General features: G+C 42.2%; 95 protein-coding genes and 7 tRNA genes. 33 read left to right on the top strand and 69 right to left on the bottom strand.

What is annotated here, in order from left to right; all coding sequences use genetic code 11:
• Nucleotides 1-128 precede the first annotated feature (128 nt).
• The 9 genes from ACSLUR_RS17625 to ACSLUR_RS17585 form a co-directional block, all read right to left on the bottom strand.
• Nucleotides 129-356: an ExbD/TolR family protein gene (locus ACSLUR_RS17625; RefSeq protein ID WP_448556617.1), complete on the bottom strand. Its 228-nt coding sequence runs from the start codon at nt 354-356 to the stop codon at nt 129-131.
• Between the two features lie 168 nt (nt 357-524).
• Nucleotides 525-893 carry a hypothetical protein gene (locus tag ACSLUR_RS17620; protein ID WP_448556616.1) on the bottom strand — a complete coding sequence of 123 codons (369 nt, stop codon included), beginning with the start codon at nt 891-893 and terminating at the stop codon, nt 525-527.
• Between the two features lie 160 nt (nt 894-1,053).
• The gene (locus ACSLUR_RS17615; RefSeq protein ID WP_448556615.1) at nt 1,054-1,506 is read right to left on the bottom strand and encodes a hypothetical protein; all 453 of its coding nucleotides are present in this window, start codon (nt 1,504-1,506) and stop codon (nt 1,054-1,056) included.
• Between the two features lie 121 nt (nt 1,507-1,627).
• The gene (locus ACSLUR_RS17610; RefSeq protein ID WP_448556614.1) at nt 1,628-2,140 is read right to left on the bottom strand and encodes a hypothetical protein; all 513 of its coding nucleotides are present in this window, start codon (nt 2,138-2,140) and stop codon (nt 1,628-1,630) included.
• A gap of 122 nt (nt 2,141-2,262) precedes the next feature.
• Nucleotides 2,263-2,640: a DUF6896 domain-containing protein gene (locus ACSLUR_RS17605; protein ID WP_448556613.1), complete on the bottom strand. Its 378-nt coding sequence runs from the start codon at nt 2,638-2,640 to the stop codon at nt 2,263-2,265.
• A 445-nt stretch (nt 2,641-3,085) separates the two neighbouring features.
• Entirely contained in the window at nt 3,086-3,649 is a 564-nt protein-coding gene (locus ACSLUR_RS17600; RefSeq protein WP_448556612.1) for a hypothetical protein, read from the bottom strand.
• 374 nt (nt 3,650-4,023) lie between these two features.
• The gene (locus ACSLUR_RS17595) at nt 4,024-4,839 is read right to left on the bottom strand and encodes a methyltransferase family protein (protein ID WP_448556611.1); all 816 of its coding nucleotides are present in this window, start codon (nt 4,837-4,839) and stop codon (nt 4,024-4,026) included.
• Between the two features lie 61 nt (nt 4,840-4,900).
• On the bottom strand, nt 4,901-5,218 hold the full coding sequence (locus ACSLUR_RS17590; protein WP_448556610.1) for a hypothetical protein: 318 nt from the start codon (nt 5,216-5,218) through the stop codon (nt 4,901-4,903).
• A gap of 168 nt (nt 5,219-5,386) precedes the next feature.
• Nucleotides 5,387-6,244 carry a LysR family transcriptional regulator gene (locus ACSLUR_RS17585; RefSeq protein ID WP_448556609.1) on the bottom strand — a complete coding sequence of 286 codons (858 nt, stop codon included), beginning with the start codon at nt 6,242-6,244 and terminating at the stop codon, nt 5,387-5,389.
• Nucleotides 6,245-6,464: 220 nt separating this feature from the next.
• Here ACSLUR_RS17585 and ACSLUR_RS17580 point away from each other — a divergent pair, with 220 nt between their 5' ends.
• Nucleotides 6,465-6,875, top strand: a complete 411-nt coding sequence (locus ACSLUR_RS17580; protein ID WP_448556608.1) for a hypothetical protein — start codon at nt 6,465-6,467, stop codon at nt 6,873-6,875.
• Nucleotides 6,876-6,985: 110 nt separating this feature from the next.
• Here ACSLUR_RS17580 and ACSLUR_RS17575 read toward each other — a convergent pair whose 3' ends face one another.
• The 3 genes from ACSLUR_RS17575 to ACSLUR_RS17565 form a co-directional block, all read right to left on the bottom strand.
• Entirely contained in the window at nt 6,986-7,888 is a 903-nt protein-coding gene (locus ACSLUR_RS17575; protein ID WP_448556607.1) for a haloalkane dehalogenase, read from the bottom strand.
• Nucleotides 7,889-7,973: 85 nt separating this feature from the next.
• Entirely contained in the window at nt 7,974-8,732 is a 759-nt protein-coding gene (locus tag ACSLUR_RS17570) for a DUF1223 domain-containing protein (protein ID WP_448556606.1), read from the bottom strand.
• 91 nt (nt 8,733-8,823) lie between these two features.
• Complete coding sequence (locus tag ACSLUR_RS17565; protein WP_448556605.1) at nt 8,824-9,723, bottom strand: methyltransferase domain-containing protein; 900 nt, start codon at nt 9,721-9,723, stop codon at nt 8,824-8,826.
• A gap of 284 nt (nt 9,724-10,007) precedes the next feature.
• On the opposite strand from ACSLUR_RS17565, the gene gloB reads away from it, so the two are divergent.
• The 3 genes from gloB to ACSLUR_RS17550 all read left to right on the top strand — a co-directional run bounded on the left by gloB (nt 10,008) and on the right by ACSLUR_RS17550 (nt 13,257).
• Nucleotides 10,008-10,787: a hydroxyacylglutathione hydrolase gene (gene gloB / locus ACSLUR_RS17560; protein WP_448556622.1), complete on the top strand. Its 780-nt coding sequence runs from the start codon at nt 10,008-10,010 to the stop codon at nt 10,785-10,787.
• An 84-nt stretch (nt 10,788-10,871) separates the two neighbouring features.
• Complete coding sequence (locus ACSLUR_RS17555; protein WP_448556604.1) at nt 10,872-12,491, top strand: lytic transglycosylase; 1,620 nt, start codon at nt 10,872-10,874, stop codon at nt 12,489-12,491.
• A gap of 148 nt (nt 12,492-12,639) precedes the next feature.
• The gene (locus ACSLUR_RS17550) at nt 12,640-13,257 is read left to right on the top strand and encodes a LysE family translocator (RefSeq protein WP_448556603.1); all 618 of its coding nucleotides are present in this window, start codon (nt 12,640-12,642) and stop codon (nt 13,255-13,257) included.
• Nucleotides 13,258-13,364: 107 nt separating this feature from the next.
• Here the strand turns inward: ACSLUR_RS17550 and ACSLUR_RS17545 are convergent, their stop codons facing one another.
• The gene (locus tag ACSLUR_RS17545) at nt 13,365-13,829 is read right to left on the bottom strand and encodes a hypothetical protein (protein WP_448556602.1); all 465 of its coding nucleotides are present in this window, start codon (nt 13,827-13,829) and stop codon (nt 13,365-13,367) included.
• Nucleotides 13,830-14,109: 280 nt separating this feature from the next.
• Between ACSLUR_RS17545 and ccoN the strand changes: the two genes are divergently transcribed.
• The 13 genes from ccoN to ACSLUR_RS17480 all read left to right on the top strand — a co-directional run bounded on the left by ccoN (nt 14,110) and on the right by ACSLUR_RS17480 (nt 26,770).
• A complete protein-coding gene (gene ccoN / locus ACSLUR_RS17540; RefSeq protein ID WP_116013669.1) occupies nt 14,110-15,534 on the top strand; it encodes a cytochrome-c oxidase, cbb3-type subunit I in 1,425 nt (474 codons plus the stop codon).
• Between the two features lie 23 nt (nt 15,535-15,557).
• Nucleotides 15,558-16,202, top strand: coding sequence for a cytochrome-c oxidase, cbb3-type subunit II (gene ccoO / locus ACSLUR_RS17535; protein ID WP_220347692.1), 645 nt, complete (start codon nt 15,558-15,560; stop codon nt 16,200-16,202).
• A 5-nt stretch (nt 16,203-16,207) separates the two neighbouring features.
• On the top strand, nt 16,208-16,381 hold the full coding sequence (locus ACSLUR_RS17530; protein ID WP_116000412.1) for a cbb3-type cytochrome oxidase subunit 3: 174 nt from the start codon (nt 16,208-16,210) through the stop codon (nt 16,379-16,381).
• Nucleotides 16,381-17,355: a cytochrome-c oxidase, cbb3-type subunit III gene (gene ccoP / locus ACSLUR_RS17525; RefSeq protein WP_116000413.1), complete on the top strand. Its 975-nt coding sequence runs from the start codon at nt 16,381-16,383 to the stop codon at nt 17,353-17,355. Before ACSLUR_RS17530 ends, ccoP begins: the two co-directional genes overlap by 1 nt.
• Before the next feature lie 324 nt (nt 17,356-17,679).
• Nucleotides 17,680-18,174 (top strand): FixH family protein, encoded by a 495-nt coding sequence (locus ACSLUR_RS17520; protein ID WP_448556601.1) that lies wholly within the window; start codon nt 17,680-17,682, stop codon nt 18,172-18,174.
• Nucleotides 18,175-18,184: 10 nt separating this feature from the next.
• Nucleotides 18,185-20,578 carry a heavy metal translocating P-type ATPase gene (locus ACSLUR_RS17515; RefSeq protein ID WP_448556600.1) on the top strand — a complete coding sequence of 798 codons (2,394 nt, stop codon included), beginning with the start codon at nt 18,185-18,187 and terminating at the stop codon, nt 20,576-20,578.
• The gene (gene ccoS, locus ACSLUR_RS17510) at nt 20,575-20,808 is read left to right on the top strand and encodes a cbb3-type cytochrome oxidase assembly protein CcoS (RefSeq protein WP_448556599.1); all 234 of its coding nucleotides are present in this window, start codon (nt 20,575-20,577) and stop codon (nt 20,806-20,808) included. The genes ACSLUR_RS17515 and ccoS overlap by 4 nt, the downstream gene beginning before the upstream one ends.
• Entirely contained in the window at nt 20,808-21,479 is a 672-nt protein-coding gene (locus ACSLUR_RS17505; RefSeq protein ID WP_448556598.1) for a sulfite exporter TauE/SafE family protein, read from the top strand. The genes ccoS and ACSLUR_RS17505 overlap by 1 nt, the downstream gene beginning before the upstream one ends.
• 46 nt (nt 21,480-21,525) lie before the next feature.
• Nucleotides 21,526-22,242: a fumarate/nitrate reduction transcriptional regulator Fnr gene (locus tag ACSLUR_RS17500; protein ID WP_116000419.1), complete on the top strand. Its 717-nt coding sequence runs from the start codon at nt 21,526-21,528 to the stop codon at nt 22,240-22,242.
• 213 nt (nt 22,243-22,455) lie between these two features.
• Entirely contained in the window at nt 22,456-23,385 is a 930-nt protein-coding gene (gene uspE / locus ACSLUR_RS17495) for a universal stress protein UspE (protein WP_448556597.1), read from the top strand.
• 211 nt (nt 23,386-23,596) lie between these two features.
• Nucleotides 23,597-24,526, top strand: coding sequence for a tRNA 2-thiocytidine(32) synthetase TtcA (gene ttcA / locus ACSLUR_RS17490; RefSeq protein ID WP_448556596.1), 930 nt, complete (start codon nt 23,597-23,599; stop codon nt 24,524-24,526).
• A 180-nt stretch (nt 24,527-24,706) separates the two neighbouring features.
• Complete coding sequence (locus tag ACSLUR_RS17485) at nt 24,707-25,999, top strand: NCS2 family permease (RefSeq protein ID WP_448556621.1); 1,293 nt, start codon at nt 24,707-24,709, stop codon at nt 25,997-25,999.
• A 9-nt stretch (nt 26,000-26,008) separates the two neighbouring features.
• Nucleotides 26,009-26,770: an outer membrane protein OmpK gene (locus ACSLUR_RS17480; protein WP_116013682.1), complete on the top strand. Its 762-nt coding sequence runs from the start codon at nt 26,009-26,011 to the stop codon at nt 26,768-26,770.
• A gap of 391 nt (nt 26,771-27,161) precedes the next feature.
• On the opposite strand, the gene ACSLUR_RS17475 is transcribed toward ACSLUR_RS17480, so the two are convergent.
• From ACSLUR_RS17475 to ACSLUR_RS17445, 7 genes are all read right to left on the bottom strand, one after another.
• Complete coding sequence (locus ACSLUR_RS17475) at nt 27,162-28,001, bottom strand: glucosaminidase domain-containing protein (protein WP_448556595.1); 840 nt, start codon at nt 27,999-28,001, stop codon at nt 27,162-27,164.
• Between the two features lie 27 nt (nt 28,002-28,028).
• Nucleotides 28,029-28,817: a YciC family protein gene (locus ACSLUR_RS17470; RefSeq protein WP_116013684.1), complete on the bottom strand. Its 789-nt coding sequence runs from the start codon at nt 28,815-28,817 to the stop codon at nt 28,029-28,031.
• 172 nt (nt 28,818-28,989) lie between these two features.
• Nucleotides 28,990-29,298, bottom strand: coding sequence for a hypothetical protein (locus ACSLUR_RS17465; RefSeq protein WP_448556594.1), 309 nt, complete (start codon nt 29,296-29,298; stop codon nt 28,990-28,992).
• 92 nt (nt 29,299-29,390) lie between these two features.
• Entirely contained in the window at nt 29,391-29,540 is a 150-nt protein-coding gene (locus tag ACSLUR_RS17460) for a hypothetical protein (RefSeq protein ID WP_448556593.1), read from the bottom strand.
• Entirely contained in the window at nt 29,541-29,726 is a 186-nt protein-coding gene (locus ACSLUR_RS17455; protein WP_448556592.1) for a hypothetical protein, read from the bottom strand.
• Nucleotides 29,727-30,395: 669 nt separating this feature from the next.
• Entirely contained in the window at nt 30,396-30,953 is a 558-nt protein-coding gene (locus tag ACSLUR_RS17450; protein ID WP_448556591.1) for a DUF1415 domain-containing protein, read from the bottom strand.
• Nucleotides 30,954-31,019: 66 nt separating this feature from the next.
• Complete coding sequence (locus ACSLUR_RS17445; RefSeq protein ID WP_448556590.1) at nt 31,020-32,801, bottom strand: ABCB family ABC transporter ATP-binding protein/permease; 1,782 nt, start codon at nt 32,799-32,801, stop codon at nt 31,020-31,022.
• A 311-nt stretch (nt 32,802-33,112) separates the two neighbouring features.
• Here ACSLUR_RS17445 and ACSLUR_RS17440 point away from each other — a divergent pair, with 311 nt between their 5' ends.
• The gene (locus ACSLUR_RS17440) at nt 33,113-33,598 is read left to right on the top strand and encodes an acyl-CoA thioesterase (protein ID WP_448556589.1); all 486 of its coding nucleotides are present in this window, start codon (nt 33,113-33,115) and stop codon (nt 33,596-33,598) included.
• A 113-nt stretch (nt 33,599-33,711) separates the two neighbouring features.
• Here ACSLUR_RS17440 and ACSLUR_RS17435 read toward each other — a convergent pair whose 3' ends face one another.
• The gene (locus ACSLUR_RS17435) at nt 33,712-34,107 is read right to left on the bottom strand and encodes an MAPEG family protein (protein WP_448556588.1); all 396 of its coding nucleotides are present in this window, start codon (nt 34,105-34,107) and stop codon (nt 33,712-33,714) included.
• 102 nt (nt 34,108-34,209) lie between these two features.
• Between ACSLUR_RS17435 and ACSLUR_RS17430 the strand changes: the two genes are divergently transcribed.
• Nucleotides 34,210-34,821: a TetR/AcrR family transcriptional regulator gene (locus ACSLUR_RS17430; protein ID WP_448556587.1), complete on the top strand. Its 612-nt coding sequence runs from the start codon at nt 34,210-34,212 to the stop codon at nt 34,819-34,821.
• A gap of 98 nt (nt 34,822-34,919) precedes the next feature.
• On the opposite strand, the gene ACSLUR_RS17425 is transcribed toward ACSLUR_RS17430, so the two are convergent.
• From ACSLUR_RS17425 to ACSLUR_RS17410, 4 genes are all read right to left on the bottom strand, one after another.
• Complete coding sequence (locus ACSLUR_RS17425; protein ID WP_448556586.1) at nt 34,920-35,519, bottom strand: GTP cyclohydrolase II; 600 nt, start codon at nt 35,517-35,519, stop codon at nt 34,920-34,922.
• Between the two features lie 558 nt (nt 35,520-36,077).
• Complete coding sequence (gene uvrB / locus ACSLUR_RS17420; RefSeq protein WP_448556585.1) at nt 36,078-38,078, bottom strand: excinuclease ABC subunit UvrB; 2,001 nt, start codon at nt 38,076-38,078, stop codon at nt 36,078-36,080.
• Nucleotides 38,075-39,451 carry an MATE family efflux transporter gene (locus ACSLUR_RS17415; protein WP_448556584.1) on the bottom strand — a complete coding sequence of 459 codons (1,377 nt, stop codon included), beginning with the start codon at nt 39,449-39,451 and terminating at the stop codon, nt 38,075-38,077. Before ACSLUR_RS17415 ends, uvrB begins: the two co-directional genes overlap by 4 nt.
• Before the next feature lie 707 nt (nt 39,452-40,158).
• Complete coding sequence (locus tag ACSLUR_RS17410) at nt 40,159-42,126, bottom strand: alpha/beta hydrolase family protein (protein WP_448556583.1); 1,968 nt, start codon at nt 42,124-42,126, stop codon at nt 40,159-40,161.
• A 637-nt stretch (nt 42,127-42,763) separates the two neighbouring features.
• Here ACSLUR_RS17410 and ACSLUR_RS17405 point away from each other — a divergent pair.
• From ACSLUR_RS17405 to ACSLUR_RS17390, 4 genes are all read left to right on the top strand, one after another.
• A tRNA-Asn gene (locus ACSLUR_RS17405) sits at nt 42,764-42,840 on the top strand.
• An 81-nt stretch (nt 42,841-42,921) separates the two neighbouring features.
• Nucleotides 42,922-42,998: transfer RNA gene (locus tag ACSLUR_RS17400), tRNA-Asn, on the top strand.
• 89 nt (nt 42,999-43,087) lie between these two features.
• A tRNA-Asn gene (locus ACSLUR_RS17395) sits at nt 43,088-43,164 on the top strand.
• An 88-nt stretch (nt 43,165-43,252) separates the two neighbouring features.
• Nucleotides 43,253-43,329, top strand: a tRNA-Asn gene (locus ACSLUR_RS17390).
• Nucleotides 43,330-43,430: 101 nt separating this feature from the next.
• On the opposite strand, the gene ACSLUR_RS17385 is transcribed toward ACSLUR_RS17390, so the two are convergent.
• On the bottom strand, nt 43,431-43,892 hold the full coding sequence (locus ACSLUR_RS17385; RefSeq protein ID WP_448556582.1) for an Lrp/AsnC family transcriptional regulator: 462 nt from the start codon (nt 43,890-43,892) through the stop codon (nt 43,431-43,433).
• A gap of 114 nt (nt 43,893-44,006) precedes the next feature.
• Between ACSLUR_RS17385 and ctlX the strand changes: the two genes are divergently transcribed.
• The 4 genes from ctlX to ACSLUR_RS17365 all read left to right on the top strand — a co-directional run bounded on the left by ctlX (nt 44,007) and on the right by ACSLUR_RS17365 (nt 49,530).
• Nucleotides 44,007-45,074, top strand: a complete 1,068-nt coding sequence (ctlX, locus tag ACSLUR_RS17380) for a citrulline utilization hydrolase CtlX (protein ID WP_448556581.1) — start codon at nt 44,007-44,009, stop codon at nt 45,072-45,074.
• 102 nt (nt 45,075-45,176) lie between these two features.
• Nucleotides 45,177-46,616 (top strand): alanine/glycine:cation symporter family protein, encoded by a 1,440-nt coding sequence (locus tag ACSLUR_RS17375; RefSeq protein ID WP_448556620.1) that lies wholly within the window; start codon nt 45,177-45,179, stop codon nt 46,614-46,616.
• Nucleotides 46,617-46,875: 259 nt separating this feature from the next.
• Entirely contained in the window at nt 46,876-48,540 is a 1,665-nt protein-coding gene (gene asnB, locus ACSLUR_RS17370; protein ID WP_448556580.1) for an asparagine synthase B, read from the top strand.
• A gap of 186 nt (nt 48,541-48,726) precedes the next feature.
• Nucleotides 48,727-49,530, top strand: coding sequence for a hypothetical protein (locus ACSLUR_RS17365; RefSeq protein ID WP_448556579.1), 804 nt, complete (start codon nt 48,727-48,729; stop codon nt 49,528-49,530).
• A gap of 96 nt (nt 49,531-49,626) precedes the next feature.
• Here the strand turns inward: ACSLUR_RS17365 and ACSLUR_RS17360 are convergent, their stop codons facing one another.
• The 36 genes from ACSLUR_RS17360 to yceD form a co-directional block, all read right to left on the bottom strand.
• Nucleotides 49,627-51,108: an OmpP1/FadL family transporter gene (locus ACSLUR_RS17360; protein ID WP_448556578.1), complete on the bottom strand. Its 1,482-nt coding sequence runs from the start codon at nt 51,106-51,108 to the stop codon at nt 49,627-49,629.
• 641 nt (nt 51,109-51,749) lie between these two features.
• Nucleotides 51,750-52,760, bottom strand: coding sequence for a quinone-dependent dihydroorotate dehydrogenase (gene pyrD / locus ACSLUR_RS17355; protein ID WP_448556577.1), 1,011 nt, complete (start codon nt 52,758-52,760; stop codon nt 51,750-51,752).
• A gap of 101 nt (nt 52,761-52,861) precedes the next feature.
• Complete coding sequence (locus ACSLUR_RS17350; RefSeq protein WP_448556576.1) at nt 52,862-57,700, bottom strand: NAD-glutamate dehydrogenase; 4,839 nt, start codon at nt 57,698-57,700, stop codon at nt 52,862-52,864.
• A 392-nt stretch (nt 57,701-58,092) separates the two neighbouring features.
• The gene (locus ACSLUR_RS17345; RefSeq protein ID WP_448556575.1) at nt 58,093-60,429 is read right to left on the bottom strand and encodes an efflux RND transporter permease subunit; all 2,337 of its coding nucleotides are present in this window, start codon (nt 60,427-60,429) and stop codon (nt 58,093-58,095) included.
• Nucleotides 60,430-60,434: 5 nt separating this feature from the next.
• Nucleotides 60,435-61,445: a WD40/YVTN/BNR-like repeat-containing protein gene (locus tag ACSLUR_RS17340; RefSeq protein WP_448556574.1), complete on the bottom strand. Its 1,011-nt coding sequence runs from the start codon at nt 61,443-61,445 to the stop codon at nt 60,435-60,437.
• A gap of 80 nt (nt 61,446-61,525) precedes the next feature.
• Nucleotides 61,526-62,893, bottom strand: a complete 1,368-nt coding sequence (locus ACSLUR_RS17335; protein WP_116018253.1) for a DUF1329 domain-containing protein — start codon at nt 62,891-62,893, stop codon at nt 61,526-61,528.
• A 10-nt stretch (nt 62,894-62,903) separates the two neighbouring features.
• Nucleotides 62,904-64,955 (bottom strand): DUF1302 domain-containing protein, encoded by a 2,052-nt coding sequence (locus tag ACSLUR_RS17330; RefSeq protein ID WP_448556573.1) that lies wholly within the window; start codon nt 64,953-64,955, stop codon nt 62,904-62,906.
• An 864-nt stretch (nt 64,956-65,819) separates the two neighbouring features.
• Nucleotides 65,820-66,035 carry a DUF2835 domain-containing protein gene (locus ACSLUR_RS17325; RefSeq protein WP_116013704.1) on the bottom strand — a complete coding sequence of 72 codons (216 nt, stop codon included), beginning with the start codon at nt 66,033-66,035 and terminating at the stop codon, nt 65,820-65,822.
• Between the two features lie 20 nt (nt 66,036-66,055).
• Nucleotides 66,056-68,668, bottom strand: coding sequence for an aminopeptidase N (gene pepN, locus ACSLUR_RS17320; RefSeq protein ID WP_448556572.1), 2,613 nt, complete (start codon nt 68,666-68,668; stop codon nt 66,056-66,058).
• A 114-nt stretch (nt 68,669-68,782) separates the two neighbouring features.
• Nucleotides 68,783-70,249, bottom strand: a complete 1,467-nt coding sequence (gene nhaC / locus ACSLUR_RS17315; protein ID WP_448556571.1) for a Na+/H+ antiporter NhaC — start codon at nt 70,247-70,249, stop codon at nt 68,783-68,785.
• A gap of 275 nt (nt 70,250-70,524) precedes the next feature.
• Nucleotides 70,525-72,564, bottom strand: coding sequence for a carboxy terminal-processing peptidase (prc, locus tag ACSLUR_RS17310; protein WP_448556570.1), 2,040 nt, complete (start codon nt 72,562-72,564; stop codon nt 70,525-70,527).
• A gap of 15 nt (nt 72,565-72,579) precedes the next feature.
• The gene (proQ, locus tag ACSLUR_RS17305) at nt 72,580-73,224 is read right to left on the bottom strand and encodes an RNA chaperone ProQ (RefSeq protein WP_116013710.1); all 645 of its coding nucleotides are present in this window, start codon (nt 73,222-73,224) and stop codon (nt 72,580-72,582) included.
• A 20-nt stretch (nt 73,225-73,244) separates the two neighbouring features.
• Nucleotides 73,245-73,526 (bottom strand): hypothetical protein, encoded by a 282-nt coding sequence (locus ACSLUR_RS17300; protein ID WP_116000453.1) that lies wholly within the window; start codon nt 73,524-73,526, stop codon nt 73,245-73,247.
• On the bottom strand, nt 73,526-73,987 hold the full coding sequence (gene msrC, locus ACSLUR_RS17295) for a free L-methionine (R)-S-oxide reductase MsrC (RefSeq protein ID WP_116000454.1): 462 nt from the start codon (nt 73,985-73,987) through the stop codon (nt 73,526-73,528). Before msrC ends, ACSLUR_RS17300 begins: the two co-directional genes overlap by 1 nt.
• Nucleotides 73,988-74,070: 83 nt before the next feature.
• The gene (locus ACSLUR_RS17290; protein ID WP_448556569.1) at nt 74,071-74,853 is read right to left on the bottom strand and encodes an SIMPL domain-containing protein; all 783 of its coding nucleotides are present in this window, start codon (nt 74,851-74,853) and stop codon (nt 74,071-74,073) included.
• 66 nt (nt 74,854-74,919) lie between these two features.
• A complete protein-coding gene (locus ACSLUR_RS17285) occupies nt 74,920-75,558 on the bottom strand; it encodes a DUF2057 family protein (protein ID WP_448556568.1) in 639 nt (212 codons plus the stop codon).
• Between the two features lie 124 nt (nt 75,559-75,682).
• Nucleotides 75,683-76,861, bottom strand: coding sequence for a 2-methylaconitate cis-trans isomerase PrpF (prpF, locus tag ACSLUR_RS17280; protein WP_448556567.1), 1,179 nt, complete (start codon nt 76,859-76,861; stop codon nt 75,683-75,685).
• On the bottom strand, nt 76,854-79,532 hold the full coding sequence (gene acnD, locus ACSLUR_RS17275) for a Fe/S-dependent 2-methylisocitrate dehydratase AcnD (protein WP_448556566.1): 2,679 nt from the start codon (nt 79,530-79,532) through the stop codon (nt 76,854-76,856). Before acnD ends, prpF begins: the two co-directional genes overlap by 8 nt.
• Nucleotides 79,533-79,730: 198 nt before the next feature.
• Nucleotides 79,731-80,858, bottom strand: a complete 1,128-nt coding sequence (gene prpC / locus ACSLUR_RS17270; RefSeq protein WP_448556565.1) for a bifunctional 2-methylcitrate synthase/citrate synthase — start codon at nt 80,856-80,858, stop codon at nt 79,731-79,733.
• Between the two features lie 97 nt (nt 80,859-80,955).
• Nucleotides 80,956-81,834: a methylisocitrate lyase gene (prpB, locus tag ACSLUR_RS17265; protein WP_448556619.1), complete on the bottom strand. Its 879-nt coding sequence runs from the start codon at nt 81,832-81,834 to the stop codon at nt 80,956-80,958.
• A gap of 26 nt (nt 81,835-81,860) precedes the next feature.
• Nucleotides 81,861-82,577 carry a GntR family transcriptional regulator gene (locus tag ACSLUR_RS17260; protein WP_448556564.1) on the bottom strand — a complete coding sequence of 239 codons (717 nt, stop codon included), beginning with the start codon at nt 82,575-82,577 and terminating at the stop codon, nt 81,861-81,863.
• Between the two features lie 147 nt (nt 82,578-82,724).
• Entirely contained in the window at nt 82,725-83,954 is a 1,230-nt protein-coding gene (locus ACSLUR_RS17255; RefSeq protein WP_448556563.1) for a spore maturation protein, read from the bottom strand.
• Nucleotides 83,955-84,574: 620 nt separating this feature from the next.
• On the bottom strand, nt 84,575-85,342 hold the full coding sequence (locus ACSLUR_RS17250) for a TatD family hydrolase (protein ID WP_116000463.1): 768 nt from the start codon (nt 85,340-85,342) through the stop codon (nt 84,575-84,577).
• Between the two features lie 19 nt (nt 85,343-85,361).
• A complete protein-coding gene (locus ACSLUR_RS17245) occupies nt 85,362-85,688 on the bottom strand; it encodes a PilZ domain-containing protein (protein WP_448556562.1) in 327 nt (108 codons plus the stop codon).
• A gap of 10 nt (nt 85,689-85,698) precedes the next feature.
• Nucleotides 85,699-86,664 (bottom strand): DNA polymerase III delta subunit-related protein, encoded by a 966-nt coding sequence (locus ACSLUR_RS17240; protein WP_448556561.1) that lies wholly within the window; start codon nt 86,662-86,664, stop codon nt 85,699-85,701.
• A gap of 1 nt (nt 86,665) precedes the next feature.
• A complete protein-coding gene (tmk, locus tag ACSLUR_RS17235; protein ID WP_448556560.1) occupies nt 86,666-87,289 on the bottom strand; it encodes a dTMP kinase in 624 nt (207 codons plus the stop codon).
• Complete coding sequence (gene mltG / locus ACSLUR_RS17230) at nt 87,289-88,296, bottom strand: endolytic transglycosylase MltG (protein WP_448556559.1); 1,008 nt, start codon at nt 88,294-88,296, stop codon at nt 87,289-87,291. The genes tmk and mltG overlap by 1 nt, the downstream gene beginning before the upstream one ends.
• A complete protein-coding gene (gene pabC, locus ACSLUR_RS17225; protein WP_448556558.1) occupies nt 88,293-89,150 on the bottom strand; it encodes an aminodeoxychorismate lyase in 858 nt (285 codons plus the stop codon). The genes mltG and pabC overlap by 4 nt, the downstream gene beginning before the upstream one ends.
• A 163-nt stretch (nt 89,151-89,313) precedes the next feature.
• Nucleotides 89,314-90,549 (bottom strand): beta-ketoacyl-ACP synthase II, encoded by a 1,236-nt coding sequence (fabF, locus tag ACSLUR_RS17220; protein ID WP_448556557.1) that lies wholly within the window; start codon nt 90,547-90,549, stop codon nt 89,314-89,316.
• Nucleotides 90,550-90,696: 147 nt separating this feature from the next.
• Nucleotides 90,697-90,930 carry an acyl carrier protein gene (gene acpP / locus ACSLUR_RS17215; RefSeq protein ID WP_116000470.1) on the bottom strand — a complete coding sequence of 78 codons (234 nt, stop codon included), beginning with the start codon at nt 90,928-90,930 and terminating at the stop codon, nt 90,697-90,699.
• A 166-nt stretch (nt 90,931-91,096) separates the two neighbouring features.
• Nucleotides 91,097-91,831: a 3-oxoacyl-ACP reductase FabG gene (fabG, locus tag ACSLUR_RS17210; RefSeq protein WP_116013735.1), complete on the bottom strand. Its 735-nt coding sequence runs from the start codon at nt 91,829-91,831 to the stop codon at nt 91,097-91,099.
• 48 nt (nt 91,832-91,879) lie between these two features.
• Complete coding sequence (gene fabD / locus ACSLUR_RS17205) at nt 91,880-92,812, bottom strand: ACP S-malonyltransferase (RefSeq protein WP_448556556.1); 933 nt, start codon at nt 92,810-92,812, stop codon at nt 91,880-91,882.
• 26 nt (nt 92,813-92,838) lie between these two features.
• Entirely contained in the window at nt 92,839-93,798 is a 960-nt protein-coding gene (locus ACSLUR_RS17200; protein ID WP_448556555.1) for a beta-ketoacyl-ACP synthase III, read from the bottom strand.
• A 3-nt stretch (nt 93,799-93,801) separates the two neighbouring features.
• Nucleotides 93,802-94,803, bottom strand: coding sequence for a phosphate acyltransferase PlsX (gene plsX, locus ACSLUR_RS17195; RefSeq protein ID WP_448556618.1), 1,002 nt, complete (start codon nt 94,801-94,803; stop codon nt 93,802-93,804).
• Between the two features lie 54 nt (nt 94,804-94,857).
• Nucleotides 94,858-95,028, bottom strand: a complete 171-nt coding sequence (gene rpmF, locus ACSLUR_RS17190) for a 50S ribosomal protein L32 (RefSeq protein WP_116000475.1) — start codon at nt 95,026-95,028, stop codon at nt 94,858-94,860.
• A 38-nt stretch (nt 95,029-95,066) separates the two neighbouring features.
• The gene (gene yceD / locus ACSLUR_RS17185) at nt 95,067-95,579 is read right to left on the bottom strand and encodes a 23S rRNA accumulation protein YceD (protein ID WP_116000476.1); all 513 of its coding nucleotides are present in this window, start codon (nt 95,577-95,579) and stop codon (nt 95,067-95,069) included.
• 128 nt (nt 95,580-95,707) lie between these two features.
• Here yceD and ACSLUR_RS17180 point away from each other — a divergent pair, with 128 nt between their 5' ends.
• Complete coding sequence (locus ACSLUR_RS17180; protein WP_448556554.1) at nt 95,708-96,313, top strand: Maf family protein; 606 nt, start codon at nt 95,708-95,710, stop codon at nt 96,311-96,313.
• Nucleotides 96,314-96,354: 41 nt separating this feature from the next.
• On the opposite strand, the gene ACSLUR_RS17175 is transcribed toward ACSLUR_RS17180, so the two are convergent.
• Nucleotides 96,355-97,005 carry an HAD-IA family hydrolase gene (locus ACSLUR_RS17175; RefSeq protein WP_448556553.1) on the bottom strand — a complete coding sequence of 217 codons (651 nt, stop codon included), beginning with the start codon at nt 97,003-97,005 and terminating at the stop codon, nt 96,355-96,357.
• A 129-nt stretch (nt 97,006-97,134) separates the two neighbouring features.
• Nucleotides 97,135-98,097 (bottom strand): 23S rRNA pseudouridine(955/2504/2580) synthase RluC, encoded by a 963-nt coding sequence (gene rluC, locus ACSLUR_RS17170; RefSeq protein ID WP_448556552.1) that lies wholly within the window; start codon nt 98,095-98,097, stop codon nt 97,135-97,137.
• Between the two features lie 601 nt (nt 98,098-98,698).
• On the opposite strand from rluC, the gene rne reads away from it, so the two are divergent.
• Nucleotides 98,699-101,833, top strand: coding sequence for a ribonuclease E (gene rne / locus ACSLUR_RS17165; RefSeq protein ID WP_448556551.1), 3,135 nt, complete (start codon nt 98,699-98,701; stop codon nt 101,831-101,833).
• Nucleotides 101,834-101,912: 79 nt separating this feature from the next.
• On the opposite strand, the gene ACSLUR_RS17160 is transcribed toward rne, so the two are convergent.
• Both ACSLUR_RS17160 and pyrF read right to left on the bottom strand, forming a co-directional pair.
• A complete protein-coding gene (locus ACSLUR_RS17160) occupies nt 101,913-102,218 on the bottom strand; it encodes a ComEA family DNA-binding protein (RefSeq protein ID WP_448556550.1) in 306 nt (101 codons plus the stop codon).
• Between the two features lie 122 nt (nt 102,219-102,340).
• Complete coding sequence (gene pyrF, locus ACSLUR_RS17155; RefSeq protein ID WP_448556549.1) at nt 102,341-103,039, bottom strand: orotidine-5'-phosphate decarboxylase; 699 nt, start codon at nt 103,037-103,039, stop codon at nt 102,341-102,343.
• Between the two features lie 218 nt (nt 103,040-103,257).
• On the opposite strand from pyrF, the gene ACSLUR_RS17150 reads away from it, so the two are divergent.
• Nucleotides 103,258-105,474, top strand: coding sequence for an EAL domain-containing protein (locus tag ACSLUR_RS17150; protein ID WP_448556548.1), 2,217 nt, complete (start codon nt 103,258-103,260; stop codon nt 105,472-105,474).
• Between the two features lie 233 nt (nt 105,475-105,707).
• Here ACSLUR_RS17150 and ACSLUR_RS17145 read toward each other — a convergent pair whose 3' ends face one another.
• From ACSLUR_RS17145 to gltX, 3 genes are all read right to left on the bottom strand, one after another.
• Entirely contained in the window at nt 105,708-106,394 is a 687-nt protein-coding gene (locus ACSLUR_RS17145; protein ID WP_448556547.1) for a dienelactone hydrolase family protein, read from the bottom strand.
• A gap of 36 nt (nt 106,395-106,430) precedes the next feature.
• Entirely contained in the window at nt 106,431-107,786 is a 1,356-nt protein-coding gene (locus tag ACSLUR_RS17140; protein WP_448556546.1) for a DEAD/DEAH box helicase, read from the bottom strand.
• A gap of 200 nt (nt 107,787-107,986) precedes the next feature.
• Complete coding sequence (gltX, locus tag ACSLUR_RS17135; RefSeq protein ID WP_448556545.1) at nt 107,987-109,399, bottom strand: glutamate--tRNA ligase; 1,413 nt, start codon at nt 109,397-109,399, stop codon at nt 107,987-107,989.
• A gap of 284 nt (nt 109,400-109,683) precedes the next feature.
• On the opposite strand from gltX, the gene ACSLUR_RS17130 reads away from it, so the two are divergent.
• The 3 genes from ACSLUR_RS17130 to ACSLUR_RS17120 all read left to right on the top strand — a co-directional run bounded on the left by ACSLUR_RS17130 (nt 109,684) and on the right by ACSLUR_RS17120 (nt 110,110).
• A tRNA-Val gene (locus ACSLUR_RS17130) sits at nt 109,684-109,759 on the top strand.
• A gap of 47 nt (nt 109,760-109,806) precedes the next feature.
• A tRNA-Val gene (locus tag ACSLUR_RS17125) sits at nt 109,807-109,882 on the top strand.
• 152 nt (nt 109,883-110,034) lie between these two features.
• Nucleotides 110,035-110,110, top strand: a tRNA-Val gene (locus ACSLUR_RS17120).
• Nucleotides 110,111-110,125 lie beyond the last annotated feature (15 nt).

Raw genomic sequence — 110,125 nt, 5'->3', positions numbered from 1 at the left:
GGGTAAAACCATGTTTTTCTGGGGTTGGTATATCTGGGCATAATAGCCTCCTCATTGAGATAAGGAGGTGTCCACTAAAACGGGGGAACTGCATTGTCCCTGTTAATGCGCTTGTTATGTGATTTTACTCATATAGATGCGATTGATATTTTTTCGCAACCTGATTCTTTTAATACATCCATGATTTTTCGGTTCTTTTTATGCTCGATATTTCTATCAATCATTAAAATAACTTTCCCCTTACAATCAAATGAATATTGTATGTATTGTTTGAGATCATCCACTACTTTTTTATCAATAAACAATCCTTCATTTTTTACTTCGATAATCAAATTATCATATTCGGTAGCATTCATAGAGTAGGCGTTTAAAAGTAGAAAAATTAACAAAACATATTTGAACACGCTTAACCTCAGAATCACATAACGCCTTACTAAAAGGCGGAAAATGCTTGGCTATACTTTGCGACGAAGGAGCACAAGCCAAGCGTTTTGCGTCCTTTTGAGTAACTTGTTAGGTGCGACTTAATCGCATTTGTTAATATCATCTCTAGTTAGGCCTACCACGCTAAGAACATCATCTAATGGGAGAGTATTTCGTTGATTTTGTACTGGCTTGCATCCTAGGTTTTTAGCTACTAATACTTGGCTGAGGGTTCCATTTATATAAACTCCAATTCCCAGTTCACATTGATTAGGCCACAAGTTTCTTGATTCATATCTATTTACTTTGCCTTCGAGACTCCGCTGTGATCCAGCATACCCCCTTAATATATGTGAATCTTCAATAGACCAATCTCCATCATTAGATCTAATAACTACGTGCAAATTGGGTTTGTCTACAATTTTAGGATTCGTGAGTTTGTATAACTCTGTAGAGTCTTTGCTATCCAATAGTCTTCTTTTGGTCTTCGGCACGTATTTCCCTTTGCATTTATTTTCTATGCTTAATAGCTCGATACCACGATAAAGCTATTTAAGCACCTAACGCTTAAATAAACGGCTAAAAATGCTTGGCTATACTTGTGAGCGCAGCGAACCAAGCCAAGCGTTTTTAGTCCGATTTAATTTTCTTGTTAGGCATACTTTGCAATTGAGCCTTGATGCCATTTGCAATGTGTTCTGATGGACCTAAAGGGATAATACAAAACTGAACATCACAAAAAGCATCTATAAAATTAATGCTTTCACCATTAGGTGTATCAATAGCCGCTTCGATGTGAAAATGAGTTAAATTTCCAATTTTGCTCTCGGTATGTTTTGTGGTCTCGTATGCATTTTGTAGATCCATGATGCTTTTATAATTGAATTTAGAAATTAGTAAATTGGTTTCTTCATCACACTTATAAAAAGATAATCTAGTGGGTTCATCATCTTCCCTTATTTGCAAAACACAGCTAGTTGGAACATCAATATTTTGCTCAAAGATGTTTACTTGGAAGTAATTATTTTTAGCAAAAGTAAAAAAAGGCAACAAAGATATTAGTAGCGAAGTTAATGTTTTCAATGAACTCTCCTTGTATGCCTAACGCCCCAATAAGCGGCGAATAATAGTTGGCTAAAATTGTGAACGAAGTGAACGCTGCCAACTGTTATGCGTCCGACTTGATTGGCTTGTTATACACTGCTTACTCTTTTATAACTACTTTTTTATTCGTAACGTCAGCAATGTTACCAGCGACTTCTTTTACAAAAGATAAATCTTTAAAATCAGATATTTTTTTGGGGTTTGCATTTAACATTTGTAATGTTAGGTCGTAAGTGTCAGTATCCCCCGAAAACACTCTAATTTGTATAGCTTCGATATCTGCAAAATTAACAAAACTTTTTTTATTTCTAGTTACTTTTTCACTTGGCACATCAAATATATATTTTTCGCCTATTAGGATGAATTTTAAACACGAGCATACTTGAGCAAAAACAATGCCTCCTAATAAACCAACAAATAAAAAACTTGGGTTCTCTATTACTAGTGAAGTAAAACTGCTTATTGAATCAACTGATGAAAAATCAGTATTGATAACACTTATCAAAAATGCAGAAAAGAAGATTCCCGACAGAATGAGACCAATAATTTCACTTTTTTTAGATCTGGTTAATTCTAGTCGTTTCGAATTTCTGGATACTTCGAATGGCTTCACCAATTCTCCTTAGGTGTATAACGCTTTAGTTAAACGGCTTGTAATGATTGGCTTGTGTTTTTGCGTCTTTTGCAAAAACCGAGACAAGCTTTACAAGTCCGATTGAACTACTTGTTATATTCTCAATTGTTCAAAACCGTTTTGATCGCTTTCTCCAAACGTTCTTCATCATCAGCTAGATGCTGGTAATCAGCGTAAGGCAATTGACCATCATTGAATTGTTTTTCGAAGAAGACTTTTAAGCGCCATTCGTCTGGCTCATCTTTTCCGAAATCAAAATCAATTCCACCAACTTCAGGGGTTTTAAATATATCTACACCTATACCATGTGTGCGATAAAACCAATTCGTTCCGGGAATTTGATTTCGCCCTCTATATTCTCGCCCCAAAATGTCTTTCGCATCATCCAGTTTATAGGAATGAAGCAAAACCTCTTTTGCCCATGCCATGACACCATGCCACAAAGGAATTAGATTTTTGATTAAATCTTCGTCTTTCACAAAACTTCCCTGAGAATATAACGCCCAAATAACGGGCTTAAAATTGTGGGCTAAACTTGAGCGAAGCGAAAAGAGCCCGCAGTTTTAAGTCCCAGTTAATTTGCTTGTTATGTAAATTCTTCTTACTTTAGCGAGGGTTGGGTTAAAAGCCAACCTTAGAAAGCATTTGAACCCAGCCTACCAGCAACTCGCCACCACAACACGCTAAACCTGAATTTTGAGCCGCTAACCATTCTGAAAAATAGAGCAAAATACTAACGGCGAAAAGCACATGAACGTGCAGATAAATTCAGAAAAGAGTGCTTTCTTTGATTAACTTTCATCCTTGAATTTGTGGTGGTACATAACGCCCCATTCAGGGGCTGATAATAGCTTGCTAAAATTGTGAAGCGAAGCGGAACCGAGCAAGCTATTAGCAGTCCCGTTACTGTAATGGCTTGTTAGCTTACCATTCAATCTGCTCTATAATTCTCCCAAATGACTCTACGCCACTTAATTTAATTCGCTGATTTGCTAAATTGTGAATTAACTGTTTGTCATCATACCACCTGAAATTGTCTTCAGTTTTATCTTCTATGTTTTTTACAAATACTTTAATGCAGCTACTCTCATAATCAGAGCCACAATTCTTAGTTTTTGTTACAACGTACTCACTCGACCAATTAGTACTCGAAAAGTAGTAACTGGCAAGAATAAAGTTAGGAGCTAGATAAACATAAAATACGCCGTATAAAAATATTGGCGAAATTAAGTAATAAAACCAATTTTTCTTAAGCTCAGTTTTCAGTAAATTCTGGATATGTTTTCTGTACTTTTCATCTTTTTTATATTTGGTTATAACAAAAATGTATACAGAAATAACCAATATCGGAATAAACCACCAATTGAAAAAAATAGATATAGAGTTATTTATAAATGGAGGGTCTACGCTATCTAACCAAGTAAATGCGATAACAGGCCAAATCAGAACTATAAATAAAACATTGCTTAATTTATCAAATTTACTCATAGGTAAGCTAACAGTTTATTAGAAGGCAAATTGCGCGCTTTCCACAATTCCCTTCAACACTTTATTAATTGATGTTTACTTTAATTGAAAGGACTTTTCAATACTAGTCAACAACTTAACAAATGCGATAAAACATATGTTTGTTAAAAGCGTGCAATTTGCGCGCTTTCAACGCGGAAAGGAGGATTTACTGTAATCTGTATTTATATACATGTAGAAATTAAAAAATGTTTGTCTTTATGGCTTTTGAGAGAAAAGGTGAATATGTGTCGTTTTAGTTGCCCCACTTTATTACTTAATGGCTGCTTATCACCAAGATAAACAGCCAGTTACATAAAGAGTCATAAATTTTCTTATTGGGGTTGAATATTATATCAGCCGATAGATCGAGTACGAGCTTTTGTAGGTTGTTGCTGTTGTGTGCTTTGAACTCGCTTCAACCCAATAGGTAATAACTGCGGCACCCGTTCCATATAGTCGGCGTAGGCTTTGCCAAATCTCGCCAATAAGTCACGCTCTTCATAACCAATGCCGATAAACACATAAATAGAGAACAAGCTTGCTGCAACTAGATGGCCGACTGTCATTTCAGGGGTTGACCAGAACACAATCAACATCCCCAGATACATAGGGTGGCGAGAGACTTTATACAAAGATGGTGTTTTAAAATCTTCCTCTACCATAGGCTTCCCTTTATAGGCATACCAAGCCTGAGCTATCCCAAAAAGTTGCGTGTGGCTGATCATAAAGGTTGACCACAACACCAAACTTGCACCTGCGAAGAAGCTAAGTTGCAGCACAACCGAGGCCATTCCTGTGGCTTGCCAAACCATAATGTCGATAGGTTGCCATGCCAAATAAAACCAGATAAGCACGAAGCAAGTTGCCAGCATAAATACGCTGCGCTCCAACGACGAGGGTATCCATTTTAAGATAAGTTTTTTAAACCCTGATCTGGCCATCACACTATGTTGTATACCAAAGGCAACAATCAACAAGGCATTAGCTATCACTGCGGGTAACAATGGAATATTGCCTAAAACTGGGCCACTTCCTACCGTTTTAATGATTTCCGGCAGGGGTAAATAATAGCTAAAGAATGGTCCGCCTAAGAAGACCAGTAGATACGTAAACACACACCAAAACAGCAAATATATGGCCGCGCTAATAGCAAGTTGTAATGTTTTCATGGAATCATCCTAATTTAAAGTTATGTGTCGGTTTCTGCATCAGTCAGTTTATTGCCAAGTATCAACCCTGATACTTGGTTTGCATTCTTAATCCAATCACCAATAAGCCGAAGAACACCAAATAGGCAATCCCCTCAGTACTGAATGTCAAAGCACTTAATTTCAAAATACTCAATTTCAAATAAGAGATTATTGGTAGCAACACGTTTGCTAGTGCAGCTTGAGTGACAGGACAGAAAGAGACCGCTGAAACAATGAAGAGCACGCACAGCCCTAAGAAGTATTGCGAATACCTCTTTGCAGTAGCGTGTGATTGCCCTTGAGGTTTTGCCGATTCTTTTTTTACCGAACTTTGTACCGTGTTTATTTGCTTAGCCATCGTCTTTTTCCCGTTCCGTTATTGGACGAAACCAAGCTTAATGACAGCGGTTATGAAGGTACAATTATTAAAATTAATTGCCCTATAAGAATTGCTTTAATACTAGTAAATACAATGTATTAGTGTCTGTGTACGAGCAAAAGAATAATTTTCTCGAAGCTTACAAATTCACAAATGACGAGGAGCATTCTGTTGCAGATGCTCAATAACTTGTTTTTGTAATGCCGACATGTAACGGTTTTTCACATAACAGAGAATGACTGGGCTGGTGACGGCTTTCGCGTGGGTAACAATCTCGAAATCATCACTGTCTTTAATAATATGCTCAGACACCACAGCTTCACCAAACCCAAGGCGAACACCATCTATCAGCCCGTAGACGTCATCATAAAAACAGCGGTCGAACTCAAAGTCCGCCATTCCTTGGGTGTCAAAAAAGTTGTAGGTGGTAACATCATGCGCATCATGATCTAGAAAAATAGGCGGATCCAATCGATGTTCGCTGGCCTTATTACGTATATGTACCAAGGTTTCGTGGCCTAGTAACTCAAATTGCAAACGCGGGTCAGTGAATTCGGCATCCACAACAATAAAATCAACTTCTCCGGACAACAGCAAAGGAGGTAATTCACGCAGCTCTCTGGAAAAGAACTCCACCTTCAGTTGATGGGGGGAATTAATCAAAGGCAATAATGATGGCATGATCACCGAACGCATCACTGAACTGAACGCCCCGACGCGAATAATGCCGTTAGCGATGGCGCTACGGCCAGTCACCTGATTCAACACATCTTGCTCGCGTGCCTGCAAGTCCGACACATATTCAAAAAGTGCCTTCCCCTGCTCTGTCAAACCAATGCCTTCAGGACTGCGGATCAGTAAATTGGTGCCCAGCTCCTGCTCCAACTTAAGCACCCGTTGTGACAAGGCTGATTGGGTAATAAACAAGTTGTCGGCCGCCTGACAAAAGCTCTTGTCTAATGCCACCTGATAAAACGCATTCAATCGATCGGTATTAAGTTTCATAGTATCTAAATACAGGAGAAAGACGGAAATATACGCACTTAGAAAGTTTAGTTGAACCAAGAAGCTCAAGCCAATTTAGAGCACGCTGCTAGAGCGAGACGAGCGTCGGTAGCATTAGTTCAGGTTAGGTTAAGCAAGCTTTGCTAACGTGAATTGCTAGATTAAGTCGCTAACCTGAGTTGCGAATATAGCAGGTAAACTTTATTAACTGGAATCATTAATGATACAAAAGATAGTGCTATCACTTTTACTTTTTACGGCGTTTTTCAACGTAAATGCAGTCGCGAATCAGCAGGCGTTGAGCATTGACCGCCTGATTCCCGAAAATTTTGAGCTGGCCTACCCCAATGAACAAAATCGTCAGCCTCGCAAAAGTGACTTTGCGGTTATCAACTATGCTTTGATGAGTAACCAAGCTGGCGAACGCTGGGCCGTGGTTACGGTCAGAAATTTAGCGAGCGGATGGCGAATGCTAGATCAAAAACATTTACTGGCGTTAACGGCAAATGGTGAGCGAATTAACCCTATAGATGTCGAGCAACATTTTAAAGCTGGAGAAACTCTGTCATTAACCATTAATTTTGGCGAGCATAAGTTTCCAATACTCTCGATTTATTCTAGAGCTAACTGATACAAGTAAATACAATTTAGCGCGGGTTAACACAGCGACATTCTGACAAAGCCAAATGGTAGGTATAGTCAATGTCAAACGTATACCTACCACAGAGTTATTAAACGGATTTATAAACCAAACTTTGCTAATGCTTGTTTGGCAATGGGCACGCCGTATTCCTGAACAAAGTGCCCTGCTTCGTCGAGCTTCATGGGCTCTGGACAGCCCTTAATAAACGACCTTAATACTTCCATAGATTTTTCACCTAACACGGCATCTCGCATACCAATTGCCATAAAGCTTTGCCCTTGCCACTCGTTAGACCAAAATGATCGAGCACGCGTTGTTATATCAATAGCTGGCATATCTGGGTCTACTGGCACGAGCTGCGGAAAACGTCGCACTCCTGCTTTGTAGCTATTGTCCGGGTATGGAGCATCGTAAGCAACAACATCCAGCATATTCATTGCACTGCCGGCATCTGTCGCAATTAAGCCACCAACTGGAATTTCTGGTGCACTGGCACAAAATCCTCGCCAGCGGTAAAAGCCCTCTGTTGCACCGTCACCTGCGGGCAAGCCGGTATTCATCACTAGTAAATTATCAAAGCGAGCGGCCATATCCATGGGTAAGGTTAAGCCTAAAATCCCGCCCCAGTCTTGGCAGACTAAGGTGATATTTTTCAAATCTAAGCGCTCAATCAATCGCATTAAGCTGTTTCGGTGAAATTCAAAGGTGTATGTATCATCATCAACAGGTTTATCAGAGCGACCAAATCCATAAAGATCAGGCGCGACAACACGATAACCCGCTTCAGTGAACACAGGGATCATTTTACGATACAAATAACTCCAACTTGGCTCACCGTGCAAACAAAGAAAAGTGGCTTTGGCATCTTTGCTACCTTCATCAATATAAGCCATGCGAAGCGTTTCATAACCTTCTAAATCGTCAACATAATTAGGCTGGTATGGAAAGGCTGGAAGTAATGAAAATCTTTCTTCAGGCGTTCTCAGTGCAACTATCGGCATACTCGATTCCTTATTCTTATTTTTCACGTTTATGAGATTAGTAAATAAATATACTTTGTGGCTGTTTGTTTTATAGTCAGCGATATTAATCTAACCAACCACCAACGGCTTGTATAGGCTTAGGGTCAAATCGCTTGGAAAGCCATACAACAATTGCTTTTTCGGTTGATTCAAACTTACCGCTGTTAGGAATTGGCAAACTCGTCGTCAACTGAGTATTACTGACTTTGACACTGGATTGCTGATAATCAATCACAACAAAATCATGTGGCAATGCCTTGCCTCTATTTTCACCACGAGTAACACGCGTTAATTGATCAAACCCAAGAATCGCAACATGTACCTGAATATATGGTGGTAGGGCTTGCTCAGCGTCAAAGGTTAGTGTTACTTGTTGTTCATCAATTTCGGCACTAAGCTCGCCAACGACTAACGCATTATCTATCGGTAATTCTTGGCGGTAAAACCAACCATTCCACCCTTTGCCGTTAACCACAAAACCTGGGGTAGCGATGTTTTGTGTGTGACCAAGGCGCTGGTAATTTTGCTGACGTTTAGTAAAAACGCGAAAGGCGTAAGGATCTTTCCAACCAATATAGTCCCAATAATCGACATGAAGATTAATTGGAATAAACTGCTCAAACAGGCGTTTGTCAGTTTTAAATTGACTAAGCCACTTTTCTGCTGGAGGACAGCTACTGCAACCTTGAGAGCTATATACTTCTACTAAGTTAACTTGGTGCTTGGGACTAACAAAGGTTTGAGAAAACGTGCCAAAGGAAAGTAACAGGCACAGATAGGAAAACGTTAAGGTAACTGCACTTGGTATTGGTAGTAACTTCATCGCATTGAGTTTGTTAACGGGCTGTCTTAGTTAAGAAACGGCCAACGACAATAAAATTTCTTTTTACGCACAAGGGTAGTTTGTTAAAGCACTACTTATTTTTAGATACCTTGCTGTTTCTGTTGCTAAGCACTCTTTTGCTAACCACTCTGTTGCTATTCAGACTATTGCTATTCAGTCTATTACTGTTCATAGAAGGCACTCGCGCTGGCTGTAGACTTGGGCGTAATCGCCATTTAGGTTTTATCGGTGTCAGTGGGTGTACGCGTTTTTTCGCGACAATCACGTAAATACTACCAATAGCGGGAAAATAAGCTTGTGCGATTTTTTGCCATGCTTGTTTTATTTTACCCTGTGGCAAAGGTTGCTCATTGCCACCAGCATCTGTTGCTGGTTTAGCAGTTTCTTGTTTTACGGCTGTTTGATTATCTGCAGAGGCTTGCCCAGCTAGTGTTGAATGCAGTAAACGCGTATCTTCCAAAATCTCAAAGCCCATCAACTCAAGCCAATCTTTAACCCGCATCGGGGTAAAAAAGTGCTCTCGCCAAGGCATTTGTTTACGGCGATATGGCAGTATTTTATTTAATCCGGCAAAACTTATAGGGTTGTAACCAGTAATCACCATGTAGCCATTGGGAATTAGTACCCTACTCGCTTCCCTAAGCACATGGTGCGGATCAACGCTAAACTCTAATGCATGCCCCAGTAAACACACATCTACGCTGTGTTCGATAAACGGCAAGTCATCAATATCAGCAATTACAGAACTATTATGGCGACAATGAGCGACGGTGATTTGATGCTTAATGGGTGATAAGTGGGTATCTAAAGCGCCACTCAATGCCCCTATTTTCATCAGATGATAACCAAAGAATTTCGCAGTCCACGGCGCGATTGTTTGATTAATCGCATCAAGTATCACATTGCCCATCGGCAAAGACTGCCAGCTTTGCGGTGAACTCGGTTCTCGGTAGGCTAAAGCCGATTTCATCGTTATCTATTACTCCAACAGCTATTTTCACCCATGACTACTACTCGTTATTTTTATGCAAACGACTTAATTTATACCAATTGAATTAATTAGTTGAACAATTATGGCGTAGAAAAAAGGTTCATAAACAAGGCGTTATTTTTTGGTAACTAGTTGTTCTAATTTCAAAAATAACAACGAAGTTTATGAGCGTTTTAGCCAGCCAGAATGATCAAGTATTTATTGAAATTGGTATTAGTTATACTAGCCAACAATTGGGCACATTTAGCGAATTAAACAACTCTATGACTATTAATATAACGGCGATTCATGCATTTAACGACAATTATATTTGGGCGATTACACAAGAAAATGAACCTGAACTAACACTTGTTGATCCCGGCCAAGCTAAACCTTGCATAGACTACATCGAAGCTAACGACCTGAAACTGACCAATATATTGATTACTCATCATCATGGTGATCATGTTGGCGCTGTTAAAGCGCTTGTTGCGCAATATGGTAACGACATCAATGTTTATGGCCCTGCCACTGAAAATATTCCCCTTTGTCGTTATCCATTAACCGAGGGCGATAGAGTCAATATCGATAAGCCTCAACTGAGTTTTCAAGTGCTTGATGTTCCAGGTCACACCGCAGGCCATATTGTTTACGTTAACGACGATGTTCTTTTTTGTGGCGATACATTATTTAGTGGCGGTTGTGGCCGTTTATTTGAAGGTACGCCTGCGCAAATGCACCACTCGCTTGCCAAGCTTAAACAATTGCCACCAACAACAACTGTGTACTGTGCGCACGAATACACCTTAGCCAATTTAGCGTTTGCGCAAGCCGTTGAGCCAAATAATGCAGAACTCAATGAATATGTAGAAACCGCTAAGCAATTAAGAGCACAGCAAATAGCTACCATACCCACCACAATGGCAAGAGAATTGGCAATTAATCCTTTTTTACGTGCTGACCAAGCTGAAGTTCAGCAGAGCGCACAATCATACACAGGCGAAACACTTTGTAATGAAGTTGACGTGTTCGCTGCGGTTCGACGCTGGAAAGATGAATTTTAGCGACGATTCATGAAATTTAATAACAACTTGAATTAGTTATTCAAACCAGTAGAATTCGGTTAGTTTTTGTCAAAATAAGCGTCTATGAAGCAGTTAACACTTTCAATATCAGCCTCTTTACTATTGCTCGGCTGTCAAACCACACAGCAAGAGCAATCATCTGATTTAATCGCCGCCAATGAATACATCGCGACTCCGGTTGAAATCAATCAAGCATTAATGGCTGATGAATCCATAGACGTTATTCATCCTGTAGCTGACGTTGATATTAATTTAGCGGATGATGACATCCATATCTCGGATGATATTTGGCAACATATTCAACAACAAATTACGTTCGATATCCCTCAAAACAAGCGTGTTGTTGTACAGCGCAACTGGTATGCAAAACACCAAAGCTATTTAGATCGCGTTGCAAAGCGCGCAGAGCCATTTTTGCACTACATAGTGCAAGAGCTTGAAAAAAACGATATGCCAATTGAAATGGCATTGTTGCCAATTGTTGAAAGTGCCTTTGACCCGTTTGCCTACTCTCACGGTCGAGCATCGGGCATGTGGCAATTTGTACCCGGTACAGGTAAACGCTTTGGCATGAAGCAAAATTGGTGGTACGACGGCAGACGCGACGTAATTGCCTCAACCGATGGTGCAATCAAATACCTTAAATACCTTCATAAATATTTTGACGGTGACTGGTTATTAGCCCTTGCTGCCTACAACTCAGGTGAAGGTCGAGTCAAACGTGCAATGAAAGCTAATGCGCGTAAGAACAAGCCAACTGACTTTTGGTCGCTTGACTTACCTAAAGAAACTCGCGCTTACGTGCCCAAATTGCTAGCACTGGCTGATATTGTCAAGCGTCCTGATGACTTCGGTTTAAACTTATACAAAATTAACAACAACCAAGTCATTTCAACGGTTGATATTAAATCGCAGCTCGATTTAGCCAAAGCCGCACGATTAGCAGATTTATCTCTTGCTGAATTTCAACGACTAAACCCAGGTTTTAATCGTTGGGCAACCGATCCAGACGGTCCACATTATGTGGTTGTACCAACCGCAAAAGTTGAAGCATTTGAAACAGGTTTAGCAAAACTGACCGATAAAGAGCGTTTGTCTTGGCAGCGTTATCAGATCAAATCAGGTGACAGCTTAATTCGTATCGCCAAGAAGTTTCATACCACACCAGAGCTGATCCGCAGAGTTAACAGCATTAAAGGCAATAATATTCGCGCAGGTAAACATTTGCTGATCCCTGTCGCGGCGCAAGCGCTTGATAACTACATTTTGTCGCAAGAACAGCGTTTAACCAAAACCCAGCAGCGCAAACGTACTGGCATCAAAACCTACCACAAGGTGAAATCAGGCGACACACTTTGGGATATTAGCCGCTTATACAATGTTTCTACCAAGAGCATTGCGAAGTGGAATGGTATGGCACCGCGTGACTACATTAAACCAGGTCAAAAGCTCGTGATTTGGCAAAAAAGTGGATTAAAGCAATCAGCCGGTAAACCTGCTGAACAGGTTGTCATGCGCAATATTACCTACAAGGTGCGTCGTGGTGACTCATTTGCCCGTATTGCGAATAAGTTTAACGTGTCCATTAAAGATATTGAGCGTTGGAACAGCTTAAGCCGCAAAAACTACTTACAACCAGGCCAAATGCTGAAATTGTCTGTTGACGTTACCAACAGCATATAGGCACAAATAGCTTTGGCTTACACGATTAAGCCTCAAAAAATTAATATGATTAAAACGGCTCCTTAAGGAGCCGTTTTTCACTGAGCTAATGCATTGTGGTTTTGGCTTCTAATTTAATTGGTACAAATGACAAACACTTGAAAATCAGATGATAGATACCACCCTGCTCGCCGTTTTTATTCCAACCATTTTTTTCGTTAGCATCACACCTGGCATGTGTATGACCTTAGCGATGACGCTGGGCATGTCTATAGGCGTCAGGCGCACGCTATTTATGATGTTTGGTGAGCTATTGGGCGTTGCTAGCGTTGCCATTGCTGCTGTAATGGGGGTTGCGGCGGTAATGCTTAACTACCCCAGCGCATTCGCCGCCCTAAAAATTATCGGTGGCATTTATTTAGCGTATATCGGTATTAACATGTGGCGTTCGAAAGGCAAGCTTGCCATTAGTAAGGACGACAATGTGGAAAGACAGCCGCTACAACTTTTTTCACAAGGCTTTGTCACCGCCATAGCAAACCCCAAAGGCTGGGCATTTATGGTTTCCTTACTACCGCCTTTTATTAACCAATCAATGCCACTGGCACCGCAGCTAAGCTTTCTGGTCGCCATTATTTTATTTTCAGAGTTTATTTGCATGATGCTTTATGCAACTGGTGGGAAAACCATAGGTAAGTTACTCACCTCGCAGGGCAACGTGAAATTACTCAATAGAATTTCAGGTGGGTTAATGCTTTGTGTCGCACTATGGCTATTTGCTGGCTAGCAGCCTTTTACAAAAGTGATGTATAAAAGTAATGGATAGAAGTCATGGATAAAATCCATCAATAGCTGTCATGATTAGCAGCTAAGCTGTAAGACTATCCCCGAAGATTACAATAAATCTTCAGGTATGGCGTTGAAACTTTGAAAACTTTGCACGGTAAAACTAACTGTTTGCGTCTCGCCAATGGCCGATTCAAGCGTTAACCACACTCGCCATGTCATTTGTGCTTGTGCGCAGCTACCGAACATGGTGTGCGCCGCCCAGCCATCATCACTTACCTGTTTGAAAAACAATGGGATTTTACCCATATACATATCTTCGCCAGCCATGTGTGCGCTAGTCACTGATAGCTCGTTTGGTAGCGCCAAGAGGTGCATCTCAAACGGCGTTTCAGCAACTAAGAATTTAGTGTTAAAACCTAGCTTAACCTCGCCAAACTGAGTGGATAATTGACAACTAGATTGACCATAAATGCAGCCAACCTCTTGGCTAATATCTATGCGATTGCCGCTTGGTTTACAGCCAAATAAAGAGAATAAAAACAAAATGATATAAGTGTATTTTTTCGTCACAACACTGCCGTTTCACGGTCGATAAAATGGTATTTTACTGGCATTTTTATTGATTATGGCGGATATCTCAGTTTTTTTTTGATTTAGAACAGGTTTTACCCGTAACGCTAATGACTTTTTGGGGGTAACTCTTTAATATGCGCACGGGTTGGAGAACCGCTGGTGACTCACAAAATTTGGTCTATAACTTAAGGTTAGCTTTAAGTGAGATCGTTTTGCGGGCCATTAGGCGCAATCCACGTTCTGTTAATGAATAACTAAAAACTGCGGAAACCATAACATGAGTCAAAGTAATACAGCAGCAGTAGACTACAACATGAAAGTTGTACGTCAATTTACTGTGATGACTGTCATTTGGGGGTTTGTAGGTACGCTAGTTGGTGTCTTAATTGCAGCTCAATTAATTTGGCCTGCGCTAAATTTCGATACTCCTTGGCTAACCTACTCCCGTTTACGTCCACTGCACACCAATGCGGTAATCTTCGCTTTTGGTACTAGTGCACTTTTCGCTACATCTTACTATGTTGTACAACGTACTTGTAAAACAGCATTGTTTGGTGGCAGCTTAGCATCGTTCACCTTCTGGGGTTGGCAGGCAATTATCCTTGCTGCCGTAATCACCCTACCGTTAGGTTACACTTCAAGTAAGGAATACGCTGAATTAGAATGGCCGATTGATATTGCTATCACGGTAGTTTGGGTAAGCTATGCAATTGTATTCTTTGGTACTGTAATCAAACGAACGACCTCGCACATCTACGTTGCGAACTGGTTCTTCGGTGGCTTCATCATTACCGTTGCGGTATTGCACATTGGTAACAGCATGGCAATTCCAATTTCTGGTATGAAGTCTTACTCGATTTACTCCGGTGCAATCGATGCAATGATGCAATGGTGGTACGGTCACAACGCTGTAGGCTTCCTATTAACAGCAGGTTTCCTTGGTATGATGTACTACTTCGTACCTAAGCAAGCAGAACGTCCAGTTTACTCTTACCGTTTATCTATTGTTCACTTCTGGGCACTAGTATCGCTATACATTTGGGCAGGCCCTCACCACTTACACTACACAGCACTTCCTGACTGGGCACAAAGCTTAGGTATGGTAATGTCTGTTGTATTATTCCTTCCTTCTTGGGGTGGTATGATCAACGGTATCATGACGTTGTCTGGTGCATGGCACAAGCTACGTAATGACCCTATTCTTCGTTTCCTAATCGTTTCATTGTCTTTCTACGGTATGTCTACTTTTGAAGGCCCAATGATGGCGATTAAATCTGTAAACGCACTATCTCACTACACTGACTGGACTGTTGGTCACGTTCACTCAGGTGCGTTAGGTTGGGTTGCAATGGTTTCAATTGGTGCAATGTACCACTTAATTCCAGTGTTATTTAGCCAAGAGCGTATGTACAGCGTTCGCTTAATCAACATCCACTTCTGGATGCACACTGCGGGTATCGTTTTATACATCGTAGCAATGTGGATTTCAGGTGTAATGCAAGGCTTAATGTGGCGTGCAGTTAATACTGACGGTACGTTAACTTATAGCTTTGTTGAAAGCTTAACGGCTTCTTACCCATTCTACTTTATGCGTTTCTTAGGTGGTGTATTGGTTGTAGCTGGTTTCGGTATCATGATCTACAACATGTTAAAAACCATAGGTGCTGAAAACGGCAGCCTTAAGAAAGTTGAAGCAGCTTAAGGAGCGTTATCATGGCTAATAATATGCAAAACAAGCACGAAAAAGTTGAAAAGCACGTTGGCTGGTTCTTCATCTTTACGATTATGGCGATCAGTATTGGTGGTTTAGTGGAAATTACCCCACTATTCTTCCAAAAAGAAACAACGACGCCGGTAACTAACTTACGTCCATACACTGCGCTAGAAATGGAAGGTCGTGACATTTACATCCGTGAAGGTTGTAACGTATGTCACAGTCAAATGATCCGTCCTTTCCGCGCAGAAACTGAACGCTACGGTCACTACTCAGTTGCTGGTGAGCACGTATGGGAGCATCCGTTCCTATGGGGTTCTAAGCGTACTGGTCCTGATTTAGCGCGCGTTGGTGGCCGTTACAGTGATGACTGGCATCGTGCTCACTTAATCGACCCACGCTCGGTAGTGCCAGAGTCAAACATGCCATCATTCAGATGGTTAGAAGAGAACACGTTAGACGGCAAGCTAACTGCGAAGAAGTTAGAAACGTTCAACATGTTAACTCGTAACCGTGGCCATAAAGATGAAAATGGCAACCCTATTCCACTTTACTCAGCTGAAGACATCGCAAATGCACGTTCTGACGTACAAGGTAAAACGGAAATGGAAGCTATCATCGCTTACCTTCAGTCGTTAGGTCACGCATTGAAGTAATCACCATGGACTATGGAACACTAAGAGGGTTAATTGCCCTTCTAATATTGGCACTTTTTATCATCATTGTGGTCTGGGCTTACAGCAAGAGTCGCAAATCGTCTTTTGACCAAGCAGCGAACTCTATTTTCGAAGAAGACCACAAAGATGAGGTAAACAAACAGGAGACTAATAAATAATGTCTAGCTTCTGGAGTATTTGGATTACAGTTCTTTCACTAGGAACATTAGTAGGTTGTTACCTATTATTACGCTGGTGTTTAAAGAACTTCGCTGGTGTCCCTGAAGGCGAATCAATGGGACACGAATTTGATGGTATCGAAGAATTAAACAACCCACTTCCTAAGTGGTGGTCGACATTCTTCCTAATTACTATCATTTGGGGCTTCGGCTACTTACTTTTCTACCCAGGTTTAGGTAACTGGCAAGGTCTTTTTGGCTGGAAGTCATCTAACCAAGGTATTATGAGCATCGAAGAGTCAAAAGCGTTAACTGCTGCTAACTTAAAGTCAGATTCTGGTGTACTTAACCAGTACGACCGTGAAGTAGCGCAAGCTGACGAAAAATACGGCCCAATCTTTGAAGCATACGCAGCGCGTAGCATTGAAGATTTAGCTGGTGACGAAGAAGCACGTAAAGTAGGTCAACGTTTGTTCCTACAAAACTGTGCACAATGTCACGGCTCTGACGCACGCGGTACAACTGGCTTCCCTAACCTAACGGACAACGATTGGTTATACGGCGGCACACCAGCTGACATCAAGCACTCATTAATCCACGGCCGTAAGGCTAATGGTATGATGGCTTGGAAATCAGCACTAGGTGGTGAGCAAGGTGTTAAAGAAATGGCAGCTTACGTATTAAGCTTGAGTGGCCGTGAAGTTAACGCTGAAGACGCAGCAAAAGCAGCGCCTAAGTTCGCAATGTGTGCGGCATGTCACGGTCCAGAAGGTCAAGGCAGCAATGCTATGGGTATCGCACTTGGTGCACCTGCCCTTAACGACAACATCTGGTTATACGGTGGCTCACAAAAAGCCGTTGAAGAATCTATTCGCAATGGCCGTGCCGGTGTAATGCCAGCTTGGTTGGATATCCTAGGCGAAGAGAAAATTCACGTTATCAGTGCTTACGTTTACAGCTTATCTAATAAGTAATCATTAAACACAAGTTTCATTTTAAAAACGCCTTGCTAAGCAATTAGCAAGGCGTTTTTTTATGCCCTATTAATGCCCACACTCCTAGCCTTTTATTTAAAAGGGCTTTCAACACCTAACCGTTTTTCACCAGAACGTTTTCATAGGAGCTACATAGATTACTCGCAAACCTAAGTCACTCTTTTTATAGATGTTGCTCATGAAATTGCGCGGTTAGATTTTATTGACCCAGATCTTAAATTTTCGATTAAATCGTAGAGACCGACGATGAAAAACGCTACAATATTGTCCTTATTTGTCGTAACTAGACTGTAGAATAAATTAATGAAAACTCCTTGGTATAAAGAACCGTGGGCTTGGTTAGTCTTTTTCCTACCTTTATCTGCGGTGATCGCAGGTATCACTACCGTGATTATTGCAAACACCGACCCCGATGACTTAGTGGTAGGTGACTACTATAAAAAGGGTAAGGCAATTAATATTGAGGTGTCTAAAGTTAAGCTTGCTCAAAAACTTGGCATGAAATTCGGCTTAAAACTTTCTGATAATGAATTAGTTATTCGCCCACTCGGCATTGAAAAAGAATTTCCAGTCATTAATGCCAATTTCTATCACCCAACGCTAGAAGAAAGAGATTTTTACTTAGCGCTAACGCCTGACGGCAATGGTGATTTCAGACACCGCTTTGAAGAAGCAGTATCTGGCAAGTGGCGTGTTACCCTATCATCTTTTGAAAACAACTGGAAAGTGCAAGCAACAGTTGCATTACCACAAGAAGAATTCATTGAGTTAATACCAAACCCAGCACAAGCTCAATAATAACGTACACATGTCAGATCCTTGCTTTCATTGCGGCGAGCCCATTCCTAAGGGTATTTCGCTATTTGTGACGATTGATCAGCAATCACAAGCCATGTGTTGTGCTGGTTGTCAGGCGGTTGCCGAAACTATCGTTGAAAATAACCTTACCGACTACTACAAGTTTCGCACCGAAAATGCCCCCAAAGGTACGGCACTAGTACCAGAGCAGTTGAAACGAAATCAACTGCTCGATGATGATAATCTCCAGCATGAATTTACACATCAAGACGGTAATACTCGAGAAACCATCTTAACGGTTGATGGCATTAGCTGTGCCGCGTGTGCGTGGCTGATCGAAATGAAGCTAGAGCAAATTAGTGGTGTCAGTAACATTTCGGTTAATGCCACCACCCAACGTGCCTCGGTTCACTGGCAAAATGATCACATTAAGCTCAGTAAGATTATAGAACAAATTGAACGACTTGGTTATCATGCCCTGCCCTTTAAAGCGAGCGATGCTGAGCAACAAAACTTAGCGCAAAGCAAAACGTTTATTAAACGCTTAGGCATTTCTGGCATTTTAATGATGCAAGTGATGATGATTGCCGTTGGTTTATATTTCGGTGCGTTCTCTGATATGTCAGAGCACAATCTAGTGTATCTTCGCTACACCAGCTTACTGCTGACCACGCCTATTATTTTCTATGGTGCGCTGCCATTTTATACCGGCGCTATTAATGCGTTGAAATCAAAACGCTTATCAATGGATGTGCCCGTATCTATCGCCATACTGCTGGCCTTTTTTGCCAGTGCGTGGGCGACCATTAGTCAGCAAGGTGAGGTTTATTTTGAATCTGTCTCCATGTTCACCTTTTTACTGCTCATTGGTAAGTTTTTAGAGTTTCGCGCTCGCTCTCGTGCCGCGCAAGTCTCTGCCAATTTATTGAAACTCATGCCAATGACGGCGACTAAACTCGTCAACGATATAGAACAGTATGTTGCTGCTAAATCATTAGCAATTGGCGATAAAGTGATGATTAAGCCGGGCGAAACCGTACCGGCAGACTGTGTTATTGAACACGGCGATAGCCACTTTAACGAGGCCATGCTCTCTGGTGAACAGCGTCCTGTGGCGAAAAAAATTGGTGACAATATATTTGCCGGTACTATTAATGGCGATGGCAATCTAGTTGCCAATGTTGTACAACCGGGTAGTGATACCTTTTTAAGCCAACTGATCCGATTAAGCGAGTCTTCGCAAGCGCACAAGCCTAAAATCGCCCAACTTTCCGATAAAATCGCTCAGTATTTTGTTGCTATTATTTTACTAACCGCGATAGGCACCGCACTATACTGGCAGCAACATATGCCAAGTGAAGCGTTCTGGATCACGCTTTCCGTGTTAGTTGCTACCTGCCCTTGTGCATTATCGCTTGCCACGCCAACCGCGCTCACTTGCGGCACTACGCGCCTTAATCGTGATGGCATTATGATCAAATCAGGCCATGTGATGGAAACGATTCCAGAAGTTGACACCTACGCGTTTGATAAAACCGGTACGCTCACTCAAGGTGAGTTTCAAGTAACCCAGCTTAAGCGCTTTGATGAAAACTATAGTGAACAGCAACTATTAACCTTGGTAGCAGCGCTGGAAGCTCATTCTCAACACCCACTTGCTAAAGCATTTACCCAGTATCGCGACTTTGCGATTAACGCAACTGAGATTAAAGTACATCCAGGGCTCGGTGTTACAGGCCGAGTAGATAACGATGAAATTTCACTGGGTAAAGTCAGTTGGTTAATTACCGACAGCAGTCAGGCAAAACAGTTAAATTGTGACGACGCACAAATTGCTGTGATGGTTAACGACAAGCTAGTTGCCGCTATTTATCTCACCGATAGCGCACGTGAAGACGCCCAAAGTGTGCTTAGCACGCTAAAAGCGAAAGCGATGACAACGTATATGCTGTCAGGTGATAGCAGTGCGGGCTGCCAACAAATTGCCGATCAACTACCAATAGACCACGTGCATTCGAGCCTGAGTGCGCACGAGAAAATGGAAAAGGTAAAATCACTGCAAAGTGATCATACTGTGGCTATGGTCGGTGATGGTGTAAACGACACACCAGTATTTAGCGCAGCACACGTTTCCATTGCCATGGGCGGTGGTACAGACGTCGCAAAAAGTGGCGCTGATGTGATTTTACTTAACAACCGATTAACGTCATTGTCGGTATTGCGTCATGTTGCACAAAAGACTCGCCGTATTATCTGGCAAAATTATGGCTGGGCATTTGGCTATAATGCTATTGTACTGCCATTAGCCGTTTGCGGTTACATTACGCCTTATATGGCGGTAATTGGCATGTCAGCCAGTTCAATATTGGTTATCACTAACTCGTTGCGATTATTGAAAAAATGAGTGTAATTTACGTACTAATTCCCATAGCTATCATCCTGCTTATTGTCGGCATTTACTTGTTCTTTTGGGCGGTAAAAACCGAGCAATTTAATGATTTGGAAAAAGAAGGTTTAAGCATCTTATTCGATGATGAAAAGTTGAAAGATGAGACAGCGAATACCGAAGTAAGTAATACCGAAGCTTCAGAGCAATCATCTGGCACATCATCTGACACTAGCAATAAGCGTTAATGAACATCGATCTATTTTCGGCATTTATTATTGGCCTGCTCGGTGCAGGCCATTGCATTGCCATGTGTGGCGGCGTTTCTGGTATGTTGTTGTCGGCCATTCCTGCCGGACAAAACCAGCAAAAGTTCTCACTTGTAGCAGGCTACAATCTAGGCCGTATCCTCTCTTATAGCTTAATCGGCGGTATTGTCGGTTTTACCGGCTCAATTACGGCAAAAAACTTCGGTGTACCGCTAACGGGTTTAAGACTACTGTCAGGCGTCTTTCTAATTTTACTTGGCTTGTATTTAGGCCAGTGGTTTATGTTACTGGCGAAGGTTGAGCAAGCCGGTAAAAAGCTTTGGCAATTTATCTCGCCGTTAGCGAAACACTTTTTGCCGGTAAATAACAAACGTAAAGCATTTGGCTTGGGGGCTGTTTGGGGTTGGTTACCCTGTGGTTTAGTTTACTCAACGCTAACATGGTCGCTCGCCAGTGGTAGCTTTAGCCAAGGGGCACTGATTATGGCAGCATTTGGTGCTGGTACCCTACCCGCATTGCTCACCCTTTCCTTTGGCGTCTTCTCGGTCAAAAATATGCTACAAAATCGAACATTTAGAAACGTTTTGGCTACAGGTCTAATCTGTTACGGTTTTTATACATTGTTTATTGCTTACAGGCTGATGTTTTAATACTATACCGAGCGTAATTCCAAGGAAATATTAAGGTTATTCCGCCATGTCTAGTCACTGTGCAAGCAACAATCATATTCATTGCCAAAACTGCAGTATCAGTGAGCTTTGCTTACCATTTTCCCTTAACGAGCAGGAGTTAGATACACTCGATAATATTATCGACCGCAAGCGCCCTATCCACAAAGGCGAAAAGATTTTCCAAGACGGCGAAGCACTTCACTCTCTATTCGCCATTCGCTCAGGCACTTTTAAAACATTTACCATTGATTCTAACGGCGAAGAACAAATTACCGGCTTCCACTTAGCTGGTGATTTACTGGGTTTCGACGCCTTAGCCAGCAGCGAGCACCAGAGTTTTGCACAAGCATTAGAAACGTCGATGGTTTGTGAAATCCCTTACCATACTCTAGATGAACTTTCGAATTCGATGCCAGCACTTAAACGCCAAGTCTTAAGGCTAATGAGCAATGAGATTCGAGCAGATCAAGATATGCTATCACTACTTAATCGTAAAAATGCCGAGCAACGCTTAGCAACATTTTTATCATCGTTAAGTAGCCGATATAAAGCCCGTGGCCTATCTGCCAGCCAGTACCGCTTAACAATGACGCGTGGCGACATTGGCAACTACATTGGCTTGACCGTTGAAACGATTAGTCGCTTGCTAAATCGTTTTCATAAACAAGAGCTCATCATTGTTGAAGGGAAGTTAATTACCATCAATGATCTCGATGGATTAAATGAAGTCGCCATGCTGTAAAGCAAGGCGATTTCCTTCCTTTTTCTTCTTCGCTTCTATTTTTATTCCCCTTTAACAATCCGTTTTCACCGCTAACAACCTTGCATCAGTGCATTTACCTACTAAGCTAAAAGTAATTGGTTAGTAGCGCCTATTTATTGATTTAAAACAAATAATTATTTGCTCATTAAAAGCACACTGTTTGTACACTATTGAATCAGCGAGGTACCGAGCATGGAAACGTATCAAAAAATCTTAGTCGTAGTTGACCCAACAACTGAAGAACAAAAAGCCTTAAGTCGGGCAATTGAGCTTGCTGATAAAACGCAAGGCAAAATCACAGCGTTTTTGAGCATTTTCGATTTTTCATACGAAATGACGACTATGCTCTCTAGCGACGAGCGTGAATCCATGCGGCAAATTGTGATCAATGATCGTATGTTGTGGATTGATGAACGTATAAAGGAGCTAGGCGCTTCTGAAAAAGACATCGACATCAAAGTGATCTGGCATAACAGACCTTTTGAAGCGGTTATTGACCAAGTGTTAGAGCATGGCTATGACGTTGTTATCAAAGGTACGCACGAGCACGACAAACTCAAATCCGTGATTTTCACACCAACTGACTGGCATTTATTACGTAAATGCCCATGCCCATTATTATTGGTTAAAGACCATTCATGGCCAGCAAACGGCAATATTATAGCGGCGGTTAATGTCGGTAGTGATGAAGGTGAGCACCAATCGCTCAATAGCATCATCACAGAAGAAGCCAAACACCTTGCTGATTTAATTAGCGCTAATGTGCATTTAGTTAATTCTTTTCCTGGCACTCCGGTCAACATTGCCATCGAAATCCCCGAATTTGATGCCAGCCAATACAACGACACCATGTTGCAGCATCATCAACAATCAATGCAAACGCATGCTGAAAAATACGGCATCGATACCGCCAATACCTATATCAAAGAAGGTCTACCGGAAGATGTTATTGACGAGCTATCACAAGAACTTGATGCCGAATTGGTCATTTTAGGGACAATTGGTCGTACCGGATTGTCAGCAGCACTAATCGGTAATACTGCTGAACATGTTATTGACCGATTGAATTGTGATGTCTTGGCGTTAAAACCAGCAGGCTATATTTCACCGCTACAAAGCTAGCTGCTGAGTCATACACAGATTGATATAACGAATATAAAACAAAATATTAAAACACCAAAACCAAAGCTGACCGCTCGGTAAGTTACCAAAAACATTAACAAAATCGTAACCAACAGTCGCTAAAAAGAATGCTACTGTTGGTTATTTTTACTTATCTTTTATACCAGTTAGCTATATAATACGCGCCCAATTATTTGAGTAGTTTTTTGGTATGACTGAAGCAGATAACAGAAAGGCCATCTTTGAAGCCAACAAGTTGCAGAAGCGACTTCGTAGTAAAGTCGGTAAAGCGATTGCTGATTACAATATGATCGAAGAAGGCGATGTTGTTATGGCAGCTATTAGTGGCGGCAAAGATTCTTTTGCCATGCTTGATATTTTGCTTAGCTTAAAAAAGTCAGCACCGATCAATTTTGATGTGATTGCCGTTAACTTGGATCAAAAGCAACCGGGCTTTCCAGCACACATCTTACCCGACTACTTCGAATCACTTGATATCCCCTACTACATCATCGATAAAGACACTTATTCGGTTGTTAAACAAAAAGTTCCGGAAGGTAAAACCACTTGTGGTTTGTGTTCGCGTTTACGTCGCGGCACGCTTTATTCGTTTGCTGAGCAAATTGGTGCAACTAAGATTGCCCTTGGTCACCACATGGATGATATCGTGGAAACCTTATTTTTAAATATGTTCTTTGGTGCAAAGCTAAAAGCTATGCCACCGAAGCTTCGCGCAGACGATGGTCGAAACACAGTTATTCGCCCGTTAAGTTATGTTCGTGAAAAAGACCTTATTGCCTTTGCAGAAGTACGTGAATATCCAATTATTCCATGTAACCTGTGTGGCTCTCAGGAAAACCTGCAACGCCAAAATATTAAGGCTTTGCTTAGCAGCTGGGATGCCCAAACCCCAGGTCGCATTGAAAACATATTTAAATCATTGAAAAATGTCAGCCCAAGCCAATTAGCCGATACTGAGCTATTTGACTTCGCCAATCTGCCAATTGATCGCAGCGCGCCACGCGAAGCTTATGACTTTTCAAAAGAAACTGTTTCGTCTACCAATTTAGCGACAGAGCTTGCCAATTCGTTAGATAGCAACATAGACGATTCAATGATTATCGACGTTTCCAATGTCTAAACACTATTTGTAAAAACTATTTAGAAAAGTTGTTTAGAAAAATTAACGGATTATTTAACGAATAAGTATGTCCTGATGCGCTGCTTTTTGCCTCATTTTACGCAAACAGCATCTAGGACATTGAACGCTTTCTTTTTAACGCCAATGAATTGGCCCAAACTTTAAGCTTAGCAACCCATGATGTTAGAAAAACTTTTCAAACTTACAGAACACGGAACTAACGTTCGCCAAGAAGTAGTTGCGGGAATCACCACATTCCTGACAATGGCTTACATTATTTTTGTTAACCCCGCTATGTTAGCCGATGCCGGTATGGATCACGGCGCCGTATTTGTCGCAACCTGTGTTGCCGCAGCGGTTGGCTGTTTTATTATGGGCTTTTTCGCCAACTACCCAATTGCCCTTGCACCGGGCATGGGCCTAAACGCCTTTTTCACCTACACAGTCGTCCTTGAGATGGGTTACAGCTGGCAAGTTGCGCTTGGTGGCGTGTTTATCTCGGGTATCATTTTCGTGATACTGAGCATCTTCAAAATTCGCGAATGGATTATCAACAGTATTCCACAATCACTGCGCTATGGTATTGCTGCCGGTATTGGTTTATTCCTCGCTTTTATCGGCTTAAAAAGCGCTGGCATTATCGTAGATAACCCAGCAACTTTAGTTAACCTTGGCGATATTACTTCATTACCGGCGTTGATGGCGGCACTTGGTTTATTCCTGATTGTAGCAATGGCAAGTCGCGGTATGAATGGCGCGGTAATGTACTCAATTTTAATTGTGACTGGCTTAGGCATTTTACTTGGCGACGTTCAATTTAAGGGTTTAGTGTCGCTACCACCTGATGTGACTCCAACGTTTATGCAATTAGACATCATGGGCGCATTAGAAGTGAGCATGATCAGTGTTATCTTTGCATTCTTGTTTGTCGACTTGTTCGATACTTCAGGCACATTAATCGCTGTTGCCCAAAAAGGTAAACTGCTAAATGAAGACGGTTCACTGCCTCGCCTAGATAAAGCACTACTTGCTGACTCATCTGCAACTATCGCAGGTAGCATGTTAGGCACCTCAACTACCACCAGTTATGTTGAAAGTGCTTCAGGTGTTGCCGCTGGTGGTCGCACAGGCTTAACTGCGGTTGTTGTTGGCTGCTTATTCTTACTTGCCTTATTATTCTCGCCACTAGCGGGTATGGTGCCAGCTTACGCCACAGCAGGCCCTCTATTTTTCGTTGCGGTATTAATGCTTTCAAGCCTTGCTCATATTGATTGGGACGACTTGTTAGAAGCAGTACCTGCAGCTCTAATCTGTATTACTATGCCATTAACTTTCTCTATTGCTCACGGTATTGCCTTTGGCTTTATTGGTTATGCAGCAGTGCGAATTTTTGCAGGCAAGTTTAATCAGTTATCAGCCAGTGTGCTATTTATAGCCGCACTATTTGTAATTAAGTTCATTTATTTTGGATAGGAAAGTTCAATGACTTTATCTCGTACTTTTTTGGTCGCTGGCGGCCTTGTTGTATCAAGTATGACTTCTGCACAAACAATATGGAGTTCAAATAGCTTAACTTACCTCAAAAACACCAGTGATTTTGAAGTATTAACTAATGACGACGTAGATGTTTTCACTTTAGAGCACGCTTCAGGCCACAACTGGGGTGACGCTTTTATGTTTGTTGACCGCATTGATGCTAAAGCAGATGCCAATGCACCAACGCACAAAGAAACTTACGGTGAAGTTACCGCTCGTTTAAGCCTTTCATACGCGTTAGACAGCAAGGTTTCTTACGGCCCACTAAAAGATGTATTCATTGCAGGTACTTACGAGCATGCGAGCATCTCTCAGCCTAATTTCAGCACCGGCTTTGATAACTACTTAATTGGTGTTGGTACCTCTTGGAATATTCCTGGTTTCGCATTCTTTGGCGCTGATGTTTACCAAGCGAACAACGAATTAACTGACAACGACACACAATTAACCATTACTTACGGCTACCCGATTACCATGGGCAAACACAAAGTAATGATTGATGGTTACATTGATTGGTCTTCTTCAGCCGACGATCACGCTGCTGACTTCCACTTCAATCCGCAAGTGCGTTTAGACGTAGGTAATTACTTTGGTAAGCCAAACGCTGTTGAAGTGGGTATTGAATACAGCTACTGGCACAACAAATTCGGTATCGCTGGTATCGATGACGAAAGCGTTGTTAGCGCCATCGTAAAAGTATTTTTATAAGATTACTCCTTAAAAGCTTAAGCAATAGACTTATAAAAAATAAAACAATGCCGCAGTTTAAATCATTTAAACTGCGGCATTTTTATTTGCCTTCCGTTATCAGCTGACTCATCCTCTAGCCCTATAGTTAGCTCTGCTGTTAGCTCTATATTCGAATCAACCAAACCTTAGTCGTTGTTATTTTATCTTAGATTTATCAATGGATAGTTAAAAGGTTAAAACTCTTCTTAAAACTACTTGGTCTAGCTGTATTTTGATTGAAATAATCCAATCGATACACTCACGATTACGATTAAAGCAAAACAAAATTAACCGGAGAAATTCGCTTAGTTAAAGATATACTAAGCGATAGATAAGCATACTACTGAGCTGCAGGGGCGCAGCGTTATAGCTAAGGCGCGGTTGAAGATTGCAAGTATTGGCTATTGTGGCGCAGCATATCTGAGATCTCCAACACATAGTCTGAACCGCGCTCAGAGTATGGCAACAAACCCATAGCTAACACTTCAGGCACTAATGGCTGATCTTGCTCGCGCAGTTGTTGGCGAATTGAACGAAATACGCTGTATGCGTTATTCGTGTTGATATTGTGCAAGTAACGGTTAACCGCCTCATCAACAGATTGGAATGCTTCCACTTCATGTTTGGCACCACTATTACGAGAACGAGGCACCATGCCACAGCCCGATTTGTAGCACCATATACCAAAGAAATTTAAACCGATGCGAGCAAACCTTGATGTTCCCCAAGCAGATTCGTTTGCTGCCTGCACTAGCACAAGTGCGGTTGGGATTTCATCAACCTTTAACAACAAATGGTGTAATTGCTGCATTTGGCTACCCTTTTTACTCACCCGATAACGGCTAGCCAACTCATCCAATTGCTGTTCTTGGCCAGGCATCAGCGGTTCACCTAAAGACACAGTTGCCAACATTTCTTCAAGTGCTGCTCGGTTTGCAAGAATAGCATTATTATTTGACTCTACGGCGGGTCGAATAAAATCAAAAAAAGCAGACTTTTTCTGCTTAACATCAGTAATTGCTGCGAAATCTGGTAGCGTTACATTGTGCAGCGGTTTTTCAATAATGACGGGCTTAGATGGTGGTGGAATTACCGGCGCCGGCACCACTTCTTCTCGCTCAGTTGTAACAATAAACGGGCGAATAAGTGCCGCAGCAATAACAGCCGCACCTAAAACAAACAGTAACTTCCTTAACATCTTTTGCAACATAATTGCTCAATCCCTTTCTTTGCCATGTTAGGCGACAAAAGTGTCATCACCTACTTGCGCGTCAGCAGCAACTGCGTGTAATTTCATCCCGAAAATTTCACGATATAAAATGCCTTTAGCGTTGTAATAACAAGGCGCTAGATAAGATAGCGAGAAGATAAAAATAACGCTAGCGATAAACATCATAATTTCAGTTTGTGCAATCACCATTGGCAAGAGTGACGCAGCAAGTGCCATCACCATAAATAAGTAAACAGCAAAAATATTAAACCACTGAAAGCGCAGTGCTTTCAGCGATAAAATAATCGCTTTCCCTGGTGTTAAACGCTTTTCAAGTACCAGTGGAATAGTAAGAGATAAGGCAACGGCTAAGAATATGCCGGGAATGATCAGTAGCTGTAAACCTAAACTGATCAGTACAGATGTCATCACAGCGCACAGTGCTACCCAACTGCCACGTTTCAAAAATGCAAACACTAGCTTCGGCTGTGTTTTTACGCCCACTGCGTGCAATACTCCCATCATTTCGACACCAGCAAGAAATGGCCAAATCACAAGGGTAACAACGATATTAAGGATTAAACTCGCTTCAGGGTTTTCCATAATATTTTCAACACCACCCAAGTACTCACCGACTAACAATGAGCAAGCCATGCCAATAAGTAATACAAACAAAAGGCCGATATTTATCGACCAGCGTGTTGTGGTGGTTTTTTGCCATGCTTCTTGTAGCACTTGTTTAGGGTTGATGACGTACTGACCTTTCAGCGCTTTTTCAACATCACCACCAACTTGAATAATCGAATCTTTGTCCACAAAATACCTATAAGTAGCAACAACATACCCCTGTTTTTATTGGGGTTTAAAAGACATTTGAACGCTTATTGTACCTTAATGAACGTGGTAATGCTGTGCATTTATTGCGCAAGCAATTGCTAATAAAATTGATGCCTAATTGGCAGTTGTTTGCTGGTTCATATGGTATAGACTAAAAGTCGATGTCAATCCCATCACCTTTTCCGCCAAAGAAACTCCCTAAAATTCGGCCAACTAATCTGAAAAACCAAACGACGAAGTCAACAGGAAACTCAATGACAAATTCAATAACATCCAGAACGACGTGATCTCCATCTCGTTTACCCCGTCTTTTGCTAGGCCAGCACCAATAAGCGCTAACAAATAAGATAAAGCTAACGAACAAGAGGCTCCAACTAAACTCAGCGGTTACCAACGAGGCGGCCAAAACACACCCTGCGACAAAGCAAAGTACGGCCAATAATTCTCTTAACGATTCCATTCTCAATAATTTCCTATTTATTATTCAGTTAATTGTGAGTTATGCATAACTTAGTACTTTGCATTTGGCATTCAAGACAGCAAATCCCTCTACTAAAGTTGGCTCGCATTTTCTTGTTCTTGCAGAGTTGCAGCTTTTGACAAAGCCCACCAACCTATAAAAATACTCATGGCAATTCTAATGGGAAAATAAATTAAAGCAGGTAGATCAAAAATCCAATTAACAACTTTTTCAGGCAACACTTAAAACGCCACTTGTTTAACCCAAAAAATGATCGGCACAAAATCACGAAGCAAATCGTTAACAGAAATACCTACCAGTACCCAATTCTCTGCAACATTTATCCATATGGCATAAACTCCTAAGGCACCATCACCTAAGCTACCGACCACAGATGACCAACCTAAAATAAGCAAAAACAACCGCACCGTCACTCCTTAGTCAATCGCGAAGCGCTAGTGGCAACGCAATATCATTCTGTAACATCTAGGATTATTCATTATGCGTAAAGCTCATAAATTTTATAGGGTTATTTTTTATAGAGGTAATGTGGGGTTGTTGAAGTACTAACGATGGAAAGAAGTTAGGTGGTTGCGATTTTATTCTGTAGCTAGGTCTAGGTTACTGGCAAGATGGTGACAATCTTTATTTTCGGTACTGAACAATAGCGAGAGGAATTATTCTGTTTTGGGCGGGTTCGCAGTTAAGTGGCTAATACCATGCTCGATATATCGCTGGTTTGGCTGAATATATAAATTACTTGGTCGATTGGTTAACGGTGAATGGTTAACTCACTGCTTTTTCCAGTTTAGCTGCATAGAACTGCCATAATTCCTCAAAATTGCTAAATTTGTATAATTTGCCGTGGTACATTGCTTTCATCACATTCACCTAACACTTGCGTTTACTTGAATTAACCTGCATTAACTCGCTTTAACTTACGTTAATGTCGATGCAAGAAACGCTTTCACCGATTGATGGTGGCAATTGTATACAAATCAACCAAAAGAAAGCGTTATAGAGTGCTATTTGAATGTAATAAGTTGTACGTTATTTATTCACCTATTCACCTGACGGACGACTTAGTTTACGCAGTGCTAGCTCAGCTTATTCAAGCCAGCCAAAAATTGTTTAAAGAACTTTGTGCCTTTTTCTTCGGCCAAAGCAATATTATCTTCTGGGATTTGTTCGGGATTTTGATACACCGCCAGCACTTTCGCCATACTCGCTTCGCGAATTAAGTGCAAAGTTGGTAGTGGCGAACGGTTAGTATAGTTGCTAGCCCCCTGGTCATCTTCGCCTTCAAAAACATAGTCTGGATGAAAACTAGCAATTTGTATTTCGCCATCTAAACCTAAATCAACAAGTAACTCGTTAGCGTAATCGACCAGATCAAGGTATTTGTCAAAACTGCGAAAACCGGTTGTGAAAATCACCAGTGTGGTTTCAACTTCAGGGTGTTCAACTAAGTAGTCCAACTGCTCAGCAACTTCACTTAGCGCTTGCTCAAGTAGACCAGTATTGCTGGTAGCGTAACGAATAGTGTTGTTAACGAACTCTTTTTTTGCAAAAGGGCAAAAGTTTAAGCCGATCACTATCTGTTCAAGCCAATGTTTAGTTTTTACTACTGCGGGGTGTAGTTTTTCGTCAGTCATTTTAAATTCGCCGGTCGTTTTGCTTTCAGAGCATGTTGGAAGTTTTCGGGCACGCTTTTTATCAGGTTATTCGCTTTGCTGCAATGCCCACATGGAGGCATATTGCCCCCCTTTTGCCATTAACGTGTGATGATCCCCCTGTTCTATTAGCTTACCTTGTTTCATCACAATGATATGATCAGCATCGACTATGGTAGATAAACGGTGAGCTATCACTAAACTCGTCTTGTTGCGACTGACCTGTTTTATTGCTTTCAAAATGGCCTGCTCTGAATGGCTATCTAGCGACGAAGTTGCTTCGTCAAATACTAAAATTTCTGGTGCTTTTAAAATAGTTCGCGCGATGGCAACCCGTTGTTTCTCACCACCGGATAATTTTAAGCCACGCTCACCCACCATAGTATTTTCACCGTCAGGTAAACTAGCAATAAACTGGTCTAAATGGGCTAATTTTATTGCCTCGCGCACTTGTGCTTCTGATGCTTGTGGATCGCCATAATGAACATTAGCCAATAGTGTATCGTTAAATAGCACGGTATCTTGCGGAACGATACCGATATGCGCGCGAAGACTATGCTGTGTCACCTCGCGAATATCTTGCCCATCAATTGCTATATTGCCACAAGTAGTATCGTAGAAACGAAACAATAGTTTGACGAGTGTCGACTTGCCAGAGCCGCTATCACCCACCACGGCAACTTTTTGTCCAGGTGCAATCGTAAAATTCAGCGCTTTTATCACATCTCGCTTGCCATCGTAGCTAAAGCCAACGTTATTAAACGATATTTCGCCTTCGCTCACCTCTAGTGGCTTAGCATCTTCACTGTCAACCACTTTTGGTATTTTCGCCAACAAGCTAAACATATGCTCAATATTTGCCATCGAGCCTTTAATTTCGCGATAGACAAAGCCCAGAAAATTCAGTGGTAAAAATAGCTGCATCATAAACGCATTAATCAGCACAAAATCCCCTAACGTCATTTGCTGATGCGTCACTTGATAAGCTGCCATCGCCAACATGCCCGTCATAGAGGTGGCAATAATAAGCGCCTGACCACCATTTAACGCAAAGAGTGACAATCGGTTTTTAATCTTTGCCTGCTCCCAAGTGGCTAATTGTTCGTCGTAGGCATTTGCTTCGTAACGCTCGTTTGTAAAATATTTAACGGTCTCGTAATTTAGCAGGCTGTCAATTGCACGGGTATTACTGGAAGAATCAGCTTTATTAGCCTCACGAATATAGCGAGTGCGCCACTCTGTCGCTTTTACCGAATAACCAACATAGCAAACGATAGAGGTCAGCACAGCAAGTGAAAAGGTTAAACCATAGTTATAGCCTAAAATGCCAATCACCAAGGCTATTTCAAACAAGGTGGGTACTATGTTAAACACCATAAAGCGCATTAAAAAGCTGATGCCAGAGGTGCCACGATCAATATCTCGCGACAACCCACCCGTTTGACGGTTTAGGTGAAAGTCCAATTCAAGTTGGTGTAAATGTTGAAAGACTTTCAGGCCAATACGACGAATTGCTCGTTCAGTTACTCGGCCAAATAATGTGTCTCGTATCTCGGCAAAAATGACAATTGAAAAACGCACTAGACCATAAGCCGCAACTAAACCAAGCGGTACCAGCAACAAGCTTTGTTTGTTGTTTTGATCTAAGGTATCAACCAAGTCTTTTAGAATAAAAGGTAAATAAACACTGGCTATTTTTGTCAGAATTAAGCAAGCAATCGCAATCGATATACGCGTGCGAAATTCCAGTAAATATGGCCATAATGTTTTTAATACTCGCCAATTTATCTCGGTGACTTCATGATCAGGGTGGTGGCTTCTACGGGGCATATTGCTAAAGCACTCTTAATTTATTTCGTTACACGACGAGTTATGGTTCAAACGATATTGGCTAATTGATTATTTAAATTGATAACTTACTAAAAAATCGAATAGCTAAGTCTCTGCTATCTCTCTGGTAAGTCTAACATTTATTTTCTTACGCTAGTTAAAACTAAAGTTAACCCTAGATTACGTATGCAGAACATCACTAAACATAGATGCAAAAAATCATTGCATTGCGCTAGTGACAATTGCTCAAAAGCAAGGTTAAGCTAAAGCTTACAAGTTGTTTTTTGTTTTATACTGGTAGTTAGATATTTATGGACGAGTCAATTTTACAGTTAGCAGAATACCCCAACGCCTTTGGCAAAATGTTTAAAGTAACCGAAGAGGATATAGACGGCTTTGGTCATGTTAACAATGCCGTTTACTTAAAATGGCTTGATGCCACGGTATGGGCGCATACTCGATATGTTGGTTTAGATGAACATACCTGCCAATCACTTAATCGCGGCATGGCGGTGGTTCGCCACGAGCTTGATTATATTAGTTCCGCTTATTTGGATGATGAGATTGCCGTGTTTAACTGGCTCTCTGCCAACGATGGTAAACTGCGGGCAAGCCGTACCTTCCAAGTTGTAAGAGTAAAAGATAAGAAAACCTTGCTACGTGCGAGAACAGATTATATTTGCACTGATTTAAGCACAGGGCGCCCAAAACGTATGCCACAACAATTTGCCGAGTCTTATCAAATAACCTTAAATTCAGAGGCTACTTCGCATAAAGCGCAAGCCATTCCAGCTTAACTTATATGCCAGTTGTGCGTTAGTTACACGTAAGTCACTATCAATGGGATCGTGCGAGCCAAGCGGCTCATCACGATCCCAATAAAGACCAAGCACAACAATTCTCTGAGTGTTTACCCCATTAAAATCCCAACGCCAAATGCTCCAATAGCCGTCACCCCAATATTCCAAACTAGTGTTCTAGCGCCCGTAATACCTAGCACGTAGCTAATGGCATACAGTACGCGTGCGCCAGCGAATATAATAGCGCTCCATTGTGTTATAACGTTTGAAACACCACTGTGTGCGGCAATAAATACCAAAGGTGCAAAAACGACGGCGGCTTCAATCGAATTTCGAATAGTACGTTCAATTCTGCCTAAAATCGCAGGTGGGTTATCCAATGGTAAGTCTCTGTTGCCTGATACATAGGCAAAGTTAGAATTTGCAACTAACACCATTGCCTGTGTAAACAAGGTAAATAGGATGGTTGCACAAAAGGTGTAAAGCGAAAGTAATTCAATAGACATAGTTTATTCTCCTTAATTAATTTATTTTGTACTGCGCATTACAAATTAAATATGGCAGAATAAATAACACAGTTCAATCTATTTTGTTTAGGCTAGTACAAAATGCCAAGAAATCGCAGTTTTAATGAAGAGGAAGTCCTGTACAAGATCATGTGGACTTTTTGGGAGCAAGGCTATGAAGCAACTAATCTCGGCCACCTTGAGGCTGCCACGTCCTTGCCAAGAACTAGCTTGTATAATGCTTTTGGCAATAAAGCTGACATTTTTGCCCAGATTCTTTCCTTGTATCATCGAGTCATGGAGGGGCATTTCGCTGAAGTTACCGCAAAACCAACTATGAATTCATTAGTTAGCGTGTTTGAAGCAATGCTTGACAGGCAAAGTGAAGAAGGTAAAAAATTTCCGTTAGGCTGTCTGATGGTGGGAGCCGCATCTCAACGTTCAGTACTTGAAGAAAGGCATATTGAACTAGTACATAGCTACAGGTCGATGCTGGTTTCAAGAGCTCATGATATTTTGAAGATAAATCAAGAAGCTGGCGAAATTAATGCCAATATAAATGTGGCAGAATCTGCCGAGTTTCTAGTCTGTGTTGCTTGGGGTGCACTATTAACCCAGTGTATTGATACTGGAGGAAGTAGCGTGCAATCGGCTGTGGCAACGCTTAAACAAACCTGTATTAACTGGTGTACATCACCATCGGTGCTGGTTTAGTTTAGCATAGCAGTTAAGGCATAATAGCATGCGCCAGATCTAAGCTAGTTCAGATCTGGCGCGGATGACAACACGTAAATGTTTTGCCTCTAAAGGCCTTATGGCTCAAGTTTTATATTGTGCTTACCGTGCTCTTGCTTGGCAGCAAGATAATTGGCGTTATCATCTTTTAAATGAACTTGAGTATTGACCACCTCAGTCACTTCTACGTGGGTAGCGAGTGCTTTCGCTTTTCTTGGGTTATTGGTCAGTAACTTTATACGTTGAATATTAAGTGCATCCAACATAGAAAACGCATGTTCGAAGCTGCGCTGGTCATCTTCAAAACCTAAGTGATTATTGGCTTGATAGGTATTTAACCCTTGGCTTTGCAGCACATAAGCATCAATTTTGTTATAAAGACCAATGCCTCGGCCTTCTTGGCGCATATACAGAATAATACCACCCTGCTCTGCCATTACATTGATGCTTTCATCTAGTTGTTCACCACAGTCACAGCGTGATGAATGGAAAACGTCACCGGTTAAACATTCTGAATGCACGCGCACCAATGGTACATCTTGTTTTAAATCTGCTTGTTTGAACACCATGGCAACGTGCTCATTATCTTTATCAAAACCAGTGAAGCTAATAATTTCTGCGTCGATATCACTGTTTTGGCCAACTTTAAGGCTAACTCTGGCTCTAATTTCTGACATATCTCTATTTGATCTCTTTGCGTTTATTAGTTTTACGGCAACTAATAAAATTAGATCGCGGATTTTACTCCTTGTTCACTGAAATGGCGAACTTTTCTAGGTAACTGCTTAGAAAACTTACGACAAAGTTATAACTCAACCAAGAACGTTTATAACACATAAAAAGTGTGGGTATTTTTTAGATAACCAAAGAATCTAACCCCTTAAGGGGCATCAACTACAATTAATACTAGTGTTCACACATATGAGGATGTATTTATGAGCGCTATATGGAGAAATCATGCCATGCACTTAGCCAATATGATTAATTGCAATAAGGAGACCGCTGCACATCTGTATTTGGAACAGCTGATGCTATTCCCGCTTGACGTGCAGGATAAAATAATAGAAGAAATTAGTAATTTGTCGCATTGCAACAGTGACGCCGTTGCAGACATTATAGGGCGCTACTCTATGCCTGAGTTAAGGTAGCGCAAACGAGAGCAACACGAATAATTCTGGCCACTAAAACTGAATTCACTGACCAGATTAGCTAGGCGATTCAATCAGTATTAAGCACTAACGACTTAGCTGTTGCTCTCTCAGTTTAGCTACTTCATCTCGTATCGCAGCAGCTTGTTCAAATTCTAGATTTTTAGCATGTTCAATCATTTTTGCTTCAAGCTGCTTAACTTGCTCATCAATTTCCTCAAACGAAAGCGTTTTATAAGCAGCTTTTTGCTCGGCCACTTTATTGGCGATCAATTGCTCTTCAGGATCTAAGCCAACGTCCATCACATCCGTAATTTTACGCTTCACCCCTTTCGGTGTGATGTTATTGGCTTTGTTATGTTCGTCTTGTTTAGCGCGACGACGTTCAGTTTCATCAATTGCTCTGCGCATTGAGCCAGTAATGCGGTCAGCATATAAAATCGCCTTACCATTCACATTACGCGCCGCACGACCGATGGTTTGAATAAGTGAACGCTCTGAGCGTAAGAAGCCTTCTTTGTCTGCGTCTAAAATAGCGACTAAAGAAACTTCAGGCATATCTAAGCCCTCACGCAGCAAGTTAATACCGACCAATACATCAAACTTACCTAAACGAAAATCACGAATAATTTCGACACGCTCAACGGTATCCACATCAGAATGCAGATAGCGAGTCTTAATATTGTGCTCGTCTAAGTAATCCGTTAAGTCTTCCGCCATGCGCTTAGTCAGCGTTGTAGCAAGTACACGTTCGCCTAGCGGAATGCGCTTATTAATCTCTGATAACAGGTCATCTACTTGAGTGTCTACTGGCCGCACCATAATCTCAGGGTCGAGCAAGCCTGTTGGCCTAACTACCTGCTCAGCAACTTCACCTGAAGACTTTTCCAGTTCGTAATCACTTGGCGTTGCCGACACATAAATGGTTTGTGGTGCCAGTGCTTCAAACTCTTCGAATTTCATCGGGCGGTTATCAAGCGCAGATGGTAAGCGAAAACCATATTCCACGAGGTTTTCTTTGCGCGAGCGGTCACCTTTATACATGGCGCCAATTTGCGGCACAGTAACATGTGATTCGTCAATCACTAGCAAACCGTCATCCGGTAAGTAGTCAAATAAAGTCGGTGGCGCTTCACCTGCTTCGCGACCTGATAAATAGCGTGAATAATTTTCGATGCCTGAGCAATAACCAAGTTCCGTCATCATTTCAATATCAAACTGAGTACGCTGAACAATACGTTGCTCTTCTATCAGCTTGTTATTGTCTTTTAACTGCTGAGCGCGATCTTTAAGCTCAACTTTTATCGACTCTACTGCTGCTAATATTTTGTCACGCGGAGTTGCATAGTGAGTTTTAGGGTAAACCGTTACTCGAGCAAGCGTGCGCTCAACCGCGCCAGTTAATGGATCAAATTCACTGATTTTTTCCACTTCTTCGTCGAACAGCTCAACACGTAATGCAAGACGATCAGATTCGGCAGGGAAAATATCAATCACATCACCACGCACACGATATGTTGCCCGTTGAAACGCTAAGTCGTTACGGGTGTACTGCAATTCGGCTAAGCGGCGCAAAATATCGCGTTGGTTGATGATATCGCCTTGACGCAAATGCAGCATCATCTGCAAGTACGAGTCAGGGTCACCCAAACCGTATATCGCCGACACCGACGCAACAATTATAACGTCTCGTCGCTCTAGTAATGCTTTAGTTGCCGATAGTCGCATCTGCTCAATATGATCATTTATTGAGGCATCTTTCTCGATAAACGTATCCGTCGTTGGCACGTAAGCTTCCGGCTGATAGTAATCGTAGTAAGAAACAAAGTACTCAACGGCATTATTCGGGAAAAACTCTTTCATCTCCCCGTAAAGCTGCGCTGCCAAGGTTTTATTTGGCGCCAACATCATGGTTGGGCGATTTAATTTGGCAATCACATTCGCCACCGTAAAGGTTTTACCTGAGCCAGTTACGCCAAGTAGTGTTTGATGCGCAAGACCTGAATCGATGCCATCAAGCAATTGTGCTATCGCGGTTGGTTGGTCGCCACTTGGCGTATAATCAGAAACTAATTCAATTGACTTCATGTCGACTGCGGCTCCGCGTCTATATTTTCATCGATAAATTGGCGCGTAAATGAATAGTAAGAGATAAATGCCATGACTAAATTGCCCAGCAGAGCACCAATAAAGAAACCTTCAATACCATATAAATAGCTACCTAGGTAGGCAAGCGGCACATAACAAACAAATAAACGTACAACTGATAGCACTAAGGCAACCATAGGTTTGTGCAATGCATTAAATGATGAGTTGGTTAGAATAATAATACCTTGTAAGCCATAGCCCAGTGGTAAGGTGTAAATGAATAACTTGATAAGATCGGCCACTGCTTGTTCTTTAGCAAAGGCATCTGCAACCCATGAAGATATCACAATAAGAATGGCATAAATCAATACTTGCCAAATCATCACGAATTTCACTGAGGTGCGGTATGCCTGCTCAACTCTCGCCATATTACCCGCACCAAAGTTTTGGCTAATAAATGGCGGTAAGGTCATCGACATCGCCAAGACCACTAAGCTAGCGATCGATTCAATTCGCGAGCCAACACCGAAGGCCGCCACTGCAGATTCACCGTAGCCTGCAATTATTGCCGTCATAATCGCTGCGGCAATAGGCGTTAGCATATTTGCGCCAGCGGCAGGCAAGCCAATGTGTAAAATGCCTTTGCACGATTTAAGCAAGGTGTGTATTGGAATCAAATGAGCGTGAATAAGCTGTCGTTTATTGACCAAAATATGAAGGACTAACGCTAAGCCGACAAGCCATGACACTAAGGTAGCAATTGCCGCACCTTTGATTCCCATCGCTGGTATCGGGCCAAGACCAAAAATAAACAAAGGGTCTAATACTGCATTAATCAAACCAGCACTGCCCATAATAATGCTAGGTGTTCGTGTATCCCCTGACGCACGCAGCACCGCATTGCCAATCATTGGACCAATTAAACAGACACTGCCTAAATACCAAATGTCCATGTAATCGTGAATAAGTGGCAATAAGCTATCGCTTGCACCAAGCAAGTGGAAAATTTCGTCGGTAAAATAATAACCAATACCTGATACTATCGAGACAATTACAGCGGCTAAATACATCGCACTGGTTGCGTTGTCTTTTGCCGTTTCCTTGTCTTTTGCACCTAAGTATTTTGCAATGACTGCGGATGTGCCTATGCCTAATCCTATGGTTAGACTTAATACAGTAAAGGTGATTGGAAAGGTAAAACTTACGGCGGCTAACGGCTGTGTGCCTAATAAGCCAATAAAAAACGTGTCAACCAAGTTGAAGGTCATCAATAGAACCATGCCATATATCATAGGAATGGTCATATTTTTCAAGGTTGGCCCTACCGGATCGGCCAGCAAGTCGATCTGGTGTTTATGTTTTGTGTCGGTCATGTACTTAATTGATTACCGTATGTAACTGGTCAAACGAACAAGGAAGGTTCTTTGTGTTCTTCGCACACTTTATGTTTTTGTATGCTTTGCGATACCGCGAAACAACTATTGTAAAAGATAGTGATAAGACTCGCTATCGCTATCTTTTATTTCACTTAGATAGATTCGCAACAAAGTGTAAATACTTGTTGTACTACTACATAAAAGTTCTGCGCATAGATTCTGTACATAGAACAAGTCCTGCCGGCGCATCATCGCAAAAACAACACACAGATACTCGACAAAATCGATGAATCGCCTAATAAATAGGCTGCACGGTGCGGCATTGTACAAAATACCAGCTATCTCGTTGTTTATAAAAGGTATCGCGACAACTAGTTAAATTTTAACCAACGCGCTACAGACCCCATATTTATTCGCAATTACCAACTATTACACTTTAACTCACACAGTTATCCACAATTTACGTGGATAACTCGTCGAAGTTACTGAGTTGTTTAAGCTCACTGCTGGTAATTCAGTTATGGTAGTACGCTAAATGCGGAGTGTAAGTCCAATCAACACAGTAATTAGCAGTTAAGAGCTATATAGCTTGGAAGGCTGAGTTGGAGGATATTGGGTAATGAATAACTTTGATGAAAACACGGATTGCTCTCTGTGCTAATTCGCAGAGTTGAACTGAACAGAGAGCAACTTTTTAACTAGTTTTATAAATATTTTTTTAGGAAATTTACATAGGCTTCAGACGCTTCAATGCGATTGCTTTTATTTCTAAAACCGTGACCTTCATCGTCAAACAACACATAGTCTACTGGTACATTATTTTTGCGAATCGCTTCAACCATTTCATCGCTTTCAACCTGTAATACGCGAGGATCGTTGGCACCTTGTACAATCAGCACTGGTGCTTTGATGTTGCTAGCATGGAACAAGGGAGAAATCGCGCGGTGGCGCTCTTCGTCTGTCGCAGGATCACCCATTTCTTGGTAGAGGCTTTCTTTAAACGCTTCCCACCAAGGTGGAATACTTTTCAATGTGCGAACCCAGTTGGTCACACCAAAAATATTGATGCCAACTTCAAATTCATCGGTAAAAGCAAGACCCGCCATGGTCAGATACCCGCCATAGCTACCACCTATCAAACCAATTTTATCAGCATCAACCCAGTCCAATGATTGCAGGTACTTTTTACCGTAGACAATGTCTTTCAAATCAACATCGCCGTGCTTTTTATCGTCAAGGTGATAGAAGGTTTTGCCATAACCGGATGAACCTCGATTATTAACGGCGAAAATCGCATAGCCATGGTTGACCAAATGCTGCCTTGCCGCAGAATAACCGGTTCTTGATTGTCCGCCGGGGCCACCATGTATCCATATTAGCGCTGGTACCTTGTTGGTACTTGAAGCTTGCTTAGGCTTGAACAACAAGCTTGGTATCGGCAACTCATCATAGCTATTAAAACGTACAACACTACTCGCTACTAAGTGTTGCTCGTCCATTTCTTTCGCCAACGTATTGGTCAGCTTAGTGGGTGCATCACTGCCAAATTGATAGGTATAAAGATTGGAAGGAGAAGTATCTGAGTTCAACAAGAAGTTAACAACACGCTCATCAGACGAAAAGTTTACACCGCGAATATCGCCTGCTGCTAAATTTGGGATGATCACTTGCTTACCACTTGATTGATCACCACTTGTTTGGTCAACACGGCCTAGTTCAGTAATAGTTACCGTTGTGCTCGCATCTTCATTCACCCCCATTACACTGTACTTACCAGTAGGTGAATACACTAAATAAGCTACATCCCAGTTTAAGTCGGTGATTTGTTTGTGCTCACCAGTTTCAATGTTATAAGTCCATGGCTGAGAAAACTCGCCGTTAAGATTAGTTGAATACGCCACTGTGTTATTGTCAGGAGAAAAGTCCAGTAAGTTAACTTCAGCATCATTGTCATCATCAGACAGATTGATCAATTTACCACTACTAACGTTCGCAATAATTAAATCCGTATCTGTATTGCGGTTAGATTTTGAAAGCCCTATCCACTGCCCATTTGGTGTGACACCGCCGATAAAATAGTTATTGTTATTTTCAAAGAGTAACTCTCTGCTGTAGTCTTCAACACTATATTTATACAAATCAAACACTTTAGCATCGCGTTCATTGGTCGCTATATAAAACCACTTATCACTTTCGTGCCAACCAACAAATGATGCTTTTAAGTTCTCACCCGGCGTTAAGTCTTTTACGGTGCCATCTGGTGACTGGACATAAACGTGATTGAGCTCATTGCCGCCTTGGTCAGAAGAATATAAAAACCGATCATCGGTTGGAAACCAATCAACAACCCAAATAGCGTCTGTGGTCGATTGGGTCAGTTGTGTGGGCTTATCGCCATTGAGCGGATATTGGTAAGCATTGTAGATACCTGACTCGTCAGAGCTCACTAAGGCATATTCGCCAGAATAATTGATGCGTGAGCCATAAATACTAGTGGTTTTGAAAAAGGTTTCGGCTGAGTATGTTGGTATGGTTGGCGTTGCTTCTGGTAGTTTTGCTTCTTGTGCATTAGGTTTTGCGGCGGACACCGCCTCTTGATTGGTGTTACCAGACTCGCTACACCCCAATAGCAAGCCCATAATCACCAATAGCGATGATATTTTATGGTTCATTTCACGTTCCTTATTGTAATTAGTCGATACCTCTGACCATATTTTTATTGTTTTATCGCTACCCTCAATGTTTCTAGTGGTTTTCAACTAACTCCTAATAAATCAATAATAAACAAGCTAGAAGTGTAACGACAAAACTGAGAATAGTTGACTCAACTGAAAGGGTCAATTAGAGCCGTTTGCGGAGTGTTAAGCGGCGCTATGTTTCAAAAGAATGGGTTCAAAAGAATGGGTACAAAAAATGAGTTTCAAAAGAATGCTGTAAATGAGTGGTCTGAATGAATGGCATTACTTATATGAATTTATATGAACTGATGTGAACTGAGCTTTTAATGACAACATCAAACTGCATTCCTCATTGCCATACAAATAAATAAGCTACTATCTAAATAATGCAGACTGAAGACTTTCGATTAAAACATCAACAAACACTTGTAAGTAACAGCAGGCAACCTTAAAGATATCAGCTAATTGTGCGCAAAATTACCACCACTTGACCACATATTCAGCAAACGATCTAATTGTGAAAGAATTTGTCATTTATGTGTTGACACTCTCACTAACGGGCTTTAATATTCCGCCCCGTTAGCGAGGCAAGCCTATTAAACGGTATGTTTCACTACTGAATAAACACTATTCCCCTGTAGCTCAGTTGGTTAGAGCGGTGGACTGTTAATCCATGTGTCGTCTGTTCAAATCAGACCAGGGGAGCCACTCTTTTTTAAGAGTAAAGATAATGACTAGGTAAATCTGTTGTTATTAAATCATTTAGTGTTAAAGAAAGTAAAAATTTATTCCCCTGTAGCTCAGTTGGTTAGAGCGGTGGACTGTTAATCCATGTGTCGTCTGTTCAAATCAGACCAGGGGAGCCAATTTTTTCTAAAGAAAGAAAACTAGAATTAAAGGTAATGGCTGATATTGTTAGCGGTTATCTGAGCGAAAGCTCAACGTAGAAGTTTATTCCCCTGTAGCTCAGTTGGTTAGAGCGGTGGACTGTTAATCCATGTGTCGTCTGTTCAAATCAGACCAGGGGAGCCAATTTCTTCTTATACTTATTATTTACTAATAAATTGGTTAGGCAATAAGTTAAGAAAAAGCCCATCAAACGATGGCAGTAAAAGTTTATTCCCCTGTAGCTCAGTTGGTTAGAGCGGTGGACTGTTAATCCATGTGTCGTCTGTTCAAATCAGACCAGGGGAGCCACTTAATTCACTAGTAAGTGAAACAGAAAAGACCATCAATTGATGGTCTTTTTTTTCGTCTAGAAAATCTCACTAGCCCTGCTCCAGGCCACATTAACCAATTTAAATTGTGGTTAGCAAAATACTAGTTTCACTGGCAATAATCCCTTCTATCTCGCGAACAATTCGCAAAACTCGATCAAACTCAACAAGATTGCTGGTGTTTATCTCTGCTACCAAGTCCCACTTACCATTAGTAGTATGCAGTTTAACTAATTCAGGAATGCCTCTTAACTGTTGGATCACTTGTGAGGTTGAACGACCAATCACTTCAATCATCATCATTGCGCGCACTGTATCTTGCTCAAGCCCTTCATGAGCGCGAATCGTAAAGCCTAAAATTGCCCCTGTGGCAATTAATTTGTCAATACGGCTTTGCACAGTAGCTCTAGATACCTTAAGTTGTTTCGCTAACTCAGAAACAGGCGCACGGCCGTCATTACGCAGCAAGGCAATAAGCGATTGATCTAGCGCGTCGTAACGATGTGGATTGAGCGTTTTTGGCTCAATGTTATCATTTTGCATAATGTGGCTTATCTATTTGTATATTTTGACTATCAATTTACCACATTATTACGCTTTTTGTTTAGCATGCTTGGGGGTTAGCCTAGCAATATATTGTACAAAGCGAATTTCATTATGTTATCAACTCACGCTAACCCAGCTAAAACCACTCTAACAATTGCCGACTTAAATTGTTCGGGATCAGAGGTATATTCATCAGAGACATCACAAGCGCCAATACCAGCGTCAACACAACCACCAATGCAGGCAGCCATTCAAGCACCCAAGGCTGTGGTGATGGTGCGCCCGCATCAATTTAAACCCAACCCGCAAACGGCAAGCGATAATGCTTTTCAAGTAAACTACAAAATTACGCTGAGTCAGCAACAAATTGCTAAACAAGCGTTTGATGAAGTGAGTCAGGTGGCCAGCAAGTTATCTACCCTAGGGGTAAAAGTGCATTTGTTTGAAGATAAGCTTTCGAGTACGCCAGATGCTGTCTTTCCCAACAATTGGTTTTCCACGCACTGTGAAGGCCAACTCTATGTATACCCGATGTACGCAGAAAATCGTCGCTTGGAAAAACGAGACGATATTATTGAGCACTTGATCGCTAATTATCAGGTTACACAGTTAACTGATCTTTCATTTTGGGAGCAAAAAAAACAGTTTTTGGAAGGTACCGGCGTATTAGTGATCGATCACCTAAATCGCTTGGTCTATGTCACACGCTCAAAACGTGCAGATGAAGCGCCGCTGATAGACTTTTGCCAACAGCAAAACTTGTCTCCTGTATTTTTCACCGCTACCGATCGCCATGGTAAAGCTGTTTATCACACCAATGTACTGATGTGCGTGACGACTGATTTTGTCATTATTGCTGATGAAATGATTCGCGATAATAAGGAGCGCGAGCAAGTCTTAAAGTTTATACGCCATAGTGGTAAAGCTCATATTTCACTTGCCGAAAATCAAATAAATCAATTTGCTGGCAATATGTTAGAACTTAGCGGTAGCGAAAGACGATTTATCGCGATGTCGACTACTGCTTACCAGTCGTTATCAAAACAACAGATCGCAACGTTATCGGCAAAAACACGCATCGAGACTTTTAACATCCCAACTGTTGAAATGGCGGGCGGCTCTATTCGCTGTATGCTAGCAGGTATTCATTTAGCGCCTTTTAAAGAACTGCATACATAGCAATAAAAATGTAAGTGTGCACAAATACTTAGAATACGCTAAGGTAAGGCGATTCGAACAATAATCTCGCAGAACAAATAAGGAAGTCGTATGTTTGATCAGATCTTTAATGCCACCGTTGGCAATATTAACAACTTGTTGTGGGGCTCTGGTCAACTACTCATTTATATTCTGGTTTTTGCCGGTTTCTGGTTTTCGTTCAAATTGAAGTTTGTTCAGTTTGCCCATTTTCGCCATATGTTTTCCGTGATGAAAAACAGTACTAAGGGCGATAGTGCCGGCATTAGCTCTTTTCAAGCATTATGTACTGGCTTATCTGCTCGTGTCGGCACGGGTAACTTGGCGGGTGTGTCAGTGGCAATTTCGCTAGGCGGTGCTGGTGCTGTTTTTTGGATGTGGGTGATTGCCTTTTTAGGCATGGCCACAGGTTTTGCCGAAAGCATTTTGGGTCAACTATACAAGGTAAAAGACGATCATAAAGAATATCGCGGTGGCCCTGCCTACTACATAAAAATGGGCTTGAATAAACCTTGGCTGGCAGTGGCGTTCGCTATTTGCTTGTTCTTAGGTTATGGCTTTAGTTTTAGTGCCATGCAAGCCAACACCATTAGCGATGCACTAAACCACGCCCTTGATATTCCACACATGTATTCAGGTCTCGCGATTACCTTATTTGCCGGTGTAATTGTGATGGGCGGGTTTAAAAGTATTGCCCGCTTTGCAGAGCTAGTCGTGCCGTTTATGGGTATTGCCTATATTTTGGCGGCGCTAACGGTTACTGCCCTTAACATTGAGCACATCCCTGCCCTAATTGGTGATATTTTAGCATCGGCCTTTGGTTTACAAGAAGCTGGTGCAGGCGCCCTTGGGGCCGCGATTAAAAATGGTATTCAGCGGGGGTTATATTCGAACGAAGCCGGTGCTGGCTCCGTGCCTCACGCTTCCGCAAGTGCTTCCCCTACCCCTAATCATCCTGTTGCTCAAGGTTATGTGCAAATGCTCGGCGTATTTGTTGATACTGTTGTGCTTTGTACTTGTACTGCGGTAATTATTTTACTGGCCGATCTGCCTATGAGCGGCGAAATGGAAGGTATTCGACTGACTCAAGATGCGATGACAGCGCACATTGGTGAAGGCGGTATTTATTTTGTTGCCGCAGCAATTACCTTATTCGCCTTTACCTCCGTGGTTGCTAACTATGCATACGCTGAGAGCAACTTGCACTTGTTTAAGCTAGACAACAAACTAGGACGTGGCATTTACACTAGCTGTTATCTCGCTATGGTGCTTTGGGGCGCAAATGCGTCGCTATTTCATGTTTGGGCGATGGCTGATATGGCACTAGGCTTGATGACGCTGGTCAATATTTTCGCCATAGTGCAATTAACCCCAACGATTAAGGCATTGTTTAAAGATTATTGTCAGCAGCGGGCGACTCAAATGTCGTCGGATCAGAGTCAAACTAAGCGTGAAATCAGCTTCTCTGCGCAAAATATCGACTATCAAGGTAAGCTCTACTCGGGTATTTGGGATAAAAAATAGAGTTTTTATTCAAAATTTGCTGATTTAGCGAAATTAAGGGTTGCTTTTTCACGAGAAGCTGGCATGTTAAGTAGCAACTGCAGACGGTCAACCGTTTGTTTAAGTGTTAACGTTAACCCTATTTACCCTACGTCCATTAGTAGTTATCTAATAACTAACCGGTTAAATAGTTTTACTTTAATTGGACATTTATCCGCAGTCGCTTCAATAAGTTAAAACACTGCACCTCATACAATTTGGAAAAAGGAGTAGCACTTCAATGTGTTCGATCTTTGGTATTCTTGATATTAAAACTAGTGCGTCGGCACTTCGCCCTACAGCATTAGAATGTTCTCGTCTTTTACGTCATCGCGGCCCAGACTGGTCTGGCATTTACACTAGCGACAATGCAATTTTAGTGCACGAACGTTTAGCCATTGTTGATACTGAGCACGGCGCTCAGCCACTGTATAACGAAGATAAAACACACGTTTTAGCGGTTAACGGTGAAATTTATAACCACAAAGCACTTGCTGCGAGTTTAACGGTTGATTACGAATTCCAAACGCATTCTGACTGTGAAGTTATTTTACCGCTGTACAAGGAATTCGGCGCAGAGTTTATTGACAAGCTACAAGGCATGTTCGCTTTTTGTTTATACGATGAAAAAGCGGATCGCTACATTATCGCTCGCGATCACATTGGTATTATCCCGCTTTACACAGGCTTTGATGAAGACGGTAACTTCTATGTTGCCTCTGAAATGAAATCATTAATGTCGGTTTGTAAAACAGTTAAAGAATTCCCTCCAGGCCATGTGCTAGACAGCAAAACTGGCGAATTGCGCAAATACTTTAAGCGCAACTGGATGCAATATGATGCGATTAAAGACAACCACACCAGCAAAGAAAAACTGCGCACGGCGCTTGAAGACTCAGTAAAAAGTCACTTAATGACCGACGTACCATACGGTGTCTTACTATCAGGTGGTTTAGATTCATCACTGGTGTCTGCGATTACGCAAAAATACGCCTCACGCCGTATTGAAGAAAACGACTTATCTGAGGCTTGGTGGCCAAAAGTTCACTCGTTTGCCTGTGGTTTAGAAGGCTCACCTGACTTAATCGCCGCGCAAAAAGTTGCCGATGCGATTGGCACGGTTCACCACAATGTTGTGTTTACAGAGCAAGAAGGTATCGACGCGTTAAAAGAAGTGATTTATCACCTCGAAACATACGATGTTACGACTGTTCGCGCTTCAACACCGATGTACTTAATGGCGCGTAAAATTAAAGCCATGGGCATTAAAATGGTACTTTCTGGCGAAGGTGCTGATGAAATCTTTGGCGGTTACTTATACTTCCACAAAGCACCAAACGCACAAGAATTCCATGAAGAGCTACTGCGTAAGTTAGACAAATTACATATGTTTGATTGCTTACGAGCGAACAAATCAATGTCGGCTTGGGGTATTGAAGCTCGCGTACCATTCTTGGATAAGAACTTCCTTGATGTGGCGATGCGCATTAACCCAGAAGACAAAATGTGTGGCGGCGGTAAAATGGAGAAAAGCATTTTACGTGAATCGTTTGAAGGCTACTTGCCAGAAGAAATTCTATGGCGCCAAAAAGAGCAGTTCTCTGACGGTGTTGGCTACTCGTGGATTGATGGTTTAAAAGAATATGTTGAATCACAAGTGAGCGATCAACAATTAGCAAACGCGGAATTCAAGTTCCCAGTTAACACACCAGACACCAAGGAAGCTTACTTCTATCGCACTGTGTTTGAAGAGAAATTCCCGCTAGAAAGCGCCGCGAAATGTGTGCCGGGTGGTAAATCAGTTGCCTGCTCTACGCCGCAAGCGCTGGCTTGGGATGAAGCATTCCAAAACATGGCTGATCCATCAGGTCGTGCCGTACAGTCAGTACATAACGACAGTTACTAGCTAACGTTATAAATCGATTGTTATCAACAATTAAAAGGCGCTACTGTACTTAACAGATAGCGCCTTAATTTTATTAAACCGTTTAAATAAGATTATTTACACTTGTCAGTTAATTTTTAGTGAAAATTAATTTAAAGTAGTGACATCTAAGCCATAAACCCCGTAAAACAGTTAGGATCTCCTGTTTTGACTAACCCAATCGACGATAATATTCCAAGTATTAAGCCTGATCTTGATCAGGTTGAAGCCTACCGCAGTACAAAAAAACCAAGCAAAGCGGGTTCATCACCTTCGCCAAGCGCACCGACAGAGCCAAGCCAACCTGCGCCAAAGAAAAGCTCTGCTTTAGGTATTTTAAATAACCTCATCATTTACGGTGTGATTGCAGCTGGTGGTTATTGGGCATTTCAACAAGATGTAAAACGCGAGCAGGAGCTTATTTCCGCTGAGAATCGTATTCTTGATTTAGAGCGCCAACTATCGGCAACTGATGAAGAAATGGGTGAATCAACGGTTGCGATGCGCGCGAAACTCGAAGGATTGATTGAAAAGACCGATAAGCTATGGAGTGAGATGGACAAGCTGTGGGCATCGGCGTGGCGTAAAAACCAATCACAGATTAAAGAACTACGCTCTAAAACTATCAAAACCGATAATAAGCTAACTGAAACCAATACAGAAATCTTAACCAATAAAACAGCGATTATTGAGCTAGGCGATAAGCAAAGCGCAACGGCATTTAATATTAATGCGCTTACCGATCAACTAGGGAAGGCTCAGTCGGTTAAACAAGAAATCGAAAAGCTTGCTAGTCAGTTATCCAGTTTAGAAAACAAATCATCGAGTCGCGATCAACAACAAATAGAATTAGCCACTATGGTTGCTGAGCTTGATACATCAGTAAAGCTATTGATTGAGCGTATGGAAAGACCGGCATCGGCTGGCGCTTCAACAACCAAATCACCGGCTACGCCAACACCTGCGCAATAGCATCAAGCATTTCAACCAAACTCAAATAACACAAATAAAAATGCCAATCAGATGATTGGCATTTTTACTTATAAGAACTTTGGCAGAATCGATAAACTACAACCAGTAATTTAGCTGTACGGACAATAAATGAACGTTAGTATCATAGTCAGCGGTTAAATTAGCGTTGGTTATACGCTGATCTTGCACATTGTATTCAAATTCATTGATGCTAGTGTCTTTCATCCACATATAGCCATAGGCTAAATCTAACGTCCAATCACTATTGAGTTGCCAATTGCCACCAATCGTCCACCAAATTCGATCATCAGTTGGAATACGTGCAGTTCTTCGCTCTTGTGGAATTGGGCTAGTGTCATATGCCACACCCGTTTTCAATTTAATCTTAGGCGACCACTGGTAGGTTACTCCTAGCGCTAATGCAAAAGTGTCTTCCCACTTTTCTGGTATATAAGCAATGTAGCCTTCTTCATTTAAGTCAGCTTCTGTTACTTGAGAAATAGGGCCAGTTTCTTGTTCGCTAATAATGCTGATATTGTCAAACTCACTCCAATCCATCCATTGCAATGATGCTTGCAGCGATATTTCAGGAGACAAGACTTGGTTAACACTAATTGAAAAATTTTGTGGCAGGGTTAAGTCCATTTGCGCCGCTTCTTTTTCAAGCGGTGACGAACCCAATAAGCCAGTGTTTAAATCAACGGCTGGTAACTCTGGAGCAACGACAAATAAATCATCACGCCCGCCAGCGGCTGCGCCAACAATAGGCACATTAGTAATTTCAAAATCGTTTGCTAAGGTCAAATCAATCGCCGAGTTGTAAACAAAAGCGATACTGGTTTCACGACTTGGCTGCCATAGTGCTCCTAATGTGGCACTAACTGCCCAGTCGCTGCTATCTAGCTCATATTGAATATCGCAGTAGTTACTGTTGTGAACATCACCTAACCCCAGTGGAGCATAGGCAGCATTAATAAAGTCTGCATTTTCACAAAGGCCACCGATATCTTTAAAGGCGGTTAAGCGCCCTTCGGCATACGAAACGCTAATACCAAGGCCTACCGAGAACTGCTCGGAAACTTGATACGCGAGTGTTGGCTGTAAACTGATAATGGTTAGTTCAGTGTCTTGTGCGAAGTTTCGGCCGATAAAGTTTTCGTCGTAAGTACTTGAAATTGCGGCAGGAGCATATAGACCTACACCCCATGCCCATTCATCGTTAATCGGTGAGGCATAAAATGCATATGGCACCACCTCACTAATATCAAAGTCACCGCTGGTTTCTCCAGAAACAGGCTGACCAAGTACGTTGGTGGCCGACACATTAGAATATTCAGACTGACCAAAGATATAACCACCACCGATGGATAAGCTAGCACCTGGCAGTTTTGTTAACCCAGCAGGATTGGAATACAAGATAGAAGCATCTTCAACTACCGCACCACGCCCTGCATAAGCATTGCCCATGCTACTAGTTGATTGTTCATAAATTTTAAAGCCTGCGGCTTGGGTAATTTGAGAAAATGAAGATGAAAGAAGAAGAGAACTAATAATTATTGATAATTTTTTATACTGCATAAATTGTTGTAATACTGTTGTAATGCAATTTCATCTTATATCTGATGAATAATATTTCAAACAACTATTTATACTATTTGAACGATAATTAATATTTACGAACAATATGTAGCCACATTGTATTTTCGTTATTCAAGCTCATTCGACAAAGTATATTACTAGCAAGTAAAGATTATTTTTTATGCTTTATAAACAACACATTATTGTATATTAAATACACTCATCTTTATTTTTAGTGAACTCTAGGAACTACAAAATTAATGCGTGAAATCTTTAAATTAAATGGGCAATTACAACGTAAATGAGTTATTAAAAATGTAGTTACAAGTTTAAACTTGTTCAATTTTTATGCATAAAACATACTGTAAATCGAATATTTATTCATCAACCGCATTAAGAAAATCAAAGTGAGAAAGCCTAAAAAGAGATAACCTCAAGTGAGGTAAACTAGGGTGTAGGATTTATGGTTAGCTGCTGAAAGTAATAAGTGCACTCATGAATTGTAATTGGGTTAATTTAAACCCTTGATATCGCTATGTCGAGCAGGGTTTAAGCCCCAGCTTTGCGTAAAACTGAGACTTAAAGGGGATTAGTAAAGCTTAGCGATTACTAATCTTTACTAGATAAGCGTGATGATTCACTTATAACGCATCAACAATATCTTTAACCAGTTTTGGCCCCTCATAGATAAAGCCAGTATAGACTTGAACCAACGAAGCGCCTGCGGCAAGCTTTTCTTTGGCATCTTCAGCTGATTGAATACCACCAACACCAATAATAGGTAACTGCCCTTCTAAAGCTTGCGCCAATTGCTTAATAACAATCGTGCTTTGCTCTTTGACTGGAGCGCCGCTTAAACCGCCTTGCTCATCGCCATGTGGCAAATGCGCTACTTTATCGCGAGCAAGCGTGGTATTAGTCGCAATGACCGCATCAATATTATTCGCTTTTAAGCAGTCAGCAATACCCTCAACTTCTTCTTGCGTTAAATCTGGCGCAATTTTTACTGCAACTGGTACATATTTACCGTATTGGTCAGCAAGCGATTTTTGCTCGACTTTTAAGGCCGCAAGTAACTCATTCAATGCTTCACCGTATTGTAATGAGCGTAAACCTGGCGTATTTGGCGAAGAAATATTAACGGTAATATAACTGGCGTAGTCATACACCTTACGCATACAGTGAATGTAATCATCTTTCGCATTTTCTTCTGGGGTATCTTTATTTTTACCAATATTAATACCCAAAACGCCTTTGAAATTAGCTTTTCGCACTTGCTCTACTAGGTAATCAACGCCTTTGTTGTTAAAACCCATACGATTAATCACAGCATTAGCTTCTTCTAATCGAAAGATGCGTGGTTTAGGGTTACCCGGTTGAGGTCTAGGCGTAATCGTACCAATTTCTACAAAACCAAAGCCCATCTCAGCAAAGGCTTGAATACATTCGCCGTTTTTATCAAGACCGGCAGATAAACCTACCGGGTTAGGAAAGCGAATGCCCATCACTTCCACTGGCTTATCTTGCAAGGTTTGTTTGTATACGGCTTTTAATGGTGAATTTCCGGTTACATGCAACCCTTTGATAGTGAAGTTGTGAATAGCTTCTGGATCAAATTGAAACATCATCTTTCGAATCGCCGAATACAACATGGTTTTCCTCTTGTTTAAGTTATGAGTTAAGTTATGAGTTAAGTTATGAATTAAATACAAAAAGTCCCTGCTTAACAGGGACTTTAATAGATTAACTTGGCTTACGCCGCGCTATGTAAACTTAGTAACATTAATTCTCTTAATGCCACTGAGAACTTAGCAAATTCATGCGTTGGCGACATTCTAAAGTCAGCCAAGATATGACGCCAGCGCTCAAGTGGTTGCGCGCTCTGTTCAAACCACTGCTCAAGCAATTCATCTGAGTTTTTGCTCTTAGCATCTACTTTCAAAGCGACAATAGTAATAGCTCGCTGCTGCCAGTCAAGCTCTTCTCTAAATGACGCTCTTGCCAATGCTTGCCAATGGTTAGCAACAGGCTGTGCAGTGATTTGGTCTAAGAACCAGTGCAGGTCTAATCGGTCACCAAGCTTGAAGTAAAGCTCTGCAACAAACTCAATCGAACGACCATCAATTGCAGCAATCTCTGCAATATCCATTACGGAGAACAAGGTGCTTAGCTGTGAAATACGCTTAGCTGTTTTCTTCGGCACACCTGATTTAACTAAACCAGACTCAACGTGTACTAACTGCTCTACCTCATCAGCAGCCATGTATTTACTTAAGTTTTTCGCTAACGCATCAAACGTTGGGCGATAGAAATCAATCGCTTGTTGAATATCCATGCCCTTGTCACGGTGTCTCAAGAACCAGCGCGTTGCGCGGCGAACATTGCGACGCAGTTGGAACAACATTTCAGTTTGCACAGACGTTTCAATTTTGTTGTCTAACGCTGCAATGTCTTGCCATACTGCGCCCATTTCAAAAACTTCACTTGCCATGGTGTAGCAATTAGCAACTTCAGCAACGCTTGCGCCAGTTTCTTCCTGCATACGGTTTACGAAGTTAAAGCCCATGTCGTTGCCAAGCTTGTTAGCAAGTTTAGTGGCAATAATTTCAGCGCGTAGCGGGTGATCTTGCATTTGCGCGCTGTATTTTTCTTGTAACAGACCAGGGAATGCACCAATCAGTAAGCGATCGTGATATGGGTTACTAGTGATTTCTTCACAAACTAAATCTTCTTTTAATACCATTTTGCTGTAAGCAAGTAGTACTGAAAGCTCTGGACGAGTCAGGCCGTTGCCTTGCGCAAGACGCTCAGCAATTTCGTCATCATTTGGAATAAACTCTAAAGCGCGGTCTAATTTGCCATCACGCTCTAATTCATGAATAAAGCGAGTTTGCTCTTTTAGTTGATCAGCGCCGCGCATTGCCGTAATAGATAACGAGTGAGTTTGGTCGTAACAGTCTTTCAACACGATTTCTGATACTTCATCAGTCATGTCATAAAGTAACTTGTTACGCTGTTTAACAGTCAAGTCACCACTTTGTACTAAACCGTTAAGTAGAATTTTGATGTTTACTTCGTTATCCGAACAATCTACACCACCAACGTTATCAACAGAGTCGGCATTAATTCGGCCACCATTAGCTGCGTATTCAATACGGCCAAGCTGAGTTAAACCTAAGTTACCACCTTCACCTACCACTTTGGCTTGTAGCTCGCTGCCGTTGATTCGTAATGCGTCGTTAGCACGGTCACCCACTTCTAAATGAGTCTCGCTACTTCCTTTAACATAAGTACCGATACCACCATTCCAAAGTAGATCTACCTTCATTTTTAAAATGGCTTTAATTAAGTCGTTCGGCGCCATGCTTTGCTTTTGTGTGCCGATCATTTTCTTAATTTGAGGTGTAAGTTTGATTGATTTTGCCGCGCGGCTGAAAATACCACCACCTTCAGAAATCAACTCTTTGTTGTAATCTTCCCACGTACAACCTGGCATGTTGAACAAGCGCTCACGCTCTTTGTAAGTCGGTGCTGCAACAGGATCTGGGTCGATAAAGATATGCATATGGTTAAACGCAGCTTGTAAGCGAATATGCTTAGATAACAGCATACCGTTACCAAATACATCACCTGCCATGTCACCGACACCAATCGCTGTAAAATCAGTTGTTTGGCAGTCAATATCCATTTCGCGGAAGTGACGCTTAACCGATTCCCACGCACCTTTTGCAGTAATACCCATGCCTTTATGGTCGTAACCGACACTACCACCTGAAGCAAAGGCATCACCCATCCAGAAGTTGTACTCATCAGAGATACCGTTAGCGATATCAGAGAAGGTTGCAGTACCTTTGTCTGCTGCAACGACTAAATACGGGTCATCTTCGTCATGGCGAACAACATCAATTGGCGGAATAATATCGCCCTTGATGATGTTGTCTGTGATGTCTAATAAACCGCGAATGAAGGTTTTATAACACTCTTGACCCGCTTCAAAGATTTCTTGCCGTGTACCACCTAGTGGTAGTTGTTTACAAACAAAACCACCTTTCGCACCAACAGGTACAATCACAGTGTTTTTAACTTGCTGTGCTTTTACTAAGCCTAATACCTCCGTACGGAAGTCTTCGCGGCGATCAGACCAACGCAAGCCACCACGAGCCACTTTACCACCGCGTAAGTGAACACCTTCAACTTGTGGTGAGTAAACGAAAATCTCAAATTTAGGCATAGGTAGCGGCATTTCTGAGATTTCTTCAGGTAAAATTTTGAACGAGATATAAGACTTTTCTTGCTCACTCGCATTTTTCTGGAAGTAGTTTGTTCGAATGGTCGCATTAATCATTTCAACGAAACGACGAATAATACGATCATCGTCAAGGTTAGCGACGTTATCTAGTGACTGTTCAATGTCATCAAGTACCTTGTTAACTGCCTTTTCAGTGCGCTTTGCACTCGGGCTAAAGCGCAAGTTAAACAGCTTAACCAATAGTTCAGCTAAGTTAGGATAACGAGCAAAGGTGTCTTCCACATAACTTTGGCTAAATGTACCGCCAATTTGGCGCTCATATTTAGCAAAAGCACGAATGATTGATACTTCACGACCCGCTAGCCCTGCACCAAGAATCAAACGGTTGAAGCCATCATCTTCTAACTGTCCTGCCCATACTTTTGCAAAAGCGTCTTGGAACAACATCTGAACCTGTTCTAAGTTGAAAGCACGATCGCCAGTTAGCAACATAGAAAAGTCTAGAATCCAACAAGTTTCACCGTCTGCAGTACGAATGGCATAAGGGCTTTCACCGATAACACGTAAACCAAAGTTTTCCAACATAGGTAGCACGTCCGACAAATGCAACGGCTCACCTTTGTGGAATAGTTTTAATTTAACAAAACGGCTACCCGACTTTTCTTCTTGTGGTTGGTAGAACAGCATCTCTAGTGGACAGCTTTCACATACCGATTCTAATTTCTCGATATCAACAATCGCTGTACCTGGCATCACTTCATCTTTATAAGATTGCGGGAATGCAGAATATTTGCGGCTTAATGCCTTGCCAACCGACTCACCTTTATGAGAATTCAACAAGGCCGATAATTTGTCATCCCAACTGCGGGCCGCTTCATTCAAGTTCTTTTCAATTTCTTTCACGTTGATATCTGCTTTTGTGTGATCGACACGGACAATGTAGTGAGTTCTTGCTTGTACTGATTCTGAGAAGTAAGTGTTAAATTCAACCTCTTCTTTGCTGCCAAAAGCATCACTTAATAGCTGCTGCGTTTGAATTCTTAGTTTTGTGTTGTAACGCTCTCTTGGTACATACACCATGCATGAATAGAAACGAGAGAAAGCGTCACGGCGCACAAACAAGCCAGTATAATCACGCTCTTGCATCTGCAAGATGCCTTTTACGTTTTGCAATAACTCAGCAACGCTTGATTGCAAAATTTCATCGCGTGGATAGGTTTCTAAAATATTGATCAGTGTTTTATATGCGTGTGAACCTGGAGCAAAACCTGATAATTCACATACACCAGCAACTTTTGACTTAATTAACGGTAAATCTAACGCACTATTAGTGTAGTAGGCTGAGCCGAATAGCCCGATAAAGCGTTCTTCACCAACAACGTTACCTTTTGCATCAAAGCGCTTAATACCGATGTAATCTAAGTGGGCTGGACGGTGGACACGTGAACGTGAATTCGTTTTTGTTAAAATAAGTAAGCTATCACCTAGCGCAACTTCTCTAGCGGTTTCGCTTAACGTTGAGATCAAGCGTTGTTCAGTGCCTTTTGAGTTTTTCATCAAGCCGAGGCTTGAGTCGACATTAGCTGCAAGCGCCATGTCCCCTTTTAACGTTTTAATGTCGTAAGAGCGATAGCCCATCAAGGTAAAATGATTGTTTGCGATCCACTCTAAAAACTCTAATGAATCTTGCTTTTCTTGATCAGAGCAAGGCACTTTCGCCTTTTTAACATCAGCTACAACTGATTGCAGCTTTTTCAACATTGGTTGCCAATCAGAAACAGTTAAAGAAATGTCGCTGACAACTGAATGTAAGTCTTCAGCGATCGCAGTAAGCACCGCGCTGTCGTCTTGGCGATCAATCTCGATAAAGAATACGGTCTCAACTTTGCTGCCTCTAAGCTTCTTATCTACTGAAGCGCCAAGTTGTTTAATTTGGTTTTTCGCGTCACGCACTACTTGCATTGGCGTGTTAATCATTAAGTGCGGTGATACGCCTTGACGATTTAGTGCAATTCTTAACGAATCTACTAAAAACGGCATATCTGCGACGATAACTTCGATAATCGTATGGCTTGATTTCCAGCCATGTTTAGCCACTTCTGGGTTAAACACTTTGATCACTGGGCTATCATCTTGATGGCCGTTTAATGAATTCCATAAACTCATAGTGGCACCATACATGTCACTATCATTACGGTTGGCAAGGTCAGTGGTGGAGATATTACCGTAAAGTAAATGAGCGAATTGCTCGACTAGGCCTGCTGTTTCTGCTGGGACTTTTTGTTGAATAGATTGAGCTACGTTTGTTAATAAAACTGAGGGTAAACCGTCTACGAACGCCATGTCGCTTTCCTTTTGGATAAAACGAATTGAGTAATTGTTGTGTTTTTTAAAGTACTTTTTACTTATTCGAAGGTTATCCCTCATGGCTAATATTATTGTAATTTTAGGGCGCTAAGCGGCATAAACTTACGAAAAAGCAAGCAAATTGTACTTTATTCAGCCTATTCTGTTCAGCATAGACCAATGGCGCGAATTTTATTAATAAATTTAAGGTATTGCGAGCTATTTTTTAGAGCTATAACTCACTCTCGGAGTAATTTGGATAAGGGCTTGATTGGCGAGTAATTGTTTATTCAATGTCTGTAAATAGAAAATGGCCTTTCGGCCATTTTCGTGGTTATTTATGCAGGCAAATATTTATCAGATATTTGCCTCATTTATCGTGCATAAAATTATTTTTTAGCGGCTTTTTTCTCTGGCCATAAGTAAGCGGCTATTGCTGGTAACACAATAATTGCGGCTAACATATTTACCAAGAACATAAAGGTTAACAAAATACCCATGTCTACTTGGAATTTAAGTGCAGAGAAGAACCAAGTAGAAACACCAATTGCAAGTGTAATACCGGTTAGTAATACCGCGTTGCCACGCTCTTGTAAGGCAGTTAAGTAAGCTTTCTTAACACTATCGCCTTCGCGTAAACGCAGACTCATGGTTGATAAGATATAGATACCATAGTCAACACCAATACCAACACCAAGTGCGATTACCGGTAACGTTGAAACCGTTAGACCAATATCAAGCGCTGTCATTAAACCTTGCGCCAAAGTTGATACGATATAAAGCGGTAACACAACAGAGATGGTTGCACGAACACTCTTGAAGCTCACTAAACAAAGTAAGATAACAGCGCCGTATACGTATAACATCATCGGCAGTTGCGCGGCTTCTACAGCTTCGTTGGTTGCAGCCATTACACCTACTGGGCCAGATGCTAACTTAAACGTTAGTTGATCTGTATTTAGCTCCTCAGCAACTTCCTTCACTCTGTTAACGACACGATTAATGGTTTCTGCTTTGTGATCTTCCAAGAATAGAATCACTGGCATCACACTACAGTCGCGATTTAGTAAACCACTGGTTGTCGGCACGTTGGCAATCGATTGAACGAGTGTTTGTTGATTACGCGGAATAACACGCCACTTTGGATTACCTTCATTGTAACCAGCGTTAACGATTTTCGATACCGCCGCTAAACTTGCTGCCGACTGCACACCTTCAACATTCTGCAAGTGCCATTGGAAGCGATCGATGACTTCTAATGTTTCAAACGAAGTACAAGCATCTGGTTGGGTTTCAACAATCACTGACATGTAATCAACACTAATTGCGTATCGATCAGTAATTAAGAAGGTATCTTGGTTGTAGCGAGAATCTTCATGAAGCGCTGGTGCACCGGCGTGCAACTCACCAATTTTCATGTTTTGTGCGTGGTATAAACCAAAGGCATATAAACCTGCAACAATCGCTAAAATAATCGTCGCTGGACCACGTGTTGCGAACTTCGCCATCATGTGCCAAACGTCGTTACTATTCGACTTTTTCTTAGCGTTAGCTTCTGGCTGTTTAGCCCCCTCTAATTTCATGTAAGAAATCAAAACAGGTAATAACACCAAGTTAGTTAGGATGATCATCGCAACACCAAGTGATGCAGTAATCGCTAGCTCGCGAATAATACCAATATCAATCGACAGTAAGGTAATGAAGCCTATGGTGTCTGATAGTAACGCAACACCGCCTGGAATTAATAACGCGCGGAAGCTGTTTTGAGCGCCCTGCTTACAGCTAATACCTGATTCAACCTGCTTAACAACAGAGTTAATCATTTGCACAGCATGACTCACACCTATAGCAAACACTAGGAATGGTACAAGAATCGACATTGGGTCAATACCAAAGCCAAGGCTCGCTAACATACCCATTTGCCAAATTACAGCAACTAGTGAACAAACAATGGTTAATAACGTAAGGCTAATAGAGCGACAGAAGAAGAATACCATTACCGCAGTGATCGCAATTGCAATGGCAAAGAAAGTAACAACATTTTTAGCGCCATTGGCTACATCGCCAACCATTTTTGCGAAACCAATAACGTGTATAGACACTTTATCACTTTCGTATTTAGCGCGAATATCGTTTTCTAATTGCTCTGCAATTTTCAACGTATCTAACGGTTCGCCTGTGTTCGGGTCAATTTCCATTAGTGTTGCGGTAACCATGGCACAGCTGTAATCATCAGCGACGATTCTGCCTACGATACCGGCTTTTTCAATGTTAGCCTTTACAACCGCCATACCTTTTTCATCGCTTGGCTTAAAGCTCGCAGGAATTACTGGACCACCAGAGAAACCATCTTCGACTACTTCAACAAAGCGGGTGCTTGGTGAGTAAAGTGACTTTACTTGAATACGATCAACGCCAGGAATGAAGAACAGTTGATCATGTACACCTTTTAAGGCGTTAAAGAAAGGTTCGTTAAAAATATCACCGTCAACATCACACACTGAGATAAGTACATTGTTTGCCCCACCAAAATCTTTTTGGTGTTTCAGGTAGGTTTGCATGTATTGGTGGTTAAGTGGAATATTTTTGGTAAACGCAGCATCTAGTTTTAGGTGCGTCGCTTGGTATAAAAGCACAAAAGTCGTAATCACGAATAGTGCTAAGACGAATGCTCGGTGACGGAAAATACCGATTTCAATTTTATTGATTGCTGAATTAATACTCATAAACACTACTTCGCGATTGTTATTGTTCTAACACCATCTTCAGAAACGGCAACTAGACGATTGTTAAACCAGACACCAGCGATAAGTGACTTACCATCTGGCTGTGACCAAGCTACGAACTTTTGACCATCGTCTTCACTCACTAATAATGCACCACCATTACCTAACAGTAGTAAGCGATCATCATCAGTTAACACGATATCGTTAATCAGTGCTGTGGAATCTGTCGGAATATGTTGCCATGGGGTACCATTTCTCAGGCTTCTAAAAACATTGCCCCTTAGACCAGCGGCAAGTAAATTTCCTTGCTGCGTTCGCTCGATATCGAAAAATGAGCCTTCATAAATAGGATCGAATTGCTGCCAGTTTTGGCCAAAATCATTACTTTTTGCGATTAGGCCAATTTCACCAACGAGATATGATGTGCGACCATCCATGACCATTTTATTAAAGTGCGGTAAAATACTGCCTCGCTCGTCAAGGTAGGCTTCCTCGTCCTCCATCTTGAGCTCATTGAGGTACTCAACGTCTTCTTCTGGTAAAAATTCGCCGTGAAATTCTTCTACCCAGTTTTTACCGCCATCAGTTGTGCGATAAAACAAACCATAGGCACCAATAGCAACACCGTTGTTCTGATCTTTAAATACAACATCAAGCAAAGGCTTTTGCTTTTCAGGTAGGTATTGCTGAATAGTCCAAGTAGCACCGCCATCAGTAGTGGCTAATATGGTTGCATCGTAACCAACAGCCCAACCATGATCTTCATCGGCAAAAGTGACCGCAGTTAGTGTTGATTGCACCGGCACCGCTTGTTGTTGCCAGTTTTCGCCATCAGTAGAAAGGAGTACGTGCCCTCTCTCGCCCACAGCAACTAACTGTCCTTGTTGTATTTGGTGAATATCTAATAGTAGAGATTTACTCGCTAGAGGAGCTTGTATCGCAGGCATAGGCTCGGTAACAGCATAAACCTTTGTCGCTAATGCGCAGCATAGTGCCGCTGCAAATACATTCTTCATTCCTAAAACCACGCTTTCTTTCTAGTTATAAACAAAAACGGCTGGCCCGGTGCCAGCCGCTCATCGCTAATCGAATTTGATTAACGACGTCCTTCTCGTCTTAAGGCTGCAGGTGTAAACACCTTGTCTTTCAGCTTAACACTGAAGTCATACATGGACTCTTCGTTATCTAAGCCAATTGCGATATAACGGCGAGCTTGCAAGTCATGGAAAACTTCCAATGTAGTCCATTGTGTTGGCACTTCATAGTAGTTTATACCATGAGCGATACCCACTCTGTACAATTCATCTCGGTTATCATAAATATCAGTAACCGCTACTTGCCAGCTATCTTCGTCAATGTAGAACACACGTTTCTTGTAGATATGACGTGTATCATCTTTCAAGTTAGCTTCTACCACCCATACACGGTGTTTTTCATAGCGCACTAGATCTTTGTTGATATGACCAGGCTGAAGAATGTCATCATACTTTAGGCTGTCACTGTGTAAGCGGTAATCATTGTATGGAATAAGTAATTCCTGCTTACCTTTCAAAGTCCAGTTGTAGCGGTTTGGTGCGCCGTTGTACATATCGAAATCATCGGTTGTACGCAAGCCATCTGACGCTGTACCTGGTGCATCATAAGCAACGTTTGGTGCACGACGTACACGACGTTGACCAGTGTTGTATGTCCACGCTTGGCGAGGCGTTCTAATTTGGTCCATGGTTTCATGAACAAGCAATGCGGTACCGGCGATACGTGCTGGCTTATTTACCTTTTGCTTAAACTTGAAAACGATATTAGATTCTTCAAGCTCTGCTGGTGTTGCACCTTCCTCGTGGTAGGTAAACATCAACTGTTGGTCAAAACCGATGTAGGTGTAATCACCACTTGCCGTAGGACCCGCTTGACCCGCCTTGTTCTGCATAGAAACACCACGGTAACGCAAGATGTGGTTCCAAATAGCCTCTAAACCATTTTGCGGCATTGGGAATGGAATACCAACAGCACCATTAGCAATACCGTTACCGCCTGTTACTAACTCAGTGCGCGATGCGTTGTTAATTGACTCATCATAAACATGTTGTGGATATGATGCAGAGCGACGCGTTTGATAAACATTCATTTTGAATGTTTCCGGGTATGTTTCAAATAGTTTAATTTGACCCGGCGTTAACAAATCTTTGTACTCGCTCATGTTTTGAGCGGTAACTGTGTACAGAACTTTATCGTCTGGGTACGGATCTGGGTGATGATCACCTGGCTTGTAACCAGCTGGCCATTCTGTAATACCCCCTGTCCACTCAGGAATAGAACCGTCTTCGTTAGCGCCGCGCACTGCCCCCATCGGTGTAAACTCTGTTTTTAGCTTGGCAGCTTCGTCTGCCGAAACCTTGGCAAACACTGACGTGCTGCTCACCGCAAGCGATACGGCTAAAGATAATAAGGTGAGTTTTTTCATTATCATTACTTCCTTAAATTGAATACTTAACGCTAAACGAAATAAAGTCGCGATCTTCAAGAATGTTAGTCGTGCCTACGCCGCCAAAGAAGGCATTGTAACCAAAACTACCAGACCAACGGTTTTGATAATCAAAGTCGAGACTAAATGCTACAGACTTGCGATCTTCAATAAACATAAACAATGGATCAGGCGTGATACCTTCAACATCATGAGAAAATACGATACGTGGTGAAACGTTGATACCCGCGAATACGTTATTGAAATCAAGCTTCAATAGCGCTCGATAACCCCATGAAAACTCATCTGGGAACGGGTTGGTTTCAACACCATCTTGAACGGCAAGTTCTAAACCTTCAATACCTGCGATACCGCCATTTCTTGCTGTACCAGGACCATTTAAGCGCAGTACATCTTCATCCGGCATATCGTTGATATTAACACCACCAACTTCAAGTAAACCAGTTACCTGATCCGCGCCCATCATAGGACCGAACAAGTGAGTTAAGGTAAATTGTGCTTGTAACGTGTCCGATAAAATGAAGCCGTCAGCACGCTCGCCTGGTGCAAAAATATCCATCTGCGAAATACCGTTCAGATCCGGACGAATACCTGCGTTGGCTAACTGCTGAGGCATCGCAGCAAATAATAACTCTACGTCATCAATTTGCAGTGGCTCATCTTGACGGTAGCTTACTTCACCCGCGACCGCGGTAGCACCTACTGTTGTATTAAAGCTAAATGCGTATAGTTGAATATCTTCTGGGTAGTCTAATTCTACTTTAGAGAAACCACGCAAATCAGCGTAATTATCATAGGTAATTTGGTTTTGTGCGATAAAGGCTAAATCAGCACCAATAGCAGGAGCCGTAAAGTCAGCAACAACACCTGAGAATAATGGACGACGGCTATGGTAGTTCATGTAGTACAAACTAACCTCAGAGTCATTTAGCTCAGGCAGGAACCATGAAAGGCGTAAACCGTATTGACCGCCATTGTCGGGACGTACAAGCGACTCGTTACCTGGTGCTTTTAGCGTTAATCTTGTACCGTGCGCTAGGTAAATTCCTGCAGCTGCCGCAGCTACTGCTGGGTCACCGCTGCGTAGTGCATCGCCTAAGCCATTTAGGTTACCGATTAAGTAATCAAGATCCATATCTGGGTTGCTTGCGAAGTTCAACTGAACGTTGTTGAAGTGACCGCCGTCACCCGCAAAATCGTTACCCGCGAAGTAGCTACCCGCTGCTGGTATTACGGTTTTTTCCCAGTCGTACTGGTAAAAAGCTTCAATGTTGAAGTTTTCAGTTACGCCTAATGAACCCCATACTGCGCCAAACGGGATGAAAGCTTCTTTTAATTCTGCGCCGGGCGCTCTTAAACGAGCAATATCCACTGGGTTCAATTCACTAATACCATGCGGAATTAGTGCACTCTCACCCCAACTAATAACCTGTTGACCAACACGAATTGAGAATGGCATTTCGCCAATATCGAAATCGCCGTAGAAGAAGGCATCAAGAATACGGAAGTCACTACAAACTTGCTCTTCCGCGATAGAGTCACGACAAGGATCGTCGGTACGGCCAGTTAAGGTATTTGTCCATGCTCTATCTTCGTCCGACATTTCAAAATCGTAGAAGTATAGGCCACGAATGAACACACCCATGTTATCTCTGCGAATATCTAGCTCATGCGTGCCTTTGAAAATGGTAGAGAATGCATCACCAGCATCAAAGTTAAGGTTTGCATTGTCACTATTTGACGAGTACTTACCTTCACCATTCCAGACATCAGCACCACTTGGTACTGGGTTAAATGCTGGATGGTAACTGCTAAAATCAAATCCATTGTTCACGTTGTTTGGTTTACTGACGTGATTTGCCCAGTCGCGATTTTCAACGCGAATACTGGTACCTAATGAAAATGTTGAGTCAAAGGTAATTTCAAAATCACCTAATTCAAATATTGCGGCATTAACGCTTGGTGTAATAGATACTGCTAAAGCAGCAGCAACGCTTAGCGCGATTGGTTTCTTAAAAAAAGATATACGAGGGCTATGTTTCATTCAATCTCTCCCCAGTCCTGAAACAAAGTATTATCTACTTTTTATAAATTCTTATTGTTCTAGTGCTTGTTGTTTTTTTGCTCACGATTCTTGTGCGCAAAACCATAATTGCATCATTTATCAGAACAGGCAAGCGCAAATATTTTTCCTAAATACACTTATTTTTAAAGACTTACAGACTGGCTTTCACAATAACCAAATCAATGTTTAAAACACCTGTTTTAAACAAAAGCAATTAGATGGACTGACCACTTTGTGGGCTTTGCACTGTCTACCACCTACTAAAAGAAACAATGCTACTTCGAACAAATAAATGCCACGCCTTGTTTAAAGTATATACTCTACGAAATTCTATTTGATTGAAAATAATTTGTTCAAACAAGTGTTTTCCAGTTACAGGCGCCTATTAACTTGACGTTAAATTGAACACTAAATCACTGTCGTAAAAGGCTTTCGCAGCATTTTGTGGGTAATATTGAATGCTGTGTATAGTGACAATTAACCTAGTGAATATAAAAACTGTTTGAAATATATACTCTAAGACTCAGTTTTTATTTACTACAAGGTGGTAAAGAGAAATAGTGATTTATATTCAAACGCTTAGAATATTTGACGAATGATATAGCGGTTTAGCTCGCTAAATTAGGAGGTGTAAGAGTCTTAAGCTTATATCAGCGCTAAACGTTCAATAATGATTTGTTAAAGAATGAATTTGCTTTGAATGGCTACGTTAGATGGTGGCTTCAAGACGTTAATTAGCAAGCTAGTGAAAAATGAAAGCAGCCATGAGCCAACAGACTGCTTTTCGTTTTGAGTTTGCTACTCGCCAATTTTATATTGTGCTTACTCAAGGCTGATTAAAAGCTAAGACACTTTGGTTAGCGATACAAATTTATTGTTCTGAGTTTCCAGACAGAACATACCAAATACACCACTTGGCGTCATAAACTTGCGCAAATGCATTGCCGGAAATTGAATGCGCTGTCCGTTAGTTGCAAATGCTACAACGGTAGACGCTTGACCGCGGTAATAAGGCATCACATCATCCGCTGACATAGATACCTTGAAATAATACTTCACACTAAACTTCCCATATCTATTTAGTGTTGCGGTAATGCTGCGTTCAACTTTTCAGTAATATCACGCGATAATTCAGCTTGAGCGGCAATAAGCTCCAATGCTTTGATCATCAATTCACTGTGGTGTTCATCAAACGCTTTAAACTGGATTAACGGTGTGATCAAACGAGAAGCGACTTGTGGGTTAATCTTGTCCATGGCGATAATTTGCTCGGCAAGGAATTGATAGCCTTTACCTTGCGCATCATGAAAATATCGCGCATTTTGCATAGCGAACGCACCAATTAGCGAGCGTGCCCGATTTGGATTGGTCAGCGCAAAATCGTCGCGCGCCATTAGCTGCTCTAACCGCTCAAAAATCGTATCAGCTTGCATATTCGCTTGAAGACTAAACCACTTGTCCATCACTAAGGTGTCTTCTAGCCATGTTTGCTCGAATTGCGACAATACCTTGTCGCCAACTTCTAGCGGAGCATGCCTCACAGCACTTTGCAGCGCACCAAGCTTGCTAGTCATCTCTTTGGCTTGCGTAAACTGTTGTTCAATTATGTGATGGTACTTAGGTAACATACTTAAATAACTTAAACAGGTGTTTGCTAAAGAGCGAGCAGCGACCTGCTTGCCTTCTGCGCTGTCGTTTGTATGGTCGCCTGTGTTGCCGTCCGTTTTCTGTAGTAATTGTTCGCTCGTTTGATAAAGCCCAATTAAATTTTCTTCAAATTGTTGAGCAATAAATAATTTCAATTGCTCAACTGCGTTTAACAACTGTTGCGGGTTAACTTTATTTAAACCAGAGACGAGCTCATCAAAAGACGGCAGCGTTAGCATTAGCGCCTTAAATTCGTCATCATAATCAGCTTTCATCACCGCTGCCATCATTCGCGTGATTGACTCGCTAGGTTTAGCAGTTTGATTTGCCAGCAAGAATGCAACTTCCTGTGCCATGATCTTTTGACCGGCATCCCAGATACAGAAACTGTTGTCCCCCAGCTCGATGATTGACAGTAACTCCTCAACCGACTGTTCAAAATGTACTTTTACTGGCGCAGAAAAATCACCAAGCAGCGCAACAATAGGTTGATTGCTAGCATCAAACTGCCATGTTTGTTGTGTATCAGTTAATTCCAATAATTGTTTCGTTATTTGTTTGGTAACAGGGTCAATCAATTCAATGTTAATTGGAATATGCAAGTGGCGTTTTTCAGGTTGCGCTTCACTCGGCGGAGTATGCTGTACAATGGTTAGCTTGAACTTATTAAGCTCTGTATCGAATTGCTGCGTTACTGTGAGCTCAGGTGTACCTGATTGACTGTACCAGCGTTTAAATAAGGATAAATCTTTGCCATTTGCGTCTGCCATCGCATCGACAAAATCGTCACAAGTCACTGCCATGCCGTCAAAACGTTTAAAGTACAAATCCATCCCTTGTCTAAAGCCTTGTTGACCTAGCAAGGTATGTAACATGCGAATCACTTCACTGCCCTTTTCATAAACCGTTAAGGTGTAGAAATTATTCATTTCCATCACTTTTTCAGGGCGAATTGGGTGCGACATAGGTCCGGCGTCCTCAGCAAACTGTTGAGCCCGCAATAACTTAACATTTTGTATACGCGTTACCGCACTTGAGTGCATGTCAGCACTAAACTGCTGATCTCTAAATACCGTTAACCCTTCTTTTAAACTTAACTGAAACCAATCACGGCAAGTAACGCGGTTACCTGTCCAGTTATGGAAATACTCGTGTGCAATTACCGCTTCAATATTAAAGAAGTCTGTATCGGTAGCGCTGTCTTTATCTGCTAGCACGTATTTGCTATTAAATACGTTCAGCCCTTTATTTTCCATCGCGCCCATATTGAAGAAGTCAACGGCGACAATCATGTATATGTCTAGGTCGTACTCCAAACCAAAAACTTGCTCGTCCCATGCCATCGAACGTTTCAATGAGTCCATTGCATGAACCGCTTTGTGCTTGTTGCCACGATCAACAAAAATTTCCAAGGCAACACTGCGGCCAGACTGAGTCACAAATTCATCTTTGAGTAAATCAAAATCTCCCGCGACCAGTGCGAACAAATAGCAAGGTTTACGGAATGGATCGTGCCATGTCACAAAGTGCTTACCATTGGCAAGTTCGCCACGCTCAACTGAATTTCCGTTAGCCAGTAAGTACGGGTATGCCGCTTTGTCAGCAATCACCTTAGTGGTAAAAATTGCCATCACATCAGGGCGATCTAAATAATAAGTAATGCGCCTAAAACCCTCTGCTTCACATTGCGTACAAAACGCACCACCAGATTTGTACAAGCCTTCAAGTGCGGTATTGTTAGCAGGATCAATTTCAGTGACTAGTTCTAACGTAAATTCATCAGGTACATTGAAGATGGTAAGCTGCTGTTCAGTTTGTGCAAAAGCATCACTTGTTAGTTGCTCACCATTAATTTTCGCGCTAACGAGCTTAAGATGCTCACCATCTAAAATGAGCTGGCTTTGTTCCAAGTTCGCCTTTTTGACAGCAAGCGTGTTAGTGACACGAGTGTGATGGTCATCAAGTTCGACCGTTAAATTGACGGTATCAATGGTAAAGTCTGACGGTAAATAGTCAGCTAAATATTTTGCAGTAAACTCTGACATAGCTTGTCTCGAAATGTGTTTTTAGTAACTTACGAAAAATTCAAATAAAAAGCCTGCTCGAAGCAGGCCTTTACAAATTAAAATAGATAATTATTCATGCTAGCGCCATTGACGCTAGGCAGGCTGCTCAGACATTTTATTCATTTTAAAGCCAGCGTAACCATAAATAATCGCTAGTATTGGGTTAATAATATTAAAGAAGCAGTAAAAAATATACTCATAAGAACCTAATGCCAATGCCCCCATCATAAATGCACCACAAGTATTCCATGGGATCAGTGGCGAAGTGATAGTGCCTGAATCTTCTAGTGTTCTGCTTAACGTCGTTGGATGGAAGCCTCTGCGTTCATATTCTTCTTTATACATGCGACCAGGCATGACTATTGCCATATACTGATCGGCGGTAATTAGGTTGGTACCGATACAGGTAGCCACTGTGCTGGCAATCAAACTACCTGTTGATTTAGCCGCGGCTAAAATGGCATCAACAAAGCGACGTAACATCCCCAAATGTTCTAACACTGCGCCAAAGCTCAACGCCGTCATCACTAGCCAGATGGTGTTAAGCATGCTTGACATACCCCCACGGCTTAACAGTTCATCAATGTTGGCATTACCAGTATCGACGGTTACACCATCAAAAAATGCTGTCCAAACCACCATAATGGTTGCCTTGACGCCTTGAACGCCCTCGGCGGCCATAGTCGCGATTAACTCTTGTTGAAAAATCACTGCCCACACAGCACCAATTAAAGCACCTACCGATACGGCAGGGAACGCTGGCATTTTTTTGTAGGCTAATGTTAATAACACAGCTAACGGGATAAGGTTTAACGCTGAAATATTGTAAGTCGCTTCAAGCGTAGAAGTTAGCGTAGTTATGCTGTCAGTATTGCCTGTACCCTGCCCTGAATGATCAAAACCAATAATTAAAAATAGAATTAACGCTATAGTAATTGAAGGCACCGTTGTCCAAAGCATATTGCGAATATGGGCAAATAGCTCAGTACCTGCTACCGCTGGTGCCAAGTTTGTTGTTTCAGATAATGGCGACAACTTATCACCAAAATAGGCACCAGAAATTACCGCACCAGCAGTTACAGCGGTCGACATTTCAAAACCAGTTGCTATCCCAATAAAGGCAACACCGACAGTGGCTGCAGTAGTCCATGAACTACCAATACTCATGGCGACAATACCACACACCACACAGGCTGCAGCATAGAACCAACTGGGATCAATAATTTGTAGACCAAAATAAACCAGCGTTGGTACGGTACCCGATAATAACCAAGTACCAATAAGCGAACCAACGGCTAACAAAATCAGAACCGCACTGAGCGACAATGAAATACCGTTAACAATGGCTTTTTCAATAGAGTGCCAATCAAAACCATTTTTCAAGCCAATGATGATCGCAATACCCATTGCGATTAATAAGGCTATTTGGTTGGGACCATAAGACGAGTTATCACCAAAATAAACTACTGCGGTAGAAAGCATGGCAATCAGTGCAATTATCGGAATAAATGCATCCAGCATGCTCGGGATTCTAGGCTGCGAATCAAGAGGTTGTGACATTATTTATATAAACCCTGAAATAATTATTATATTCGCCGGGGCGGCGAGATGTATTAATCTGCCTAGACAAGTCGGTGACTGCAAGACATTTATTAAAGCAATTATACTAAAATTTGTTTGGTGGGATAACCTCTTCGCAATAACTATTCGCTTTCGTTGTATAAAAATCTAAACACTAGAGCGGCATGTGTAGCTGGTAACAAGGAACGAACAAAGAAAAACGCCATCTAGCTAACCGCTAAATGGCGTTTTATTCGTTAGACTGCGCTTTGCTGTTATTGAGTGACTTTGTTTTTTACCACTTTTCCCAATGCAACTAAATCGTAGGTGATTTTCGCCGCTTCATCTAAGAAAGGATCGATTTCATCAAGCTCATCAGGTAAATCGTCTAGGCTTTCTACCGTTTTTAGCCCCAGCATCGTTAAACGTTCATTTGCTCTGACGAGCTGTTTAGCTTTACGCGCTTCACGTTTTTCTTTACGTGCAACTAGATTAAGCGAAATCGACTTGTCGTCTTTCTCTTGCTTGTATTCTTCAATATCACTTAGCAAGTAGCTAAATTCAGCATTCGCTTTAATACGCTCTTGGTGTAATGAGTCAAGATATGAAACATCGGTGGTAATATCATCAAGCATTCGATATTTTGCTTTGGCGATCTGGTCCCAAGGCAGTGCATTTTCTTCTTTACTCTCGCCCCACTCCGCAGGATCAATTGCCGAAGGGAATAAGATGTCAGGCGTTACACCACGGTGTTGCGTTGAACCACCGTTAATGCGATAAAACTTAGCGATCGTGAACTGAATGCTACCAAACGGCTTATCAAACAAATCATATACTCGACCTAGCCCACGGTGCTGTTGCACAGTGCCCTTGCCAAAGGTTTGTTCACCGACAATAACACCACGACCATAGTCTTGAATTGCAGCAGAGAATATTTCGCTAGCAGATGCACTGTAGCGATCGACCATGACAGTTAACGGGCCATCATAATAGCTAAAACCATCGCGATCACTGTTGACTTGCACACGATTCGCACCATCGCGTACTTGAACAACTGGTCCCTTGTCGATAAACAAGCCGGTTAATAACGTCGCTTCCGTTAACGAACCACCGCCATTACCGCGTAAATCAACAATAACGCCCTCGACTTTCTCAGACTTGAGCTTTTCAAGTTCTTTTTTCACATCACGTGATAAATTGTTGTAAAAGCTAGGAATAGTGATAACGCCAAGCTTCTTACCACTTTGTTCTAAATCATGCTCGTAATAAACTTCAGACTTAGCTGCTCTGTCTTCTAACTTAATTTTATCTCGAACAATTGAGACAACTTTAATATTCGATGAATCATCTGAGTCGCCAGGCAGTACTTGTAAACGAACATTACTACCTTTTGGCCCTTTGATTAAGTCAACAACATCATCTAAGCGCCAGCCAATCACATCAACAAAATCGTCTTGGTCTTGTGCAACACCAACAATGCGATCTTTAGGCTTTAGTTCGTTTGATTTATCGGCTGGGCCGCCATTCACAATGCTTTGAATAACTGTGTAGTCTTCTTCTGCACGCAACACAGCACCGATACCTTCAAGTGAAAGGTTCATCTCCATTTGGAAACGTTCAGCATTGCGTGGTGATAAATAAGAAGTGTGAGGCTCAACAACACGAGCAAAGCTATTCATCACAATTTGGAAAACATCTTCGCTTTCACTTTGCTTTAAGCGACGGATAGCATAGCGGTATCGTTTACCGAGAATTTCTTGGATTTTTTCCCATTCTTTGCCAGCAAGCGTTAAGTTCAAGGCATCATACTTTACTTTTTGACGCCAAAGTTCATTCAGCTCTTCAACGCTCTGCGGTGCGGCGGCATCTTCGCGGTCATAGGCATAAACTTCATCAACCGTGAAGTCGAATGGCTTTTCTAGCAATGTCAGAGCGTACTCATAACGCTCTAAACGACGTTGCAGATTAAGGTTATAAATTTCATAAGCAATATCAAGCTTGCCACGAGCAATCACTTGATCAAAATCATCGCGGTACTTGGCAAATTTTTCGATATCAGACGCTAGAAAAACATTCTTAGCGTAATCAAGTTGCTTGATATAGCGGTCGAAAATCTGCTCAGAGAGCAGATCGTCAACTTTTATTTGCTTATAATGGGCACGGGTAAATTGTGCCGTAATGCGCTTACTGGCGGTAGCGTGTTGGCTTTCAGGTTTTAACGTTGGAAGAGCGTCAGGTTCTTGAACCTTTTCTGCCATTACATTGGCAGAAAATGCTAGCGATATGGCAAGTGCTATACGACAAAATTTTTGCATGCCAGTTACCTCATATTATTCGGAGAAAATATTTTGAATGTGAGTTTTAATCACCATTCCTGAGTCAAGTTGAACACTAATATCATCACCTGCTACTTCTGTAATGGTCGCATTCATTGGTGCTTGACCAATTCGCACCTTAACTTGTTGGTTGACCTTTATTGTAGTTGATTCTACAGGCTTTAGCTCAACCGCTGGTTTTGGTGCACGCTTAGTAGGTGATTTAACAGCTTTAAACTTCTGGCTACGCTTGTTGTCGCCAGCAGCTTGTGCGTTGTTGTTCTTCTTACCCTTATAAGGCTTTTTGTCTTTGTTGTCTTGCTGTTTTTTGTTAGCAAATTTATCTTGGCTTTCTTTGAGCGTCTTCGCAGCGTACTCTGCTTGCGCTTCATCAATTGCTTCAGCATTGTTGCCTGCTAAGTCAACGCGGTGACTGCCAACTTTAATTGACTTCAGGTAACGCCAGCTACTAGTGTAGTGACGAAGTGCTTGACGTAAACGTGTTTTACTGACCGTTTCATCTTCACTTAATTGCTCAGCTAAATCTTGGAAAATGCCAATTTTTAAAGGCTTAGCAGCACCTTCTATGCTAAAGCACGCAGGAAATTTTTCTGCTAAATAGGCAATAATTTCTTTGCTGCTAGTTCTTTTAGTTTCCATAATACAACTTATATACTCAATTACTGTTGAATGTACTGGTCTCGATTTGTCATAACATGTCGACACCAATCATAAATATCTTCCATATCTAATTCTGGAAGTGCTTCTTGCGGAATCCAGGTGTCCCACACTAACGCGAGAATAGCGATAAGCTCTTCAGGAGCGATATCATCTTCTGCCATATCGTATAGTGCGTGATAGATTTCATTAATGCGTTCAGCAACTAGCTCTTCTTCACCGTCCCAGTCGCCTACCACAGCTTCTGAAACTAAGTAATCGTGAATAACGACAAACTCTTTCATTAGCTAGCAGCTTGTTGCTCAAGTAAACGCACTATGGCTTCTAAGCCATCTTGGTCTGCTTGTTCAAAGCGGTCGTATTCGATGCTGTCTATATCAAGTACCGCAACCACTTCGTCATTTAATTTTACTGGAATAACAATTTCAGAATTGCTCGCAGCATCGCAAGCAATATGGCCTTCAAAAGCATGCACATCAGCAATACGCTGCGTTTGTGCTGTTGCTGCTGCTGTACCACAAACCCCCTTACCTAGAGGAATGCGAATACAAGCAACTTTACCTTGAAACGGCCCTAGCACTAGGCCATCACCTTCACGACGGTAAAAGCCTGCCCAGTTAACATATTCTAATGACTCAAATAAAAGTGCGCTGATGTTTGCCATGTTAGCAATTAGGTCATGCTCACCCTCAATAATAGCAGCCACTTGCTTGTATAACTGCTGATAAAATGCGGTCTTATCCATTAAATCTAACAACACCGTTAAAAAGCGCTAAAGATACCTTGATAACGCCTTAAATTAAAGTTTTAATCGCTTACCGTTAGCATTTAATTGCTTTTTAACATAAATGTAACGGTTACCTCTGCGCTAATCTCACTCGTTCCTGAATAACTTTTCATCTGTCGAGCGCCATCAAACGCTTCAGCGGCCATCATCACTTGCCCAGGCGCTCGATAAGCATGTTCGTTCAACATTTGTACTGGCCCTAATTCTACGCCTAAATTTTCAGCCAAACGTAACGCTTTAGTTTTTGCATTAGCTACTGCTTGAGTCAATGCTTGCTGGTATAGTGTTTCTGCTTTAGCGAGGCTTGATTGCACAGGAGAAATGCGTGTTACGCCAATTTTTAACGCCTTATCCAACAAACGCTCATAATCATCAACATCCGTTAATATCACTTCCACTTGACGACGAAGATCAAAGACAATCTCCGCGCGATCAGGTCTCGCCTTAACTTTAGATTCTGCATTGCCATTTAAGGCAACCACACCATCACTTTGATTAAAGTCTTGCTCAACATACACTCGATGAAGGTTGGTATTTGGTTTGGGGTAAATCGGCACCACTTGAACGCTAGTCGTTTTGATATCATCATCTTTGATGCGCATTGCTTTGGCCGCGCGCGTTAGCAAATTGGTTTGTTGATCTATTTTGGCCTTGGCTTTAGCAATGATTGCCGTGCGCTGTTCAAGCGTAAAGACCACTTTAAATTGATCGGGTGCCTTAGCAATCGATGCTTTGCCAACAACGGTAATACCTTTAGCTTGTTCAGCAAATAAATGATTGCTGTTAATCGCAAGTAAAGCGAAAAGAAATAACCTGAGCTTCATCTGGCCTCCTGGTTAGTGATATGAGTGATATGAGTGATATTAGTGACGCTAGCTAAGCATCATCGACTATAAATTGTGTTGTTGTTTAAAGGCAGTTTTTTCTTGTTCACTTGCTTGCTGCCACCAGTAATTGAGCATGTCTAATGCACGAGAATGAGCTTTTCTATCGCTACCTTCTTGCTTAGGGAGTGCTGGCAGCATTGCAGGTTTAGCTAACGCTTCCTCGTTACTAGAACGAGTGTCTAATACCGATTGATATTGACGCTGCTCAAAATCGGCCAACGCAAAAGTTTGGTATAAGACCTTTTTGTCACTTGAAGTCGTTAATGTTAAAGATGGCGATTTCGCATATTCACGCGCTTGTTTTTCTTCTTGGTTTCTAGGAGATAAAACTTCAATGGTTTCTTCTGCTTTATTGACAACCAAAACAAATTGATCAGATTTAACCTTTACATGATCGTCGTTATCGGCATCCTCAAAAAGCTCGCTGTAACGATATAGAATCACGTGGCGGCCAACAGGCAAGGTAATCTTGCTTTCAGATTCAAACAAGCCACGGCTAAATGAATCGCCATTAACTTTTAAAACTTCGTAAACGTCAGGAAAAATAAGTTCTTTGGCAGATAAACTCTGAGCATTGAAAAGAATAAAAAAACTTGTCGCAAGGCTAATAAGCTTTAACGAGGAGATTAAGGGTGATTTCATATTAATTGAATTTTATGGTTTTTGGCTCATGAGCCAAAGAATCTTGATGCCCTTATTTTAGGCAATCATAACCCAAAGAAAAAGCACCAACTGGTGCTTTTTCATGTTTATTGTCCTAATCGTACTAAAAGCTATCCGCAGGCACTGCCACTCGCCCTTCCATTAGCAGTCGAGCGCTTCGACTCATCACAGCTTTATCAATCCGCCACTGCCCGTCATTATCACTCGCCTTCGCACCCACTTTTAACGTACCTGAAGGGTGACCGAAAACGACACTGTCTCGCTCACCACCACCTGCCGCACTATTAACAACTGTACCAGAGATAGCAGCGGCACTGGCAATGGCCACCGCAGCCGTGCCCATCATGGCATGATGTAACTTGCCCATTGATAAGGCTCTAACGTTGATATCTATTTCATCCGCCGATATTAGCTTACCGCTTGACGCCTGATAACTTTGAGCAGGCGCAACAAACGCAACTTTAGGCGTATGTTGGCGTGTTTTTGCTTCATCAGGGTGATTAATCAACCCCATTTTCAGCGCGCCCGCAGTGCGAATTTTCTCAAAATAGGCCAGCTTTTCAGCCGAGTTGTTAATATCGTCTTGCAGCTCAGTCCCTAGGTAACCTATTTCTGCGGCATCTAAGAAAATGGTTGGAATACCGGCATTAATTAACGTCGCATTAAAAGTGCCAATTTCTGGCACCTCAAGCTGGTCGACAAGATTACCCGTTGGGAACATGGCTTCGCTGGGATCAACTGGCTCAATAAACTCAACAGGTACCTCTGCCGCGGGGAAAGTCACACCATCCAACTCAAAATCGCCGGTTTCTTGCACTTCACCGCTAGTGATAGGTACTTGCGCAATAATGGTTTTGCCAATATTTTGCTGCCAAATACGTACAGTACAAACGCCGTTTTCCGGTATTTTTGGCGGTTCAACCAAGCCCGACATAATCGCAAAGGCGCCAACAGCAGCAGTTAAATTGCCACAGTTGCCAGACCAATCAACAAATGGCCTATCAATTGCCACTTGACCAAACAAATAATCCACATCGTGATCTGCTTGAGTAGATTTAGCAACAATCACAGTTTTTGATGTGCTGGAGGTTGCCCCGCCCATGCCATCGGTTTGTTTACCATAAGGATCCGGTGAGCCAATGACGCGCAGCAATAGATTATCTCGTGCTTCGCCCGGTACTTGGCAGCGCTCTGGCAAGTCGGATAGGCTGAAAAACACGCCTTTCGAGGTTCCGCCGCGCATATAGGTGGCGGGAATTTTTACTTGTGGTGCGCTAGTCATTGCTTGCTGCCTCTAAAAAATCCTGAGCAAATTTTTGTAATACCCCGCCTGCTGCGTGCACAATCACTTCTTCAGCAGTATCTAAGCGGCACTTCACTGGAATATTAATTTGCTCGCCAGCATTAGCACCTTGCTGACGGGTCATCACCACTGTCATGGCACCGCCCGGTGAGGTTTGTCCTTGCACATCAAAGGTTTCACTACCGTCAATTTGGTAGGTGTTACGGGTATCACCGTTAACAAACTCTAGCGGTAAAACTCCCATACCTATCAAGTTAGTTCGGTGAATACGTTCAAACCCTTCTGCAACAATCACTTCAACACCTGCTAAGCGAACACCTTTTGCTGCCCAGTCTCGTGACGAACCTTGTCCATAGTCAGCACCAGCAATAATGCACAGCGGCTGTTTGCGCGCCATATATGTTTCAATCGCTTCCCACATGCGAGTTTGTATACCTTCCGGTTCAACACGGGCAAGTGATCCTTGGATTACCTCACCATTGCCATCGCGGCACATTTCGTTAAAGAGTTTAGGGTTAGCAAAAGTTGCCCGCTGCGCGGTTAAATGATCGCCGCGATGCGTCGCGTACGAGTTAAAATCTTCTTCCGGCAGCCCCATTTTCGCGAGGTACTCACCAGCAGCTGAGCTGGCAAGAATAGCGTTCGACGGCGACAGATGGTCGGTGGTGATATTGTCCCCTAAAACCGCTAGTGGGCGCATGCCTGTCATCTTACGCTCACCAGCTAACGCTCCCTCTCCTTCTGTTGCCCAATAAGGTGGACGGCGAATGTAGGTAGACATTTCGCGCCATTGATAAAGCGGATCGGTATACGGATTTTGCTCGTCACCAAATTCGACTTTTAAGTCGATATCCTTATTAAACACTTTACCTCTATCAAACATAGGCTCGTAAATCTTTTTAAACTGTTCAGGTTTTACCGCAGCGTTGACGATGGCGTCAATTTCTTCATCGCTTGGCCAAATATCTTTTAACGTAATTGGCTCACCGTTCTTATCGATGCCAAGTACATCTTGCTCGATATCAAAGCGCACAGTACCAGCAATCGCATAGGCAACTACAAGTGGCGGAGACGCTAAAAACGCTTGTTTCGCGTAAGGGTGAATGCGGCCATCAAAGTTGCGATTACCTGAAAGTACGGCCGTAGCATACAAGTCGCGGTCAATCACTTCTTGTTGAATTTGTGGGTCTAATGCCCCAGACATACCATTACAAGTAGTACAAGCATACGCGACTATCCCAAAGCCTAATTGCTCAAGTTCGGTTAGCAAGCCAGCTTCTTCTAAGTACAGCTTGGCCACTTTTGAGCCGGGGGCAAATGAGGTTTTAACCCAAGGCTTACGTACCAAGCCCAATTCATTAGCGCGCTTAGCCACTAGTCCTGCAGCGACGACATTTCTTGGGTTTGAGGTATTTGTACAAGAGGTAATTGCCGCAATAATACAAGCTCCATCAGGCATATTACCTTGCCAGTTATCCAGCTCTGGTGAGTGCCACTGACCTGCCACGCCTAGCGCTTGTAAGTCAGATGTCGGCAAACGGCGGTGTGGGTTAGAAGGCCCTGCCATATTACGCGTGACGCTTGATAAATCAAAGGTTAAGACACGTTCGTATTGAGCACTTGCTAAGTCGTCTGCCCACAAACCTGTAGTTTTTGCATAATTTTCAACTAAAGCGACTTGCTCTGGCTCACGACCAGTAATGGTCAAGTAATCTAAAGTTTGCTGATCGATATAAAACATCCCAGCAGACGCGCCATATTCTGGCGTCATATTCGAGATGGTTGCCCTGTCACCTATAGTTAGGCTTGACGCACCTTCACCGAAAAATTCTAAGTAGCTCGACACGACTTTTTCGTTGCGAAGAAATTCCGTAATCGCTAAAACGATATCGGTTGCGGTAATGCCCGGTTGGCGCTTACCGACCAATTTAACACCAACAATATCAGGCAAGCGCATCATGGATGGGCGGCCTAACATCACTGTTTCAGCTTCTAGACCACCAACCCCAATAGCGATAACCCCCAGAGCATCAACATGTGGAGTGTGCGAGTCAGTGCCAACACAAGTATCAGGAAAGGCAACGCCATCACGTGCTTGAATGACTGGCGACATTTTCTCTAAGTTTATTTGATGCATAATGCCGTTACCCGCAGGTATAACATCAACATTTTCAAAAGCAGTTTTGGTCCATTCTATAAAGTGGAATCTGTCTTCATTGCGTCTGTCCTCAATAGCGCGGTTTTTCTCAAACGCATTAGCTTCAAAGCCGCCGTGTTCCACGGCTAACGAGTGATCAACAATCAGTTGAGTGGGCACCACAGGATTGACTTTGGCAGGATTGCCTCCTTGCTCGGCGATAGCATCACGCAGGCCCGCTAAATCAACGAGTGCCGTTTGTCCTAAGATATCGTGGCAAACAACGCGAGCGGGATACCAAGGAAAGTCTAAATCACGTTTATTGCCAATGATTTGCTGCAATGCGGCTGTCAAGTTTTCAGGTTCGCAGCGACGTACTAATTGCTCCGCTAATACGCGTGACGTGTAAGGTAATTTTTGATAACTACCCGGCTCAATATCTTCTATTGCTTGGCGGGTATCGAAATAATCTAGCTGAGTGCCAGTTAATGGTTTGCGGTAATTTGTATTCATGATCTGATAACTTGTGCTCTAATAGCTGGAAAGTGATTAGAAAATATAAAGGCTAATTAGCGGTAAATACTGAGATTACAGCCTTAATCTGTGATCTAGCCGTTGCGAAGAAGCTTACTAGGGGAATACTCGTCTAGTTAACTATGCGAGTATTCCAAGCCATATTGCTGGTTAACAAACGACGTCAACTAGCCGCCACTATCTGTTTTCAATCGCAACATAATCGCGTGCGTCTTCCCCGATATAATCAGCAGACGGTCGAATGATTCGATTATTAGCTCGTTGCTCCATCGCATGTGCAGTCCAACCCGCGACTCTTGAGCAAACAAAAATTGGCGTAAACAGCTTCGTCGGAATGCCCATAAAGTTATACGCAGAGGCGTGGAAGAAATCGGCATTACAGAAGAGTTTTTTCTCACGCCACATCACCGCTTCACAACGCTCAGAAACATCATATAAACGTGTATCGCCAGTTTGCTCAGCTAGCTTTTTAGACCATTCCTTAATGATCGCATTACGCGGATCTGACTCGCGATAAACCGCATGACCAAAGCCCATAATCTTTTCTTTACGCTCAAGCATGCCCATAATATTGGCTTCGGCTTCATCAGCACTTTGCCAATCTTCAATCATCTCCATGGCCGCTTCATTGGCTCCGCCATGCAATGGACCGCGCAATGATCCAATGGCGCCAGTAACAACCGAATGAATATCTGATAAGGTTGAAGCACAAACGCGGCCAGTAAAGGTTGACGCATTAAATTCATGCTCTGCGTATAGCACCAACGAGGCATGCATCACATCGACATGCAATGGCTCTGGTTTTTTATTGTGTAGCGTCCAAAGAAATTGCTCAGCGATTGAGTCTGCTTCAGTTTCAACCTCGACACGAATACCGTGATGGCTGAAGTTGTACCAATAGTTAATCAAGCCCGGAAACACCGCCAACATGCGATCCATGTGGTCAAGTTGATCAGAAAAATCGCTCTGTTCTGTTTCCAAATTACCCAACATAGAGCAACCTGTACGCATTACATCCATTGGATGGGCATCTTTCGGAATATTTTCCAACACAACTTTTAATGGTGCGGGTAAACCTCGCATTCCTTTTATGCGTGCTTTATAAGCCGTGAGCTCAGTTTGATTAGGTAATTTGCCGTAAAGTAGCAAATGGGCCACTTCCTCAAATTGTGCATTTGCGGCTAAATCTTTAATGTCGTAACCGCGATAGGTTAAACCTGAGCCTGATTTACCCACTGTGCATAGGGCAGTTTCGCCCGCACTTTGCCCACGTAAACCGGCACCACCGAGTTTCTTATCAACCATTACACTTTCCTCCATAAATTCACTTGTTGTTAGCTGCTTTGCCTCATACTCTGACGGTTAGATGGCATGCAGCTTTTTTATTCTTTTTACTGCATTTTTACTTATTTTTACCTTCGGCAAACAATGAGTCGAGTTTTTGCTCGTACTCGTGATACCCCAAGTAATCATATAATTCCATACGCGTTTGCATATTGTCGATTTCGGCTGTTTGATCGCCGTCAACCAACAATGTTTTATAAACTGACTCAGCCGCTTTGTTCATTGCTCTAAATGCCGAAAGTGGATAAAGCACCATAGCGCAGCCCCACTCACCTAATTGCGCTTTGTTCCACAACTCGGTTTTACCAAATTCGGTAATGTTCGCTAAAATTGGCACATCTAACGCCTCAGCAAAGGCACGATAATGCGCTTCAGTTTGCACAGCTTCCGCAAAAATGCCGTCTGCACCGGCAGCAACATACGCTTTTGCGCGCTCAAGTGCTTTTTCTAGACCTTCTTGAGCAAACGCGTCGGTGCGTGCCATGATAAAAAAGTCATCATCAGTGCGGGCATCGACTGCTGCTTTAATGCGATCAACCATTTCTTCGGTGGATACAATTTCTTTATTTGGCCTGTGGCCACAGCGCTTTTGCGCCACTTGATCTTCAATATGTACTGCTGCTGCCCCCGCCTTTTCCATATCGCGAATAGTTTTAGCAATGTTAAACGCACCGCCCCAACCAGTATCAATATCGACCATCAAAGGTAAGCTAGATGCAGATGTAATTCGCTGAACATCGGCGATAACATCGTTAAGTGACGTCATACCTAGATCTGGCAAACCGTAAGATGCGTTTGCTACGCCGCCACCCGATAAATAAATGGCTTGATGCCCTAGTTGTTCCGCCATCATGGCGCAATAAGCATTGATTGTACCGACAATTTGTAACGGTTTATTATTGGCAAGTGCTTGTCTAAATTTAGCCCCTGCTGACATTGGTATTGACATATAACTACCCCTTATTACCCTGTTGTAGTGTCTGTATTAAGCGAGTGCTTAGCTGATGCCAGCTGCGCTATTTTGTTTTCTATGTTCTTGCGAGATGCAGCGATATGCCGACGCATCAAGAGTTCTGCTAATTCTCCATCGCGATCAGCAATGGCTTCGATAATGCGCGAATGCTCATCGAATGCGCGACTCGCTCGTGGGCTATTCATGCCAAACTGACAGCGGTACATACGCAGTAAGTAATACAGCTGGCCACATAAAATATTAATGAGTTGTTGATTATGGCTGCCCAAAATGACTTTGTAGTGAAAATCTAGATCGCCTTCTTCCTGGTAATAAGCGATGCCGTCTTGCAGCGCTTTTGCTTTCGCGTGCTCAGCGAGCATTGCCTTCATCGCTGCAATTTCTTCATCCGACATATTGACCGCAGCTTGACGACAAGCCATACCTTCTAGTGCCTCTCGCGCAATGTACAAGTCAAGTAAACCTTCGACCGTGCAATCAACGACTTTTGAGCCAACATTCGCTTTGCGCTCAATTAAATGGCACTTTTCTAATCGATTTAGCGCTTCGCGTAAGGTAGAGCGAGAAATTTGATATTGCTTGGCAAGCTCTGGCTCACTAATTTTTGTACCAGCGCGAATTTCACCGCTAACAATCGCTTGTTGCAGTTGTACAAAGACTTTATCTGAAGTAGTAATTGGTGTGTATTCGGTAGGATTAACTGACACTAGATTGTCGACAATTGATAAACATTGAGTTCAGTATAGTGATTGATAGTTAAAGATCAACCAGAATATGAACATATTGTCGACAATAATTGAGAGTAGAGTGAAAAAGGTTAGCGTAAAAGCCTGTTTATAGAGAAGGCTAATAGGCTAGCCAAAGAACCAGTAGCATACGCAAATAGCAGCGAACATGCCGGCAAAGTCAGCAATCAGCCCACAGGTTACCGCATGACGGGTATAGCGAATACCCACAGAGCCGAAATAAACCGCCAATACATAAAAGGTGGTTTCCGTCGAACCTTGCATAATAGAGGCTAAACGCCCGGCAAACGAGTCAGCGCCATAAGTATTCATGGTCTCTATCATCATAGCGCGTGAGCCCGAGCCACTAAGGGGTTTCATTAAAGCGGTTGGCATCGCATCGACAAACGCCGTATCAAAACCTAATAACGCGACAAAATGGCGAAAAGTGTCGACAATCAAGGTTAATGCCCCGCTCGCACGAAGCACGCCTATCGCTACCAACATCGCTAATAAATACGGGATCAGCTTGATACTGGTTTCGAAGCCCTCTTTAGCACCATTTATAAAGGCGTCGTAAACATTAATCTTGCGCCACATTGCTACTGAGATAAACACTATGATGGTTAGGAAAATTAACGAGTTACCTAAAATAGACGACTGCTGAGCCAGTAGTTCGCTGCTAAGCTGAGAAAAATAGAGTATTAACGCCATTAACACTGCTGCACCAGCGCTAAAGTAGAGCGAGACCACTTTCTGCATTAATTGAATTTTTTGTTTGTAAGCCACGGCCAGTAAACCTGCAAAACTAGAGGCAAAAGTTGCCAGCAGAATAGGAATAAACACATCGGTTGGGTTTGCCGCCCCTTGCTGTGCGCGATAAACAAACACAGCGATTGGAAAGAGCGTGACCGAGCTAGTGTTAAGTACCAAAAACAAAATTTGTGCATCAGTCGCGGTGTCTTTTTGGGGGTTCAAAGTTTGCAAGTCTTGCATCGCTTTTAGCCCGAGAGGCGTAGCTGCGTTGTCAAGCCCAAGAAAGTTTGCTGATAGATTCATGGTCATCGAGCCCATCGCCGGATGACCTTTTGGCACTTGTGGCATCAGCTTTTGAAACAAAGGTGAGATCATTAATGACAGGCGATTGATCACCCCAGCTTGCTCAGCTATCTTCATCATTCCCAGCCAAAAGCTTAAAATACCAATCAAGCCGATGGCAATTTCTACGGTAACCTTCGACATGTCAAATATGCTATTGATAACGGCTGAAAAGATTTCGCCATTGCCTAGAAAAAACCATTGATGTAGTGATGAAAATAAAGCGAGAAAAAAGAAGCTGATCCAGATTTTGTTTAGCACAAGTTATTCTTATTTGTGAAATTGCACGCTGCAATATGATGGCATAATTGCTATCCCTATATCTACTCTTCAGCCTTTAGTCATGACGGTAGAAAGTTGTCTTTTTTACTATGATGAGGCTGTAGATAAAATGTTAACAACCAGTTTAAAAGCAAGGGATAAACTGTGTTCTATGCGTCATTATACTGTATTTTTATTTAACAAATTCAACATGATAAAAAATATACAGAATTTTCTCGCAAAGCTATCAGTTTGCACTACAATTTAATTTACACTGTCTATTTTTTAAACATTATTCAGATTCTTAATCTTTCAGTATTTAAATTAAGAATATATTATTAAGTTCAATAGAATAGCGGTGATTAAGATATGCTCGCAAGCTCTGTTATATAGAAGTTAGGTTGAAGTTGTAGTCACCCAACATAATCTATAGTTAGACTTAAAAGGATTTAGGTCAAAGATTATTGATTGAAGTCTGAACAAGTTAATTAGCGCACGGCTCAACTCCTTTTGAGCCATTCCCCTGGAACCCGAAATTGCTGTTTATTTCGGGTCCTTTTTTATTTCTCTATCAACAACCTACGTAATATCTCCATCTACTTTTCTAAAGGCTGAACCGTTTAAAGCTCGAACAATTGATTAAAGTTTTCAGTCGATTGTCTTGCAATATCTTCCACAGAGCAGCCACGAATACTTGCTAAATGCTTGGCCACTTCAACCACATAAGCGGGTTGATTTTGTTTGCCACGATGCGGAACTGGCGCTAAATAAGGAGAGTCGGTTTCAATGAGAAATCGGTCCGCTGGTACTTGCTTAGCTACCTCTCTTAGTTCATGTGCATTCTTAAAGGTGACAATGCCTGAGAATGAAATATAAAACCCTAAATCAATCGCTTGCTTAGCCATTTCCCAGTTTTCGGTAAAGCAATGTAAAATACCACCGACTTCTGAGGCATGCTCGCTGCGCAGCAAATCAATGGTATCTTGGCGTGCATCACGCGTGTGAATAATTAACGGTTTTTTTACGTTACGCGCAACCTGAATATGCTTAACAAAAGCATCAAGTTGCAATTCTTTCGTTTCTGGCGCGTAGTAGTAATCTAAGCCAGTTTCACCAATCGCAATGACTTTATCCGTTGCAGATAATTGCTCTAGTTGATCGATTGACGTAACGTGCTCTTGATTAAGTGGGTGAACGCCACACGACAGATAAACATTGTCGAAAGCTAGCGTTTTCTCGACCATCGAGGGAAATTCTTCAAGTGTTACGCTCACGCATAACATTTTTTCAACGCCGACTGCACTAGCAGAAGAAACGACGTTAGCAATACTTTGGTTAAAATCAGAAAGATCGAGTCGATCTAAATGGCAGTGAGAGTCAATATACAAAATACACCTAATTGTTGTGTTACATGGTTAATGTTGGCTCAGAGGAGTTTAGGTGGCGTGCGATCATTTTTTCAATTTGTGCGCGAACATTTTCCGTGTCTTCAACAAAGCTTACACCAATACCAGGCGGTGTACCGTTTTGTGCCCCCACAGGTGTTAGCCAGCAAATAACGCCTTTTACACGTGATTTTTCTAATGAGTCTGGCAACAGTACATCTAGCTCTATTTTCGTGCCTAATTCAAAATACTCTGGTGTTCTAACAAACAGACCGCCGTTTTTCAAAAACGGCATATATGACTGATATAAGTCACGCTCTGTTAAGAACTCCAAATACAAGCTATCCATTCTTCCCCTCTTATACGGTAACAATTTCTTTTATTGTTATAGCAAGCTGTTGAGTTAATACATCTTGATTTGCTTGCTGATAGTCACGTGACCGCTTATTTGCTGACAATATTACCTGAAAAATACGCATCAGCGTATCACTATCCATAGATTGTGCCGCATGCCAGTTAATTTTATCGCTTTCGGGTGCCTGCCATCCCTGATTAACTCGCAATAATGTTGAAACGATACGTTCAAGCCAGATAAGCGCTCTATCACCGGTTAACAGTGTTTGCTCAAATAATGGAAAGTTCGACGTACCAACAAGCAAATCTATGGTGGCCGACGCTAACGCTTCGTATGCTTGATTCTCTTGCAAGCTCTGCAATTCAGGCAAGTAAGTTGTGTTGGCATATGGTTGGTCACTAATATTTTGCTTGAATTGCTCGGTCAATAGTGGCCGTAATGATATTAACTGACATCGACTCAAAATAGTCGGCAACAAGCTTTCAGTGTTTTTGGTTGTTAATACCAAAGTATTGCCCAACGAAGGCTCTTCAAGCGTTTTCAATAAAGCGTTAGCCGCCGCAACAGTCAGTTGCTCTACTTGTTTAATCAGCACGGTTTTTTGTGAAGCGATCTGTGGTCGAGTCTCCAGGAACTTGGTAACCGCACGGATTGGCTCAACACCTATGGACTTGTCACCTTCATCTATGATCAATAGGTCGGGAAAACTTTGGCTCGCGATAAGTTTACAATGCTTACAATAACCACAAGGCGCTTGTTCATTGTCAGCAGCACTCTGAGCGGCACTTTGTTCGTGATTAACGCTAACGCACGCCAAACGAGCTGCTAACCAAAGTGCCAGTGTTGATTTGCCAGCGCCAGCTTCACCAGTCATCAGCAGAGCGTGAGGCAGGCGTTGCGTGCTAATTTGCTGTACTAATGACTGCTGATGTTTGCTAAGCCAAGGGTATGAAGCGCTCATATTGGTCATATCAAGCGACAAACTGGGCTAATGCTAGTTTAATGTCTTGATGCACTTTTGACATCTCTTGGCTCGCATCAATTGATACTATCGTTTCATCTTCAGCCGCTAGTGACTGGTATTTTTGATGAACACGCTCGAAAAAGTCCATCTGCTCTAGCTCGATTCGATCGAGTGCACCACGCGCTCTCGCTCTAGCAAGGCCAATGCTAGGCGCAATATCTAAATATAAGGTCAAGTCAGGCTTAAAGCCTTTTAGCGTTACATCAGCAATTGTATTCATGACTTCATCCGAAATTTGTCGGCCGCCCCCTTGATAGGCACGGGATGATAAATCATGGCGATCGCCAATCACCCAAGTACCATTTTCCAGCGCTGGTTGAATAACGTTGGCAAGTAACTGACTACGGCTTGCGTACATCAGTAAAAGCTCAGTTTCTTGGGTGATCGTTTCTTGGTGATCAGCAGATTTAACGATATCGCGCAATTTCTCGGCAAGCTTGGTACCGCCCGGCTCTCTGGTTTGAATAAAGCTAATATTCTGTTGGCTTAAATAATCGATAATCACATGAATAGCAGACGATTTCCCTGCTCCTTCCATGCCTTCAACAACAATAAATTTACCTTGTGTCATTAAGACTTTCCTAACTGATATTTTCTAACTGCTCGATTATGCTCAGTTAATGTTTTGGAGAATTGATGGCTGCCGTCGCCTTTACTGACGAAATATAAGTAGTCACTATGCTCTGGGTTCAACGCCGCTTGTATCGCCGATAATCCGGGCATTGCGATAGGTGTTGGTGGCAAGCCATTAATGCGATAGGTATTATACGCGGTTTTTTCTCTTAAGTGGGCACGCGTAATATCGCCTTGATAACGCTCCCCTAAGCCATAAATAACCGTTGGGTCCGTTTGCAAGCGCATTTTTTTGCGCAAACGATTGACGAATACCGATGCGATACGCGGCTGTTCATGTACTAAGCCAGTTTCTTTTTCGATGATAGACGCCATTATCAGTGCTTGATAAGGCGTTTGATATGGCAAGTCTAGAGCTCTGTTTTGCCATTGTTCATTCAAGGTTTCGTTCATCCGCTGATAAGCACGTTTGAGCAGTTCAATATCTTTAGTACCAACAGTAAAAGCGTAAGTATCGGGAAAAAACCAACCTTCCGGTTGTGTTAACTCAAGCCCTAAAGCATCAACTATCGCTGATATATCGACGGCCATATCACTTTTTTCAATCATTGGTTCATTGCGCAGTTGCACCAACCATTCACTCAATGTAGTACCTTCAATAAAGGTAATTTGTGCTTGATACTCTTTACCTTGTGCAATTCTATCGATTAATGAATACAAATTATCTTGCGGTGTTACTTGATAGGTACCCGTTTTCAAGGCGACCCGTTTTGGGTTTAAACGCGCGAAGTTTCTTAACCAAAAGCGATTCTCAATCAACTTTTTATCGACTAATGCCTTCGAAAATCGATGCATAGTATCGCCAGGCTTTATCGAGATAAGTTGCGCTTCGTTAATATTCAGTGGTGTACTCATAGCTTGTTGCATTTGTTGCCAGCCAATCGCGGCAATCACTGAAATAAGTGCACCTAATGCCAACAGGGTGAAAACTAACTTCTTGATCATAGCGTAAACTCTTTTTGCAACTGGTGAACAGGGGCGATGCTAAGCGCAGAGCCCGCAAACTCATGGACAGGAGCAATCCCAAGTACAGAATTACAAACTAACATGCTGTTGATGTCACTCATTACCAATTCCTTTTGTTCGACAATCTCCACTGAGTATTTATCGCTTTTATTTAACTGCTGGATAAGATATTGCCTCGCCAACCCATCTACACCCGACATCGAAAGGTTAGGTGTTAACCAAGAGCTTTTTTCACCAGAAGTTGCAAGACTAGCTTGCTGCTTAGTAAGCCAAAAAACATTGCCAGCACTCGCTTCAATTATATGACCTAAACAATTACTGACCAACACGTCATCTTCTTCGCGTTCGTCTAGCTCTTGTCTTACCAATACTTGTTCTAACCGGTTGAGATGCTTTATACCCGCCAGCAGCGGATTAACGCCAAGCGTAGTTTTCGCTAACCCTAGATTGATCCCCTGTTGATGCCAAGTATTGTAATGTACAGGAAATTCATGAATTGAGATGATTACCTTGCCTTTGGAGCAGCCAAGCCGAGAATACCCTCTTCCCCCCTCACCCGCTGAAATCAGTACTTTGAGCACAGCAAGCGGGTAGTCTTTGGCAAGTTCTGCTAACCGCCGCTTTAAGCCTGATAACTCTACATCAATTGCAAGTCGCTGAACGCCGCTTAACAAGCGTTCAATATGCGCAGACAGGTTTAATACTTTACCATCGGCAATTTTTGCAGTGGTAAAAAGGCCATCACCATAGGCCAAGGCGCGATCACTGGTACTAATCTTTTGTTGGTTTTGTTGTTTTGGTTGTTGGAATATTTCGACGTAGCTATGTGACATGTAAAAATGACATGTAATATTACATGCAAAAATAAAAAAGCTTGAATACCTAAAGTATTCAAGCTTAATTGATTGATAGCAAGCGATATTTACGTGTTAACTACACCTTAGACGGTAATTAACGACCGAAAAATTGTTTAGCCTATGTCACGTAAACTACTTACTAATCGACTTTTTTAAATAATAAAGAGCCGTTTGTGCCGCCAAAACCGAATGAATTACAAAGTGCATATTCAAGATCAACGTCGCGTGCGCCATCAGCAATGTAATCTAAGTCGCAGCCTTCGCTTGGGTTTTCTAAATTAATCGTCGGCGGTACTTTGCCATTAGCAATGGCCTGAATAGTAAAGATAGCTTCAACAGCACCGGCGGCACCCAGTAAATGACCTGTCATCGACTTTGTTGAACCTACCATCAATGCTTTTGCATGATCACCAAATACGGTTTTTACTGCGTTGGTTTCAGCAATGTCACCCGCAGGTGTCGATGTACCATGGGCATTAATATAACCAATTTTTGTAATATCGATGTCAGCATCATTAATAGCATTTTGCATTGCAGCAGCCGCACCTTCACCATCAGCCGGTGGTGACGTCATATGATGGGCATCACCGCTCATACCAAAGCCAACAAGTTCAGCGTAAATTTTTGCCCCACGAGCTTTGGCGTGTTCATACTCTTCTAGCATAATTACGCCTGCACCATCACCCAGTACAAATCCATCTCTGTCTTGATCCCAAGGGCGAGAGGCTTTTTCTGGATCGTCATTTCGTGTTGATAACGCACGTGCCGCGCCGAAGCCACCCATGCCTAGTGGCGTTGAAGCTTTTTCTGCACCGCCAGCAAGCATTGCATCAGCATCACCGTAGGCAATCATACGCGCCGCATGACCAATATTGTGAACACCGCTAGTACACGCCGTGACAATTGAAATGTTTGGACCTTTTAAGCCGTACTGGATAGACAAATGGCCTGAGATCATGTTGATAATGGTCGCAGGAACAAAAAATGGTGACAGTCTACGTGGACTACTATTTAATAATTTCTCGTGGTTCTCTTCAATTAAGCCTAAACCGCCAATCCCTGAGCCGACAGCAACGCCAATACGTGCTGCATTTTGTTCTGTCACATCAATGCCAGAATCTTTAATTGCTTGAATACCTGCGGCTACACCGTACTGGATAAACAAGTCCATTTTTTTGGCTTCTTTTTTTGGCATATAGTCTTCAACATTGAAGTCTTTTACCAAACCAGCAAACTTAGTTGGGTAGTCTGTGGTATCAAAATGCTCAATCATGCTGATGCCACTTTGACCAGCAAGCAAGGCATTAAATGTTTGTTCAGGTGAATTGCCCAGCGGGCTCAACATACCAAGACCGGTAACTACAACACGTCGCATAGGAAGAGTTGCCTCCGATAGAATAGATTTTAGATAGGTAATTATAGTTCGTTAATGCTCAGTTTAGTTGATTCTATTTAACACGAGCGATAACGAGATGACTTAGGTAGAAAGTAATCAGGCGGTATGTACCGCCTGATTTAATAATTACTGGTTAGCTGTTACGTAATCGATTGCAGCTTGAACAGTTGTGATCTTCTCTGCTTCTTCGTCAGGGATCTCTGTGTCAAACTCTTCTTCTAACGCCATAACTAATTCAACAGTATCAAGTGAGTCAGCGCCTAAGTCGTCAACGAAAGATGCTTCATTCGTTACTTCGTCTTCGCTTACACCCAGTTGCTCAACTGTAATTTTTTTTACGCGTTCTTCGATAGTACTCATTTTTTTTCCTTTACTAGAATATGCAATTTTGCAAATTGCGTGTAGTGTATTCGCCAAAAGTTATCCATGCAAGCAACTAATTTTAGTTTTTGTTCTGGTCTAACCTGCTGGCCTGTCTATATTTATATCAATTTTGTAGCATTTAACAAGGTCTGTAGCAAGCCTACTAGACCATGTACATACCACCGTTTACGTGAATCGTTTCACCGGTTGTGTAACCAGCAGCATCTGATGCTAAGAATGCAACCGTGTTTGCAATATCTTCTGGTTTACCCAAACGATTTGCAGGAACTTGCGACAGCATTGCTTCTTTTTGTTCGTCAGTTAGTGTTTGCGTCATATCTGTGTCGATAAAGCCAGGTGCCACGGTATTAACCGTAATTCCGCGCGAGGCAACTTCTCTGGCAAGTGACTTGGTGAAACCTAACAAGCCTGCTTTAGCTGTCGCATAGTTGACTTGGCCAGCATTACCCATAGTGCCAACAACAGAGCCAATATTGATTATGCGACCACAACGATTCTTCATCATTGGGCGCAATACAGCTTTACTTAGTTTAAAAACAGATGACAAATTAGTCTCGATAATATCGTCCCATTCATCTGCTTTCATGCGCATGATCAAGTTATCGCGCGTTATACCAGCGTTATTTACTAAAATATCGATAGCGCCATGCTCTGTTTTAATGGTTTCAAACATCGCCGCAATAGAATCATCACTGGTCACATTTAACACTAAGCCATGCCCTTGGCCTAAGTATTCACTAATTTTTTCAGCACCGTGCTCTGATGTAGCAGTACCAATAACAGTTGCGCCAAGCGCCTTAAGTTGGCTTGCTATAGCTTTACCAATACCGCGACTTGCGCCTGTAACAAGTGCGATTTTACCTTCTAAAGAAAACATATATTTCCTATTTTTAGTAGCTTTTATTAATCGCTAGGCTCTGCTCACTTAGTAAAGTGATTTGGCCTTTGCGAGTGTGTCATTGTCATTAACCGCTAAACACGTTAATGCTTTATTAATTCGTTTCGTTAAGCCCTGTAACACTTTACCTGGACCCACTTCTAATAAATTTTCTACTTGCTGGCTTGCCAAAAACTCAACCGTTTCTGTCCAACGAACTGGGCTGTATAATTGGCGAATCAAGGCGTCTTTGATCGCTTCGGCTGAATTTTCAAGCGCAACATCAACATTATTAACCACTGGTATGTTAGGTTCATTAAAAGTGACTTCAGCAAGTACCTTGGCTAGCTCGTCAGCCGCAGGCTTCATCAGCGCGCAATGTGATGGAACACTAACAGGCAATGGTAAAACACGCTTTGCACCAGCCTCTTTACAAAGTTCAGAGGCTCTTACAACCGCTTCACTGTTACCTGCAATCACGACTTGCCCAGGAGAGTTAAAGTTAACGGCGGAAACAACTTGATCTTGCGCTGCTTGCTGACAAGCTTCAACTATTGCATCATCGCCTAAGCCAATAACAGCAGCCATCGCCCCCACACCTTCAGGTACCGCAGCTTGCATAAATTCGCCTCGCTTTTCTACGAGTGTTACGGCATCTGCAAGTGACAAGACACCCGCACATACCAATGCAGAGTATTCACCTAAACTGTGGCCAGCAAGATAAGCAGGCGCCAATTCGCTTTCTGCTTTGAGCACACGCCACAACGCGACACTGGCTGTTAGCAACGCAGGCTGAGTAAAGTTGGTTGAGTTAAGCTGTTCGGCTGGACCCTGAGCAATTAATTGCCATAAATCATAGCCCAGTGCTGCAGATGCTTCTTGAAAAGTTGATTGTACAACTTCATGGTCGGCAAAATCGCTAAGCATGCCAACCGCTTGTGATCCCTGACCAGGAAAAACAAACGCTAAAGTATTTTGCATTTTTCTACCTAATATAATGTTGTTTATTAGTATTTAATAAGTGCTGAGCCCCAGGTAAAACCACTACCAAAGGCTTCTAATAATAAGGTTTGACCGCGCTGAATTCGACCATCTCGAATGGCCTCGTCAAGTGCCGTGGGGATTGTTGCAGCCGAAGTGTTGCCGTATTTGTCCAATGTTACAACAACTTGTTCCATCGGCATATTGAGCTTTTTCGCAGTTGCTTTAATAATTCGCAAATTAGCTTGATGTGGCACCAACCAGTCGATATCGGATTTATCCAGATTGTTCGCAGCCAATGTAACGGTGACGATTTCACTCAGTTTTGTCACGGCACATTTAAATACTTCATTACCTTTCATGTACAGGTATGCTTGCTCTTCGGTTAACAAACCACCGCGTTTTGGTGAATCTGCACCTAATAAGGTGCCATAATTGCCATCAGCATGAATATGGGTCGACATTACACCTGGTTGCTCTGATGCTTCTAGTAAAACCGCACCTGCACCATCACCAAATAAAATGATAGTGCCTCGATCTGTCGGATCACATAAATGAGACAGCACATCTGAGCCAATCAGTAATACGCGTTTGGCTATACCAGACTTAATGTATTGATCTGCGACGCTTAAGCCATAAACAAAGCCAGAGCATGCTGCGGCGATATCAAATGCTGGGATATGGGGAATATTGAGATGCTTTTGCACATAGCAAGCTGCACTTGGTAAATCGGCATGTGAACTTGTTGTCGCGACAATGATCATGTCGATGTCGGCATAATCAATACCAGCCATCTCAATCGCGGCTTTAGCGGCTTCAGCCCCCATAAAGCCGACGTTCTCGTCTTCACTGGCGATTCGGCGTTCTTTAATACCAGTGCGCTCCGTGATCCACTGATCTGTGGTATCTACCAGTTTTTCTAAATCTTCGTTGGTTCTAACTTGTGAAGGAAAGTAGCTGCCTGTGCCAACAATTTTTGCATACATATATTATTTAGGGCCTTGTAATAATTCTTGTTCCAATGTGTTTTTAATTTTCTGAGGAACTTGCCTTTCTACTTCTTTTACTGCTTCTAATATGGCGGTAAAAAGTGCTTTTGAATTAGCATTACCGTGGCTTTTGACGACAATGCCCCGCAATCCTATCAGACTTGCCCCGTTGTACTGGTCGGGGTTCAAGGTTTTAAACAGTTTTTTTAACGTTGGGGCCAAAAACTGCCCTAATATTTTGGTCACAACGTTCTTATCAAACACTTCTTTGACTTTTTCAAAGACTAAATTGGCAACCCCTTCACAGGTTTTTAACGCAACATTACCGACAAAGCCGTCACACACAATAACATCAGCTTTGTTATTAAAAATGTCATTGCCTTCAATAAAACCAACATAATTGATATCGGGACTCTCAGCAAGTTGTGCCGCCGCGAGTTTAATATGATCACTGCCCTTGATATCTTCTTCGCCCATGTTAAGCAATGCAACTCTAGGTTTATTGATGCCGTCAACCTGCTCAGCCATCACCGCGCCCATAACACCAAATTGGTATAAGACATTAGCATCACAAAAGACATTGGCGCCAAGGTCGAGCATAAATACATGTTGGCTGGGTTGCTGTGTCGGTAAGGCAGATATCAATGCTGGCCGTTCAACGCCTGGCAAGGTTTTAAGGATCAAATGCGCAGTGGCAAACAAGGCGCCAGTATTACCCGCACTGACACACGCATCTGCTTTTCCCTCATTAACAAGGTCAATGGCTCTGCGCAGTGACGAATCTTTTTTGGTGCGCATTGCTGCAAGCGGCTTCTCGCCCATGGTGACCACTTGCGTGGTATGAACAATGGTAATTTGTGGGTGGTTTAACGCTTTTTGGCGTCTAAGATGACCTTGAATGGTGTCTTGGTCACCGCATAGGATAAGAGATAAATAAGGAAGTTTTTCGACCGCCATAATTGCTGCTACGATCGAAACAAGGGGGCCTTTATCGCCCCCCATTACATCTAACGCTATGGTTAGATTCTTCAAAGCTGTGCTCGCCTAGTCGATTGACTATTTAGCGATAACTTTAACACCTTTGTAGAAACCGTCAGCTGTCACGTGGTGACGACGGTGAGTTTCACCAGATACTGGATCTACTGATAAGTTTTCTGCGGTTAACGCGTCGTGTGAACGGCGCATGCCACGTCTTGAACGAGACTTTTTGCTCTTTTGAACTGCCATAGCCTAACTCCTAAAATCGGTTGCTAACTAAAATATAACTACTTGAGTTGTTTCAATACGTCAAATGGATTTGGCTTATCAAGCTCTTCAGGCAATTCGCCCCATGTTGTATCGGCTTCACCTTTACAATCATCGAGTTCATGCCGTGGAATTAATGGAATCGCAAGTAATAACTCGTCTTCCACTAACTCTCGCAAGTTAACTTCACCATTTTCATCTAATTCTATTGCGTCATAATATGACGGCAAATCTGCAGCACCTTCTGCATTTTTAACCGGGCTAAACTGGAAATCAATTTCCAGAGTATGCGCAAACTCGTCATTACAACGTTGGCATATCAGCCCTACTGATGCCGAGCCCTTACCTGATATTACTATTAGGCCAAGTTCATCCACATCAAATTGAAAACTAACTTCGATTTGCTCGGTTGTGCTTTCACACGAGTCGAGTAATCGGTTCATTTCCGCTAACTGAAATATCCCGTCACACTCAAGTCTTCGTTGAGCGCTTTTGTAAGGATCTATCGTTACTGGTAGCTTAAGGTTCTGCATAGGGCGCGAATAATAAAGGGCTGACCTGCATGTGTCAAAAGAATTTTGTGCTTTTTCTTTAATTTTCGAGATTCAAACCTATATCAAGGAGTATCTTGTGCAAACTATGATAAGAAATTGTATAAATTATGAGAAATATCGTTCTAGGCTCTACTTCTATTTACCGAAAAGCCTTGCTTGAAAAGCTCAACCTTCCCTTTGAGTGTATTAAGCCCAACGTTGATGAAACACCTTTAGAAAACGAGTCACCCGAAGCCCTAGTTGCTCGCTTAGCACAAGCTAAAGCAAAAGCCGCTGGCACCAATTTGAACAACGCGTTAGTGATTGGCTCAGATCAAGTGGCAGTTCACCAAGGAAAAATTCTTGGCAAACCTCACACCGTAGAAAATGCTACACAACAATTGACTGGTTTTAGTGGGCAATCTGTGACTTTTTTAACTGGGCTTAGCATTGTTGACACTCAATCAGGGCAAACACAAACAATTGTTGAACCTTTTATTGTACATTTTAGAGAGCTAACTCATGAAGCAATAGCTAACTATGTACATGCTGAAATGCCGCTTAATTGTGCGGGCAGCTTTAAAAGCGAGGGATTAGGGATCTGTTTATTTGAAAAGCTCGAAGGCGATGACCCTAATAGTCTAATCGGCTTGCCGCTAATTCAACTCACTAAGTTATTACAGCAATTTGGCGTTGATGTACTAAATCAGCAATCAAGTAACAAACCATGTTAACCTTGCTAAGTAAAAGTTGATTAACAAAGGAAATAGTAGCGCTAGTGCCCTGTCACTAACGCTTTAAGCTCCAATATGGAATCAACAATGGCATTTGGCTGGCAAGCATCGAGGTGCTCTCGCTTGTCGGCGCCTAAGGTAATACCAATGCTGGCAACACCCGCGTTATTTGCCATATTCAGATCGTGACGTGAATCCCCTATCATCACGGCATCTTCCGGTTTGACATTTAACTTTTCTAATAGCTGGTGAATCATATCTGGCGCTGGCTTTGAAACAGACTCATCCGCACAAATGGTCATATCAAAGTGTTGATGGAGCTGAGTTTCATCCAACATATGATTTAACCCCTGCCGTGCCTTACCTGTTGCCACTGCCACTAACTTGTTTTGTGTTCTTAACAAGCTCAGCATTTCCTTGACGTGATCAAATAGAGGCGAAGCAACTTCTGTGGTTGAATATTGTGCTTTGTAAGCAGAAATCATTGCTTCAATCGTATGCGCCTCAAGATCGGGAAAGAGCTTTTGTAAAGCAGGTACTAAACTCAGGCCAATAATACTCTTTGCATCATCATCACTTGGTGGTGCTAAAGATAAGCGCTCTGCGGCAATTTGAATAGAAGTAACAATTCGGGCAATGGAGTCCATTAAGGTGCCATCCCAATCAAAGATATAAAGCTTGTAATTATCCATCGTTATTAGTTTGACCTTACTGCATCAATCTCGTCTTTATAAACTTCAAATGAAGTTGACCTTGAAACTGATATTAGATTTGTTTTTCTGTTTAAGTCGGGCAAAGAGGTTGTTAAAACAAACCAATCATTATTTAGATTGGTTTGTTTTAAGGTTTTTCAGTGCTTTGGCTAAGGCATTGTCCAGCGGTGCCTCAACCTTTAAACGTTTCTCGGTGCGCGGGTGGGTAAACTCAATACTTGCCGCGTGTAAAAACAAACGGTTAAGGCCAGCTGCTTTCATTGCACCATCAAAATCTTCATGTCCATATTTCGGGTCACAAGCAATGGGGTGCCCTTTCGTTTGGCAATGCACACGAATTTGATGAGTTCGCCCTGTTACTGGAAAAGCGCGAACTAAGGTAGCACCGTCATAATGCTGAATCACTTTATAGCGAGTTTCCGATTCTTTGCCATTAATGTTGTCAACAATCACCACTCGCTCGCCTGACTTAAGGTCATTTTTGCGTAGGCCTTCCGTCACTTTAGTGAGTTTCGGTGACCAACGACCTTTTACCAAAGCATGATAAAACTTCTGAACATTCTTCTTACGTAGTTGTTCGTGCAAATTACGCAAAGCGGAGCGTTTCTTTGCCACCACTAAACAGCCCGAGGTGTCACGGTCTAGACGATGCACTAGCTCCAACATTTTGGCTTGTGGCCTAAGGGCTCGCAATGCCTCAATTACGCCAAAGTTAACGCCACTACCACCATGTACTGCCATACCTGATGGTTTATTAATAACTAGCAGCACTTCATCTTCGTATAGAATTTGTGACTCTAAGTTAGCAACGACATTAAGCTGAGTAGAGACTGGCGCAGACTTTTCCGAGACGCGAATAGGTGCCACGCGAATAATGTCTTCATCTTGCAGTTTATACTCTGGTTTAGTGCGTTTTTTGTTAACGCGAATTTCCCCTTTGCGGAGTAACCGATAAATCATACTTTTCGGCACACCTTTAAGGGTTTTCAATAAATAGTTGTCGATTCTCTGGCCAGCGTCATCCGCTTCAACGGTAAAAAATCGTACTTTTGGTTTGTTCTCTTCGTTCATGGCGCGCAGTCTAGCATAAAAACGTAGTTTTTTAGCTAAAATAAACAGGTATTTGATTGCTATCTGCTAGCAGATAGTGGGATAATCGAGCCGCTGTGTCGCATAAGCATAAAACACAGCGTAAATTGGCAGCATTGTGTAGAAAAGTCGAACGAAGACGAAAGAGAGTAAGAGGCAAAATGAGGCTACTTTAATGTGCGAGATAAGACACATTAACTGACAAGCCCGTTGTACAACAAAGCGCGTGTAACTTGCTTTGAGGCTACATAAACATATTGTCCAGCGTACCAATGCTAAATAACAAAAATAACAACATCACCTAAGCCTTGGATTAACCCAATCATGTTAAACAAGCTTAGTTAAACACGTATGTTGTTGGCAGCACAGCACGCTAGCTGAGCACATAAAGAATTATTGTAGTGAGTCTGACAAACTTGCTACCTAACAATCAGAAGAAAATAACAGCTTACCGGGCAAAGGCACACTTAAGTCGGGTAAGAATGACACCCGTGAGGCTGACAACTAGCTGTTACCATTGCGATAGATTGCTTTGTGTTCTAAGCAAATGGTGTGCTGTGACCAAAATAGAGTCACAGAAACTATGAAACGTATGTTAATTAACGCTACACAGTCTGAAGAGTTACGTGTAGCCTTGGTCGACGGGCAACGCCTTTACGATTTAGATATCGAAAGCCCTGGCCATGAGCAGAAAAAGGCAAATATCTACAAAGCGAAAATTACTCGCATCGAACCCTCACTAGAAGCTGCTTTCGTTGACTATGGTGCTGAGCGTCATGGTTTCCTACCAATGAAAGAAATTGCTCGCGAATACTTCCCTGAAGGCTACAAATTCCAAGGCCGTCCTAACATTAAAGACGTGTTAACTGAAGGCCAAGAAGTTATCGTTCAGGTAGATAAAGAAGAGCGCGGTCAAAAAGGCGCTGCGCTTACTACCTTTATCAGCTTAGCGGGTAGCTACTTGGTATTAATGCCGAACAACCCACGTGCCGGTGGTATTTCGCGCCGTATTGAAGGCGACGAGCGCACAGAGCTTAAAGCGGCGCTTAGCAAGCTAGACCTACCTAAGGGCATGGGCTTAATTGTTCGCACTGCTGGTGTGGGTAAAGACTACGAAGAGTTGTCTTGGGATTTAGACATTCTACGTCACCACTGGAACACCATTGAAGAAGCTGCGGCAAGCCGCCCTGCTCCTTTCTTGATTCACCAAGAAAGTGGTCTGATCCAACGCGCTATTCGCGATTATTTACGTCGTGATATTGGTGAAGTGATTGTTGACCGTCCAAAAATCTTTGAACGTGTTAAGCAACACATCGAGTTAGTACGCCCTGACTTTGCAAGCAAAATTAAGCTTTACACTAACGACGTACCATTGTTCACCCACTACCAAATTGAAACGCAAATTGAATCTGCGTTCCAACGTGAAGTGCGCTTACCATCAGGTGGCTCGATAGTTATCGACCCAACCGAGGCGATGATCTCTATTGATATCAACTCGGCACGTGCAACAAAGGGTGGCGACATTGAAGAAACGGCGTTCAATACCAACCTAGAGGCAGCAGAAGAAATCGCTCGCCAATTACGCTTGCGTGACGCAGGTGGCCTAGTAGTTATCGATTTTATTGATATGACGCCAACACGCCATCAACGCGAAGTAGAAAATCGTTTACGCGACGCTGTTCAACAAGACAGAGCGCGCATTCAGCTAGGTCGTATTTCACGCTTTGGCTTGATGGAAATGTCACGTCAGCGTTTACGCCCTTCAATTGGAGAAACGAGTCAAAATGTTTGTCCACGTTGTAACGGTACTGGCCAAGTACGTGGTATTGAATCACTAGCATTATCAATTCTTCGTTTAATGGAAGAAGAAGCCATCAAAGAAAACACTGCGCATGTGCAAGCACAAGTACCAGTGCCAGTGGCAACTTACTTATTAAATGAAAAACGTCGCTCGGTAATGCACATTGAAAAGCATCACGGCGTAAAAGTATTGATTATTCCGAATCCGAACATGCATACACCACAATATGAAGTATTGCGCGTTCGTGAAGACGAAACTATTGACGAAGCAAGCTACAACGTTAAAACAAAGCCTGCAGAAGTTGAAGAAGCTGTAATGCCAAAATTCAACAAAGAAGCAGCGAAAAAAGACGAGCCTGTTATTCAAGGAATGTCTGCTCCTAAGCGCGCACCTGCGCCTGCTCCAGCAAACAACAAGCCACAAGCGAGCAACAAACCTGCAGAGAAAAAAGGTTTATTTGCTTCTTTTGTTAACTGGTTAGGTGGTTTGTTCTCTGAAGAAGAGGAAGAGCAAAAAGAAACGCCGAAAGCTAAGCCAAGAGGTCGTCGTGACGACAGAGGCGGCCGTGATAATCAGCGTAACCGTAAAGGTCGCAACGCAAACCAGCGTCGCAACAATCGTCAGTCAGCTAAAGACAGAGACGAAAACAAAGACGTTAGAGAAGCTAAAGACACGCGTAATAACAAACCGAAAAAGCCGCGTAAGCCAGAGCAAGATAAAGCTGCGCAAAAGCCTAAGGAAGAGAAAGTTGCAGAGCGCAGACAGCGCCGTAACAATCGCAAGAAAGTACGTGTGGGTGATGAGAATGCAGCGCAAAGAGAAACTGACGTTTCAGTAGCAAAAGCTGAAGAACACAACTCAGACGCTAAACCATCAAGACAAGCGAAACCGAAGAAGGCTGAACATAAAAAAGCTGAGCACAAAGCGGTTGAACGTAAATCAGCAGATGAAAGCACTGTTTCAGAGAGCGCTCAGCAGGAAAACTCTCAGCACGAAAGCTCTCAACAGGAAAACAAAGCTAAGCAGTCAAAGCCGCAAAGAAAGCGTAACAAACCGCAGGCGGAAAAAACTGACAATGCGGCACCTGTTGAACAGCTAACGGAAGCACAAACAAATGAAGCCCCTGCGACTGAGGCAACAGATGGCGATAAGCCAGAGCGCACACGCAACCGTCGTTCTCCGAGACACTTACGCTCTCATGGTCAACGCCGCCGTCGCTCAGCGGAAGACACAAATGCAGAAAAAAGTGCAACAGGTGATAACTCAGCAGTTGCTACTTCAGATATCAGTAACACTGAAGTCAATGATGCTCAGCCAATCAGCACTCAAACTGACAAGGTGCAGGCTGAAAACACTCAGCAGCCAGTTAACGAACAAGCTGTTGCTGAGATTACTGAAGATCCTGTAGAAGCACGCTACCCTGAAGTTACTCAGCAAACTGAAGCTGCTATTGTCGCCGAGCCAAAGGCAGAAGTTCAGCAAGAACTGCCGGGGTTAGACTCAGGTTTAGACTCTGGCTTAGACAACGAACAGGAATCTCAAGCTGTTGTTGAGCAGCCTACAGTCTCTGCAACAGAAGCCAAAGCATCAGTATCAGAAGACGCAGTGGTTGAAGCTAAACAAGAAGTAGCGCTCGCAGAAACACCTGTAATTACTGAGCAAGAAGCGCCAGCTGTTGCTGGAAAATCGGTGAAAGCAGCTGCTAAGCCTAAATCAGCTAAACCTAGTAAAGCGTTACAATCATTTAAAGGTAAGGCAAGCTCACCGATGGCTAAACCTGTAACTGTTGATACAGTTAATTCGATTCCATCGGCTGCAATGCCGATTGAACAGCGATTGATTGTTCAGAAGTCTGAACAGCAAGCCATTAGAGCGCTTGTGGTTAATGCTAGCCAATCAGGGCCAGCAAAGCCCTAATCAACTCTACTAAAGCTCAAATACAAAAAGGCCAGCAATTTAGCTGGCCTTTTTAATTTACTCTTATTGAAAACGAGCTTTATATCTTGAGTAAGTGCCTATTATTTTCAATAAAACGCTCCCCTATTCCTTTTACATTTGTTAAATCATCAATGCTAATGAAATTGCCATTTTCCAGGCGATAGTCGATGATTGCCTGCGCTTTTTTCTTGCCAATTCCTTTTAGCAGCACAAGTTCTTCCATCGTTGCCTGATTGACATCTATTGGCTCCTGAATAACCACCTGAGTATTGGTGGCACTTATTTCAGGCATGTTGTTCGCCAATGATGAATGTGAAAAAAGAGTAAGGGACGCTAATATCGCAGCGAAGATAATGTTTTTCATGATCAATCCTTGTAATGTTTTCCATTTTATTTAGTCAGCTACTTAATGTAGCTGACTAAACAATTAGTACGCATTTCTCAGATTGTCAAAATTTATGCCGACATTTGAAGTTGTAACAAGAATTAGCTGCTAAGTGACTGATTAATCTCTCGCAATACTTGGTGAGGGTTATCAGATTTTGTGATTGGACGGCCAATTACTAGGTAATCTACACCAACAGCTACGGCCTGCTCAGGTGTCATGATACGTTTTTGATCATCCGTACTGCTACCTGCTGGTCGAATACCTGGAGTTACCAGTTTAAAATCATCGCCAAAAGTATCTTTTAGTGATTCAGCTTCCCATGCAGAACATACCACACCGTCTAGGCCAGCATTTTGTGTCAGCGTAGCTAGGCTGTTAACGTGCTCGGCAGGCGATTTTTCAATACCAATACCCTCAAGGTCGTCTTCGCCCATGCTTGTTAGTACAGTCACTGCAATCAAAAGTGGCGCGTTATCACCATAAGGTAGTAACGCTTCTTTTGCTTTCTCCATCATTTTTGTTCCACCAGAGGCGTGTACATTTACCATCCATACACCTAATTCTGCAGCGGCAGCTACCGCTTTAGCAACTGTATTTGGAATGTCATGAAATTTCAGATCTAAAAATACATCAAAGCCACGTTTAACGAGCTCGCGCACAAACTCAGGGCCAAAGTAAGTAAACATCTCTTTGCCTACCTTCAGTCGACAATCACTTGGCTGAATCTTATCTACAAAGGCTAGCGCGTCTGCTTGGTTGTCAAAATCTAAGGCAACAACTACTTTTGCATCAGTCATGAAGAAATCTCATTTGTAAAATTTGCGCTATTCTAGCTTGAAATTGTTTAAATATCGAAAGATTAGTTTATTGGTGGCCAAAACAATACCAATCTATCGCCAATAACAAGGCACATGGTCTATGTGATCATTGATTTTTTCTAATCAATTGACTTAGATAAGAAATAAATTCTAGAGAAATACGATCTAGTAACTAATCATAAATAAAAACTAAGCATATGAAGTCGATATTCAGCTCGTTTAAAAAGCGTCTCCAGCAGCCCAAACCTTTGCAGTGGTATATCAGTGCCCCCTTACCTCTGTTTGCCGGACTAGCGCTAATGTTGGTATTGCTAGTAGCACCCAAAGTCATTGAAGACCTAGTAAAAGCTAATGCCGTTGAAACCGCGGTTGATTTGACTAAAACGTTGCAGAAAATCAGAAACTATTATGCAGAGCACGTGCTCAGTGAAGTAAGTAATACCGATAGCATCGAAATCACCCACTTACATAAGCTGAGCGACAACAGTATCCCTATTCCAGCCACCTTTTTAATGGAAATGGCACAGTCGTATTCTGAAGAGGACAAGCTGCGTGTCAATGTGACTAGCCCATACCCTTTTAACTCAAGAAAAACCAGGGCAATGGACGACTTTCAAAAATTGGCATGGCATCAATTAACACTTAATCCAGACAAACCTGTTAGTACCTTTGATAATGTTGCAGGAAATCGTGTCGTTAAAGTGGCGCTTCCAGACAAACTAACAGCAAGCGCCTGTGTTGACTGCCACAACTCTCATCAAGATTCGTCAAGAAGAGATTGGCAACTTGGCGATGTTAGAGGAATTCTGGAAATTACTGTCGATGTAGAGCTCAGTTTGAAACGTGCAAACCAACTGAGTTTTATGATGATTCTGGTGAGTTTTGTCAGCTTATTGATACTTGTGCTGTTTAACCGTCATATTGCCAAAAAAGTTGTTACGCCACTCTCAGCAATAACAGCGGCAATGACATCTTTGTCGGAACGCAAAATTGTCAGTACCGAAACCTCGCACTCAGGTTACAAAGAAGTTAATGCGCTAGGTAACGCATTTTTAAACTTCCAAAATAGTGAGCAGAAGCGACAAGCGCTAGAGAATGAAGTACGTCAACTTGCTTATTATGATTCGTTAACTGGCCTACCTAACCGCAGCGCAGCGTTAGAGCGACTGAAAGAGCAAGCAAATTTGGCAAGTACAAAGCATTCATTTGCGCTGATCATCATTAACATTGAAAAATTCAATGAAATAAACGATACGCTTGGCTACAACATTGGCGATCAAACACTAATCCAAGTAGCTAAACGCATCACCAACGTCTTTGCCCAAGAGTATGTTGCACGCTTTAATACCACAGAATTTGCGGTAATAATGCCGTGTAAAAACGCCAAGGGCGAACCATGCCCAATGAAAGTAGAAGCAATGACCAAGCAAGTTATTACTCGCTTGCAATCACCAATGATGATTGAGGAACATCAATTGCACTTGTCGATTTCAATTGGTATTAATCAAGTCGTGAATTCAGCGAGTAACAAACAACAAATAAATGAAATCGTCGCTCATGGTAATATTGCTCTTCACCAAGCTGAGACCAGCCATACGCAAAAAGTTGTGACCTATACACCAGAGCTTTCCAATGCGCTCAACCAGCGTGTTTCAATGATTAAAGCGCTTAAACTTGCCATTGCTAACAATGAATTAGTGCCTTTCTTTCAACCCCAGCTTGACTTAACAAGCGGTGAACTAGTGGGTGCCGAGGTACTACTTCGCTGGATTAAACCAGACGGGACACTAGTGCCCCCCTTTACTTTTATTCCACTTGCCGAAGCTTCAGGATTGATTTTACCTATCGGTAAACTCGTACTTGAACAAGCATGTCAGCTCAACAAGCAATGGCAAGATAAAGGATTCAAACCTTTTAGAGTGGCGGTGAATGTCTCAGGTGTGCAGTTTGATCAGGACAACATCGTCGATGAAGTCAGCAATGCATTAACATTGTCTGGGTTAGATCCTAAATGGTTAGAGCTTGAGGTTACAGAAACCGCTTTAATGGCAGATATTAACGAAATCATCGCTAAGCTATCACAGCTCCGAGAATTAGGGATTGAATTAGCCATTGACGATTTTGGCACTGGCTATTCTTCATTAAACTATTTGAAACGCCTACCAATTAATCGACTAAAAATAGATCAATCCTTTGTTCGCAATGTTATCGACAATGAAGACGATCAAGCAATTATTGAAATGATTTTAAATCTAGGTAAATCAATGAAGCTTAGTGTACTTGCCGAGGGCGTTGAAGGATCCGCGGAAGAAGCATTTTTGAAATCAATGAACTGTGATGAAGTGCAAGGTTACTATTACGCTAAACCTATGCCTGCAAGTGATTTTGAAGTGTATTTATCTAAACTCAACTAAGGCTAATTAATGTAACAGTTGCGAATATTGCATGTTCAAGCACTAACTCGTTGCGCTCTTGTTAACTTTACTCTAGATATGATGATTGACGGCTGAGCGCAGTAAAATTTGAGAGCCCAGCTATATCAATCAAGAGCTTTGCAATAAGTGTAGTTTCGCCAGATTTTTTCTGGCCTCTTACTAACAATTTTTATTAACCTCAAAGTACTGCACTAACTATTATTCGACCTTGTCTACTTCCCAATTAATGAAACAGTTTTCTGCAAAGGTAAACCTGCGAATAAAAAGCTACTTTTATCAGTTTTTAGTAGGCGCCTAAAACCGCTTAAAAATTCCTGATAGCCCTTGCTATCGAAATTGTTGGAACATTGGTTTAAATAACCATGCAAATACGGCACTTGATAGGCAGTAACATTGTTTTTAAAAGCCAACTTTTCCATAAGAACAGTTACATCAAAATGAGGCTCAGATTGTGGAAATATCAACGTTGTTTTTATATTTGGGACTAGCTCACTACAGTTGCGAATTTGACCACCATAAATACCGATAACCTTCCCTATTTCCGGTGGGTTATTATTAGATAGCTTTTTGTCAGGCAACAAACCCGCGTTATTCGAATGGCATGCCAGTAACCAAGCAGCTGAAGCGCCAACGCTAAAGCCTAAAACCGTTAAAGGTTTTACTTGTTCACATTTGTTTAATGAGGTTAGAAACTCAACCAGCATATCAGCGTATGTTTCAACGCCAATATGCTGAGAAAAGTATTGGTAAGCAACTTGTTCGTCCGTAAAATTAAGGCTTTCACCTTGGTATGGATCGAACAAGATTGTTTGTGAGCCTGTTATATCGGCAAGTGAATTGGCGAGCGCTTCAAAAGCAGGTGTGCGACCAAAGATATCGCTTACCAATACTATCGTCACCTGTTTATTCCTTTCAACACGCTCAAATGCCTTGCCTTATTCTTCGCTCTGCTCATCTATTTCTTGATCTATCTCATTAGGCGCCAATTTCGGGCCTTTACGCATAATTGGCATATCACCGGCATCTTGCAGCGTAAACATGGTTTTCTTATTCACACGTTTGGCTTTTGGTGCTGTCGATTTAGCCGCTGCTTTTTTCGGCTGCGCTTTTTTCACAGGCTTTTTCTTCGGCTTAGGTTTTAAGCCTTTAAACTTGGCTTTTAGGCCGTCGATTTCATCGAAGCTGATGTTTTGCTGTAAAAAGCCTTCAACGTTTTTAAAGCTTAACCAATCTTTAGGACCAACAAATGAAATGGCATCACCTTTGTTACCTGCACGACCTGTACGACCGATGCGGTGGACAAATTCTTCGGTATGCTTTGGCATATCAAAATTGATCACGTGCGATACATTCATTAGATCTAAGCCACGCGAAGCGAGGTCTGTAGTGATCAATACTTTGTGACGACCTTTAGCAAAACTTTCCATAATCTGGTTGCGCTTGCTTTGGTTTAAATCGCCACTTAGGGCAATCGCGTCTATGCCCTGCTCGCTTAGCTCTCCTGCCAAACGTTCGGTATCACTGCGGGTTGCGGTAAAGATGATTAGCTGTTGAATGTCTTCGTTTTTCAACACATGGCTCAGCATAGCTTGTTTGTGATCTAAGTTATCAACTAAATAAAAACGTTTGTTGATATCTTGGTGCTCAGTGTGACCGTGTTCAATCGCAATACGCTTTGGTGATTTTAATAAGTCGGCTGCAAAGTCATTGACTTGCGCATGGTCTAAAGTTGCCGAGAACAACAAGGTTTGGCGTTTACGGTGATCGGCTGCCTTATTTATTTTCGCTAATTGCTCAGCAAAACCTAAGTCCAGCATGCGATCGGCTTCATCGAGTACTAAAAGCTCTAAACCTTGCAGGTAGAAATGACCTTGATCTAAGTGATCCGCTAATCGACCCGGTGTTGCCACAATAAAGTGTGGGTCTTTGCTTAAGGTTTTCACCTGATCATTAAAGTTTTCACCGCCTAAAATTAATACTGTTTTAAATTGGGTATTTGCGATAAATAAGCGCAGCTGCCCATACACTTGCTTTGCTAATTCACGCGTAGGCGCCAAAATTAATACACGCGGATCTTTTTTTGATAATGCGCGTTGAGTACTAACACGTTGAATCGCTGGCAGAATAAAGGCTAAGGTTTTACCCGAGCCGGTTTTAGAAGACGCAATTAAGTCGTGACCTGCCACTGCAACCGGAATGGCTTTAGTTTGAATTTCGGTAGGCTCAGTAAACCCTTGATGTTCAATACTTTCCATTAAACGTTTATCTAAACCAAAATTGCTAAAATTCAATACTGTCTCCTAAAAATAAAATCTTGAATGACCTCGTTAGTATAGTTGCTCTCACGATGGCAACTTAACCAACAAAGTCGATGTAACAAACAAAAACTAAAAATGCTGAGCTGCCCATGTTTCAGTTGTAAGCAATTGAACCAGCAGCTCAGCATTCAAAAAAGATAATGACTACGTGCTCACAGCCATCAAACAAATAATTAACTGTTCGCAACGCGCTCAGCAATAACCGCTAACGCCATATCAATGCGCGCGAGTACTTTTTCTTTTGGTAAAAGCGCTAGCGTGATATCAAGCGATGGTGAGTTACCTGCGCCCGTTGCCGCAACGCGAAGTGGCATACCCACTTTACCCATGCCTAAGCCAAGTGCTTCAGCCGTACCGTTAATCGCGGCATGAATATCTGCTGCAACCCAGTTTTCCAGCGCGGCTAACTTTTCTTTCACTAAAGTTAACGGCTCTGCTGCCACTGGGCGCAAGTGTTTTTTCGCCGCTGCGGCATCAAACTCGGTGAAATCTTGGTAGAAGTAGCTAGAAATTTGCGCCATTTCTTTTAAGGTTTTAACACGATCTGCTTGTACCTTCACAATTTCAGCCAGTGCTGGACCATTGTCAGTACTGATAGCTTGATCAGCCATGTGCCATGCTAAGTGCTCAGCGACATATTCTGGATCCATGGTTTTCATGTAGTGCTGGTTTACCCAAATAAGCTTGTCTGTGTTAAACGCCGATGGCGCGCGGTTACAGCCAGTTAAGTCGAAAAGCTCAATCATTTCATCAATTGAGAAAATTTCTTGGTCGCCATGTGACCAACCTAAACGCACTAAGTAGTTTAATAGCGCTTCTGGTAGGTAACCTTCATCGCGATATTGCATAACGCTTACCGCACCGTGACGTTTAGATAGACGCTTGCCATCATCACCTAAGATCATTGGAATGTGCGCGTACTCAGGTAAGGTTGCGCCTAACGCATTTAGGATGTTGATTTGGCGTGGCGTGTTATTAACGTGATCGTCACCGCGAACCACATGTGTTACGCCCATATCCCAGTCATCAACAACAACGGTTAAGTTATACGTTGGGCTGCCGTCTGAACGTGCGATAATTAAGTCATCAAGCTCTTGGTTAGCAATCACGATCTCGCCTTTAACCAAATCTTTGATCACCACTTCGCCCTCTAATGGGTTTTTAAAGCGAATCACGTAAGGCTTATCTTCAGGCCAATCTGTGCGCTCACGCCACATGCCGTTGTACTTTTCTTTTTCGCCTTTTTCACGCGCTGCTTCACGCATGGCTTCAACTTCTTCTGGCGTGCAGTAACAGCGGTAAGCATTGCCAGATTCAATTAACTGTGCAATCACTTCTTTATAACGGTCAAATCGCTCAGTTTGGAAGTAAGGGCCTTTGGTCCAATCTAACTTTAACCAGTTCATACCATCCATAATGGCGTCAACAGATTCCTGAGTTGAACGCTCTAAATCGGTATCTTCGATACGTAGGATAAAGTCGCCGCCATTTTTCTTTGCATATAACCAGCTATATAAAGCAGTACGAGCACCGCCAACGTGAAGGTAACCGGTTGGGCTTGGCGCAAAACGCGTAGTTAAAGTCATAAGTAATTCACCAACTAATTGAGTGAACAGACAAAGCGCGGTTTGCCTATTCATTATTCTTAAAAAATTGCGCGCTATTTTATCAGCGCTATGCCTTATATAACAGCCTTATATACTAGCTTTTATTATTGTGAATACTGTTTAAGTGCCAAGAAAAGTATGTAAAACCAACACATTGCCGAATATTCCCGCAAACCATCTAAAATGCTGGCGATTTTCATAAAAATCGACTTTTATGTGTTGACAGTAAATCAAAGCTCCCTATAATACGCCCCCACAGAGACGGACGGTTAGCTCAGTTGGGAGAGCACCGCCCTTACAAGGCGGGGGTCACTGGTTCAAGCCCAGTACCGTCCACCACTTCTCTTGAGAAACGAGTGGCTAAACAAAGATAACTCAAACGACCCGGACGGTTAGCTCAGTTGGGAGAGCACCGCCCTTACAAGGCGGGGGTCACTGGTTCAAGCCCAGTACCGTCCACCACTATCTTTGATAGTAGTAACGGTCTAGATGGTTTGTAAAAATGAAGTACACCTTCTACTCTTTACAACCCGAACCAAGTCACTGATTCAAATCAGTAACTTAACCACTTCTCTTGAGAAACGAGTGGCTAAACAAAGATAACTCAACGACCCGGACGGTTAGCTCAGTTGGGAGAGCACCGCCCTTACAAGGCGGGGGTCACTGGTTCAAGCCCAGTACCGTCCACCACTTCTTAAAGTTATA

This window comes from Thalassotalea montiporae, from assembly GCF_053485855.1.
The sequence above is the reverse complement of the archived record's forward strand: the minus strand, read 5'-3'. Positions and strand labels throughout refer to the sequence as shown.

Coding starts and splice junctions, on each gene's coding strand:
- ACSLUR_RS17175 (WP_448556553.1), bottom strand. CDS start 97,005: ATGGATAATTACAAGCTTTATATCTTTGATTGGGATGGCACCTTAATG.
- pabC (WP_448556558.1), bottom strand. CDS start 89,150: ATGTCACATAGCTACGTCGAAATATTCCAACAACCAAAACAACAAAAC.
- ACSLUR_RS17425 (WP_448556586.1), bottom strand. CDS start 35,519: ATGTCAGAAATTAGAGCCAGAGTTAGCCTTAAAGTTGGCCAAAACAGT.
- ACSLUR_RS17570 (WP_448556606.1), bottom strand. CDS start 8,732: ATGAAGTTACTACCAATACCAAGTGCAGTTACCTTAACGTTTTCCTAT.
- ACSLUR_RS17410 (WP_448556583.1), bottom strand. CDS start 42,126: ATGAACCATAAAATATCATCGCTATTGGTGATTATGGGCTTGCTATTG.
- ACSLUR_RS17150 (WP_448556548.1), top strand. CDS start 103,258: ATGAAGTCGATATTCAGCTCGTTTAAAAAGCGTCTCCAGCAGCCCAAA.
- gloB (WP_448556622.1), top strand. CDS start 10,008: ATGACTATTAATATAACGGCGATTCATGCATTTAACGACAATTATATT.
- ACSLUR_RS17625 (WP_448556617.1), bottom strand. CDS start 356: ATGAATGCTACCGAATATGATAATTTGATTATCGAAGTAAAAAATGAA.
- ACSLUR_RS17505 (WP_448556598.1), top strand. CDS start 20,808: ATGAACATCGATCTATTTTCGGCATTTATTATTGGCCTGCTCGGTGCA.
- ACSLUR_RS17580 (WP_448556608.1), top strand. CDS start 6,465: ATGATACAAAAGATAGTGCTATCACTTTTACTTTTTACGGCGTTTTTC.
- pyrD (WP_448556577.1), bottom strand. CDS start 52,760: ATGTTGTATTCGGCGATTCGAAAGATGATGTTTCAATTTGATCCAGAA.
- mltG (WP_448556559.1), bottom strand. CDS start 88,296: ATGATCAAGAAGTTAGTTTTCACCCTGTTGGCATTAGGTGCACTTATT.
- ACSLUR_RS17360 (WP_448556578.1), bottom strand. CDS start 51,108: ATGCAGTATAAAAAATTATCAATAATTATTAGTTCTCTTCTTCTTTCA.
- fabD (WP_448556556.1), bottom strand. CDS start 92,812: ATGCAAAATACTTTAGCGTTTGTTTTTCCTGGTCAGGGATCACAAGCG.
- acnD (WP_448556566.1), bottom strand. CDS start 79,532: ATGAATACAAATTACCGCAAACCATTAACTGGCACTCAGCTAGATTAT.
- ACSLUR_RS17240 (WP_448556561.1), bottom strand. CDS start 86,664: ATGACCAATATGAGCGCTTCATACCCTTGGCTTAGCAAACATCAGCAG.
- pepN (WP_448556572.1), bottom strand. CDS start 68,668: ATGTCAGAGTTTACTGCAAAATATTTAGCTGACTATTTACCGTCAGAC.
- tmk (WP_448556560.1), bottom strand. CDS start 87,289: ATGACACAAGGTAAATTTATTGTTGTTGAAGGCATGGAAGGAGCAGGG.
- ACSLUR_RS17180 (WP_448556554.1), top strand. CDS start 95,708: ATGAGAAATATCGTTCTAGGCTCTACTTCTATTTACCGAAAAGCCTTG.
- ACSLUR_RS17575 (WP_448556607.1), bottom strand. CDS start 7,888: ATGCCGATAGTTGCACTGAGAACGCCTGAAGAAAGATTTTCATTACTT.
- ACSLUR_RS17565 (WP_448556605.1), bottom strand. CDS start 9,723: ATGAAATCGGCTTTAGCCTACCGAGAACCGAGTTCACCGCAAAGCTGG.
- ACSLUR_RS17515 (WP_448556600.1), top strand. CDS start 18,185: ATGTCAGATCCTTGCTTTCATTGCGGCGAGCCCATTCCTAAGGGTATT.
- msrC (WP_116000454.1), bottom strand. CDS start 73,987: ATGGATAAGACCGCATTTTATCAGCAGTTATACAAGCAAGTGGCTGCT.
- ACSLUR_RS17585 (WP_448556609.1), bottom strand. CDS start 6,244: ATGAAACTTAATACCGATCGATTGAATGCGTTTTATCAGGTGGCATTA.
- ccoO (WP_220347692.1), top strand. CDS start 15,558: ATGCAAAACAAGCACGAAAAAGTTGAAAAGCACGTTGGCTGGTTCTTC.
- ACSLUR_RS17440 (WP_448556589.1), top strand. CDS start 33,113: ATGGACGAGTCAATTTTACAGTTAGCAGAATACCCCAACGCCTTTGGC.
- ACSLUR_RS17520 (WP_448556601.1), top strand. CDS start 17,680: ATGAAAACTCCTTGGTATAAAGAACCGTGGGCTTGGTTAGTCTTTTTC.
- plsX (WP_448556618.1), bottom strand. CDS start 94,803: ATGGGGGGCGATAAAGGCCCCCTTGTTTCGATCGTAGCAGCAATTATG.
- uspE (WP_448556597.1), top strand. CDS start 22,456: ATGGAAACGTATCAAAAAATCTTAGTCGTAGTTGACCCAACAACTGAA.
- acpP (WP_116000470.1), bottom strand. CDS start 90,930: ATGAGTACTATCGAAGAACGCGTAAAAAAAATTACAGTTGAGCAACTG.
- ACSLUR_RS17465 (WP_448556594.1), bottom strand. CDS start 29,298: ATGGAATCGTTAAGAGAATTATTGGCCGTACTTTGCTTTGTCGCAGGG.
- prpC (WP_448556565.1), bottom strand. CDS start 80,858: ATGGTTGATAAGAAACTCGGTGGTGCCGGTTTACGTGGGCAAAGTGCG.
- ACSLUR_RS17385 (WP_448556582.1), bottom strand. CDS start 43,892: ATGCAAAATGATAACATTGAGCCAAAAACGCTCAATCCACATCGTTAC.
- yceD (WP_116000476.1), bottom strand. CDS start 95,579: ATGCAGAACCTTAAGCTACCAGTAACGATAGATCCTTACAAAAGCGCT.
- ACSLUR_RS17290 (WP_448556569.1), bottom strand. CDS start 74,853: ATGAAGCTCAGGTTATTTCTTTTCGCTTTACTTGCGATTAACAGCAAT.
- rluC (WP_448556552.1), bottom strand. CDS start 98,097: ATGAACGAAGAGAACAAACCAAAAGTACGATTTTTTACCGTTGAAGCG.
- ACSLUR_RS17350 (WP_448556576.1), bottom strand. CDS start 57,700: ATGGCGTTCGTAGACGGTTTACCCTCAGTTTTATTAACAAACGTAGCT.
- gltX (WP_448556545.1), bottom strand. CDS start 109,399: ATGACTTTAACTACGCGTTTTGCGCCAAGCCCAACCGGTTACCTTCAC.
- fabG (WP_116013735.1), bottom strand. CDS start 91,831: ATGTTTTCTTTAGAAGGTAAAATCGCACTTGTTACAGGCGCAAGTCGC.
- ACSLUR_RS17245 (WP_448556562.1), bottom strand. CDS start 85,688: ATGGATAGCTTGTATTTGGAGTTCTTAACAGAGCGTGACTTATATCAG.
- ACSLUR_RS17445 (WP_448556590.1), bottom strand. CDS start 32,801: ATGCCCCGTAGAAGCCACCACCCTGATCATGAAGTCACCGAGATAAAT.
- ACSLUR_RS17330 (WP_448556573.1), bottom strand. CDS start 64,955: ATGAAACATAGCCCTCGTATATCTTTTTTTAAGAAACCAATCGCGCTA.
- ACSLUR_RS17430 (WP_448556587.1), top strand. CDS start 34,210: ATGCCAAGAAATCGCAGTTTTAATGAAGAGGAAGTCCTGTACAAGATC.
- ACSLUR_RS17200 (WP_448556555.1), bottom strand. CDS start 93,798: ATGTATGCAAAAATTGTTGGCACAGGCAGCTACTTTCCTTCACAAGTT.
- nhaC (WP_448556571.1), bottom strand. CDS start 70,249: ATGTCACAACCTCTTGATTCGCAGCCTAGAATCCCGAGCATGCTGGAT.
- ACSLUR_RS17160 (WP_448556550.1), bottom strand. CDS start 102,218: ATGAAAAACATTATCTTCGCTGCGATATTAGCGTCCCTTACTCTTTTT.
- ACSLUR_RS17530 (WP_116000412.1), top strand. CDS start 16,208: ATGGACTATGGAACACTAAGAGGGTTAATTGCCCTTCTAATATTGGCA.
- asnB (WP_448556580.1), top strand. CDS start 46,876: ATGTGTTCGATCTTTGGTATTCTTGATATTAAAACTAGTGCGTCGGCA.
- ACSLUR_RS17555 (WP_448556604.1), top strand. CDS start 10,872: ATGAAGCAGTTAACACTTTCAATATCAGCCTCTTTACTATTGCTCGGC.
- ACSLUR_RS17435 (WP_448556588.1), bottom strand. CDS start 34,107: ATGTCTATTGAATTACTTTCGCTTTACACCTTTTGTGCAACCATCCTA.
- ACSLUR_RS17480 (WP_116013682.1), top strand. CDS start 26,009: ATGACTTTATCTCGTACTTTTTTGGTCGCTGGCGGCCTTGTTGTATCA.
- ctlX (WP_448556581.1), top strand. CDS start 44,007: ATGTTATCAACTCACGCTAACCCAGCTAAAACCACTCTAACAATTGCC.
- ACSLUR_RS17285 (WP_448556568.1), bottom strand. CDS start 75,558: ATGAAATCACCCTTAATCTCCTCGTTAAAGCTTATTAGCCTTGCGACA.
- ACSLUR_RS17550 (WP_448556603.1), top strand. CDS start 12,640: ATGATAGATACCACCCTGCTCGCCGTTTTTATTCCAACCATTTTTTTC.
- prc (WP_448556570.1), bottom strand. CDS start 72,564: ATGCAAAAATTTTGTCGTATAGCACTTGCCATATCGCTAGCATTTTCT.
- ACSLUR_RS17595 (WP_448556611.1), bottom strand. CDS start 4,839: ATGAAAACATTACAACTTGCTATTAGCGCGGCCATATATTTGCTGTTT.
- ccoP (WP_116000413.1), top strand. CDS start 16,381: ATGTCTAGCTTCTGGAGTATTTGGATTACAGTTCTTTCACTAGGAACA.
- ACSLUR_RS17600 (WP_448556612.1), bottom strand. CDS start 3,649: ATGAGTAAATTTGATAAATTAAGCAATGTTTTATTTATAGTTCTGATT.
- prpB (WP_448556619.1), bottom strand. CDS start 81,834: ATGTCAGCAGGGGCTAAATTTAGACAAGCACTTGCCAATAATAAACCG.
- ACSLUR_RS17345 (WP_448556575.1), bottom strand. CDS start 60,429: ATGAGTATTAATTCAGCAATCAATAAAATTGAAATCGGTATTTTCCGT.
- ccoS (WP_448556599.1), top strand. CDS start 20,575: ATGAGTGTAATTTACGTACTAATTCCCATAGCTATCATCCTGCTTATT.
- fabF (WP_448556557.1), bottom strand. CDS start 90,549: ATGCGACGTGTTGTAGTTACCGGTCTTGGTATGTTGAGCCCGCTGGGC.
- prpF (WP_448556567.1), bottom strand. CDS start 76,861: ATGACTAGCGCACCACAAGTAAAAATTCCCGCCACCTATATGCGCGGC.
- pyrF (WP_448556549.1), bottom strand. CDS start 103,039: ATGACTGATGCAAAAGTAGTTGTTGCCTTAGATTTTGACAACCAAGCA.
- ACSLUR_RS17415 (WP_448556584.1), bottom strand. CDS start 39,451: ATGACCGACACAAAACATAAACACCAGATCGACTTGCTGGCCGATCCG.
- ccoN (WP_116013669.1), top strand. CDS start 14,110: ATGAGTCAAAGTAATACAGCAGCAGTAGACTACAACATGAAAGTTGTA.
- ACSLUR_RS17485 (WP_448556621.1), top strand. CDS start 24,707: ATGTTAGAAAAACTTTTCAAACTTACAGAACACGGAACTAACGTTCGC.
- ACSLUR_RS17450 (WP_448556591.1), bottom strand. CDS start 30,953: ATGACTGACGAAAAACTACACCCCGCAGTAGTAAAAACTAAACATTGG.
- rne (WP_448556551.1), top strand. CDS start 98,699: ATGAAACGTATGTTAATTAACGCTACACAGTCTGAAGAGTTACGTGTA.
- uvrB (WP_448556585.1), bottom strand. CDS start 38,078: ATGAAGTCAATTGAATTAGTTTCTGATTATACGCCAAGTGGCGACCAA.
- ACSLUR_RS17475 (WP_448556595.1), bottom strand. CDS start 28,001: ATGTTGCAAAAGATGTTAAGGAAGTTACTGTTTGTTTTAGGTGCGGCT.
- rpmF (WP_116000475.1), bottom strand. CDS start 95,028: ATGGCAGTTCAAAAGAGCAAAAAGTCTCGTTCAAGACGTGGCATGCGC.
- ACSLUR_RS17590 (WP_448556610.1), bottom strand. CDS start 5,218: ATGGCTAAGCAAATAAACACGGTACAAAGTTCGGTAAAAAAAGAATCG.
- ACSLUR_RS17340 (WP_448556574.1), bottom strand. CDS start 61,445: ATGAAGAATGTATTTGCAGCGGCACTATGCTGCGCATTAGCGACAAAG.
- ACSLUR_RS17300 (WP_116000453.1), bottom strand. CDS start 73,526: ATGAAAGAGTTTGTCGTTATTCACGATTACTTAGTTTCAGAAGCTGTG.
- proQ (WP_116013710.1), bottom strand. CDS start 73,224: ATGGAAACTAAAAGAACTAGCAGCAAAGAAATTATTGCCTATTTAGCA.
- ACSLUR_RS17500 (WP_116000419.1), top strand. CDS start 21,526: ATGTCTAGTCACTGTGCAAGCAACAATCATATTCATTGCCAAAACTGC.
- ttcA (WP_448556596.1), top strand. CDS start 23,597: ATGACTGAAGCAGATAACAGAAAGGCCATCTTTGAAGCCAACAAGTTG.